We start from the raw sequence: 115343 nt of genomic DNA, 5'->3' as shown, positions 1-115343 counted from the left end.
AAGATCGTGGCGTCGTAGCGCATGTTGTAGCCGCCCAGCAGGCTCGTGCCCAGGTTCACCAGGGCGAACAGGGCGTAGGCCAGCAGTGCGACCATGAAGAACTTGGTCACGCGCGGGGAGGAGCGCAGCACGCCCACCTTGTAGAGCACCAGCACGGAGACGAACACCGCCAGGGTGCCGATCACCGCCTGGACCACGATGCCCGGGTAGGCGCCCTCGAACATGCGGGAGATGCCACCCAGGAACAGGCCCTCGGCGAGCGCGTAGAGCGTGATCAACAGCGGGCTGGGCTCACGCTTGAACGCGTTGACCAGACCCAGCACGAGACCCACGATGGCGCCCGGCAGCGCGAGCACCGGGGCGACCCAACCCACCACGGCCGTGACGATTACGCAACCGAGCACGAGCGAGGTGCGCATGACGACGTCGTCGTAGCTCATGCGTCCGGTGCGGTCCGGACCCGCGGCGGGCGCGTTGTAGAGGTTCTCCAGGTTCTCGGGTGAGTAACGGGGGTCGCGGGAGATATCCGGGGTGGTCGCGGTGCCGTTCTTCTTGTTGAAGTCGCGTAGCAGTGGGTTTCCGCCGGCCATGGGACGTCCTTTCGAGGCGTGGGCGAGCTGTTCGTTCAGCCTAACATTGACGCGTCACAAGAACCTGGGAGTTTGTGCTGAGCGAACAGGGCCCCCGCGGGTGCGGAATCGGTGCCCCCACTGGGACTCGAACCCAGACTGAGCGGATTTTAAGTCCGCTGCCTCTGCCGATTGGGCTATGGGGGCGTGACCGAGCCGGTGAGTCCGCGCGGGTGCGCGGGCCCACCGGCTCGGTGCGATGGAGTGTTACAGGCTCGCCTTCTCGGCCGGGACGTCCGCGCCCGCGGCCTTCTGGAAGGCACGGCGGGGGTCCCGCAGGTGACGCAGCGGGGTGGTGTCACGACCGAAGAGCAGGTTCACTCCCCACTCCGTGAACACCCGCACCTTGCGCTCCACCGTGGGGATCGCGTACCCGTGGTAGAGGCGGTGCATGGCCCACGCCGGCAGACCGCCGAGGTCGATGCCGCGGATGGTGGCGGCACCCTTGTACAGACCCAGACCCGCCACGGACCCGAGGTTCTCGTGATAGTAGTCCTCGAGCGGCTCGCCCTTGTGCGCGGCCATGATGTTCTTGGCCATGGTCGCGGCCTGACGCACGGCGTGCTGCGCGTTGGGGACGCAGAACCCGCCGGGGCCGGCGCCCGTGAGATCCGGGACGGCGGCGATGTCACCGGCGGCCCAGGCACCCTCGAAGGGCCCGTCGTCGCCGGTCACGCGCAGGTCCGCGCCCACGCGCACGCGTCCGCGGTCGTCGATGGGCAGGTCGCTGTTCTTGGCGAAGGACGCAGCCTGCACGCCGGCCGTCCAGATCAGGGTGTCCGTGGCCATCTCGCCGGCCGGGGACTTGTCCTGCATGTTGATGAGCTTGACCAGGTCACCGTCCACCTCGGACAGGGACGTGTTCAGCAGCACCTCGATGCCGCGGGCGCGCATCTCGGCCACGACCTTCTCGGCACGGTCCTCGGAGACCTCGGGCATGATCCGACCCATGGCCTCGACCAGCACGAAACGCAGGTCCGAGACCTTCAGGAGGTCGTTGCGCTGCACGGCCGAACGCGCCATGTCCTCAAGCTCGGCGATGGTCTCGGAACCGGCGTAGCCGCCGCCCACCACGATGAAGGTCAGCGCCTTGCGCTTCTCGTCCTCGTCGTTGGTGAGGGAAGCCACCTCGATGCGCTCGAGCACCCAGTTGCGCACGGACACGGCCTCTTCGATGGTCTTCATGCCGATGGCCTTCTCCGCGAGCCCCGGGATGGGGAACGTGCGGGTGTTGGAACCGCCGGCGAGCACGATCTCGTCGTACGTGAGCTCGAACTCGGGGCCCTCGTCGATGCCGTGGACGGTGACCGTACGGTTGGCATGGTCGATGCTCTCCACGCGGCCGGTGATCAACTCGCAGTCGGCCAGGTGCTGACGGTGCGGGATCACGGCGGAGCGCGCCTCGATGTTGCCGGCCGAGACCTCGGGCAGGAACGGGAGGTAGGTCATGTACGGGTTGGGGTCCACCACCGTGACCACGCCGCCGGACTCCTTAATGCGGGTCTGCAGCTTCTGCGCCAGTGTGAAACCGACGTAACCGCCACCCACGATGAGAAGGCGCGGACGGTCCTTAGCAAGTTGATTGAAAGCCATACCCGAAAGTTTACTCACCGTGGCACGGTTTTGCCGACGCGGTGTCAGCGGCCCGGTGAGCTGATCGTGAAATCAGCGCGAGAGCCTGCGGATGTGCAGGACCGCGGCTACGGTGAGGCCCGCGACGATCACCCCGAAGCTGACGAGGACCACCACGGGTAGCGCGCCGGTCTCGTTGAGGGGTGCCTGCGCCACGGGTGGGGTGGCCTCCCCGGTCACCTGCCGCGTGTCCGGCGCGGGCGGGGTCGGGGAGCTGCTCGGGGTGGGTGTCTGCGAGGGCGGGCGGTTCTGCGCAATCCATTGCCGCACGCTGCCCAGGGGATTGGTGTCGGAGATCCGGACGTCGTCCTCTACGGCCGCGCGCACATCCAGGATCCCATACCCGTAGAGCGGGTCCTTGCCCTGCGCTCCCGCGTCGTGCGCGGTGTCCACGATCCGCTGGGCGATCCCAGCGGCCGTGAGGTCGGGGTGCTTCTGCTTGATCAGCGCCGCTGTCCCGGCCACGAGGGGCACGGTGGCGGAGGTCCCGGACCACCGGGCGTAGCCGTCCCCCGGGATCGCACCCACCATCTCCTCGCTGGGCCCGGCCACCGCGATCGAGATGCCCTGGGAGGACGAGTCCCAACTCGCCGTGCGCGACCGGTCCACGCCGCCCACGGACAGCACCCCCGGAATCGTGGCGGGCGCCCCCACCTGGTTGAGCCCCGATCCCCGGTTGCCCGCCGCCGCGACCACGAGAACACCCTTCTCCTCCGCGTACGCGAACGCCGAGTCCCATGCGGGGGGCCAGCCCGTGGCGTTCGAGCCCAGGGACATGTTGATCACGTTCGCGCCGTGGTCCACGGCCCAACGCACGGCGTCCGGGATCTGTTCGTCGATGTCGCGGGCGCCGGGGTGTTCGCTGCCCACCCACAGGGACACGGGCAGGATCTCCGCCTCCGGGGCCACGCCGATGATGCCCCGCGTGCCACCCGGACCGTCCGGGTTCTCGGATCCGTGACCGCGTCCCGCGGCGAGCGAGGCCACCAGGGTCCCGTGTTCGGGTTCCGCGCCCAGGCCCTCCTGACCGTTCCCGCGGCCCACGCTCGAGACATCCGTCCCCTCACCGACCGCGCCCCGCAGATCCTGGTGGGAGCCGTCTACGCCGGTGTCGATCACGGCGATCTTCACGCCCTTGCCGGTCGCGGACTTCCACGCGTCCCGCACGCCGTAGTCGTCCAGCCAGTACTCCTCCTTGCGCACGTCCACCGGCTCCACAGGGACCTTGCCGTTCGGGGGCGGTGCCACGGGGGTCTCCACGGGCACCGACGGCGCAGGCATGGGTTCCACCGCGAGCGCCGGGGCGACACCGGTCCCGCCGAGCAGCAGGCCCACCGCGGCGAGTGACAGCGCGCCGCGTGTTCTCAGCCGTCCCATGATCCCTCTGCTTTCCCGCGCTGCACGCGCGTCTTCGACCGCTCCCGGCGGCCGACGTACCGGGCCCCCGCCCGGCGTCACGACGACGTCGCCCGCTGACCCGTCCACTCCGGCTCGCTTCCGCTCCGGGCCCGTCCACACCGGGTGCCGGCGCGGGCGTCCGCTCCCCCGCGCGCCCGCAGGTGGTGTGCCGGGGTGCGACGGCGACTGGCCCGTGATCTCAGGCCGCGAGGGACAGGGCGATTCCGTCCAAAATATCGTGTTCGCTCGCGGTCACGGTGCTGACGCGCCCGTTGGTCGCGTCCGAGACACGTTCGATGATCCGGCGCCACACGAGCGCACCCGCCCCGATGACGTCCACGCGGCCCTCGTGCATGAACCCGAGCTCGGCGCGTTCCTCCCGCGTCATCCCGGTCAGGTCCCGGCACGCCCGGATAACGACGTCGCTGCCCAGGACGCTGCCGTTGATCCGGTCCTCGTCGTAGCGGCTCAGACCCATGGCCATGGCACTGACCGTGGTGACCGTCCCGGCGACACCAACGAGCCGGGTGGTCAGTTCGAGCGGTACGGTGCGGGCCACGGTGTCCATGGCCTCGTCCACGTCCCGCAGCACGAGACGTTGCTGTTCCTCGGTGGGCGGGTTGGACCCCAGGTGGCGTTCGGTCATGCGCACGCACCCCACGTCCACGCTGCGGGCGGCGATCACGTGATCCGGGGAGCCCAGGACGCACTCGGTGGAACCACCGCCCAGGTCCACCACGAGCACGCGGTCATCCGGGGTCAGGCCCGCGGCCGCATTGAGCGCGCCGCGGAATGACAACGCCGCTTCCTCGTCACCGCTCACGACCTCCGGGGTCACCCCCAGGCGGGACCTGATCCCGTCCACGAAGACCTGCCGGTTGCCGGCGTCGCGCGTGGCGGACGTGGCCACGAACCGGACGGCGTCCACCTTGTGCTTGGTGATGAGCCGGGCGTACTCCTCGGCGGCGGCGAAGGTCCGCTCCAGGGCGGCCTCGGCGAGCCAGCCGGTGGCGTCCACACCCTGGCCCAGGCGCACGATGCGCATCTCGCGCACCCTGTCCTTGAGCTCGAGGTGACCGTCCTTGTCCTTCACGTCCGCGATGAGCAGACGGATGGAGTTCGTACCGCAGTCGATGGCCGCAACGCGCATGGGTGATGGATCCTCGGTTCGGTGGGAGCGTGCCGGTTGACCGGCCCGGCACCAATTTACCCGCGTCGCGGGGCACTTCCGCCCCCTCCCCCGTAAATCACCTGCGCAGCCCGTGACCCGCGATCCGAGGAGCCGATGTGTTCGAGATCCTGCTCAACGCGGTCTTCGTGGTGCTCCTGGTTGATGTCGTGGTCGCGTTCGTGGTCACGGCCCGCCGCCCCGTCACCGACCGCTGGCTGTTGTCGCTGCTGCTGAGCGGTACCACCGGCGCCGCGCTCGTGGCGCTGCTGACCGTGCTGCTGGGCCCGCGGCGTCGTCGCGATTCCCGGACGTGGCCGTGGTGCTGATCGGGCTGGCCTCGCTCACGGCCGTCGTCCGACTGACCGCGGCGCGCACCCCCCCGGTGCCGCTCGGGGCGCGAGGACGAGCCCCGCGCCGCTTGGAGGCGGTGACGGCGCATGATCACCGGCCTCAGCGCCGTCCTGATCGTGTGCGGAGTGTTGTTCTTCACCGCGGGCACGGCAGATGAGCCCAGCGCGCCCGGCACCGCGGACCCGAGGCGGCCCGCCCCGTGACCGAACTCATCGCCCTCGACGTGGCCCTCGGCGTCGCCGTGCTCGCGACCACCGCGGCCACCGTGCTCCCCCGTGCGCAGCGTGCAGGCCATGTCCTTCCTGGGTCTGGGGGGTGCTCATGATCCTCGTGTGGCTGCGGCTGGGCAGCTCGGACTCCGGCGGTGCGTTTCAGTCCGGGGCTGTGCTGGCAGGCGCGCTCATCCTGCTGCGCAGCGCCGGGGTGCCCCTGGACCGGCTGACCGGCCGGTGGCTACGGCCCCTGCTGATCGTGGGCATGATCGGTTTCATCCTGACCGGGGCGCTGGCCGTCTCGCTCGGTGACGCGCGGCTGGGGTGGTCCCCGGAATGGTCCTTCGCGGCCATGCTCATCGTGGAGATCGCGCTGACCGCCGGGATCGTGCGTGTGGTGGACGACGTGTACGGGATCCACGTGGCCTCGGAACTGGGCGTGCTCACCCCGTTGCTGATCGTCGCGTGCTTAACCATCCTGTACGGCTCCTACCAGGCCCTGCGCCAGGAGGACCTCAAGAAGCGGCTCGCGTACTCCACCGTCTCGCACGTCAGCTACGTGGTGGTCGGGATCTCCCTGGTCACGCTCGCGGGGACCACGCGCGGTGTGGTGCACCTGGTGCACCAGGGACTCATGAAGATCGCCCTGTTCTTCTGCGCGGGACTGTTCGCCGAGGCCCTGGGCATCACCAAGCTTTCGCAGATGCACGGTCTGGGTCGGCGCATGCCGTGGACCTCCGCGGCCTTCACCGTGGGCGCTTTCGGCATGATCGGTCTGCCCGTGACCGCCGGTTTCGTGTCCAAGTGGATGCTGGGCCTGGGTGCCCTGGAGTCGGAACACCCCTGGGTCGTGGGCGTGCTGATCGCCTCGTCTCTGCTCAACGCCATGTATTTCCTGCCGGCGGTCTACCACATGTGGTTCCGCGACCCCGCTGACCAGGATGCTTCCCCTGCGACGTCCGGCGGCAGCACGGCCGCGCAGCCCGGTGCGACCGTCGTGATGCGGGAACCGGCCAGCCTGCTGGTGCCCACCGTGATCACCGCGGCCGCGTCCGTGTTCGTGGGTCTCGCGGCATCGCTCGAGTTCGCTCCGCTGCAGATCGCCCGCCAGGTTGCAGAGGGGGTGCTCGGCTGATGCTCTTCGCCCTCACGTTCCTGGTCCCGATCGCGGTGGTCGCCGTCGTGGTGCTCGCGGGAGTGCTCCCGGCACAGCGCGCGGCGCCCGTGCGCCGCGGCGCCGCCCTATGTGCCCCACTGGCCGCGGTGCCGGCCGGGCTGCTGGCGGTGTTCGGTGGCGGCGAGTCCGTGGACGTCCCGTGGTTGTTGTTCGGCACCCGCTTCTCAGTGGACGCCGTGGCCCGGCCCCTGTTGTCGATCGCCGCGCTGCTGTACGGCGGGCCCCTGCTGGCCCTGACGTAGCTCAAACTGCGCCACACCGAACGGCACCACGGTGCGCTCACCGCCTTCATGCTCTTGTCCTTCGTGGGCAACATCGGCACGTACCTGGCCGCCGTCGCTGGCGCCCTGCTGACCCCGGACGCGTTCGACACGCACGTGTCCAAGGAAGCCGTATCGCCCATCTCCGTACTGGGAGTGGGCCTGGACTCGATCCTGCCGCTCGTGGCCACCGGTTCCACCCTGCTGCTCATGCGGTTCACATGGCTGGTATGGACGGCGGAGCGCGATCCGCGCCGCAGGCCCGACGGCGAATTGGTCTCGTGGTTGCTCGTGGCCGCGGCGGGCATCGTGGTGCCGTGGCACGGGGCTGGGGGTCGTTCTGGACCGCGGCCGCGCGCACGTAGCTCCGGCGCGCGGCGGGGACGCTCACGTTGCTCGGGTGGTTCTTGTGGCAGTCCGCGCGCGGCGGTGTGGACGTGGCGCTGCGCGCCGTGGACCCCGACCCGGGACTCTGACCAGCGAACGCGCCACCGCCCATGCCCGCGGTGGTCACGGCACACGCATGATCGCGCATGAGTGATCGGGGCAGTCATGATCGGACCGCCCCTCGGGAACGTCACCCCACCGGGACGAACGCCGTACGAGGGTCAGTCCGCGCTGCGCCACGCGGGATCGCATGCGCAGCGGTCCCGGGACCAGGTGTCGGAGATCAGCTCGAGAGTCTCGTCCCCCAGGGGGTTCATCCCCGGACCGGCCGCGAGGCTGTGCCCCACGAGCACGTGCAGGCACTTCACACGCGTGGGCATGCCGCCCGCGGAGATCCCCTCGATCTCGGGAACCTCGCCGATCCCCGCTTCCTCCCCGATCCGGCGCCGCTGCTCCAGGTAGTGCTCGTGCGCGGCCCGGTACCGCTCGGCGAGTTCCGGGTCCTCGGTGATCCGGTCGGACATGCCGTACATGGTGCCCTCGGCCTCGAGCCGGGACACCGCGGACGTGATCACGGGGTGCGTGAGGTAGAAGACCGTGGGGAACGGGGAACCGTTGCTCAACCGGGGGGCCGTGGCCACGACCAGCGGGTTCCCGCACACGCAGCGCGCCGCGATCTCCACGACGTCCCGCGGGGGCCGACCCAGCTGGTGTCCCACCACGGTGCGGTCCTGATCGGTCACGGACGGGCGGTGTTCATGGGCCGCTGCGGTCACTGATTGCCACTTCCTCGGGTCTGCGGTTCAAGGGTGATCTGTTCGGGCGGGTACGCGGAGTCCACCACGGACTGCCACAGCCCGTCCGCCCACGCCGGCTTGCTAGCCTCGACCTGCTCGGCGGAGGATTCGACGCTCTGGCGCACGCCCGGTTGCGCGCCGAGCACCAGGTAGGCGTTCTCCCCCGGCATCACGTAGGACATCCGCTCACGCGCTTGTTGCTCCACGTAGGAGTCGTCCCCCCACAGTTGTTCCTCGTGCTTGAGCTGCTGTTGTCGCTCTTGTTCGTGGGCGATGCTCTGCTGCAGCGCGGAGATCTGCGCGCGCTGGTCGAAGAAGATCTTGGTGGTGGGCGCGGCCAGGAACACGATGAGCGTGGCCACCACGATCAGGGCCACGAGGCGCCCGTTGAACGAGTGGGCGGGTGTGGGGGCCGCGAGCGTCGACGAGCCGCCAGCGCTGTCCTGGGAGGGGGTGTCCCTCAGCGAGTCCCGTTTCGCGGACCGTTGCGTGTCCCGCGGAGGGTTGCGCCGAGCGTCCCGCGAGCGCCCGCCGCGCGGTTCGCGCGGGGTGTCGTCAGCGGGTTCGGGGCCCATACGGGGGATCCGCGGGCGGGGTCCGACCATGGGTGCCTCCCGGGTGACGTGGGTGGTTCGTGCTCGGTCAGTCTACCCGCAGCACGACGCCGCCCGGCCCCGGGAACGGGGCGAGCGGCGTCGTCGTCAGGGAACCCACGGCGGCACGGGGGCCGCCGCACAGCTCACTTGCCGGTGAAGCGGGGGAACGCGGAGGCGCCGGCGTAGGTCGCGGAATCGCCGAGCTCCTCCTCGATGCGCAGCAGCTGGTTGTACTTCGCCACGCGCTCGGAACGCGCCGGGGCACCGGTCTTGATCTGACCCGCGTTCACGGCCACGGAGATGTCCGCGATCGTTGTGTCCTCGGTCTCGCCGGAACGGTGGGAGATCATGCAGCGGTAGCCGTTGCGCTGGGCGAGCTCGATCGCGTCGAAGGTCTCGGTGAGGGAGCCGATCTGGTTGACCTTCACGAGCAGGGCGTTGGCCACGTGCTCGTCGATGCCGCGACCCAGGCGCTCCGGGTTGGTCACGAAGAGGTCGTCACCCACGAGCTGGACCTTGTCCCCGATGTGCTCGGTGAGCGCTGCCCAGCCCTCCCAGTCGTTCTCGTCCAGGGGGTCCTCGATGGACACGAGCGGGTACTTCTCGACCAGCTCGGCGTAGTACCGGGACATGTCTTCGGCCGAACGCTTCTGGCCCTCGAAGGTGTAGGAACCCTTCTCGTGGAACTCGGAGGACGCCACGTCCAGGGCCAGCGCGATCTCCTGACCGGGCTTGTACCCGGCCTTCTCGATGGCCTCGAGGATCAGGTCCAGCGCGGCGGCGTTGGACTCCAGGTTCGGGGCGAATCCGCCCTCGTCACCCAGACCGGTGGACAGCCCGCGGTCCTTGAGCACGGACTTGAGGCTGTGGTAGACCTCCACGCCCCAGCGCAGGGCCTCGGAGAACGTGGGAGCACCGATCGGGGCGATCATGAACTCCTGGATGTCCACGTTGGAGTCCGCGTGGGAACCGCCGTTGAGGATGTTCATCATGGGCACCGGCAGCACGTGCGCGTTGGGCCCGCCCAGGTACTTGTACAGTTCCAGGTCTGCGGAGCTCGCAGCCGCACGGGCGATCGCCATGGAGGCGCCCAAAATCGCGTTGGCGCCCAGCTTGGCCTTGTTGTCGGTACCGTCCAGTTCCAACATGGCCTGATCCACGGCGCGCTGGTCGGAGGCGTCCAGGCCCACCACGGCCTGCTCGATCTCCTCGTCCACGGCGTGGACGGCGTCCAGCACGCCCTTGCCCAGGAAGACCTTCTTGTCGCCGTCGCGGCGCTCCACGGCCTCGAACTCACCGGTGGACGCGCCGGAGGGCACGGCCGCGCGCCCGAAGCTGCCGTCCTCGAGCAGTGCCTCAACCTCGACCGTGGGGTTGCCACGGGAGTCCAGAATCTGGCGGGCTTGCAGCGCAATGATCATTGCCATGAAAATCTCCTTGTCGGTCGTCGACCCGTGGGGCGGTCCCCCGGTCTTTAGCCTACCGAGCATCGCTGGGTGCGGGCGATAAAGGTGCGTCGTGGTCACGCACGAACCGTCGCACCGCCGTCCGCAATGCGCGCTCGGCGTCGAGGCCGCGCGCGGAGCTGTCCTGCACGCGGCGGAACAACTCCTCCCCCAGCGCGTCCTCCTCCGCCTGCCGGTCCTGCTCGTCCGACTCGGGGCGCGGTTCCGGGAGCCCGGCCACGCCGTGCCGGCGCGCCTTGGACAGGGCCTTCTCGGCGTACGCGAGCGCGGGCAGCGCCGGCGGGATGCCGTCGAAGATCCGCGTGCGCTGGGGTTTCTCGCGGCGTTTCACGGCGTCCCAGCGCGCGGCGAGTTCCGCATCGCTCGGTGTCCCGTTGCCGACGACGCCGCTCGCGCCCGTGACATCCGAGCCAGTGCCGCCTGGGCTGGCACTGTCCAGGGTGGTGCTCTCGACAACGGTGCTGTCCGCAGCGGTCGCCTTCACAGCGCCCGCAGTCGCAGCGGTCGTCCCCGCGGCCTGGCGCGCCGCGGCGTCGTCGCCCGGTGAGAACACCGCGGGGTGGCGCCGCACGAGCTTGTCCGTGACCGCGGCCAGCACGTCCGAGATGTCGAAGCGCTGCCCGTCGGGGTGTTCCTGGCCGATGCGCGAGTGGAAGACGACCTGCAGCAGCACGTCCCCGAGTTCCTCCACGAGCTCGGTACGACGCCGCTCGGACGGCTCGAGCGCCTCGACCGCCTCCACGACCTCGTAACTCTCCTCCACGAGGTAGCGCAGCAGCGACTCGTGGGTCTGGGCGGCATCCCACGGGCACCCGCCCGGCGAACGCAAGCGGTCCATGACGGCGAGCAGCCGCTCGAACTCCGCGCCCGGTGCGGAGCCTCGGTCCGGCGCCACCGGGTCATGGGCGGTCATGTTTCCCGTCCTGGCTTTCTGCGCCGACTCATCGTGCGGGGTCACAGACCCCGCGGGCGCCTCTCGTGTCGGTTCCTCGGGCGCCGTCATGCGTCCTCACCCGTCACGTGGCGTTCGAGCCATTCCTGATAGGCCCGCGGCACGAACGCCGCGCGGGCCGCGTTGCGCTGCACCGCGACCAGATCGGCCTCGTCCCACCCCGCCTGCTCACGCAACAGCTCGAGCTCGTTGCCCACGGAGGTGTCGCTCATAAGCCGGTTATCCGGGGAGATCGTGACCGCGAAGCCGTGCCGCAGAAACCGGGTGGCCGGGTGATGGGCGATGTCGTCCCCCCACACCGCGCTCGCACCGGTCTGCAGGTTGGAGCACGGGCAGACCTCCAGCGCGATCCTGCGGTCGCGGATCCACCGGGACAGCGGCGACCGCGCGTCGGGGTCCTCGTTGAGCAACTGCACGCCGTGACCCAGGCGCAGGGCGCGCCCGGCGGTGAGCGCATCCGCCATGGACTCCGCACCGTCCGCTTCACCCGCATGCAGCGTCACGGGGATGAAGTTCTCCGCGAGTAGGTCGAGGGCCGATTGGTGGTCCGACGCCGGGAAACCGCGCTCGGGTCCGGCGAGGTCGAACGCGACCACCGACCCGGGTGCAGGTTCGCCGGGGACGCCCCCGTGCGACGTCGTGGTGTCAGACGCCGCGTGGTCGGAGACCGCGTGATCGGACGCCGCGGCACGCACGCGGCGCACCACGAGCTCGGCGATCTCGAGAGAGCGGTCCAGGTGGCGCATGGCGCACAGGATCTGCACGACTGAGAGGTGACCGCCCGCGGCCTTGACCTCGGCCACGCCCTCGGCGAGACCGGCCTGCACGGCATCCACGGCGGCGTCGAGCGTGAGCCCACCGGCCACGTGCTGTTCCGGGGCCCAGCGCACTTCCGCGTGCACGATCCCGTCCGCCGCGCAGTCCGCGACGTACTCGCGGGCCACCCGGCGCAGCGCGTCCGCGGTCTGGGTCACGGCCACGGTGTGCGTGAAGGTCTCGAGATATCGCTCCAGACTGCCTGAGTTCGCGCTGTCCCGGAACCAGCGACCGAGCGCGGCGGGGTCCGTGGCGGGCAGCTCATGGCCGAAACCTGCGGCGAGGTCGATGATCGTGGCCGGTCGCAGCGCGCCGTCCAGGTGATCGTGCAGGCAGATCCGGCGGTGTGGCCCGAGGCCCCCGTCCGTGGTGCGGTCGGGGGCCTCGGGAGTGGTTCTCGTGGTCATGGATCAGTAGTTCCAGTCCTGCAGTGCCTCGTTCACGTGCTCCGGGATGTTGGAGCCGGTGCGCGGGTACATCCGCAGCTCCTCGAGATAGTTCTGCCCCGGCAGGCGCTGCTCGTAACGAACGAAGGCCTCCTCGTCCGAGTAGTCGAACGTGACCTCGGGCGGGACACCCGGGCGGAAGCGGAACATCATGGCCAGCGGTGCGCCGGAGCCCTCCACGTAGGAGTCGTCCTTGAGCTCCTGGACCTTGAGCAGTTCCTCCGGAACCAGCTCGAAGGTCGGACGCTGATCCCAGAACCCGTTGAGGCGCACGTGGGTCAGCGCGTCGTAGTACGTGCCCAGGGCGCGCACACGGATCAACACGGTGGAGACGTCCCGCGCGGTGCCCTCGGAGTCGAACAGGTGCCGCTGCGCGTCCGCCAAGCGGGAGACCACGTCACCCGTGGTCAGCGCGAGGTTGCCCGGGGCCAACGCGTCCGGGTCGAGTCCCTGCTCCGGCTCGGCCCCGCGGTACGACGGCGCCACGTCCGTGGCGAGCGCGACCTGCGGTGCGCTCGCGGGGTCGTCCTCGGTGTCCTGCGCAGAGGCGCCGGGCACGAGGTTCTCGGCGGGTTCCATGCCGAACTCGGACTCGTCCACGTGGGCCGGGAGGTCCTCGGGGCCGGACTCCTCAGCGGTGTTCCGCGCACCGAGCTCGGTCTCGTCCGCGGTGGACATGCCCACCACACCGGCGCCCACGGCCTGGGCGGCGGAATCAAAGTGCACGTCGTGCGCGGTTTCGGGCTGCTCGTCCGAGAGGTCCTGATCCGCGGACTCGTACTCCGTGGCGTCCTGAGCGGGGGCGACCTCGGAGGACTCGTCGGTCTCGGTGGCGCGTTCCTCGATCGCGTCGGTCCCCTCGGGGCGATCCTCCGGGGTCAGCGCGACGGGCTCGGCGTCGAGCGCCGGATCGCGCTCCTCGAACTGCCCCTGCTGATCGAGTTGCTCCGATTGCTGGAGCTGTTCGGACTCCTCGTGCTGCGTCGCGAACTCGGCGGCATCCCGATCGGTCACCGCGGGCGCCTCGAGGAATTCGTCCTGCGCGACCGGGGCCGCGGGCTCGACGAACTCAGGCTGCTCGGGCTCGTGCACCGCGGCGGGTGCGGGGGCGGTGCCCTCGGCGACCACGGGGGCCGCGTGACCGGCTGTGAGCACCTCGCCGTCCTCGGCGGGTTCACTCGGGCCGTGTTCGGGAACCACGCGCACGGCGTCGTCGTCGGCCAGCGCGGTGTCAGCGGGAACGGTCCCGGCGGCGGGCCGGGAGTCCTCGGCGGGCGCGCCGTCGACGACGGAGGCCCCGGCCACCGGGTCATGCTGCGACGCCTCCGCCGGGGCACCGTGCACATACTGCTCCGTGCGGGACTCTCCGTTGGGGAAGTCGTAGGTCACGGTGATCTCGCGCTGCCCGTCGTGCGGGTTGGCGGCGATCAGGTCCAGCTGACGCCACGGCCCCACGGGGGTGTTCATGGCCTGGGTGTAGAGATCCGCGACGTCGTCGAACAGCGGCGAGCCCTGGTCCACGGTGCCGTTCTCGACCTCGTCCTGGGCGTCCCCGACGGCCTGGCGGGTCTGGTGCGTCATAATGTTGCCCGACTGCACGAGGGTCAGCCGTGCACGGTCCGCGCCACGGGACAGCAGCAGCTCCACGAGGTTGCGCAGCGCGCCGGACTCCGGCAGCGCCACGGCGTTCGGATCGGGACGACGCGGCGCGTTCTCCTGGGCATGCTGCGGTGCCTCGGGAGCGCCCTGCGCGCTCTGGGGAGCGGCCGCAGGGTCGACGGGGCGGGCGCCGGGAGCCGGCTGGGGTGTCGGGGTGTCGTTCTTCTTGCTGCGGAACAGATCTCTCAGACCCACGTGTTCGTTTCCCTTTCAGAGCCGGGCTTGGTTTCCTGCAAAGTATAGGTGGCGCGGGCTCCGCCGATACCGGGAACCGGGCCCGTGCGCCGGTCCGTGACGGGCTCGACGTCGCTCCGCCCCGGTTACAGGTTCTCCGGCCCGAAGGCGTCCGGGAGCACCTGGTCCATGGGTCGGACCCCGCCGACCGTGAGCAGTTCCATCCCGGGGGCGCGGTGTTCGTACAGCAACTGGCGGCAGCGCCCGCACGGCATGAGCACCTCACCGTGGCCGTCCACGCACACGAACGCCACGAGCTTGCCCCCGCCGGACATGAACAGCGCGCTCACCATGGAGCACTCGGCGCACAGGGTCACCCCGTACGACGCGTTCTCGATGTTCGCACCCGTGACCACGCGGCCGTCGTCTACGAGCGCGGCCGCTCCGACCGGATATTGGGAATACGGCGAATAGGAGTGCGCCAGGGCGTCCGTGGCGGCACGCTGCAGGTCACGCCACGTGGTTTCGTCCACCGGGTTGTGGGATTCACTCATGATCGTTCGCTCTCCTCGTCGCTCGGTCTTCAGGATTGCTCGGTTCCGTATTCGCTCGGTCTCGCGGTCGAACTGCCGCACGACGACGCCGCGTGGCCGTGCGAGCGGCGCATGCGCCGGCGTCGTCGTACCGTGGTGCGCGTCATTCCTTGGTGTACGGCTCGCCCGAGGCGGCCGGGCCGCGGGAACGGCCCACGAGACCCGCCACCGCGAGGATCGTGACCACGTACGGCAGCATGGCCAGGAACTGGCTGGGCACAGGGGTGCCCAGGAAGGACAGGATGGATTCCAGGTTGGATGCGAAACCGAACAGCAGGGACGCGAGCAGCGCACCCACGGGGTTCCAGCGGCCGAAGATCAGCGCGGCCAGGGCGATGTACCCGGCGCCCGCGGTCATATCGCGCGTGAACGCGGAGACCGAGACGAGCGTGTAGAACGCCCCGCCCAGACCGGCCACGGCACCGCCCAACAACACGTTGCGCACGCGCAGCGCATTCACCGAGACACCCAGGGTGTCCGCGGCCTTGGGGTGCTCCCCCACCGCGCGGGTACGCAGACCCCATCGGGTCCGGTACAGCGCGAACCACACCACGATCACCGCGAGGTACATGATGTAGCCGATCACCGACTGGTCGAACAGCACGGGACCCACCACGGGGATCTCGGCGAGGACCGGGATGCGCACGTGCGGCAAGCGGTCCGGTGCGTTGAAGGACGCGGCGTTGGGCTCGAGCACGGTCGCGAAGAGGAACCCGGTCAGGCCGGAGACGAGCACGTTGAGCACCACGCCCACGATCACCTGGTTCACGCGGTAGCGGATCGCGAACAGCGCGAGCACGGCGGCGACCAGCACCGCTCCCAGCATCGCCGCGAGCAGACCCACCCAGGGGTTGCCGGCCACGGTCCCGGCGACCGCGGCGGAGAACGCACCGAAGAGCAGCTGGGCCTCGATCGCGATGTTCACCACGCCCGAGCGCTCACACAGCAGACCGCCCAAGGAACCGAACACGAGCGGCGTGGCGAGTGCCACGGACCCGGCGAGCAACGCCGTGATGGAGATGCTGGGCGTCTGGGCGGTGCCCACGATCCACACCAGGAACCCGGTCACGAAGAAGAAACCGGCCACGATCACCGCCCAGCGCGGCAGCTTGCGCGCCTGCACGGCCGCGTACACCGCGAGGGCGGCGAGCACGATCGTGACTACCCAACCGTAGGGGGCGGAGGGCACGGAGACGTCGGGCAGGCGGATGGCACCGCCGTCATTCGAGAACCGGAAGTCCACCCTCTGCCCGGAGGCGTTCAGCGCGAAGACGATCAGGGACACGAGCGCCAGGACACCCAGACCGATTGCGGGCCGCAGGGTCCGCACACCCACGGCGCGGTTCGCGGCGGAGGTGGCCAGAGCGGCTTCGGGCGCGTGCTCCGGAGATCCGGACGAAGGACCGGAGGACTGCGAAGTGATAGCGGTACTCACGCGGCGGCCTCCTGCGAGCGACGGGTAGCGAACTTGAATAGCGGGGGCAGCGCCACGAACAGCACGATCAGGGACTGCACGACCAGCACGATGTCGATGTTGGTCCCCGTCATGGACTGCATGGTCACGCCACCGGCGCGGAAGGCCCCGTAGAGGATGCCCGCGAAGAACGTCCCCCACGGACGCGAGCGGCCGAGCAGGGCCACGGTGATCGCGTCGAAGCCGAAGGACGCGGCCACGCCCGAGGTCAGCGAGTGCTCCGTACCGGCGATCTGCGCGGTACCCGCGAGCCCGGCCAGCAGGCCGGCGAGGAGCATGACGACGACAAACCCGCGGGTCACGGAAATGCCCGCGGTACGCGCGGCGCGGGGGTTCGCTCCCACGGCGCGCAGCTCGAAGCCCACGGTGGAACGGTTGAGCAGCCACGCCACGGCCACGGTGGCCAGCACGGCCACCACGAAGCCCCAGTGCAACCGGAAGTGGTCACCCAGCAGCTTGGGGAACATCGCGGTGTCCGCGACGGGCGGGCTGATGGGGTTGGACGAGCCCTCGCGCTGAAACCCCGGCAGCGTGAGCAACCACGCCACGAGGTTCAGGGCCACGTAGTTGAGCATGATCGTGAGGATGACCTCATGCGCGCCCGTGCGCGCCTTGATCAGTCCCACGATCCCGCCCCACACGGCACCGCCCGCGGCGCCGGCGACGACGACGGCGAGCAGGTGCAGTCCCACGGGCAACTGCCACGCGAAACCGACCCACGCCGCGAGCGTGGCACCGATCAAGATCTGTCCCTGGGCGCCGATGTTGAACAGCCCGGCCCGGAACGCGAGGGCCACGCCCAGACCCGCGAGGATCAGGGGGGTCGCCACGGTCAGGGTCTCGGTCAGCGGGTACAACCGGTCCGCGAGCGTGCTGCCGTTGGGGTTATACACCGCGCCGTAGAACATGGCGATGTACGCGCTCGAGGCCGCTCGCCACATCGCGGAGAGCGTGTCCCCGGGGCGGGCGAAGAAGTACCCGGCGGCCTGGCGGACGCGCTCGTCCGTGACTGCGATCAGCAGCCCGCCCAGGATCAGCGCCACGACGACCGCGAGCACCGACTGCAGGGTGGAGCCCAGCAGGGTGCGGCGCGGGTCCTCAGCGGAGAGTTCGGTGGGTGGCGGGGCCGAGACCTGATCGGAGGTGGCCGGTGCGGTGGACGCGCTCATGCCGTGCGGTTCCCCTCGGGTCGGTCGGTGGTTCGGTCGGCGGGGTGGGCGCCGGGATCGAGGCCGTCCCCATCCAGGGTGACGGCAGCGGCGTCGCCCGCGTGAGCGGGAGCGGTCGCGGGTGCGGCCGTCGAGCCGCCCGCGGGGGCACCCGCCGGGGAGCCGCCGTCGTCGTGCGAGTGATCCCACGGCGCGGGCGGCAGCACGCTGTCCGCGGGCTCACCGGCCATCATGCGCCCAAGGGCCTCGCGCGGGGTGTCCGGGCCCACGATACCCATGAGGCGACCGTGGAAGAACACCGCGATGCGGTCCGCGAGTGCGTAGATCTCGTCCAGTTCGGTGGACACGATGAGCACCGCGGTGCCCTTGTCCCGCTCGGCCACGATGCGCTTGTGGATGAACTCGATGGATCCCACGTCCACGCCGCGCGTGGGCTGGGACGCCACGAACAGTTTGAGGGGCCGCCCGAGCTCGCGGGCGATCACGACCTTCTGCTGATTGCCGCCGGACAGCGTGGCCACCGGAGAGTCCACGGATCCGGTGCGGATGTCGTACTCGTTCACCTCGGAGCCGGCGTGCCCACTGATCGCACCGAGGCGCAGGGACGGTCCCGCCGCGAACTCCCGTTCCCGGTAGCGGTCCAGCACGAGGTTCTCGGCCACGGTGAAGGTGCCCACGAGTCCGTCCATGGAACGGTCCTCGGGCACGAAACCCACACCGCTGGCCAGGATCTCCCGGGTGCGCAGCCCCACGAGTTCCTGCCCGTCCAGGCGCGCGGAACCGCTCACCTGCTCCTCGAGTCCCACGAGGGCCTGGGTGAGCTCGGTCTGTCCGTTGCCCTGCACACCGGCCACGGCCAGGATCTCGCCGGGCGCGACGTCGAATTCCACGTCGTCCAACAGGACGACGCCGTTGTCCCCCACCACGGTGAGCCCGCGCACCTCGAGCGCGGTACCGGTGGTGTGGGCGGTGTCCTTGGCCACGGTCAGGGAGACGTCACGGCCCACCATGAGCGCCGCGAGCTCATCCGTGGACGTCTCAGGGCCCACCTGTCCGACCACTTCCCCGCGGCGGATCACGGTGATCACGTCCGACACGGCCCGGACCTCGCGTAGCTTGTGGGAGATGAACACGATGGACGTGCCGTTGTCCCGCAGTTGCCGCATGATCTCGAGCAGCTCGTCCGTCTCCCGCGGGGTCAGCACGGCCGTGGGCTCGTCGAGAATCAGCACCTTGGCGTCCCGCACGAGGGCCTTAATAATCTCGACCCGCTGTTGGACGCCCACGGGCAGGTCCTCGACCACGGCGTCCGGGTCCACCGCGAAGCCGTAGCGTTCGGAGATCTCCCGGATCCGGGCCCGGGTGGTCTCCAGGTCCAGGGACATCCCGCGCGTGTTCTCGTGACCCAGGGCCACGTTCTCGGCAACCGTGAAGACCGGGATCAGCATGAAGTGCTGGTGCACCATGCCGATCCCGGCCGCCATGGCATCGCCGGGGCCGGAGAAACTGACGGGCGCGCCGTCGATCTCGATCGTGCCGGACGTGGGCTCGTACAGCCCGTACAGCACGTTCATGAGCGTGGACTTGCCCGCACCGTTCTCACCGAGCAAACAGTGGATCTGATGTGGTTCCACCGTGAGGTTCACACGGTTGTTGGCGGTGAAGTCACCGAACTTCTTGGTAACGTCCGTCAGTTTCAACTGCACTGTTCTGCTCCTGCCGGGCCCGCCCGCTCAGGCGGTGGGGGCGTTCTTGGACTGCACCGTGACCTTGCCGTCGATGATGTCCTGCTTGAGCTGCTGGACCTGCTTGTCGAGGTCCTCGCTGACCTCGTCCTGCTGGTCGTGGTAGGGGGCCAGGCCCACACCACCGTTCTCGAGCGTGCCCACGTACTGGGTGTTGTCGAAGTTGCCGTCCGCGGCCTGCGTCACGACGTCCTCGACCGAGGTGGACATCTCCTTGAGCACGGACGTGAGCAGGAACTCCTTGCCGGCGTCCAGGGTCTCGTAGCCGTCGGTGTCCGGCCAGATCAACCGGACGTCCTTGCCGCTGCGGTTGGCCTCGGTCACGGCGTCCACGGTGCCCTGGGCCGCCTGGCCCGCGACGGGCAGCACCACGTCCGCGCCCTCGCCGATGAGGTTCTGCGTGACGGTCTTGGCCTTGGAAGAATCCTGGAACGAGCTCAGGAACGTGCCGTTCTGGGAGTCCTTGTTCCACCCGAGGACCTGCACGTCCGCCTTGTTCTTCTCGTTGTAGTACTTCACCCCGTCCGCGAAACCGTCCATGAACACGGTCACGGTGGGGATGTCCATGCCGCCGTACGTGGCGACCTTGCCCGTCTCGGACGTGCCCGCCGCGAGGTACCCGGCCAGGAACGCCGCCTGGGCGGTGTTGTAGACGATGGGCTTGACGTTGTCCGCCTTGATCGAGTTGTCGTCCACGATCGCGAAGTGCTTGTCCGGGTTGGCCGCGGCCACCTTCTTGGTGGTGTCCGCGAGCAGGAAGCCCACGGAGACCGTGAGGTTGCAGCCCTGCTGCGCCATGGAGGTCAGGTTGGGCTCGAACTCCGTCTCGGACTGGGACTCGGCCTGGCTGATCTGGATGCCCTTGTGCTCCTCGGCGGCCTTGAGGCCCTCATAGGAGCTCTGGTTGAAGGAACGGTCCTGGAAACCGCCGTCGTCGGAGACGATGCAGCCCTTGAAGTCGGAGGCCTGGGCGCTGCTGTCGCCGGCGTTGTCCGGGGCGGCACCGCAACCCGCCAGGACCAGGCCGGTGACCCCGGCCAGGCCAAGCGTCCCCAGGGTGCGCAAACGTCGAGTGGTCATGAGGTCCTCCGGTCGGACTGGGATCAGATGTGGGTCGTGACCCGGGAACACAGTGCACGGGTCACCGGCCCGTGCCCCCGGGCGGTGACCCGTGCAGTGAGCCGGGTCATAGGTCAGCTCAGTGTAGCCCCGGAAGTACCCAGCAGTACGCTCACCGCGGGCGTGTCAGGACTGCGGGGCGTCCGGCGTCGTCGTCGCGTCCGCGAGCTCGCGCACGCGCAAGCGGATGGCGCGCAACGCCGTGGAGGCCATGACCTGCACGCCGCAGCCGATCGCCTCCTCCTGAGGGGCGTAGTCGGACTGGTGCAGGTCGTAGGTGCGGCCGCCGGGAGCCCGGGTCCCCAGGCGCATCATGGCGCCGGGGACGTGCTGCAGGAACCACGCGAAGTCCTCCCCGCCCATGGACTGCTCCACCAGCAGGATGCTCTCCTCCCCCAGCTCCGCTCGCGCGGCGATCTCCAGCAGGGTGGTCTCGGTCTCGCCGTTGACCACCGGCGGCACACCCCGGATGTGCTCGAGGTCCACGTTCACGCCGTACGGTGCGGCCACCTGCTCCACGACCTCGTCCAGCATGTCCCCGGCGCGCGACCACGCGTCCGCGTCCAGGCAGCGCATGGTCCCGGACATGAAACCGGACATGGGGATCGCGTTGGGTGCCACACCTGCGTGGATCTGACCCCACACCACGGCCACCCCGGAGCGCACGTCCACGCGGCGGGAGAGCACCGCGGGCACGTTGATCGCGATCTGGCTCATCGCGTAGACCAGGTCCTCGGTCAGGTGCGGGCGGGACGTGTGCCCGCCGCGTCCGGACAGCTCGATCCGGATGGTGTCCGACGCCGAGGTGATCGCCCCGATGCGCGTGCCTACCTGGCCCACGTCCACCTTGGGTTCGCAGTGCAGGGCGAACATCCGCGGCACGCCGGCCAGCACGTCCTCCTTGATGATGGTCAGGGCGCCGCCGGGCAGTTTCTCCTCGGCCGGCTGGAAGACCACGCGCACGGTGCCCGCGAACGGGGACGAACGGTGCACGTCGGCGAGCACGCGGGCCACCCCGAGCATGACCGTGGTGTGGATGTCGTGACCGCACGCATGCATCACGCCCTCGTTGACGGACGCGTAGTCCAGGCCCGTGTCCTCGAGGATGGGCAGGGCGTCGATGTCCGCGCGCAGGCCCACCATCACGGGCCCGCGACCCACGTCCACGTAGCACCCGGTGCGTTCGAAGCGCACGGGGTGCAACCCGGCGGCCTCGAGGGCGTGCACGATCCGGTCCGTGGTGCGGTACTCCTCGTAGGACAGTTCCGGGTGCTTGTGGATGTCCCGGCGGAAGCGCACGAGGTCCGGGAGGTAGTGCGAGAGCAGGGGGCCGATGGCCGGGGGCAGTCCGATGTCGTCGGCGGACGGCAGAGGCAGATCCAACATGTGTGTCACAGTACCGCCGGGACCCCGCGCGGTGATTCAGCGCGGGCGGCGGCGGGGCTCACAGGACGTCCGTGTCGCCGTTGCGCTTGAGGGAGTCCACCGCGTTCTTGACCCGTTGCGCGTGCTCGGCCGTGGTGACCAGCAGGGCATCCGGGGTGTCCACGACCACGATGTCCGCCACGCCGATTAGCGCGATCAACCGCCCCGTGTCGGACACGACGATCCCGGAGGACTCGTCCGTGAGCACACGGTTGTTCTGGCCCAGGATGGACACTGGCGCGTCCGTGCGCGGGTCCACCTTGTTGAGCCGGTTGATCGCCGCGAAGTCCCCCACGTCCTCCCACGTGAAGTCCCCGGGGACCATGGCCACGTCCCCGGCCGCGGCGGCGGGTTCGGCCACGGCGTAGTCGATCGCGGTCTTGGTCAGGGTGGGCCACACCTTGTCCACGACGGCGTCCCGCTCGGGGGTCTCCCACGCGTCCGCGATTCGGTCCAGGCCCCGCGCGAGCTCGGGTTCGCTGCGGCGCAGGTAGGAGAGCATGAGACCCACGGGCGCCACGAACATGCCCGCGTTCCACGTGTACTTTCCGCTGGCCACGTAAGCGCGCGCGGTCTCCTCGTCCGGCTTCTCCACGAACTGCTCCACGGCGAGCGCGTGGGGTGCCTGATCGAGTCCCAGGGACTGCCCCGCCTTGATGTAGCCGAAGCCCGTGGCGGGCGACGACGGCGTGATCCCGATCGTGACGATGCGTCCGGTGTCCGCCGCGCGCACCGCTTCCTTGACGACCTCCTGGAACGCCGAGGCGGGCTCCACCACGTGGTCCGCCGCGAACGAACCGATGATCGCGGTGGGGTCGCGGCGCTCGATGAGCGTGCACGCGAGGCCGATCGCCGCCGCGGAGTCCTTGGGGGACGGCTCGAGCACGAGGTCGTCCGCCGTGAGCTCGGGCAGCTGTTCCTGCACCGCCCCGGCGTGGGAGCGCCCGGTCACGACCATGACCGGACCGGCGGACAGACCCGCGAGCCGGTCAAAGGTGGCCCGCAGCAGGGACGAGCCGGAGCCCGTGAGGTCCAGCAGGAACTTGGGGGCATCCGCACGGGACAGCGGCCACAGCCGTGAACCCACCCCGCCCGCGGGGATGAACGGATGGAAACGTTGCAATGGCGAAGTCACGACGGTCAGTGTACGGCCCCCTCCCCCGGCGGCCCTGGATGCGTCACCCGTGACATCCCGGGGTACGGGCCGCACACGGGCCGGGTGTGCCCACCCACGACGCGGCCGGCCGGCCCACGGGGACTTCCCGTGAGCCTTCGCGGACCCGACCCCGCGCCCGGGCGAGAGAGTCCCGCGAAGGCCCCGTGAGACGTCGCCGGCGGACCTTACGCACGGGGGTCGTGGGGCCGCTCGGGCGCGTATCACGGGCCGCTTGGGGGCCGCTTGACGGCCGCTCGCGGGGCGTTCGGACGGCGCGCGGCCGGAGCCGATTCAGACACAGAACAATGCGCTAATTCCGCGCTATTCCGGGGGGCACACTTGCAGACACGTTGTCAGGAAATGTGCGGGGGGCTGGTATCTTTAACGAGAACTACCGCATCATCCATGACAGAGCCAGCCAGGGCTCCGCCATCGCCGTGCACTCGCGCGAGAACGCTGCCTTCTTCTTCGACCATTCTTCGGTGCGCACGACGACGAGCGACACAGGGAGGACATTCCGTGGCGAACTCAACCAGGGGCACCCTTTACCGCGGCCAGTACGGCATGTGGTCTTGGGTCGCCCACCGTATTACCGGCGTGGCCATCTTCTTCTTCTTGCTGGTCCACGTCCTCGACACCGCTCTCGTGCGTGTATCCCCCGAGGCGTATAACGCAGTGATGGCGACCTACAAGAACCCCGTGATGGGTCTCGGCGAGGCCGGCCTCGTGGCCGCGATCGTCTACCACGCCTTCAACGGCCTGCGCATCATCCTGATCGACTTCTGGAAGGGTGGGACCAAGAACCAGAAGGGTCTGCTCTGGGGCGTCATCGCCCTCTGGGTCATCGTGATGATCCCGTTCCTCATCCGTCACCTCTCAGTCGTTTTCGGGGGTTAATTCCGTGAGCACTCCTCTTAAGACCAAGATCAGCGTCCCCCGCAGCCGGGACCTTCAGGTGGACGGCGTGAAGTACAACCGCGCCGGTTCGTCCCGCAGCAGCTTCGAGATGATCGCGTGGCTGTTCATGCGCATGTCGGGCGTGGTGCTGCTCGTGCTCGTGTTCGGTCACCTCTACGTCAACCTCATGGTGGGGGACGGCGTGCACGCGATCGACTTCGGATTCGTGGGCGGCAAGTGGGCCAACCCGTTCTGGCAGGTCTGGGACCTGGTCATGCTGTGGCTGGCCATGCTCCACGGAACCAACGGTATCCGCACCATCATCGACGACTACGCCGATCGCAACACCACCCGCTTCTGGCTCAAGGTGCTGCTCTTCGTGGCCTCGGGCTTCGTGATCCTGCTGGGCACCATGGTGATCTTCACCTTCGAGCCGTGCCCCGCCGGTGCGGACCCCGCGCTGCTGGCGTCCTTCTGCCCCGGAGCGTGATCGCGGCCACGGCAGAGCCCCCGGCTCCGCCGTCGTGCGTCGTCCCGGCCCGAGCGGCCGGGACCCGATACTTCTCCCACTCACCCACATAGAAAGAACATCTGGTATGCAGGTTCACAAGTACGATGTGGTAATCGTCGGCGCCGGCGGCGCCGGCATGCGTGCCGCCATTGAATCCGGCCAGCGCGCCCGCACTGCCGTACTGACCAAGCTCTACCCCACGCGCTCCCATACCGGTGCGGCCCAGGGCGGCATGTGCGCCGCCCTCGCCAACGTCGAGGAGGACAACTGGGAGTGGCACACGTTCGACACCGTCAAGGGTGGCGACTACCTGGTGGACCAGGACGCCGCGGAGGTCATGGCCAAGGAAGCCATCGACGCGGTGCTGGACCTGGAGCACATGGGACTGCCCTTCAACCGCACCCCCGAGGGCAAGATCGACCAGCGTCGCTTCGGTGGGCACACCCGCGACCACGGTAAGAACCCCGTCCGCCGCGCGTGCTATGCCGCGGACCGTACCGGTCACATGATCCTGCAGACCCTCTACCAGACGTGCATCAAGCACAACGTGGAGTTCTACAACGAGTACTACGTCCTGGACCTGATCATGGTGGACACCCCGGAGGGCCGCCGCCCCGCCGGTGTGGTCTCCTACGATCTCGCGACCGGCGAGCTGCACGTGTTCCAGTGCAAGTCCGTGATCTTCGCCTCCGGTGGCGCGGGCAAGGTCTTCAAGACCACGTCCAATGCCCACACCCTCACGGGCGACGGCATGGCGATCGCGTTCCGCAACGGCCTGCCCCTCGAGGACATGGAGTTCGTGCAGTTCCACCCCACGGGCCTGGCGGGCCTGGGCATCCTGGTCTCGGAGGCCGCCCGTGGTGAGGGTGGCATCCTGCGTAACTCCGAGGGTGAGCGTTTCATGGAGCGCTACGCCCCCACCATCAAGGACCTGGCCCCCCGTGACATCGTGGCCCGTTCCATGGCCAACGAGGTCCGTGAGGGCCGCGGTTGCGGCCCCAACAAGGACTACGTCCTGCTGGACCTGACCCACCTGGAGCCGGCGCACATCGACGCCAAGCTCCCGGACATCACCGAGTTCGCCCGCACCTACCTGGGTGTGGAGCCCTACACTGAGCCGGTGCCCGTGTTCCCCACCGCGCACTACTGCATGGGTGGCATCCCCACCGACATCAAGGGCGAGGTCTTCCAGGACTCCGAGAACACGGTTCCCGGTCTCTACGCCGCTGGTGAGGTCGCGTGCGTGTCCGTGCACGGCTCCAACCGTCTGGGCACCAACTCGCTGCTCGACATCAACGTGTTCGGCAAGCGCTCCGGAATCTACGCCGCGGAATACGCGCGGGACGCCGAGTTCCTGCCGATCCCCGACAACGCCACCGAGCGCACCGAGGCGCTGCTCAACAACGCGCGCAGCCCGCACGGTGACGAGAAGGTCGCGGCCATCCGCAAGGACCTGCAGGACACCATGGACGCCAACATGCAGGTGTTCCGCACGGCCGAGACCATCCAGACGGCCCTGGACGACATCGCCGCTCTGGAGGAGCGCTACTCCCACATCTCCATCCAGGACCAGGGCAAGCGGTTCAACCTGGACCTGCTGGAGGCCGTGGAGCTGGGTTTCCTGCTGCAGCTGGCCAAGGTGATGTCCGTGGCCGCCCTTCACCGCGAGGAGTCCCGCGGTGGTCACTTCCGCGAGGACTTCCCCAACCGAGACGATGAGAACTTCATGGTCCACTCCATGGTGTACGAGGACCCGTCGTCCCCCACCGCGGGAATCCGGCAGGAGACCAAGCCGGTGATCATGACCCGCTACGAGCCGATGGAGCGTAAGTACTGATGTCCACTGCAGCCACCGAGAACCAGACCCAGGACGCTCAGAAGCCCGGCGACAAGGGCGAGGAGTCGATCCCCACGTACGACGTGGTGCTCAAGGTCCGCCGCTATGATCCCGAGTTCAGCTCCGAGGCGCACTGGGATGAGTGGAACCTGACCATGTACGGCACCGACCGCGTGCTGGACGCCCTGCACAAGGTCAAGTGGGAGCTGGACGGTTCCCTGTCCTTCCGCCGCTCGTGCGCACACGGCGTGTGCGGCTCGGACGCCATGCGCATCAACGGCCGCAACCGGCTCGCGTGCAAGACCCTTCTCAAGGACCTGGACCTGTCCAAGCCCATCCTCGTGGAGCCCATCAAGGGCCTCCCGTGCGAGAAGGACCTGATCGTGGACATGGAACCGTTCTTCCAGTCCTACCGCGAGATCATGCCGTTCCTGGTGAACGAGGACCACACCCCCACCGGAGAACGCTTCCAGTCCCAGGAGGACCGCGCGCGCTTCGACGACACCACCAAGTGCATCCTCTGCGCCGCGTGCACGTCCTCGTGCCCGGTGTTCTGGACGGACGGGCAGTACTTCGGCCCGGCCGCGATCGTCAACGCGCACCGGTTCATCTTCGACTCGCGTGACCAGGCCGGTGACATGCGCCTGGAGATCCTCAACGATAAGGAAGGCGTGTGGCGCTGCCGCACCACCTTCAACTGCACCGAGGCATGCCCCCGCGGCATCCAGGTGACCAAGGCCATCGCCGAGGTCAAGAAGGCGGTCTTCGCCTCCGCCTTGTGACCCCTCGTGGCACGACCGCGGCCCCGGGATCCCTCATGGATCCCGGGGCCGCGGTCTTTCCCGGGCTTTCAGCTCTCCGACGACGACGCCGCGGGGCCACTACCTACCGCGGGGCTGCTGCCCGCCACCGGCCTGTCGAAGCGGACGGGAGTTGCGTGTCCGAGGCCCCGAGCGGCATCGGGCAGGGAGGTCGCCGCCACGACCGTGACGGCCCGGTCCTCGCGCTCCGGCTGGGCGCGGGCCCCTCGGATGTCCGCCTGCACGAGCGCGCCCACGGCGGCCGCGAGCAACAGAACCTGCCCGTAGAGGTTGAACCACAGCAGTACACCCACGAGCACCGCGAACGAGAGCAGATAGGGGTTGTCCGCGCTGCGGGCGATGATTTCGCTGCCGCCGTAGCGCAGCACCTGCGAGCCCAGGGCACCCGTGACGATGGTGGCCAGCAGGGCCTTGCGATGCAGTTTGAGCTGGGCGACCCCGCTCACCAGGGCCAGGCTCATCAGGATGTCCACGAGCAGACCCACGCCGAGCGTGACCGCGGACTTGGCCCCGCCGTCCAACCACGGCTGCAGGCGCGTGAGACCGAGCTGACCGAGCCACCCCAGCACCCCGTCCACGGCGCCGGACGCGAAGACGCTCACGGTCGCGGAGGCGAGCAGCAGGATCCCGATCACCACGAGCCACGCGAGATCGCGCGGTACGGCCGCCACGGGCACCCCGGGGGCGGGCGGCAGTTCGAACATCCGCCGCGTGGCCAGCCGGATACCGGCCACCCAGCGCCACGCGGTGAACAACAACACCGCGAGCGCCACGGTGGAGGCCACGGTGAAGGGCCCCGTGTTCTCGAGCAGGCTCAGCGGGATGACTCCCCCGTTACCGTCCCCCACGTCCAGGAGTCCGGGGATGTTCTGCACCAGACCCGCCACGAGCGTCTGCTGCAGCGGCGAGTCGGTTCCCAGGAACGTGGCGAGTGCTGCGAAGCAGATCACCAGCAGGGACGAGGACGCGAAGAGCAATTGGTACGCGAGCCCGGCGGACATGAGCGGCCCGCCGTGGAACATGTAGTGCGCCACCACGCGCACGGGGAACACCGACATGAACCGCGCGAAGAACCACGCACCCAGGGCGCCGGCCCGCCTGCCCAGGGGTGCCCCCTCGGCGGCGAGCTGTCGGCGTACTTCGCGCAGGCGCCGGTGTTCCGCGTGCAGTCCAGTGCGGTCCGTGAGGGCGGGGACCACCGGGGGCGGGTCAGTGTGCGTCACGGTCGTCCGTGCCGGCCCCGCCGAAGGGGATGCGGTCCCGCACGTGCCACGCACCGTGTTCGTCCCCCTCGTAGAGGTCGATGTGGTCCACCAGGAAGGACGCGTGGTACGTGCGCAGCACGTGCTGGGCGCGGTCCAGCCTTTCCTCCGTGGTGCCGTGGGCCAGCGTCACGTGGGGGTGGAAGTCGAAGGGGGACGCGGACTCCAGGTGGTGCTCGCTCAGATCGCAGTGCAACTGCACGCATTGGTCGTGACCGCCCTCGATGCGCAGGTAGACCACCGGGGTCACGGGTCGGAACGTCCCCGTGCCGCGGATCTCCACGTGGAACGGTTGCCAGCGGTCGGCAACCTCCCGGATGTGGGACACGAGGTCCGCCCAGTCCTCCCCGCGCTCGGCGATCATGAGTGTGATGTGCGCGGGGACCGAGCCCGCTTGCGCGTCCCCGAAGGACGAACGCCAGTCCTGCAACTCCTGGCCCATGGGTTCGGGCAGCCGGATGACCACACCCGCGTACACCCGGCCCGGGCGCACGGTGGGGGAAGGATGTCCCTCGCTCACACGATCCTCCTGACGTCGGCCCCGTCCAGACTATCCCACGGCCGGAGGCCCCACCCGGCGCGCCGCACGAGGCTGTGCGGGGTACCGCCGGGATTCCGACCGGGACCCGACCGGTGGGTCACACCCCGGGGAGGAACCCCATCCGCTCGTAGACGTCCGTGACCGTGCGGGCCGCGATCTCCCGGGCCTTGTGCGCGCCCCGGGCCAGCAGCCGGTCCAGCTCGGCGGGATCGTCGAGCAGTTCCTGGGCGCGCTTCTGGATGGGGTCCAGGGTCTGGGTGACCACCTCGGCCAGGTCCACCTTGAGGTGGCCGTACATCTTGCCCTCGTACTCGGCCACGAGGGTGTCCACCGGGGTGCCCGTGAGGGACGAGTAGATGGTCAGCAGGTTGGAGATCCCCGGCTTGGCCTGGCGGTCGAAGCGCACTTCGGCGCCGTCGTCCGTCACGGCGGACTTGATCTTCTTGGCGTTGGATTTCGCGGGATCCAGCAGGCGGATGAGCCCGGCATCCGACGGCGCGGACTTGGACATCTTGGCCGTGGGGTTCGCGAGGTCGTAGACCTTCGCGGAGTTCTCGAGAATCTTGGCGTCCGGGACCACGAACGTCTCACCGAACCGGGAGTTGAACCGCTGCGCGAGGTTGCGGGTCAGCTCGAGGTGCTGGCGCTGATCCTCCCCCACCGGGACCTGGTTCGCCTGGTACACCAGGATGTCCGCGGCCATCAGCACGGGGTAGGTGAACAACCCCACCGTGGTGTTCTCCGCCCCCTGCTTGAGGGACTTGTCCTTGAACTGGGTCATCCGCGCGGCCTCCCCGTAACCGGTGATGCAGTTGAGCACCCATGACAACTGCGTGTGCTCCGGCACCTGGGACTGGATGAGCAGCGTGGAGCGCTCGGGGTCGATGCCCGCGGCGATGTACTGCGCGGCCGTGACCCGGGTGCGCTCGGACATCGTGGCCGGGTTCTGGCCCGCGGTGATCGAGTGCAGGTCCGCCACGAAGAACACGCACTCGTTGTCGTCCTGCATGTCCACCCAGTTGCGCAGCGCTCCCACGTAGTTGCCCAGGTGCAGGGAGTCCGCGGAGGGCTGCACGCCCGACACCACGCGGGGTGTGGGGTTCGGGGCGGTGTTCTGTTCGGTCACGGTCGACATCTTCTTTCGGTTCTCGGTCATGGGAGGCGGGGAGGTGCGGTGCGGGCAGCGGCGTCGTCGTCCGACGGCGCGCGGGACCTCACGAGAGGCGGTAGTCCACCACGAGCGGGGCGTGGTCGGAGAAGCGCGTGTCGTACGCGGCGGCCCGGTCCACGACGGCACTCCGGGCGGCCGCGGCGAGCCCGGGGGTGGCCATGTGGTAGTCGATGCGCCACCCGGCGTCCGTGTCGAACGCCTTGCCGCGGTAGGACCACCACGTGTAGGGCCCGGGGACGTCCCCGGCGAGGCTGCGGGCCACGTCCACGTAGCCCACGTCCCCGAAGAACTTGTCGAAGTACGCCCGTTCCTGCGGCAGGAAGCCCGCGTTCTTGACGTTGCCCTTCCAGTTCTTGATGTCCCGCTCGGTGTGGCCCACGTTGAGGTCACCCACCACGAGGGCATGATCGCCGCGCTCGGCCAGTTGCGGCATGCGGGTGAGCATCGCGTCCAGGAAGCGGTATTTGTCGTCCTGGCGGGGTGTGTCCACCTCGCCGGAGTGGACGTACGCGGAGACCAGGGTCAGTGTGGTGCCGTCCGGCAGGCGGACGTCGTTCTCGATCCAGCGCCCGGAGTCGTCGAAGTACTCGTCCCCGATGCCCACGCGGGACTCGGTGGGGAGCAGGGCGCCGTCGAACGCGTCGCGGCGCGTAGCGATCGCGACGCCCGCGCGGCCCTTGGCGGCGGCCTCGGTGTGCCGCACGTCCCACACGTCCTCGTCGAGCAGCTCGCGCGTGATCTTGTCCGGCGCGCGCACCTCCTGCAGGCACAACAGGTCGACGCCGCGCGGGGCGAGCCAGTCCGCCATCCCGCGCCGGTACGCCGCTCGGATGCCGTTCACGTTCACCGTGGCAATGCGCACCGTCTGCTGGGAATCCGCCATGTGCCTGTGTCTCCTCGCTCGTTACGGGGTGGTTTTCAGTCCACCACCGTACCGCTCACGGGCTTCGAGGAGTCCTTGAGGCTGCGCAGCCCGTTGGCCGCGGTCATGTCGATGGTCTCCAGAGCCCGCTGGATCTGCTCAGGATCGGGCTCGGCGCCGGAGAGCTGTTCCTTCACGACCTTGGACTGCACCAGGATCACCTGCATGCCGTGGGCGAGCTTCTCGTCCCGCAGGGACTGACCCGCACCGGCGGACGCCGAGGCGGCGGGAGCGCGGCCGTGCTGGGCCTGGAACTGCTCCTGTGCCTGGCGCACCTGCTCACGGCCGTACGCCGCGGCCTTGCGCACCATGCTCAGCGCCCACACCGCGAGCATGAGCCAGCCCAGGGCGATCCCCGCGAGGATCCAGCCGAGCAGGGAGTTGGAGTTGGCGGCCTGGATCAGGGCCACCGCGAAGATCACGGCCAGGACGGCCAGCCCGATCACCGTCCCCCACAGGGCGGTGCGTCCGGTGCGGGGAGCGTCCGGGGAGTCGGTGGCGCGGGTGTGTGCTGATCCGATCGACTGCATGAGCCCATTGTCTCAAACCGCGCGGGGCGCACCGAATCGGGCGGGTCCCCGGGGACCCGACCCGCCGGCGTCGCCCGAGCCCCTCGGCACAACCGGGCCCCGAGGGGGTATCAAGAGAGGGTGAGCACATCTTCCGCGTACTCTCCGCGCTCCCCCGGGGACGACTCCCCCGCCCTGGACCCCGCCGAACGACGCCGCATCCTGTGGGTCTTGCTCGTTCCCCTGTTCATGTCCCTCATCAGCGTCTCGATCGTGAACGTGGCCCTGAGTTCCATCCAGCAGGAGCTGGGGGCGAGTTCCTCGGCACTCCAGTGGGTGCTCACCGGGTACGCGCTCGCGTTCGGGGTGCTGCTCGTGGCCAGCGGCCGCGCGGGGGACGTGTTCGGCCGCCGGAAGCTGTTCATCGCGGGGATCGCGGTCTTCGCGGGGGCCTCGCTGTTGTGCGGTCTCGCGCCCAACACCACGGTGCTCAACATCGGCCGGGTGATCCAGGGCCTCGGATCCGGGATGCTCAACCCCCAGACGGTGGGCATGATCCAGGAGTACTTCCAGGGTCGGGAGCGCGCCAAGGCGTTCGGGCTGTTCGGTTGGGCACCGCGATCGGCACCGCCCTGATCACGGCGGTGACCTTCGGTGTGCTCGCCCGCGCCGACTGGGATGCCGCGTTCACGGCGAGCTTCGCGGTGATCACTGTGATCGTGCTGATCGCCATGGGGATCGGGATCGCGGACATGCGCCGACGCACCCCCGAGGAGCCATCCCGGGGCTGAGCCCCGCGCACCTCGTTCCCGGCACGTGTTCGGACCGCGGACTCCCGGGCTTGACGGCCGCCCGCGTGCCGCACGACCCCGGGGACGACGACGCGCGGCCGGCTCGAGCGAACGAGACGGCCGCGCGGCGTCGTGACCGGAAGGCTACGGGATCAGGCCGACTCGGCGGCCCGTTCGCAGGACTCCACCACGTTGACGAGCAACATGGCCCGGGTCATGGGACCCACGCCCCCGGGGTTGGGCGACAGCCACGAGGCGCGCTCGGCGGCGGCCGGGTCGATGTCCCCCGTGAGCTTCTTCTTGCCGGTCTCCGTGTCCTCGACCCGGGAGACACCCACGTCGAGCAGGACGGCACCCTGCTTGATCTGGTCCGCCCCGATCATGTGCGGGCGCCCCGCCGCGGCCACCACGACGTCCGCTTGCGCGAGCAGCTCGGGCAGGTTGCGGGTGCCCGTGTGGGCCAGGGTCACGGTCGCGTTGATCTCCCGGCGGGTCAGTAACAGACCGATGGGCCGACCCACGGTCACACCGCGGCCGATCACCAGCACGTGGCGCCCCGCGAGGTCCACCCCGTGACGCATGAGCAGCTCCACGATCCCGTGCGGCGTGCACGGCAGCGGGGACGTGATGGGCTCGTTGACGTTGAGCACCAGCCGCCCCAGGTTCGTGGGGTGCAACCCGTCGGCGTCCTTGGCGGGATCGATGCGCTCGAGCACGGCGTTGGTGTCCATGTGCGGCGGCAGGGGCAACTGCACGATGTACCCCGTGCACCGGGGATCGTCGTTGAGCTCGTCGATGACGCGCTCGAGCTCCTCCTGGGACGCGTCCGCGGGCAGTTCCTTACGGATCGAGGCGATCCCCACCTGCTCGCAGTCGCGGTGCTTGCCCGCCACGTACGAGTGCGAGGCGGGATCGTCGCCCACGATCACGGTCCCGAGACCGGGCACCACGTCCCGCTCGCGCAGTGCGGCCACGCGCTCGGTCAGTTCTTCCTTGATCCGGGCCGCGGTCGCCTTACCGTCGAGGACCTGGGCCGTCATCTCACCACTCCTCGAGGCCGGGGTACAGCGGGAACTGCTCGGTCAGGGCGTCCACGCGCGAGCGCAGGACGGAGACGTCCGCACCGGGCTTGAGGGCCTCGGCGATCACGTCCGCGACCTCCTCGAACTCGCCCGCGCCGAAACCGCGGGTCGCGAGCGCCGGGGTCCCGATACGCAGCCCGGACGTGGTCATGGGCGGGCGGGGGTCCCACGGCACCGCGTTGCGGTTGACCGTGATCCCCGCCTGGTGCAGCAGGTCCTCGGCCTGCTTGCCATCCAGCTCGGAGTGGCGCAGGTCCACGAGGACCAGGTGCACGTCCGTGCCGCCGGTCAGCACGGACACACCGTGCTCCGCGAGATCCGGGGAGTTCAACCGCTCGGAGAGGATCTGCGCGCCCTCGATCGTGCGCTGCTGGCGCTCGCGGAACTCCTCGGTGGCCGCGATCTTGAACGCCACGGCCTTGGCCGCGATCGCGTGCATGAGGGGCCCGCCCTGCTGGCCGGGGAACACTGCGGAATCGACCTTCTTCTTGAGGTCCGCTTCCGCGAGGATCACACCGGAGCGCGGGCCCGCGAGGGTCTTGTGCACCGTGGAGGTGGTCACGTGCGCGTGGGGCACCGGGTTGGGGTGCAGCCCCGCGGCCACGAGACCCGCGAAGTGGGCCATGTCCACCCACAGCTTGGCATCCACCTCGTCCGCGATCGAGCGGAACGCCTCGAAGTCCAGCTGGCGCGAGTAGGCGGACCAGCCGGCCACGATCACGTTCGGCCGGGCCTGCAGTGCCTGCTCGCGCACCTTGTCCATGTCAATGCGGTAGGTGTCCGGGTCCACCTCGTACGCGGCGATGTTGTAGAGCTTGCCCGAGACATTGATCTTCATGCCGTGGGTCAAGTGCCCACCGTGGGCCAGGGACAACCCCATGAGGGTGTCACCGGGCTGCATGAGCGCGGCCATCACGGCGGTGTTCGCCTGGGCGCCCGAGTGCGGCTGCACGTTCGCGTGATCCGCCCCGAACAGTTCGCACGCGCGGTCACGAGCGAGGTTCTCCACGACGTCCACGTACTCGCAACCGCCGTAGTAGCGACGGCCGGGGTAGCCCTCCGCGTACTTGTTCGTGAGCACCGAGCCCTGCGCCTCGAGCACGGCACGCGGCGCGAAGTTCTCCGACGCGATCATCTCGAGCGTGGAGCGCTGGCGCCCCAGTTCGTCCTCGATGGCCCGTGCGACGTCCGGGTCCACCTCCGACAGCGGTTGATTGGTCACAGGGTGTCCCAGGGATTCCGTCATGCTCCACCTTCTTTGTGCGCGGGAGGGTCCGCTCCAGCATATCCGCGCGTCGCGGTGTTGCGCCTCAGCACGGCGGGGGCACGAGCGCGGCGATGCTCGTAGAGTTTCTGGATCGTCCGGGCCCTCGGCGGGCGGGTCCCGCCCGGGGAGCGAATGCGGGTAGCATGTGTACCCGTACCGCGTGCGTACCCCCTGCGCGCGGCAGCCGTCACAGCGCAGCCGGGCTGCCGCTCTCGCTCAGCGAGCGCGAGCATTCGCATCGTCCCGCCCCACGTCCTGATCCTTCGTGTTAGGAGATCTCGCGCCGTGAACGTTCTTCCCACCGCCCCGTTCACCGCTTCCATGCCGCGCATCACCGACGGCCAGTCGCCGCCGGAACCCGTGGACGTGGTGCGCACCCCGTACGCCGCCGTGATCTTCGACATGGACGGTGTGGTGACCGACACCGCCGGGGTGCACGCCCGCGCGTGGCAGAAGCTCTTCGACCGGTTGCTGACCGATCCCCGCCTCGAGCCCGTAGCTCCGGCCACCGAGGTGGACCGGCGCCCGTTCGACATGGGCGGTGACTACCGCACGTACGTGGACGGACGACGTCGCGAGGACGGCGTCCGCGCGTTGCTCGCCGCCCGCGGGACCATGCTCCCCGAGGCCCAGAGCCACGAGGACCCGCAGCCGGGTGACTGGACCGTGCAGGGCCAGGCCGCCGCGAAGGACGGCTTCTTCCACGAGGAGCTGCGCGAGCACGGTGTGCGCGTGTTCACGGGCACCGTGGCCCTGATCGAGCGGCTGCGCGAGGGCGGTGTGCCCGTGGGGCTGGTGACCGCGAGCCGCAACAGCGCCGTGGTCCTCGAGGCCGCCGGGTTGCAGCACTTGTTCGACCGCATCGTGGACGGCAATTGGGCCGCCTCGCACGACCTGCCGGGCAAGCCCGCCCCGGACACCTTCCTCGAGTGCGCACGCCTGCTGGGCGTGGCCCCCGGCGAGAGCGTCGTCGTGGAGGACGCCGTGGCCGGCGTCCAGGCCGGTGCCGCCGGCGACTTCGGCCTGGTCGTGGGGATCAACCGGGACGGTGCCCGGGAACGGCTCTACCGCGCGGGCGCCCACGTGGTGCTCAACGACGTCGCCGAGCTGGACCTGGGCGCGCGCCGGGACGACCCGTGGGCGCTCGTGTTCGACGGTTTCGACCCCGCCACCGAGCCCCGCCGCGAGGCCCTGCTGACCCTGGCCAACGGCTACATGGGCGTGCGCGGCGCGGCCTGTGAGTTCGCCGCGAACATCGTCCACTACCCCGGAACCTACCTGGCTGGCGTGTTCAACCGGGTGCTCAGCCACATCAACGGCCGGGACGTGGAACATGAGTCCATGGTCAACGTGCCCAACTGGCTGCACCTGGACCTGCGTTTCGCGGAGGGCCAGTGGTGGTCCGAGGGCGGAATGAAGCCCTCCGAGGAACGCGTGGAACTGGACCTGCGCCGCGGTCTGCTGACCCGCACGCTCGTGCTCACGGAAGCGGACGAGGACCCCGGCGCGGACCAACCCCCGCGCAGCCTGGAGATCACCCAGCGCCGCCTGGTGTCCCTGCGCTACCGCCACCTGGGCGCCCAGGAGACCCGGATCGTCTCGCGTGGATTCAGCGGGCGGTTGCACGTGCGCACCGGTGTGGACCCCGCCGTGACCAACAGCGGCGTGGCCGAGTACCGGGAACTCAACGCCCACCACCTCGCGCTGCTCGAGTCCACGACCCTGCCGGACGAGCACGAGACCCTGCTGTCCCTCGTGCGCACCTCCCAGTCCAAAATCGAGATCGCGATGGCCCAGCGCACGCGCATCGAGTCGGAAACCCCCGTGCGCGAGCGCCGCGAGGTGCGCCCCGGCGGGATCGAGTTCCGCCGCTACACGGTGCAGATCGACCCGCACAACCCCGTGCTCGTGGACAGCACGACCGCGGTGGTCACGAGCCGCGACGCCGCGATCGGTTCCCCCCGCGAGGGAGCGCTCGCCGAGCTGAACCGCACGCCGTTCGGGGTGCGTAAGCTGCTGGCCTCTCACGAGATCGAGTGGGCCCGGTTGTGGGACCGCTACGAGGTCACCCTGGAGGCCGCGGAGGACACCCCCGAGCACGTGGCCACCCAGCTCGCAGTGCGCACCCACCTGTTCCACGCGGCCCAGACCCTGGCCCCCCACCTGTCCCTGCGGGACGCAGGCATCCCCGCCCGCGGTCTGCATGGTGAGGGCTACCGCGGCCACATCTTCTGGGACGAGCTGTTCATCCTGCCCGTGATCAACATGCGTCAGCCGCACGTGACCCGGTCCCTGCTCTCCTACCGGTGGCGGCGCCTGGCTATGGCCCAACAGCATGCCCGGGACTTCGGTCTCTACGGCGCGGCCTTCCCGTGGCAGTCCGGTTCCGACGGGCGCGAGGAGACCCCGCCCGAGCTGTACAACCACCACTCCCGGCGCTGGCTGCCGGACAACTCGTGGCGCCAGTTCCACGTGGGCCTGGCGATCGCTTACAACGCGTGGGTGTACTACGAGTCCACCGGGGACATTGACTGGCTCTCCAGCCACGGGACCGAGCTGATCGTGGGAATCACCCGCCTGTTCGCGTCCCTCGCGGAGTACGACTCGCACGACGGCAAGTACCACATCTCCGGTGTCATGGGCCCCGACGAGTACCACGACGGCCCCGCGGGCCAGCACGGTGGCGGGCTCAAGGACAACGCCTACACCAACGTGCTTACGTCCTGGCTGTTCCGTCACTCGGCCCACATCTTCCACGACATGGTCGAGCACCAGCGCGAGGACCTGGAGTCCCGCTTTGAGATCTCCCCGCAGGAGGTCCAGAAGTGGCTCAAGATGGCCGAGAACATGTACGTCCCGTTCAACGCGGACGGCACGATCGCGCAGTTCGAGGGCTACGACGAACTCGCCGAACTGGACTGGGACTTCTACCGCACCAAGTACCGCAACATTGGCCGCCTGGACCTGTTGCTCGAGAACGAGGGCGACCTGACCAACAACTACAAGCTCTCCAAGCAGGCGGACACGATCATGCTCGTGTACCTGCTGGGTCCCGAGGGTTTGATCGAGGAACTCGCGCGCATGGGCTACACCACGGACCTGGACGCCATCCAGCGCACCGTGGACCACTACATCACACGCTCCTCCAACGGTTCGTCCCTGTCCCGCGTGGTCAATGCCGCGGTGCTCGCGTGGCTCGACCCGGACCGCTCGTGGGGTTCGTTCCAAGACGCGCTCATGATCGACATGGACGACACCCAGGGCGGCACAACGGGTGAGGGCATCCACCTGGGTGCCATGGCCGGTTCGGTGGACGTGATCACCCGCGCGTACGCCGGGCTGCGCGTGCGGGGCCAGTGGCTCGAGTTCCAGCCCGCCCTGCCCCGCGAGTTGGACGCCGTGGACTTCACGGTCCTGTACTGCGGTCAGGTCATCGAGGTCTCGCTGGACCACGACATCCTGGAGCTCGAGGCGAGCTCGGTCAAGGCGGATCCGGTCACGGTGCACGTCAACGGCGCCGAGTACGTGCTCAAGGGCGGGCAGAAGATCTCGGTGTCACTGCGCCACCGCGAGTCCCGGCGTCCCGAGAAGGCCATGGCCGCCCTGCGGCGCCGGTTCATTTCCGACGCCGGCGAAGGCTGAGCCCCGCCCCGAACCGTGGCCGTACGACAACGCCGCGCGGCTCGGGCGCGCCTGCTGACCGCGCGCACACCGGGCCGAGCCCCGGCCACGCGCCGGGCGCGTGGCGGCTACCGGCGGCGTCGTGACGAGCGCGAGCGCGCACTATGCTATGGCTCATGACACAGTTCTCCGAGCCCGCGGGCGCCGACGCCGCCCGCGACCCCCTGATCCTGCCCTACGGTCAGCACCGGCCCTCCGTGGCCCGCTCCGCTTTCGTGGCACCCAACGCCACGATCGTGGGTGACGTGGTGGTGGGTGCTGGGGCGGGCATCTTCTACGGCGCCGTGGTGCGCGGTGACCGCTCCCCCCTGCGGATCGGGACGAACTCCAACCTGCAAGACAACGTCACGGTGCACTCGGACCCGGACCACCCCACGACCATCGGCGAGCGCGTGAGCGTGGGCCACAACGCGGTCATCCACGGGTGCGTCCTGGAGGACGACGTCCTCGTGGGGATGAACGCCACCGTGCTCAACGGCGCCGTGGTGGGCCGCGGGAGCCTGATCGCCGCCGGGACCGTGGTACTCGAGGGCGAACGCATCCCGCCCGGTTCCCTCGTGGCCGGGGTCCCGGGCAAGGTCCGGCGGGAGCTGTCCGTGGACGAGCAGCATGCCGTGAGTCGCAACGCCCAGAACTACATCGAGCTCTCCCGGGAACACCGCGCCATGTTCTCCTGAGCCCGCCTGGACAACCGCAACACACGACGACGCGCGGCCCCGGAAGCCCGGGACCGCGCGTCGTCGTACGCCGGGTGAAACCGCGGTAGCCCGGCGGGAGCGGCTCAGTGAGTGTCGCCCAGTGGATGCGGCTCGGTGGATGCCGCTCAGTGGAAGAAGTGCCGCGCCCCCGTGAGGTACATGGTCACGCCCGCGGCCTGGGCCGCCTCGATGACCTCCTCGTCACGGATGGAACCGCCCGGCTGCACCACGGCGCGCACGCCCGCGTCCAGTAGCACCTGCAACCCGTCCGCGAACGGGAAGAACGCGTCCGACGCCGCGACCGCACCGCGGGCACGTTCGGTGTGATCCTCGGCGAGCGTGTTCGCCCGCTCCACGGACAGGCGGCACGAGTCCACGCGGTTGACCTGGCCCATGCCGATGCCCACCGAGGCACCGTCGTTCGCGAGCAGGATCGCGTTGGACTTCACGGCTCGCAGGGAACGCCATGCGAACTCGAGGTCCGCCAGGGTCTTCTCGTCCGCGGCGTCACCCGAGACCAGGGCCCAGTCGGCAGGGTCGTCGCCCTCGGCGTCGAGGCGGTCGGCCTGCTGGAACAGTGCGCCGCCGGAGACCCCGCGGTACTCCAGGGGATCGCGGCCGAAGCCCTCGGGCAGCGCGAGCAGGCGGATGTTCTTCTTGGCCCCGAGGATCTCGAGCGCCTCCGGCTCGAACTCGGGGGCCACGACCACCTCGGTGAAGATGGGCTTGAGGTTGCGGGCCATGTCCGCCGTGACCGTGCGGTTGGCCGCCACGACACCGCCGTACGCGGAGAGCGGGTCGCACGCGTGGGCCTTGAGGTGGGCGTCCGCAATGGGGTCCTGCGCGCCGGGGGTGGCCACGGCCACGCCGCACGGGTTGTTGTGCTTGACCACGGCCACGGCGGGCTCGTCGTAGTCGAATGCGGCGCGGACGGCGGCGTCCGCGTCCACGTAGTTGTTGTAGGACATCGCCTTGCCGTGCAACTGCTCGGCCTGCGCGATCCCGGGCGCCGCGGCGTCGTTCGTGTAGAGCGCGGCCTTCTGGTGCGGGTTCTCGCCGTAGCGCAGGGACTCCGCGCGCTGCAGCGCGAGACCCGCGTACGGGGGCCAGAAGTTCGCCTCGGGGTCGTGGTCGAACTGCTGGGCGGTCCACGTGGCCACGGCGGTGTCGTAGGCCGCGGTGTGGGCGAACGCCGCCGCCGCGAGCTTCTGCCGGGCCGCGAGGTCGTAACCGCCCTCCTGGGCCGCGCGCACCACGTCCGGGTAACCGGCGGGATCCACGACCACGGAGACCGCGGCGTGGTTCTTGGCGGCCGCGCGCACCATGGACGGACCACCGATGTCGATCTGCTCCACCACGGCGTCCTGCTCCGCACCCGAGCGCACGGTGTCCTGGAACGGGTAGAGGTTCACGATCACCAGGTCGAACGGCTCGATCTCGAGCTCGGTGAGCTGATCCATGTGTTCCTGCTTGCGCCGGTCCGCGAGGATTCCCGAGTGCACGCGCGGGTGCAGGGTCTTGACCCGCCCGTCCAGGCACTCCTGGAACCCGGTGACCTCGGAGACCTCGGTCACGGGGACCCCCGCGCCGCGGATGGTCCCGGCTGTGGAACCGGTCGAGACGATGCTCACGCCGGCGTCGTGGAGCCCTCGCGCGAGCTCCTCCAGACCGGTCTTGTCGTACACGGAGATCAGTGCGCGCTTGAGCGGCACACGGTTCAGGTCGGCAGTGTTCACGAGCTCTCCAGTGGGGACGAGGGTACGGACGGTAGGCGGGCCGGAGCCCGGTTCAGTCTACGACCGGGGCAGATCGGGGTCGGTGCTCGTGACGTCCCAGCTCAGTTTCGCCAGCGCGTTGACGAGCAGGGTGCGCTCGGCGGATTTGATCCGCTCGTGCAGCACGGCCTCGGTATCGTCCTCGGCCACGGGGACCGCGACCTGGGCCAGGATGGGTCCGGCGTCCACGTCCGCGACAACCTCGTGCACCGTGGCGCCCGTGACCTTCACGCCGTAGGCCAGGGCGTCCCGCACGGCATGGGCACCGGGGAAGGACGGCAACAAGGACGGGTGCGTGTTGATGATCCGGCGCGGGAACACGGACACGAACTCCGCGTCCACGATCCGCATGAACCCGGCGAACACCACGCGGTCGGGGTGGTAGGACGCCACGCGTCGTTGCAGCGCACGGTTCCACTGCTCCCGGTCCGGGTACTCGGACAGCGGCACCACGAAGGTGTCGATGCCCGCGGCGCGCGCCCGGTCCAGACCGGCGCACTCCAGGTCCGCACCCACGGCGGCGATATCCACCTCCACGTCCCCCTGGTGCAGGGCGTCGATCATCGCCTGCAAATTCGTACCGGAGCCCGAGACCAGAACCACTAAACGCATGGGCCCACTCTATCCAGCGAGGCTGCCTCGATGGCGCCGCGGCGGTGCCGCACCCGCGGCGCTGCTCGGTCCATCGGCTCGCCTACAGTGGTGGGTATGCACGATTCCCGCCACCGGAGCACGCCGCCCCACGCCACGCACTCGATGGGTTCGACCTCCGGCGGCACCCCTTCCGGGGGTTCCCACTCAGGGGGACCGCACTCCGGCGGCCCGCAGCACCGTGGCCCGCACGCCGGCGACCCGCGCGGTGAGAAGCCCTCACCTCGCGGCCCCCAGTCCGGGGACCCCTCTGATGGCGCTCGGCTCCGGTTCGCCGCGGTGGCCGCGGCCCTCGCGGTGCTCGCCTCCGCACTCGTGGTGGGTGACGTGTGGTCCACCGTGGCGGGGCTCGTACTCGCCATCGCCGGGATCGTGCTGGGCATCATCGCGCTCGCGCGCTCCCGCGGTTCGTCCTCACGGGTCCTGATCACGGTGCTCGCGGTGTTGGCCATCGTGTGGGGTGTGATCAATGCGCTGGGCGGTGGCACCCGATTGCTCGTGTGGCCGGCCACCCAGGTCTACCAGGAATGCACCGAGCGGGCCCTCACGCTGTCCTCGACCAGCCGGTGCGAGCAACAGCTCAGCGACAACGTGTGGAAGCATTTCTCGGGTGCTCCCCTCGAGACGGGTGCGCCGCAGGACGATCCGACGGCCACCGCCACGCCTGAGGCCTCCCTTGTCACGCCCACGCCGAGCGCCTCGAACCCTGCCCCTTCGGGGAGTGCTACACCGGGAGCGACCTCGCCGACCTCCGCCGGTCCCGGGTCCTGAGACGCCCGCTCCCAGCGAGTCCATTGCTATCGGGAGCGGTTCGTCATCGGCCCAGTCCCACGTCCTGGGACGCCCGAGCCCGTCGGCGCCAGGAGCGGTTCATCGTCGTCTCAGTCCCGCTCGTCGTCGAGGGCGGCCAGCCGCGCGGCCTTGCGCTTCTCGGACCTGCGCTGCGCACGACGACGCTTGGCCTCCTCACGGCGGGACAGTCCCGGTTCGTCTGCCGATCGTCCCACGGCCGTGGACCCGCCGCGGGGCTGGGACTCCCACTCGGGCTCGGCGGCAGCGCGCGACGCGCGGCCCCGGAACAGACCCCGGACATCCCGAGCCGTGACCTCGCCGTCCGGGACGGCCGCCCCGGATCCAGGACGGCCACCGGGTGCCGTGCGAGCATCCTGCCCGGCGCCGGGGCCGGAAGCCGAGCGGGAACCGTGCGCGGCGCCAGCGGCGGGCAGGGCGTCGTGGTGGGCCACAGCGGCGTCGTCCTCCGGGGCCGGGGAATCCGACTCGGGGAGCTCGTCCGCCTCGGCGCGGGAGCGGGAACGGTAGCCCTCGCGTTCGAGCCAGGGCCCGGCCAAGCACCCCACGGTGGCGCCCACCGCGAGTTCGGCACCGAGCCACAGGAACACGTGCCACGCGTGCGGGCCGATGTCCGTGAGCCTGCCGATGCCCAGCGAACCGCTGGAGAGCCACGCGAGCGCGGTCACGAGGCCCGCCCCCACCACGGCCATGAACACCGCCGTGAGCACGGTGGAGAGCACGAACGTGATCCAGCGCAGGGGCAGGCGGATGGCCATCCAGTCGTCCAGGTGGTTCTCACCCTCGCGGCAGAACCACCACCCCGCGAGCAGACCCGCGAGCACGGGCAACCCCAGGACCGCAGGGGCGTACAGCCACGGGTCACCGGTGGGCAGCGCGGCGAGCGCCGGGAACTGCGGCAGCGGTCCCAGCGTGCTCTGGAACGGCGACACCAGGGTCCCGGTGCCCAGCGAGAAGCCGGCACCGGTGGCCCACGTGAGCGCCCACACGACCATGTTGGGCAGGTACCCGAACTGCAGTGCCGTCAGGGCGGTGTCCCCCGCAGCGCCGGTACCGAGGTCCTGGTAGACCGTGATCACGCGGTCCCAGTTCCACGCGAGCGCCACCACGAACAACAGGGCACCGGCCGCCACAGCGGTGACCGCGGCGAGGAAACCGGCGCGGATCACGGCCCACACGTAGGAACCGGCCCAGCGTGAGTGCTGGCTCGTGCGCTGCAACCAGGACGCGACGTCGGCCCCGAGCACCGCGGCGAGCGAGCGCGAAGCGCTCCACCCGCCCACGAGGGTGCCCAACCCGGCCGGGACCAGGGGCAACAGGGCGGCCGCCACGAGGTCCACCGAGACTTGTTCGGTGCGGCTGAGCCAGCCCACGAGGGCCCCGAAGAGCGCGTACGCGAGCATCCCGGCGAAGAACGGGATCAGGAACTGACCGCGCCAGCACGCCCGGGCGATCCGGCGGCCCGCGATCACCGCGAGGCCGAACGGGATCAGCGTGAGCCCTAGAGGCACGAGCGTGACCGTCCCGCCACCGTCCAGCGACAGGCCCTGGATGGCTTGGATCGTGAGAGGCACGCAGTGCGCGAGCAACCAGACCTGACCGGCGAGCTGCAGGCTCCCGCCCGCGCCCATGGTCGCGAAGCCCCCCGCAGCCCATACCGCACCCAGGAGCACGGTGCCCAGCAACAGGCCCACCACGGCCACCGCGAGCAGCTCGATCACGCCCTGCAGCGCGAGCGGCATGGGCAGTCCCGGGGAGTCGTCCGGTTCGGGGCGGGGCACGTCGGCGGCGCGCACGGGGGACGAACCGTGCGACGTGAAGCGGTCGCGTACGCCCGAGACCACGCCGGGCAGTGAGGGAAGTTTCATCACCGGACATCTTTTCACGTTCACCCGCGCACCACGGGCAGCGAAGTTAGCCCGGACTTCACCTGCGGGCCACCCCCGGGTGACTCCCCCGTGAGGCGCCGGGCCCACAGTGGGAACCGTGAGAATTGCATTGGTGGCCGAACAGTTCCTCCCCCACGTCAACGGTGTCACTCATTCGGTGATCCGCGTCCTGGAACACCTGCGGGATCACGGGCACGAGGCCATGGTGATCGCCCCCTCCTACGAGAAGACCCTGTTCCTGGGCTCGGTGGACCACGTGGACGGCGTACGGATCGAGCGCATCCCGTCCCTGCCGCTCGCGGGCTATCCCGAGGTCCGCGTGGCGAGCTGCACCGTGAGTCGCATGCAGCGCATCCTGGCCCGCTTCGCCCCGGACGTGGTGCACGTGGCGTCCCCGTTCGTGCTCGGGTGGCAGGCCATCCAGGCCGCCAAGGGTTTGGGTCTGCCGTGCGTGGCCGTGTACCAGACGGACGTGCCCGGTTACGCCGCACGCTACGGTGCATCCGTGCTGGAGACCGCCATGTGGTCCCACGTGCGTGCGATGCACAACAGTGCGACCCTCACGCTCGCTCCCTCCACGGCGTCGATCAGCCAACTCCACGAGCATGGCGTCCAGCGGGTGCACATGTGGCGCCGCGGAGTGGACACGAGCCGGTTCCGTCCCGCGCTGCGCGATCACGCGTGGCGCGAGCGCGTGGGCGGCGGCAAGCGACTCGTGGGATACGTGGGGCGGTTGGCCCCCGAGAAGCAGGTCGCGGACCTCGCCGCGATCGACGCCCTGCCGGACACCCGGCTCGTGATCATCGGTTCCGGCCCCGGGAAGGAGTCGCTGCGCTCGGTATTGCCCAACGCGCACTTCGAGGGCTTCCTCACGGGCACCGAACTCGCCACGGCCATGGCGTCGCTGGACGTGTTCGTGCACCCCGGTGAGCACGAGACGTTCTGCCAGACCATCCAGGAAGCCATGGCCTCCGGGGTCCCAGTGGTGGCCGTGGGCCGCGGCGGCCCCCTGGACCTCGTGGACTCTTCGCGTAACGGGTGGCTCTACGCCCCGGGTGACCTGGCCGGGTTGCGCGAGCGCGTCCGGGACCTCGCGGGCGACGACGCCAAACGCCTCGCCTTCGCGCGCACCGCCCACCAGTGCGTGCAGGAGCGCACGTGGGGTGCCGTGTGCGAGCAGTTGCTGGGCCACTACGAGCGCGCTCGCACGGTCACCTCCCGGATGCGCGGTACGCGCGGGGCCGGCCTGCGCACCCCGTGAGAAACGCCGCCGGGTGCCAGATGTTACTCAACAGAAGCTTGATTAAGTTTTGATGACATTCTCGGTCCGCGCCTGGCTGGTCCCCCGAATCCACGGATAGGCTCGAATCAGCTTCACGAGATGCGCCCGCGCAACGACAAGGACGTCACCGCGCGCCCAGAGCTCCAACTCGGCGTACGCCAACCCTCGGTTCAGGGGTGGATTGGATGACGAAGCGGCCGGGGCCACACGTGTGGTTCCGGCAAGCGACCGGAAAAATCAGAGGCCCGACATCATGAACACGACAACCCAGAAATCCCACCCCGACACCCGCGAACAGTGGGTGGACGTCACCGTTCAGGCGGACCCCGCCCGGCACGTGGTGTCCATCACGGGATCGGACGGTCACGAGCACGAGTACTTCGCGGACGACGCCCGTGAGGTCGCACTCGCCGCACAGCACACACGGGGGCGCGGCCAGTGGTGCGCCAAGTACAGCAGACTCCTGGTCCCCGGGGCGTCCCGGGTGACCGGCGGGGTGTCCTTCTACAAGCTGGAGCCCTTGCCCGCGTAGTCCTCGCGAGCACGGTCCCCGCGACCGCGAACTCCACGGTCGGGTGTGGCCCGGGTCCGGACGGACCCGGGCCACACCCATGTTCTCAGCCTGCTCGGTTCTTGGCGGCCGTGCTCACCGGGCGGTCGCGTCCCGGTCCTGGGCGATCAGCTCGGCGGCGCGTTCACCGATCATGAAGACCGTGATCTTCGGGTTCACCGTCACGAGCTCGGATATCACCGAGGCGTCTGCCACGCGCAATCCGCTCACGCCCTTGACGATCGCATCCAGCAGGAACGCCGTGCGCCCGGTGATGAGCACGTACAGCATGAGCCCGATCGCCAGGATGATGTTCAGCTCGGAAAGCCGCCGGGTGCCCTTGTCCACCCCAAAGATGGTCCCGAGCAGCGCCGCGGTGTCCACGGCGTCGCCGGCGGCACCGTGGATCCGGCACCCGATCAGGGGGTAGAGAGCGGAGCGGATGCTCAGCGGCATGCCGAAGCGGTAGGCGAAGTAGCCGAATGCCATGCCCATCAGGGCGTACATGGCCCACCCCGTGAACAGGTTGAACTGGGGTTTCGCGTGGTCCGGGCCCATCTTGATCGTGCCGTGCCTGCTGTCCGCGACCAGGATCACGAACACGATCACGAGAGCGGCCGTGAGGATGTAGAACCACCCCAGCCGGGAGGCGACCCACGCGACCACGCCGCCGATCACGGCGTCGGCGTGCTCGGGTGCCTCCGTGGCCCAGGCGGACGGCGAGACAAGCAGGGTTGCCGCGGCAACGAAGACCCGCCAGTTGACGGGCAACCGGGGTGGCGCAGAGCGAGGGGCCCGGACGGGGCGGGCGGATCCGCGACGGGCGACGAGCCCGGGCGTGGGTGACGGATGGACGAGGAATCGTGTGTGGTCACGTCGGGGATGCGGGTCGGACGTCGGACGACCCGGGGTTGAGGCGCCTTACTACCAGCCGTTAGTCATGGCACGCCACCTCACTGTAGGGGAGGGCCGCGCAGCAGCCGAATGCAGCCGCGCGGCCCCACGAGCACACCCCCCGTTCGCCCGGGGCGGCACTGTCAGCCCAGCAGCTTGGCCACGAGGGCGCTCGCGAACTCCTCGGAGACGTCCCCGTAGTTCAGGGAGAAGTCCTCGTCCACGAGCGTGGGCAGCAGCCCCGAGCACAGCACCGTGGCGCGCGCGTACAGCCCCGGCAGGGCGGCACCGATGGGCACGGAGAGCAACCGCAGCTCGGGATCGTAGCTGACCAACGCCGTGCCGGTGTCCCGCGCCGCGAGGTGCTTGCCGAGCCCCGAGGACACGGGACGGGCGTGACCCGAGACCACGTCCTCCGCGGTGCGGTAGGCGTAGCGCGTCTTGTGGTGGTGGTTGATCCGGTACAGCCCCGCCTGGTTGCGGTCGTCCGTGGCCTCCCACGTGGCGTCCGCGGGCACGAAGCGTTCCGCAACCCCGTTGTACTGCATCTCCTTCAGGGGCAGCCCGGCGACGACCGAGGACAACGGGGGCAGGGTGTCGAGCATGACGGGCCCGGCGTCGTAGACCACGTCGCACAGCCCCTCGGGCAGCAGCTTGCTCAGCGCGTCGAGGTCCACATCCTGGAGCATGGTGGTCGCGTGGTCCTCCGGGGACAGCACCACGACCTCACCACCCTGGGCCCCGACCGCCTGCGTCACGGCGTCCTCTTGGTCGGTCTTCCACCCGCCCGTGAGCAGGATGGAGCCGTCCACGAGCTGGGTCAGGGCCGGGGAGCACACCTGCCAGCGGCGCACCGTCCAGTTCTCGTCCCGGATCACCTCCAGGAAACCGAGGGCCTGCAGGTGACCCACGAACCATTCCTCGAAGCGCTCGGAGTCCTCGAGCTGGCGCGCCACGATGGACAGGCTCGACCGCTTGCCGCCACCCAAGAACGTGAGGATGTCCTTGAACGGCGCCCAGGACCCCGGGTACTCGCCCTCGTCCGGACCGATGAACTGCAGTGCCTCGACCGAACCCGTCTGACCCACCGCCGAGAGCTTGGTGAGCCGGCCGGGGTAGCGCTTGGTGAGCCCGCAGAACTTGCAGCGCCCGAACACCCACGGCGCCTTGGCCTTGGGATCCATGGGGGGCAGGATCACTTTGTGCTTGCCCGTGACCATGCAGGACACGTCGGGGGCCTCGGGCAGCTCGTTGCTGCGCTCGGGGAACATCTGCCCCTCGGCGGACTCCCACCCGGCGACCTCGGGCACGGGGACCTCGTCAACGGTGGCCTCGTGGGGGTCCATGTTGTCGAACGAGCCCTGGACGTACTCGTCCGGGATCTCGTCCCGCGTCACCGCGGTGACGGGCCACAACGGTTCCTCCGCGACGTGGACCATCTCACCGTCGTAGCCCAGGGAGCGTTGAGTGATGTAGTAGGAACTGTCCCGCACGCGGAACTCGAGGCGCTGCTTCACGGTGCGCCCGGAACGCAGCACCAGCGTGTAGTCGTTGGGCTTGAGGTGGCCGTCCTCGCGGGCCAGTTCCGTACCGCCCAGGCTCACCTGGAACGGTGGCACCCGGGGTGCGGTGAGCTTGGTGCTCATGAGCTTGAACGAGTGCGGGTTGCGCCACTCGCACTCCACGGACAGGGGGTCGTCGCTGTCGGACGTGACGGTCAACTGCGGGGGCCGCAGGGCCGAGAACCGGTCCACGTCCCCGGGGATCCGCAACCCGCCGGACAGGGTGATTGCGGGGACCAGGCGGGGTACCAGGGCCGAGAAGTTGTCGTTGACGGTCAGCGCGGGGTCACCGGCACGCAGCACCTGGACGTCGTCGAACAGCACCCAGCCCTCGCAGACCCCGTTCTCCCCCGGGCCCACCACGCGGTAGTCGGGAGAGGCCGAGTCGTCCAGGATCGCGCGGATCTGATCCACCCATTCAGGTTGATCGCGCACCATGATCCGGCACGGCCACGCCGCGGGGACGTGGTCCACGGAGATGAACGTGTCCGAGTACGCGTCCTTGGCGAAGACCACCACGGGCCGCGGATTACGCGTGAGGGTGAGCTCCCCCGCGGTGATCTGCAGCTGCCCGGACAGCAGCGTGTCACTCGTCATGCGGGCGTTGTACGCGGAGATCCCCAGGAACGCGTCCCCGATGTAGGACAGGAACATGGTGCGCGGGCCGACCGTGGTCGCGAGATCCACCTCGCGACCGGGCACCAGCCGCTTGGGCACCACGAAACCGAGTTCGTAGATGGGGTTGCCCACGTAGTCCGTGCCGTCCGTGAGGGACAACCCGGGACTGCGCGAGCCCAGGTGCCGCGTGCCGCGGGCGGCGGCCGCAGCGTCGTCGTCCGGGGCGGACTCCCACGCGTCCAACTGGGCGAGCGCGACCTGCAACGCGGGATCGCGCGTGAGGGGGTTGGTCCAGATGCTGCGCAGGCTCTTGGACACATCGGTGTCCGCGATGTCGAGCCAGAAGTCGATGTAGATCCCGAGCTCCGCCGCGCTCATCCCCTGCGCCGTGGTCAGTTCGAGGTCCTCGAACATCTGGTGCAGATGCCGCAGCTCGGACGGGCCGAACAGGGTCTGGGACAGCGCGAGGCCCACGGGACGGTGGTTCACGGCGTACGCGGACGGCAACCCGAGTTGGCCGTCGAAGGCCTCGAGCCAGTAGCGCAGCGCGTCCCAGTAGGTCTCGGAGTCCTTGCGCACCGAGGTCTCGAGCGCCTTGACGTTGTCCTGGCCCGCTTGCAGCAACACCGCGAGCGGCAGGTAGAACGTGGACACGGACTTCTTGCCCGTGCGCGCCGCGAGCGCGGACATGTGCCGCCCGGCCAGGGCGAACAGGGCCAACAGCGCCACGATGGGCGGCGGGCCGATCCTGGTGAGGTCCTCGAGCTGGCGCCGGGACGTCCGATACCACGCCTCGGTGAGCTTGTTGAACGCGTCGAACACGGACCGGCGGGAGCCGTCCGTCACGAGCAGCGGCGTCACGGAGTCGGCGAGCGCACGCAGCGTGGCCGGGCCGTCCAGGCCGAATTCCGAGCCGATCTGTTCGAGCATCTTCTCGTCCAGGTCCAGGTGGACCAGTTCCCCGGCCCTCCTGGGGCCGAAGAATGCCCGCGCCACGGCGTCGTTCCAGCGCAGGTACTCGACTTCCCGGGGTCCGGATGCCATTGCGTGGTCCCCCGTGTGGAAACCGGCAGCGTCAGCCACAAATCCTCCGTCTGCGCCGTGCGGCGCGCTCGAAACACGACAATCCCTGTCGATTATAAGTTCCCGCCCGTCGGCGGTTCACTGCCCGATCCCACCGCGCCCCCGGTTTGCACGACGACGACGCCGCTGCCCGGGCCCTCGCCCACCGGCGCCCTGCCGTGTCCGCACCGGGCGGTACGGTAGGGGCCATGGATGGTGCTGCGCAGTTCACGGACGCCCGCGGTCCGGGTGCCGCCCCGGACTGGCGCAGCGAACTCTCCCGGATCGTGCCCGGCACGAGTCCCGACAGGGTCGTGGCGGACCCGGAATCCGGACCCACCGTGGCCCTCGAACTGGACCTGGCCCGGGTGCAGAACCGCACCCCGAAAGCGTGGCAGGAATCACCCCGGGAGACCCCGCTGAGTCTCACGGCCCGTCCGGTGCTGCGCGGACAGCGCCACGGGTGGGTGCACACCGGCATCGACTGGGGCAACCTGGCCTCCCACGCCCGCTCCGGGCACCTGAGCGCGGAGCAACTGGACTGGTTCGAGGAGCTGCGAGCGCTCTCCGAGTCGCACCGCGGCAGTTTCGCTGCGGACCGGCACCAGCTGCACATGGAGCGCTACACCTCTCCCCTGTTGTGGCCCATCCTGGGGCGCGCCCGGGGGCTCGGGATCCCGCTCGTCTCCAAGGGCACGGGAGCACCCGTGATCGTGGATCGCGACGGCCGGTTCGAGGTGCGCGTGGATCCCGGCGAGCACGGCGAGCTCGCCCTGCACCCCCAGCTCATCGTGGGCGAGAACGAGATCCCCCTGCGCTGGACCCGGATCATCGGCCAGCCAGGTCACGGCCTGTTCTACCCGGACGCGACCCCCGCGGCCCTGGACACCGCGGAGGACCTCAACCAGTTCCCGTTGCACCTGGTCGCCCTGGGCACCCGCCTCAATCAGCAGCAGCGCTCGTTCCTGGACCGCGCCGAATCCCTCACGGTCCCGCAGGACGGTGTGGAGGAGTTCTTCGACACCTACTTCCCCCGGTTGCACCAGAGCATGCACGTGATTGCGGGCGAGGACTCCCTGGTGCTGCCCCAGGTCGCGGATCCGCAGTTCGTGCTCACCATCCACCATGACGACCTCACCGAGCGCGTGGAGTGGGAGTGGGAGTACCAGAAGGGTCGCGAACGGATCCGGCTGCCCTTCCGCCCCCTGGACCCTCTCGGGGACGAACCCGTGGCCCGCGAGTCCCGGTGGGAGTCCTCCATGGTCCAGGCCGTGCACCGCCGGATCCCCGAGTTGGACTTCAAACGCAGTTCGTACGCGGCGCAGGACGCCCTGACCCTGTTGCGGGTGTGGTTGCCGCTGCTGCGCAAGATCCCCGACCTGCGCATCGTGGAGACCGGCGGGAGTCCCGCCTACCGCGAGGTCACCGAACCCACCGAGATCACGGTGTCCACCGCGCCCACCGAACACCACGACTGGTTCGGCCTGGGTGTCACCATCAGGGTCGGTGAGCACTACCTCCCGTTCTCCCAGATCTTTCAAGCGCTCGACCGCGGTCAGGACGTGATGCTGCTGCCGGACGGTTCCTACTTCTCCCTGGACCGCCCCGAGTTCACGCGGCTGCGCACGCTCATCGCCGAGGCCCGCACCCTGCAGGAGGACAAGGACGCGCCGCTCGCGTTGAACCGCTACCAGGCGAGCCTGTGGGAGCAGTTTGAGGACCTCGCCACGGACACCCGCCAGGCCGAGCAGTGGCGCGAGGGCGTGCGCGCACTGACCCACCTGCACGAGATCCCCTCTCCCCCGGTCCCCGAGGCCCTACAGGCCAACCTGCGCCCCTACCAGTATGAGGGCTTCCGGTGGCTGAGCTTCCTGTGGGACCACGGACTGGGCGGGATCCTCGCGGACGACATGGGCCTGGGCAAGACCGTGCAGACCATTGCCGCGATCCTGCGCGCCACGGACCGGGATCCGCAGCTGCCACCCCACCTGGTGATCGCACCCACCTCCGTGGTGGCCAACTGGTCCGCCGAGCTGCGCCGCTTCGCGCCCTCCTTGGACATCACCGTACTCACCCACACCAAGGACTCCGTGGCCGACGCCGCCGCGCATTCCCATGTGGTGCTCACGTCCTATGCCCTGCTGCGTCTGGACGCGGAGGCCTACCGTTCGGTCGAGTGGACCGGGGTGATCATGGACGAGGCCCAGTTCGTCAAGAACCCCCGGACCAAGGCCTACCGCGCCGTGAAGAACCTGCGGGCACGCACGTGTCTCGCGATCACCGGCACCCCCATGGAGAACAGTCTTTCCGAACTGTGGTCGTTGCTCTCGCTCACCTCCCCCGGGCTGTTCCCGTCCAAGAAACGTTTCACCGAGCACTACCAGCGTCCCATCGAACGCGCCATGGACTCGGACGCCCTGGCCCGGCTGCGGGCCCGGATGCGCCCGTTCATGCTGCGCCGCACCAAGGCGGACGTGGACCTGCAGCTGCCACCCAAGCTCGAGCACGTCCTGCCCGTGGGGTTGAACCCCGAACACCGCAGTGCGTACGACCGCCGGCTGCAGCGTGAGCGCGCCAAGATCCTGGGCCTGCTGCGCAACTTCGACAAGAACCGGTTCACCATCTTCCAGTCGCTGACCACCCTGCGGATGTTGGCGCTGGACCCCGTCCTGGTGGACCCGGAGTCCAAGGCGCCATCCTCAAAGTTGGACGTCCTCTTCGACCAGCTGCCCCAGCTCGTCCAGGAGGGCCACCGCCCGCTCGTGTTCAGCCAGTTCACGAGTTTCCTCAAGATCGTGGCCCAGCGCCTCGACGACGCCGGGATCGCCTACAGCTACCTCGACGGCAGCACGCGGGACCGCGCGGGGGCGCTCGAGAAGTTCCGCAGCGGCCGCGCTCCCGTGTTCCTGGTGAGCCTCAAGGCCGGCGGTTTCGGCATCAACCTCACCGAGGCCGACTACTGCTACCTCCTGGACCCGTGGTGGAATCCCGCGGCGGAGAACCAGGCCGTGGACCGCACCCACCGGATCGGGCAGACCAAGAAGGTCATGGTCTACCGCATGGTCGCGCAGGGCACGATCGAGGAGAAAGTCATGGACCTCAAGGCCCGCAAGGCGGACCTGTTCGGGGCCGTGCTCGACGATGAACGGTTCTTCTCCGCCACTCTCGACGCCGAGGACATCCGCGCTCTGGTTGGTGTCTGAGCGAACCCCGGGTTCCGTCGAGTGCCCTGCACGGTCCCGATCACGCCGACGGTCGAGCTCGGGCGCACGCGGGAACACCGCGCGGGGTCCTTTCCGTGGAAGTCACACTCCCCCCGACCTGTCGACCCGGCATGGTCAGCGGGTTAGCGTGAGCACAGATCACGCCAGCCCCGGCGCACCCGCACCGCGTGCGCGGACCCCTGACCCGATCCGTGGGTGTTGCGTGATCACGGTGTTGGGAGGCACTCGAGCATGTCACACAGCAGGACGCCGCACGGCCACGGTCCGAGTACCGAGGTGGCACTGCGGCGCGCCGGGATCGGTGTCGTGCTGGCCCGGGTTGCCTCCGCCGTCCCCGATCCGCCGGTCTGTCCATGGTCCCGTCTGGAGTCCGTCCTCACCGGGGCCATCGCCGGGATGCTCTGGAACGACTTCCTCATGGTCGAGTACGACCCACCGGAGGGCACCCCGGACGTTCCCGCCGCGTGGGTGCGCACGGGACCCCGCGGGGTGCAGTGCGCCCTGCAGCGCGTTGCGGGCCGTTCCGCGGCCGCCACCCACGGACCCGCCGAGTTCACCGGGCCGTGGTGTCCCGCGGAGCGGCTGAGGTCGTGGGGGTGGGACGATCCCACCGCCCCCGGACGGCCGTGGACGTGCGGACCGTGCCTGCCGCGGGCGGCCGCGCGCAGCGTCCTCGCTGGCATGCGCAGTCACCGGGCGTGCGGGGACCCGTACGAGTTCCACTGGGGCGTGGGGTCGCTCCCCGCCCCGGAGATCACCGCCAGCCGCCTGCTCGCGCTACCCTCGGCAACTACGAGTTCTCCGACGCCGAGGGTGCCCACGTGGTCGCCGCCCTCGTGAGTCTTGTGCCGGGCGCGACCGGGCTGTTCGGCAAACTCCTGGCCGCCGTACCCCAACCCATCACCGCGGGGTTGCTCGCGGGGGTCCTGTTGCCGTTCGCGATGCGGGTGGCTCCGGCCGTCGCCTAGCGTCCCGGCACGCTGAGCGGCCCACGGGCTGGATGGCTCCGCGGGCTGACTGGCTCCGCGGTCGATGGCGCGCAGAGCGTATTGCGGCGCAGACAGCGTTCGGCGCGGGTTCAGGTGCGAGCCAGGCGCGAGGCGGGATCCACGGCCGACGGCGCGCGGGGTGCTTCGGAGCCCCGAAACCACCGCCGGTGACCCGCGCGTAAAATACGGGTACATGCCCGAGCACCACAGCGCTTCCTCCACCGTTCCCGAGTCACCGGAACCCACTGCCGCCCAGATCCGCAGGTGGCGTCACTACCTCGCGGACGAACTCGCCGAGGCCGCCACGTACGAACACCTGGCCCGCCACAGCTCGGGCCGCCATGCCGAGATCTTACAGAGCGTGGCCGAGGCGGAGGGCCGCCACGCCGAACACTGGCGTCGTCTGCTCGGACCCCACGCCGATCGTCCGGCGAGACCCGCCCTGCAAGCGCAACTGCTCATGTTCTTGGCCAAGCACGTGGGATCCGTCTTCGTCCTGGCGCTGCTGCAGCGCGCCGAGTCCCGCTCCCCGTACCGCGAGGACCCGGATGCCACGGCCGCCATGGCGGCGGACGAGGCCGTCCACGAGGAGATCATCCGCGCACTCGCAACCGATGGCCGCACGCGGTTGTCCGGCAACTTCCGGGCCGCCGTGTTCGGCGCCAACGACGGCCTGGTGTCCAACCTGGCCCTGGTGATGGGCGTGGGCGCCACGGGCACGTCCAGCTCCCTGGTGCTGTTCTCGGGCATCGCCGGACTGCTCGCGGGTGCCCTGTCCATGGGAGCGGGCGAATACGTCTCCGTGCGATCCCAGCGGGAACTGCTGGACGCCTCCCAACCCACCCAGGTGACCCTGCGCGTGGCGCCGGCGTTGGACCTGAACGCCAACGAGCTCACACTGATCTACCGGGCCCGGGGCATGAGCGAGAAGGCTGCAGAGCACCGGGCGGCCGAGCGACTCGGACACTTCGACTGCGACTGCGATCCATCGCTGTCGTTCCAAGACGAGAAGGCGCGTCGTGTGCTCAACACGGAACCGGGCGAGGAGCTTCCCGCCACGGACGACAACCAGGCCCTGGGCACCGATCTGGGGGCGGCGGCGTCGAGCTTCTGCTTCTTCGCGTCCGGGGCGATCATCCCGATCCTGCCCTACCTCTTCGGCCTGGGCGGCGGAGTGGCCATGGCCGTGGGAATGGCGCTCGTGGGCATCGCGTTGTTGATCACGGGCGGTTTCGTGGGGCTGCTCTCCGGCGCCTCCCCGTTCAGGCGGGGACTGCGGCAGCTCGGGATCGGGTACGGGGCCTCGATCGCCACCTACCTTCTGGGGCTCGCATTCAACACGACGGTCTCGTGAGTACCGAACGGCGACTGTTCTCCGTAGGCAGAAGTGTGATTTGTACGACATAAAAGTGGTGCGTGCCCACAATCAGGAGGCATTTCTTGTCCCCTCTATCGCCCACAAGTGCAGTAAGTATTGTTGAGATATTCGCTCATTAGCATTTGTTAACCTTCGCTCACTAGGCGAAAAACCCTGTTATTGCAGGTCAGAGCGGCTTTAAGGGGTCAATTTCCGGCTAATTTACACGCATAAATCGGTGGGCCGATTGGCGCGAACCACACTCCATGAAACTTCACCGGCTCCGAGTCATCTGAGAAATTCCGATATTCTGGGGGCGTGGTTCTACGAACCACCGCAACGGGAGACTTCGCACAGGGAAATCGCCACACATGCACTGGGGGGTGCTCTGTGGTTGATGCTGTGCGTCGGTAGCCGCTCAGCCCACGGCTTGATCCCGTTGAGGCGTTATCGCCTGCCGGTGGCTGCGGGTTCTCTCGCAGAGGCGCACCTCTCCCCGCGCCGGACGGGCTCCTACCGTCCGCTCCCGCGGCCACCGGTCGTTAACGCCCCTTCCGAGATCCGGACCATCCCGCGCGCTGTGTAGCCCGGGGCGATAAGATCGTCTGCGGTCCCCGGACGGATGACATCCCGTGCTCCGGGGCCGCTCCGTTCCCCGTTCCGCGATCCCAGGAGTATCCCCTCATGTCGGCCCAGCAGCCCACGTCCGATGAACACGTCCTGACCGTCCACTGCCCCGAGGCCTACGGTCTCGTGAGCGCCGTGGCGTCGAACCTCACGGAGCAGGGTTGCGACATCTTCGACGTCAAGCATTTCTCGGACCGGCACAACGACGAATTCTTCATCCGCTGCCACACCATGAACGAACCGGGCACCGTAACCACTGAGTCCCTGATCGAGGGGTTCCGCCCGGTGGCCGAGAAGCACGACATGCGCTTCCGTCTGGTGGACGCCCGGCACAAAACCCGTGTGCTCGTCATGGTCTCCAAGATCTCGCACTGCCTCGTGAACCTGCTCCACCGAGCGCGCGTGGGCTCGCTGCCCATCGAGATCGTGGGTGTGGTGTCCAATCACACGGACCTGCAACCCCTCGTGGACTTCTACGGTGTGCCGTTCCACCACGTGCCCGTCACCCGGCACACCAAGCCGCAGGCCGAGGCGCAACTGCTCGAGATCGCCGCGTCCTACGACACCGAACTCGTGGTGCTGGCCCGCTACATGCAGATCCTCTCGGACGAGCTCACGCAACAGCTCGCGGGTCGGTGCATCAACATCCACCACTCGTTCCTGCCCTCCTTCAAGGGCGCCAAGCCGTACCACCAGGCCTACGAGCGCGGAGTCAAGATGGTCGGGGCCACCGCCCACTACGTCACCCCGGACCTGGACGAGGGTCCGATCATCGCGCAGCGCGTGATCCCGGTGGATCACGCGCACACCCCGGAGGACCTCGTGGCGGTGGGTTCCGAGGCGGAGACCCAGGCCCTGTCCCGCGCCGTGAAGTGGCACGCGGAGGGTCGCGTGGTGATCTCCGGCAATCGGACCATCGTCCTGGCCTGAGTCCCGGCCCGAGTCACGGTCCGCATCGCGCGCCCGCATCCCGTCCGGCCGGCGCTCGACTCGCACCGCGACGAACCGCACCGCTGTCCCTCACCGGCTGACACTCGCGTCCGAACGGCGCCACGACGAACGACGCCGCTCCTCCACCGAGGTGGGCGAGCGGCGTCGTCGTGGATGCACCGGCGGCGAAGCACCGGGAGGGTTTTACTTGCCCTCGAAGATCTCCCGCATGAGCTGCGCGGTCTCCGACGGAGTCTTGCCCACCTTCACACCGGCGGCCTCGAGGGCCTCCTTCTTGGCTTGGGCCGTGCCCGAGGAACCAGAGACGATGGCCCCGGCGTGGCCCATGGTCTTGCCCTCGGGAGCGGTGAAGCCCGCGACGTAGCCCACCACGGGCTTGGTTACGTTCGCCTTGATGAACTCCGCGGCGCGCTCCTCGGCGTCGCCGCCGATCTCACCGATCATCACGATGGCCTCGGTCTCGGGGTCCGCCTCGAAGGCCTCGAGGGCGTCGATGTGCGTGGTGCCGATGACCGGGTCACCGCCGATGCCGATGGCCGTGGTGAAGCCCAGGTCCCGCAGTTCGTACATCATTTGGTAGGTCAGCGTGCCGGACTTGGAGACCAGGCCCAGCTTGCCCTTGCCCGTGATGTTCGCGGGGGTGATCCCCAGCAGCGACTCCTCGGGGGAGATGATGCCCGGGCAATTGGGGCCGATGATCCGGGTCTTGGGCTTGCCGTCCGCGCCGGTGTTCGCCTTGGCGTGCGCCCAGAACTCGGCGGAGTCCTGCACGGGGATGCCCTCTGTGATGACCACCACGAGCGGGATCTCGGCGTCGATGGCCTCGATCACGGCGTCTTTACAGAAGGCCGGCGGTACGAACACGATCGACGCGTTCGCCCCGGTCTCCTGCACGGCCTCGCTCACGCTGCCGAACACGGGCAGTTCGACGGCGTTGCCGTCCTTGTCCTGGTGGTTCACCGTGGTGCCCGCCTTACGGGCGTTGACACCGCCGAGCACGTTGGTGCCGGCAGCGAGCATGCGCGCGGTGTGCTTGGTGCCCTCGCCGCCGGTGATGCCCTGAACGATGACCTTGGAGTCCTTGTTCAAAAAGATCGACATGTCTTCTTCCTGATAGCTGTTCGCGTGGGCGATTACTTGGCGGAGTGGGCCAGCTCGGCCGCCTTGTCGGCGCCGGAGTCCATGGTGTCCGCGGAGGTGACCAGCGGGTGGTTGGCCTCGCGCAGGATCTGGCGGCCCTCCTCCACGTTGTTGCCGTCCAGACGCACCACGATGGGCTTGGTGGCGGAGTCACCGAGGATGTCCAGCGCCTTCACGATGCCGTTGGCAACGGCGTCGCACGCGGTGATGCCACCGAAAACGTTGACGAACACGGACTCGACCTGCGGGTCATTGAGAATCACGTCCAGACCGGCGGCCATGACCTCGGCGGACGCGCCGCCTCCGATGTCCAGGAAGTTGGCGGGCTTCACGTTGCCGTGCTTCTCACCGGCGTAGGCCACGACGTCCAGGGTGGACATCACGAGACCGGCACCGTTGCCGATGATGCCCACCTCGCCGTCGAGTTTGACGTAGTTGAGGTCGTTCTCCTTGGCCTTCTCCTCGAGGGGGTCCGCGGAGGACTTGTCCGCGAGCGCCGCGTGGTCCTCGTGGCGGAACTCGGCGTTGTCGTCCAGGGAGACCTTGCCGTCCAGGGCGAGGATCTCGCCGTCGCCGGTCTTGACCAGCGGGTTGACCTCCACCAGGGTGGCATCCTCCTTGGTGTAGACCTCACCGAGCTTGACGAGCACGGGGACGACCTTCTCGGCGGTCTCGGCGTCGAACTTGGCCTGCTCTACGATCTCGCGGGCCTTGGCCTCGGTGATGCCCTCCGCGGGGTTGACGTCCACGCGGGCCAGGGCGTCCGGGCGCTCCACGGCGAGCTGCTCGATCTCCATGCCACCCTCGACCGAGCACATGGCCAGGTAGGAGCGGTTGGCGCGGTCCAACAGGACGGAGAAGTAGTATTCCTCGGCGATGTCCGCGCCCTGCGCGATCATCACGCGGTGCACGGTGTGGCCCTTGATGTCCATTCCCAGAATCTGCTGGGCGTACTCGTAGGCCTCGTCGGCGGACTTCGCGACCTTCACACCGCCGGCCTTGCCGCGGCCGCCCACCTTGACCTGTGCCTTGACGACGGTGACCCCGCCGATCTTCTCTGCTGCTGCCTTGGCTTCTTCTGGGGTAGTGGCGACGATGCCGGCCAGCACGGGAACGCCGTGCTTCTCGAACAGGTCGCGTGCCTGGTACTCAAACAGGTCCACGGATAAGTGTCCTTCTGCGTCGAGGTGTGTCGTTCCGCACCGGGAACCCCCGGTTGGAGCGACCTGATGTGGGGGGATGAAGCGCAGCACTGCGCTCACAGAGCCCTCACGAGCATTTTAGGCCATGGGCCCTTGATTCGCGTCACACCCGGCCCCCGCGGACACCGCGGGACCGGACCCGGGATTCCCGCCCGCACGGCAGCGGCTGGTTGACTGGGGGCATGCGACGCATCGGACTGCCGGAGATCTGGGACGCCCGCGAGGCGGACCCGGGGTTCATGGCCTCGTTGGCCACCTTCTCGTTCGTGGCACTCGGGCTGGAGTTGGTGGTCAGCGGGACGATCCTGACCCTCACGGGTTCGGTATCCACCTTCTATCCCCTGGGCTGGCAGGTCGTGGAATGGGTGGGTCTCGGGGCACTGTGGGTGCTGCTCGCGCGCGCCCTGGTGGCCTGGTCCCGGCGCCGCGGGGTCGATCCGTTACCGAGCGAGGAAACGGGCGCGGGGCGCGACGACGCGGTCGACGGCCGGGACGACGCCGCCGCGGGCCGAGTCGGCGTCGACGGCGGGGTGGACCACCGCCGCTGGCGGGAGATCCTGTTGTGCTTCGTCCTGGCCGTGGTGCTCGCGATCGTGCTGCCCGCATTGATCGGGGCGCCGTGGGGTCTGGCCCCGCTGGACCGCTACCTGCAACTGTTCGACGTGTACGGGCCCCTCGGGTGGCTCGCGATGGTCGCGTGGGTCTGCTACCTGGTGGGCCGCAGTTTCCTGGTCGCGGGCCTGCTGGCGTACTCGCACCGTGCCATCCGGGAGGTCCTCACGTTCCGGGGGTCCCGGTGGGTCCCGTGGGGCGGTCTCGTGGCGGGCCTCACGATGGGGGCCGTGGCTTTCCTCGCCGGCGGCCAGGCGGCCGCCGTGACCACCCTGTTGAGCTGCGTGCTGCTGGGCGTGATCCACGTCCGCTCCGGCGAATCCCTGCGCGTGACCACGCTGTTCACCGTGCTCGTGTTGATCTTCGTCTGAGCGATCACCGCCTCTACTGTCTCCATGCCTGGGAGCAACCCTGATCGGTTGCGCTCCGATCCCGCCGGGCCACCCGAACGGTTCGAGCATCCGGGTGAGTCTCAACACACCGGGCTGCGCCGGGCCGCCAGATGGGTTCGCCAGGCAGGTTCGAGCCACCCGGTGCGTTTCGGCGCACCGGACGACACCGCGCGCGACGGGGCCGCGGCGTCGTACCCCTTACGAGACCTTGGTCATGGGCGCGTAACGCAATAGGAGCCGCTTCTCCTCCGCACCGAAGCGCACCTTGGCGACCGTCTTGTCCCCAGAGCCCTCCATGGCGACCACGGAACCGCGGCCGAACGCCTTGTGCTCCACCGTGTCCCCCACGCTGAGGGAAGGAATCTCCCGCTGGGGCTGCACGCGCCCGGCGGAGGCCGGTGAGAGCCTGCGGAAACTTGCCCCGGATCCGGCGCCCGCACCCCACGAGGAACCGCGCAACGGATCGCGGGCCTGGAATCCGGCGTGCACGGGCGAACCCCATCCGCCCGCGGCGCTGGCGCCCTCACGCTTCCACTCGATCAACCGCGAAGGGATCTCGTCCAGGAACGGGCTTGCGGGATTGAATTGGGACTGCCCCCACATGGAGCGGGACTCGGCGCGCGTGAGGTACAGCCGTTTGCGCGCCCGGGTGATCCCCACGTACGCGAGGCGGCGTTCCTCCTCCATGCTCGAGGCGTCGGCGAAGCTGCGCTGGTGCGGGAAGATCCCGTGCTCCATGCCCGTGAGGAACACGACCGGGAACTCGAGTCCCTTGGCGGTGTGCAGGGTCATGAGCGTCACGACCCCCTGGGAACGCGCTTGCGCGACCTGCTCCGCGATCTGCTGGGCACTCGCGCCGCCCTCGGGTTCGGGCTGGGTGGGGATCTGGTCCGCGTCCGCCACGAGGGCCACGTGTTCCAGGAACTCCCCGAGGCCCGCGTCCGGGTGGTCCTTCTCGAACTCGCGCACCACGGCCACGAGCTCCGCGAGGTTCTCCACACGGGACTCGTCCTGCGGGTCGGTGGACGTACGCAGGGCCTCGAGGTACCCGGACTGTTCGAGTACGGCCTCGAGAACCGCGGTCACCGAGGCGCCCTGAGCGAGTTCCGCGAGATCGTCCATGAGCTGGGAGAACTTCGTGATGGCGTTCGCCGAGCGAGTGGCCAGGGCGGGTGCCTCGTCCAAGCGGTGCATGGCCTCGGAGAAGGAGATGCCCTCGCGGTCGGCGAGCGCCGCGATCGAGCCCTGGGCGCGGTCCCCGATCCCTCGCTTGGGCTCGTTGATGATGCGCCGCACGGTGATGTCGTCCGCGGGGTTCGCGATCGCGCGCAGGTAGGATATGGCGTCCTTGATCTCCTTGCGCTCGTAGAAGCGGGTCCCGCCCACCACCTTGTAGGGCAATCCCACGCGCATCAGGATCTCCTCGAGGGAGCGCGATTGTGCGTTGGTGCGGTAGAACACGGCGACGTCGCCGGGGCGGATCCCGTGCTCGTCCTGTAGCGTGTCGATCTCCTCCGCGATGAAGCGAGCCTCTTCGTGTTCGTTCTCAGCGGCGTACCCGATGATGGGGGCGCCATCGCCTTCCGCGGTCCACAGTTTCTTGTCCCGGCGGTCCGCGTTCTGAGAGATCACGGAGTTGGCCGCGGAGAGGATGTTCTGCGTGGAGCGGTAGTTCTGTTCCAGCAGGATGGTGCGTGCGGAGGGAAAGTCCCGCTCGAAGTCCGTGATGTTGCGGATGTCCGCGCCGCGGAACGCGTAGATGGACTGGTCCGAGTCCCCCACCACCGTGAGTTCGGCCAGCGGGATCCCGGAGTCATCCGGGTGGTTCTCGGAACCGCCTCCCACGAGTTCCCGCACGAGCGCGTACTGGGCGTGGTTGGTGTCCTGGTACTCGTCCACGAGCACGTGTCGGAAGCGGCGTCGGTAGTACTCGAGCACCTGAGGGAACGCGCGGAACATGTGCACGGTCTCGCCGATGAGGTCGTCGAAGTCCATGGCGTTGGCCGCGCGCAACCGCTGGGTGTAGCCCCGGTAGACCCGGGCCACGGCGGACTCGAACGGGTCCGAGGAACTCGCGCGGGCCAGGTAGGTCTCGTCGTCCACGAGCTCGTTCTTGAGGGCGGAGATCTTGTGCTGGATGGCCTTGGGCGCGAACCGCTTGGGGTCCAACTCATGCTGCTTGGCCACCTGGGTGATCAACCGCAGGGAGTCCGCGGAGTCGTAGATGGAGAAGTTGGTGGACAGCCCCAGGGTCTTGGCCTCGCGGCGTAGGATCCGCACGCACAGCGAGTGGAACGTGGAGATCCACATGGAGCGCGCGGACTCCCCCACGAGATCCACGATCCGCTCCCGCATCTCCGCGGCGGCCTTGTTCGTGAACGTGATCGCGAGGATCTCCCCCCGGCGGGCGCGGCCCGTGGCCAGCAAGTAGGCGATCCGGTGCGTGAGGACCCTGGTCTTGCCGGAACCGGCACCGGCCACGATGAGCAGCGGGGAACCCGCGTGCTCCACGGCGGCGCGTTGGGGGTCGTTCAGTCCCTCCACGAGTTGAGCCCCGGATGCCGGGGTGGGCTGGGAGAACTCGTCCGAGTCGGGCGCGTTCGCCGAGCGCACCGAGGCCGCGGACAGGAGGGGATTGTCAGAGAGGAAGTCCATGGTGGCACCAGTTTAGCCAGCGGTGGGGACGCCCTCACCGGCCCGTGGACAACCCCGGATCACACGTAGCGCGGTTCCAACAGGTGGCGCCCGTTGGCGTCCTCGACCCACAGGTGCGAATCCGCGACGGTGACCCGCGCCGGGGCCTGTAGCACGACGTCTTCGTCGAGGTCGTCCCCGTCCTGGTCGGGCCCGCCGTAAATGGTGAAGACCTCCCCCGCGGAGGGGTCCAAATGGCGGATGGCGTCGTTGCCGGTGTCCGCGACCACCACGGAACCGTCGTAGAGGATCTGCAGGTCCTCGGGGCGGGCGAGCTTGGCGTCCGCCGCAGGGCCGTCCTGGTACCCGGCACCGTGGCGGCCGATGACCGTGACCACGTGGGGATCGCCGTCGGGCCGGTCCGTATCGATCGCAATGTAGCGCAGCGCGGAGGAATCCTTGTCCACGAGCCACAACTTGCCGTCACCGGCCTCGGTGATCGAGACCGTGGCCGCGAACTTGGCCTGGGCGATCTTCCCGTCCCGGCGGCCGGGCTCACCCGTGCCGCCGTACTCCTGGAGGGCATCGGTGTACGGGTCCCAGCGGAACAACTGGTTCTTGTCCGGGACGGCGGCGATCACGGCGGAGAGCTTGTGGGACCACACGATGTCCGCGATCCGCGCGCCCTCCAGGACGGAGCAGTTGATCCTGCGCCGGACCGTGGTGTGATCGGCCTCGTACAGGGTGAGTTCCGTGCCGTCACCCGCGCTCATGAGCAGTCCGTCCGGCAGGCCGATGGAGAGTTCCATGACCGTCACCACCCTTCCGCAGTGCCCGCGGGGCACCTGTTCACCACCTCGTCATCGAGCGTGGTACCCGTAGTCATTCACAGTACAACCCGAGGGATAATGGGGCCATGGGTATGACCAGAGCGCAGAAGGCCAGGAAGTACGGGGAGAACGCGGGCTCCGCGAAGGCGGGGTCCTCGCCCGCTCGTGCACCCCGAGTGCGCCCCGCGAGCGTCCACGAGATGCGCCCCGGTGAGCTCGCCGCGGAACCCACCAAGGCGTCGTCGGCCGGGATCCTGGTGGGCGTCGCGTTCTTCGTGGGTGCCGCGCTATGGCTCTACTACCACCTGCTCGTGCTGCAGGGCGTCTCCGGAAACCTTGCCGGCGGCGTCACCGCGCCCGAACTCATGGCCGGCGGTTTTTCCCAGGGCCACCTCGCGGACTTCGCCCGCGGCCTGGGCGCGGACGGCCGCACCGAGTACGAGGGCGTGCACGCGACCACGGGGCTCTTCACTCCCCTTCTCATGTGCCTGGGCTGGCTGCTGTTCACCGGGCTCAACACCCCGCAGCGCGCCCGCAAATGGGTGTACTGGGCGGTCATCCTGGTCTACGCGGTGGTCTTCCTGGTGGGCAACACCGTGCTCGACGCCGCCGTGGCCGACCCCGCGGACGCGTCCGCCGTGGCACTCGCCTCGGGGCTCGTGATCGCGCGGTGGGTGTTGTTCGCTCTGCTCGTGCTGATCGCCGTGATCGTGGCGGTATCCGTGACGCGCCGCAAACTCGACGACTTCTCCGAGGGCAAGCTGCCGGGCCAGCGTCCGCGCGCCTGAGCTCAGGGATACGCCCCTCGCGCTTCCCCACGCCGCGATTCAACTGAGCTGACGCAGGTCTCAGGGCCACGGGCTGCTTGTACTCCACTCGTACATCCCCGTTGATGTGCGGGGTCGGCCATCCTCACCGGGCGGGCGGGTTTCGCTGGGCGGGTTGGCCGGTTGTGGGAATGGACTGCGGAAATGACGACGCCCCGCCCGGTATCGGGCGGGACGTCCTCGGTGCCCCCGATTGGATTCGAACCAACGACACCGGCTTTAGGAGAGCCGTGCTCTATCCCCTGAGCTACGGGGGCAACACTGCACCACTGTATCGGCGGCGCGTTCCCCCCGCGAGTTGAGAGCACATTGGAACAGCGCACAATGGAGCCATGACCGTCTACATCGATCCACCCCGATGGCCCGCGCACGGCACGGTGTTCTCGCACCTGATCTCCGACACCTCCCTGGCCGAGCTGCACGAGTTCGCCCGCGCCCTGGGGGTCTCGGAACGTGCCTTCGACCGCGACCACTACGACGTCCCCGCGCACCGCCACGCTGACGCTGTGGCCGCGGGTGCCCTCGCTGTCGACGGCAAGAAACTCGTCCGTGTCCTGATCCACAGTGGCCTGCGGGTCCCCGCACGACGCCGCCCGGCCAAGCTCGCGGTGACCCTCACGCGCCGCTGGGCGCACCACTTCCCCGAGCATCCCGACCTGGGTGCCAAGCTGTTGACCCGCTGGAGCGAACCGCACCGCGTCTACCACGGTCCTTCGCATCTGCTGAACGTTCTGGAAGGCATCGACCGGCTCACCCACGGCGCCCCGAGCGCGGAGCTCGTGCTCGCCGCGTGGTTTCACGATGCCGTGTATGACGGGCAAGCAGGTCAGGACGAACGGGACTCCGCCGAGCTGGCCCGGCAACGACTATCAGGCCCGGAGTGGCCCGCGGCCATCGGGCGCCGCGTGGCAGAACTCGTGCTCGTGACCGTGGACCACCGCCCGGATCCGAGCGACGTGGACGCCTGTCGACTCGTGGACGCGGACCTGTCCGTGCTGGGCGGCAGCGAGAACGAGTACGAGCGGTATCGGACCACGGTGCGCCGCGAGTACGCCCACGTCCCGGACGAGCAGTTCAGGGCGGGCCGCGCCGAGATCCTGCGCGGACTCCTGGAAAAAGACACGTTGTTCCACGATCCTCGTGCGGTGACGTTGTGGGAGGCCCGCGCCCGGGAGAACCTGGAACGGGAGATCACGCAGCTGATCGCGGCCTGAGCCAGCCTCCGAGGTCGATTGGAAGTAACGGGGGACGGAGAGAACTCACCGCCGCGTGGAGCTCGGGGCCGGGCTGGACGGCCACGCGGACGCGTACGAATACCCAGCGACGTCGACCCGGCTCTCCGGTGGGTGGGTCTGCGACGAGCGCCGACAGCGGCATGCCGGGTCCCCGGTGGGACGGGCTCAGCTGCGGCGATCGGCGACGTCGTCGCCCGGCGCTGCGGGCGAGGTGGGCTGGGCTGCCCGGGCGGCTGCGCGGCGTCGCCGGAAGACGACCGTGGCGACCACGAGGCCGATGATGATCCCCACGCCACCGAAAACCGACAACCACATGGCGGCGTGACCCACGAACGCGGCCACTATGAACCCCACGACGATCCCCGGGATGGCACCGGCAACCATGCCCACGGCGTAGTAGGTGAATTCCTGGTCCTGCGGGGTGCGTGCGGCGGTGGAGAGATCGGAGGGCATGGCGTCCATTCTACGGGCCGGGGCTGCGCGATCGCTGGGGCCGATCCGCGATCGACGCCTGCACGACGGGGATCGGGTGCTAGGAGGGCTGAGTGATCACCGCTGCCGGTCCACGTCCGGGTTCCGGGTTCCGGGTTCCGGGCACGAAAAAACGTACGGACCCTGCGGTCAACAGGGTCCGTACGTTCTCTATCGCTCTCATCGGGATCGGGTACACAACCGGTCCCGACTCGACACGAGGTGTGGCGCCGCGCGGATCAGCGCTGTGCCGAACTCGATCCGGTTCAGCCGACGCGGATGAACTCGGGGCCGGAGCCCACGTAGGCGCTGGTCTTCACAGTCTGGTTACCGTTCCAACCGCCGTGGATGGCCTGGCCGTTACCGGCGTAGATGGCCACGTGAGCCATGCCGGAACCGCCGTTGGCGTAGTAGGCGATGTCACCGGCGCGGGCCTGGTCCGCGGAGACCTGGGTGCCCAGCGACTTGTAGCTGGCCGGCCAGCCGTGGTGGTTGATGCCCACGGCCTTGAGGGAGTTGGTCACCAGCATGGTGCAGTCCTGGGTCACACCGAGCTGAGCCTCGGCAGCACCCAGGATGGCCTGGCCCTTCGCGGAGCCGGACACGGAGGAGGCCTTGGCGGCGGGAGCAGCCTGAGCCTTCGCCTGGGTGTTGGACTGCGTGGTCACCTGGGTGGCGGCGGGAGCAGCCTCGGCCTTTGCCTGGGCGTTGGACTGCGTGGTCACCTGGGTGGCGGCCTGAGCCTGGGGGGCAGCCTGCGCCTTCGGGGCGGCCGGGGCCTGCGGAGCCTTGTAGGACGCGGGCTGGGCGGCAGCGGCACCCTGGGCGGGGGCGTAGTTCGGGATCACCGGGGAAGCCACAGCGGCGCGCTGCTCGGCGGCGGCCTCCTTGGCAACGGTCTGAGCGGTGGCGGGAGCGGCGTGGCGGCCCTGGGCCACCGGAGCCTGCTCGGCGACCGAGGTGACGTTCTCGGAAGCGGTCACGACGGAGGGGGCTGCAGCCGGAACGGCGGGAGCCTGCAGCGGGGTCACGTCGGCCACGGGAGCGGCCTGGACCACGGAGGGCTGAGCGGGAGCCTGAGCGGCGGGCTGCGCCTTCTCGGTCTTCGCGGCCTTCTGCTCCTTGGCAGCGTTCTCCTGGGCCTTGTCGGCCTTGGCGGCAGGTTCCGCGGAGACGGTGTTGTCGGAGGCGGGGGCCTCGGACACAGCGGCGGCGGGGGCCTGCTCGGAGGCATTCTGCGTGGCCTGCACGGACACGGTGGTCGCGAGGGCCAGACCTGAGAAGGCCGCGACGGCGGCGACGGTACGGGCCTTGCCCGCGAAGAGGCCCTTGGCGGCGTGAGGAGCGGTTTCGTTCGACATTCGTGTGGTTTCCTAACACGTTCGTGTCCACCCAGGGCACGGAGGTGTGCGGTGACCGGCACATCCGTCAGGACGCAGCAGCGGTGCACGGATTTGGGCGGGAGATTACGTTCGGTTTTCAGGTGGTTCCGGCGCGGTGTGCCGACCGAGGTCCGGGGACCCGGCCAGCACACCCGGCCGCAATGTGGCTCGGTGTGGACCGCGCATCATGCTCGGGCGCGGTGTCACCGGGTCACCGGAAGGTGTAGTAACCATCCAGCTGCATGGCATTCACGGAGTGAACCTGAGTGCCCTGCGAGGGATTGAGAGCGGAGATCATCTGGCCGTTGCCGATGTAGATCCCCACGTGGGAGCCGCCGTTCTGGGAGACCAGATCGCCGGGCTGCGGGTTGGAGGTGGGGGTGCCAGCGGCGAACTGGGCCCAGGTGGTGCGGGGCAGGTTGATGCCGTTCTGGGCGTAGACCCACTGGGTGAAGCCGGAGCAGTCCCAGGCCTTGAAGCCAACGCCGCCCCAGACGTACGCGCCGCCGATGCCCTGGTAGGCGGTGCCCACCAGACCACCCGTGGAGTGGTTCGACTGGGTGCTCACGCTGGCGGCGGAGCCCACGGTGTTGGTGGTCTGCATGGTGTACGACGCGTTGTAGGCCTGCACCGAGGAGGTGGACGCCTGGTAGCCATAGGAAGCCGTGGAGCCCAGATCGACGAGACCGCTCGAGGCCTGCGCGGGGGCCGCGAGGCCGACCACGGCGGCACCAGCGACGACCGTACCGATAGTGGTGTTACGCACGAGGTGCGACTTCGTCTCGGCGCGGTGCCGGGCAGAGTTCTGCTTCATGAAAGACATATGTGTTCCTCCCTGCGCCTACGAGGTGAGCTGTCGGGTTCGGATGGGAGACATCCGGCCGCACGCACCTAGGTGCCGTGCTGGCTTGACCCCAAGGACCCGTCTGATGCAACGAGTCCGGAAGTGGTTCCCCCGCTTCTGCCATGCGGATGTTCTGTGTACGGGTCCCGGAGCGCATGGCAGAACTCGGCGAACGCTCGGGAGTGGCGATCCGACCAGTGATCGGCACGGGCATGACTGTACAGGATGGATAACGAAAATGTCACGTTTTGATTACAGCCGGTCACGCATCGGGCATCGGTCGTTATGAATCACCGTGGATTACCACGACCGTCGATATCAATCGGCCGCCTCAACACGCCCGCCCGCTCGAAAGCCCACACCACGAAAAAGGCTCCTGACCTGCGGTGATACAGGGCTCACCCAGTGAGCGAAGGTCGAAACCGCACCGATCACCCGTGATTGTCCCCACAGTCGAAAGGTCACGGTCAACTTCTCGAAGATCACGGCGCGTCGCGTTCCGACGTCACTGGAAGCAACCGCGAAGAGACGCAGCGGCGATCAGGCCTCGGCGGCGGCCACCCGAATGGCGCGCGCGGTGGCGGAGTCCAGGTCCAGGGACACTCCCGAATCGACCCGGGTCACCACGACCCGATTCTCGTTCCCGGGGTTGATCTCGGCCGTGACCCTGGAGCCCGTGAGGATGCCCGCGGAGCTGAGCATCTCGATGAGTTCCTGATCCGCCTGCACCACTTCCGGCAGCAGCCGGACTACGTACTCCGTGGAGTCCTGGGCTCCGGCGACCTCGAGCAGGGTGAGGCCGTCGAAGACCTCGGCCGCGGCACCGGTGCCGTTGTGCTCGCCCCGCCCCGGGATGGGCGTGCCGTACGGGGAGTTCTCGGGATCCCCCAGGAGGTTCACGAGCCGCTGTTCCACGCGCTCACTCATCACGTGTTCCCAGCGGCAGGCCTCCTCGTGGACGTGCGCCATGTCCAGGCCCACCACATCCGCGAGGAGTCGTTCGGCGAGCCGGTGCTTGCGCATCACGGACACAGCGGTGGTGCGCCCGGCCTCGGTGAGTTGCAGGGAGCGGTCCGGCGCGACCGAGAGCAGGCCGTCGCGCTCCATGCGGGAGACGGTCTGAGACACGGTGGGGCCAGAGTGGTGCAGGCGTTCCACGATGCGGGCTCGCATGGGGGTGATCCCCTCTTCCTCCAGCTCCAGCACCGTGCGCAAGTACATTTCGGTGGTGTCGATCAGATCGCCGCTCATGGTTCGTCCTCAGATTTCTGCGCACCACAGCGCGCGGGTCAACGACCCCCGGTGGGGGCTGCCGTTCAGCCTAGTCTGAATGATTCAGGATAATTATAGCCAGTGGGTGTCCTTGCGGCAGGCGTCTCGAACGCGCCATCGACTCCCCGGGCGGGCACAATGGGGGACACACCCGACCGCCCGCCAGAGGAGCCTTCGTGACCAGCATGCCCGTGATCCCCCCGTCCCTGTTGCCCGCGGATGGCCGTTTCGGCGCGGGCCCGTCCCGGGTGCGGGCCGAGCAGGTGGCCGCGCTCGAACGCGGTGGCAGCACACTGCTGGGTACGTCCCACCGCCAGGCCCCGGTCAAGAACCTGGTAGCGCAGGTGCAGGAGCGCCTCGCCGAGTTCTTCGCACTGCCCGAGGGGTACGAGATCGTGCTGGGTCTCGGTGGGTCCAGCACCTTCTGGGACAGCGCGGCCTTCAGCCTCGTGTCCCGGCGCGCCGAGCACCTCAGCTTCGGGGAGTTCGGCGCCAAGTTCGCGCACGTGACGGATCGCGCACCGTTCCTCGAATCCTCCGTGGTCATCGAGGCCCCGGCCGGTTCGCGCCCCGAGGGGCCTCGCGTGGCGCCCGGGGTGGACGTCTACGCGTGGCCCCAGAACGAGACCTCCACCGGCGTCGCCATGCCCGTACAGCGCGTTCACGCGGACGACGGCGCTCTGACGGTCATCGACGCGACGTCCGCCGCGGGTGGGATGGCGGTCGACCTCTCTGAGACCGATGTCTACTACTTCTCCCCGCAGAAGAACTTCGGCAGTGACGGCGGGATCTGGTTCGCCGCCTTCTCCCCCGCCGCGCTCGAGCGGGTCGAGGGCATCGCCGCGTCCGGTCGCTGGATCCCGGACGTGCTGTCCCTTGCCACGGCCGTGGAGAACTCCCGCAAGCACCAGACCTACAACACCCCCGCACTCGCGGGGCTCGTGATGCTCAACGAGCAGGCGGGCTGGCTCAACGCCCAGGGCGGTCTGGACTGGGCATCCCGCCGCACGGCCGAGACCTCGGGGCTCGTCTACGACTGGGCGCAACGCAGCGACGTCGCTGCCCCGTTCGTCACGCTGGCCGAGCACCGCTCCCCCGTGGTGTGCACGGTGGACTTCGACGACGCGGTGGACGCCGCCCGGATCGCGGCCGTCCTGCGCGCGAACGGCGTGGTGGACGTTGAGCCGTACCGCAAGCTCGGGCGCAACCAGTTGCGGATCGCCACGTTCGTCTCCGTACCGTCGGAGGACGTCCGCGCCCTGTTGGAGTGCATCGACTGGACCGTGGCGAACGGCCTGGACTGAGCGGACTCAGCCGCGCGACGTCGTCCCCGGCGCCGCCGTGGACGACGTCGCGAGCTGCCGTTCCCGGCGCAGTCGCCACGCGAAGCACGCGCCGATCAGCGCGCCCACGACCCCGGCGAGCACCGCCGCACCCATGCCCCACCGCGCCCCGAGCGTGTCGGTCAGCCACCCCACGGTGGGTGCGCCGATCGGCGTACCGCCCATGAAGATGGCCATGTAGAGACTCATCACGCGCCCGCGCATCGCGGGTGCGGTGGTCGTCTGGACATAGGCGTTGGCGGTGGTCATGATCGTGAGCGACGCGATGCCGCACGGGATCAGCCACAGCGCGAAAACCCACAGCGTGGGGGCGGTGGCCGCACCCAGGCACGTGATCGCGAAGGCCACGCAGCCTAAGAAGATGTAGCGCAACCGCGCCCGCGCGCGGCGGGCGGAGAGCAACGCCCCGGTCAGGGTGCCTACTGCCAGGATCGAGTTGAGGACGCCAAACTCCTCGGAGCCGCGCCCGAACACGGAACCGCCCATGGCCGCGAGGAACACGGCGAAGTTCATCCCGAACGTGCCGATCATGAAGATCGTGCTCATGACCGCCACGAGGTCCGGGCGGTGGAGCACATAGCCGATGCCCTCCCGGATCTGCCCGCGTGCCCGCCGCGCGCGTGGAGCGGGGCGCAACTTGGCGGCGTCGATCAGCACGATCGCGCAGATCATCGCGGCGAACGTGAGGGTGTTGATCATGAAGACCCACCCCGTGCCCACGGCGGCGACCAGCACACCGGCGACCGCGGGACCGATCAACCGCGCCGAGTTGAACGATGTGGAATTCAGGGCCACTGCGTTGGACACGTGGGTGTCCGGGACCATCTCCGAGACGAACGTCTGCCGGACGGGGGCGTCGAACGTCGCGACGATCCCCAGGCCCAGCGCGAACGCGTACACGGTGGGCAACTGCGCGACGTCCAGGAGCAACAGGATGCCCAGCCCCAGGGCCAGCAGTGCCATGACACCCTGCGTGATCACAAGGATCCGACGCCGGTCGTAGCGGTCCGCGAGCACCCCCGCGTAGGGGGCGAGCAGCAATTGCGGAACGAACTGCAGGGCCATCACCACGCCCATGGCCGTGGCGTCGTGATCGGTCAGTTCATCGAACACGAGCCATGACTGGGCGGTGCGCTGCATCCACGTACCCACGTTGGACACGAGCGCACCCGCGAACCACAGACGGTAGTTACGGATGCGCAGGGACCGGAACATCCCCGACTCCGGGACCGCCGGCGGCGGGGTCCCGGGGGCGGTAGGTCCGCTGCCTACGATGCTGTGCCGTCCTCGGCGTCTTCCGATGCAGCGTACTCGTCCTCGGTGCGGGAGGTCTCCCCGTCGGTGGAGGTCTCCTCGGCGGGTGCGGTGTCACCGTCACCGGCGTGCTCGGCGTCGGCGGAGTCCTGCCCGTCGCCCGGGTGCTCATCCCCCTCCGCCGGGGAGTCGTGCTCGTCCTGCGCCTCCTGCTCCTGCAGCGCCTGCATCCGCTCCTCCCACGGCACCCAGTCCGGGGCCAGGAGGGAATCAGGACCCGCCACGAGGCCGGTCTCGCACACGGTCACGTGCTTGCTGCGCGGGGCCCGGGCCACGGTCGCGTACCACGCCCAGCCGGGGTAGCCAGCCAGGCGACAGTCGAAGAGGTGGGTCAGCAGCCGGTCCTCGTGCACGGTGACACCGAGGTGTTCCCCCACCGAGGACGCGTCCGTCACGGGGGCCAGCACAGCCTCCCGCGCGAGATCCACCGCGCCCGTAAGCACCGGGTCCTGCTTGGGTGTGCGTGTACGCCCCGCGGGTCGCTGCGGAGCGGTCTCCGCGGTGGTCTCAGACATCGAGCTCATCCGCCACGGTGCGCAGGATGGTCGCGATCTTCTTGCCGTGTACGTGGTCCGGGTAGCGCCCCCGGCGCAGTCCGTTGGACATCCCGTCCAACAACCGGATGAGGCCCTCGGTGAGCACGGCCATCTCCTCGGGGGGCTTGCGCGTGTTGCGAGCCACGGACTGCGGCTTGCTCAGTAAGGTCGCGGACAGGGCCTGCGCACCGCGCTTGCCGTCCGCGATCCCGAAATCCATGCGGGTCCCGGGCTTGACCGTGGTGACCCCCTTGGGCAGGGCAGACGAATGCAGGAACACTTCCTGGCCGTCGTCGGTGGCCAGGAAGCCGAAACCCTTGTCTGCGTCGAACCACTTGACCTTGCCCGTGGGCACGCGGATCACCTCAGTCTCTCGTCGCCGTGTCTGCGCGGCCACCGACGGGAACGCGGGCGGCTCGCGAAGTCAATAGTTTAGCCCCCTCATGATCGCCCCGGGCCCGGATTCAACCCACCGCGTAACCGGTCCTTGCTACCGTGAGGACCATGTCCGAACCCACCGTTCCCACCGCATCCGGCCGCACCTCCCCGAGCCCTCGCCGGGGCATGTCCCCCCTGCTCGTCGTCGCACTGGTCCTCGCGTTCATGTGCGCGCTGTCGCTGGTGGCGGTGCTCGTGGCGGCCGCCGGAGGGCACGTGATCTGGGGCGGGTTCACGGTCTTCCCCGCGATCTTCCTCCCCGTGGCCTTCCTGCTGATGTGCGTGGAACTGTTGCGGGGCGCGCGACGGCGCTCAGCCCGCTGAGGCGCGCGCAGCGGCGTCGCCTTTCCAGATAACGGACGGCCGGAGAACAGAATCCATTCAGGAAACTCGGAGATGCTGACGGGCGTGAACACGAAAACACCCGAAGCGAAACTGCTCGTCGTCGACGACGAACCCAACATCCTGGAACTGCTGGCCACCTCCCTGCGATTCGCGGGCTTCGAAGTGGTCACCGCGGCGAACGGCCGGGACGCCCTGCTCAAGGCCGAGGCCGAGGACCCGGACCTCGCCGTGCTGGACGTCATGCTCCCGGACATCGACGGATTCTCCGTGACCCGCAAGCTGCGCGCCGCCGGACGCCACTTCCCCATCCTGTTCCTCACCGCCAAGGACGACACCGACGACAAGGTCGCCGGCCTGACCGTGGGCGGTGACGACTACGTGACAAAGCCGTTCAGCCTGGACGAGGTCGTCGCCCGCATCCGCGCCGTCCTGCGCCGCACCCAGCCGCTCGAGGAGGAGGACTCCCGGCTGCGCGTGGACGACCTGGTCCTGGACGACGACGCCCACGAGGTCTTCCGCGGCGGGCGCGAGATCGACCTGTCCCCCACCGAGTTCAAGCTCCTGCGCTACCTCATGCTCAACCCCAACCGGGTGCTGTCCAAGGCCCAGATCCTGGACCACGTGTGGGAGTACGACTTCAACGGGGACGCCTCCATCGTGGAGTCCTACATCTCCTATCTGCGCCGCAAGATCGACAACGACCCCGAGCAGCCGTCCCTGATCCACACCAAGCGCGGCGTGGGTTACCTCTTGCGCTCGGCGGACAAGCGCCACTGAACCGTTGAACGTCCTCACCCGCCGGTTCCGCTCCGCATCCCTGCGTTCCCAGCTGATGGCCCTCACGGGGCTGTTGCTGGCCATCAGCATCTCGGTGACCACGCTCGTGGCCGTGTCCGTGCTGCGCGACTCGCTCGTGACCAGCATGGACCAGGAACTGCGCGGGTCCGTGAACACCGTGGCCCCGGTGCTCACCGGAGCGCTGCAGGGTGACGTGACCACACCGGTGCCCAATTCGGGGTACCTGCTGGATCAGAACGGCAACGTGGTGGCGAGCGCTCGCAGCGGTACCGGCACGTCCCCGGACAGCTCGAGTCCAGATCTGAGCGGGATGACCCTGGACTACGTCATGGCCCACGACGGCCAGGGGGAGACCGTGGGATCCGTGGGCGTCCCCGAGCGCAAGTGGCGGGTGGTGCCCACCAAACTCACGGCGTTCGACATGTCCGTGGTCGTGGCCGAACCCCTGGACCGCACCAACGCGATCATCTCCGGCGTGGGGTTGCTGACGTTCAGCTTCGGCCTGGCCACCCTGCTCGCGGCCATGACCGTGGGCTGGGTCATGGTCACCCGGGCGTTCCAACCGTTGCGGCAGGTCGAGGCCACGGCCGCCCGGATCGCGGAGGGGGACCTCTCCCAGCGCATGGAGGGTTACAACCCCCAGACCGAGATCGGACAGCTCTCGGGCTCGCTCAACGCGATGCTCGGCCACATCGAGGACGCGTTCGACGCCCGCACCCGCTCCGAGATCAAACTGCGGCGGTTCGTGGCGGACGCCTCCCACGAGCTGCGCACCCCCCTGGTGTCGATCCGCGGGTACTCGGAGCTGTACCGCCACGGCGCGTTGCAAACGCCCGAGGACGTGGGCAAGGCCATGGAACGCATCGAGTCCGAGTCCAAGCGGATGACCCAGCTCGTGGAGGACCTGCTGACCCTGGCCCGGTTGGACGAACGCAGGGTCGCCACCACGCGGCCAGTGGACCTCTTGCACCTGGCCTACGACGCCGCGTCCGACGCCCACGCCACGGCACCGGACCGCACGGTGCGGGTCGTGGGGCTGCACGACTCCCAGCCCGAGGCCGCGTGGGTGCACGGGGACGAGTCCAAGCTGCGCCAGGTCGTGGCCAATCTGATCACCAACGCCCTGCGCTACACCCCCGCGGGATCGCCGCTCGAACTTGCGGTGGGTCTGGAGAGTGCCGTGGACGGCGGGTTCACCTCCGTACTGCAGGTGCGCGACCACGGGCCCGGTATCGACCGGGAGGACGCCGAGCGCGTCTTCGAACGCTTCTACCGCGCGGATTCCTCCCGCACCCGCGAGACCGGCGGCACGGGGCTGGGCCTGTCCATCGTGGCCGCGATCATCGCCCAGCACGACGGCGCGGTGAAACTCGAGGAGACCGACGGCGGCGGGGCGACCTTCACCGTGCGGATCCCCCACACGAAACCTGTGGACGAGGACTCCGAGGACGCCTGAGTCCCCATCCCCTCCCTCTCCGAGGCGTTGCGCGGCACGAGCTGCCTAGCGTGGATCGGGCCCGGCAACCCACCGGCCACCGCATCCGCTCCAGGGAGGAAACACCATGGCCCACTTCGTCGTGGACAGTGACACCATTGCCGCCAAGTCTCAGCAGGCCCACGGGCACATCGAACGGCTCAGCTCCGAGGTCAACGGCATGAGCGCCACGCTCGCCGATCTCCAGGCCTCGTGGACCGGCACCGCCTCGGCCAGCTTCCAGGAGGCCTTCCACTCCTGGCGCTCCGCGCAGGCCCAGATGGAACAGGCCGTGGCCCAGATCAACCAGGCGCTCGCGACCGCGGGCACCCAGTACGCCGAGACCGAGGCCGCGAACGCGCGGATGTTCGCCGGGTGAGCCCGGGCTCAGACCTCCGCCGTGACCTGGTGGTACCGCAGTAGCCATGGGCCCATGTCGTGGTGCTGGTCCTCGCGGACCCACACGGAACTGCGCCGGGTCACGACGGATGTCTCCTCGAGCCGGTAGCTCACGTGGTAGGCATGCGCGCCCAGGGCCGTGACCCGCAGCTCCCGGGGCTCGCACCCTGCCGCTTCGACGATGCTCAGCACGGACTCGGGGGCTGCCGTGGCACCTCGCCGGTCCACGCACACCAGGTCGGGGTGCAGGGACTCCCCCGGTCCACCGGGAGCATTCCCGCGGCCGAGGACCGTGGCCTCACGCGAGACCGCGTCCGAGATGAGATGCTCGGGGGTGCCGCCGGAATCCGGGGAGTCCGTGGAGTCCGTGGAGTCCGTGGAGTCCGTGGAGTCCGTGGAGTCCGTGGACCCAGCGTGACCCGCCGAGAGGTCCTCCGAGGAGGCCCACGCGGAGAAAAGATCCGGTTCCACGTCTCCCGCCTCGATTCCGCGGCCCGCGTCGTCCCGGAAGCCCGGCCCCGCGGGCATGTCCTCCGGCGCGGTGCCGGACTGGTAGGCCGTGGCCATGGCGCGGGCGCGCTCGTCCGCGGCCTCGTTGAGCTCGTGACCCGCGTGCCCCTTGACCCACTCGAAGCTGACGTCCCGACCGGAGAGCTCGCGGTCCAGCGCCTTCATGATCTCCACGTTGAGCACGGGTTTGCCGTCGCGCTTCTTCCAGCCCTTCTTCTTCCAGCCCGGCATCCACTTGGTGACCGAGTTGATCACGTACTGGCTGTCGCACAGCACCCGCAGCGGTTCGTCCGCGCGGTGCCGGGTGGAGCGGAGCAGATCGAGCACCGCGGTGAGCTCGCCCATGTTGTTGGTCCCGTGGGCCCAACCCCCCGCGCGCCACGAGGTGGGATCGATGTACCAGGCCCACCCCGCGGGTCCGGGGTTGCCGAGTGCGGAGCCGTCCGCGGAAGCGATGATCGTCATGCGCTCATCCTCGCAAAACCTCCCGACACGTTGAACCACCGCCGCTGGCAGGCGATCGCCCGGTCCCGCATTGGCCCGCGGTTCAGCGGACCGCCCCGGGGCCACCACCCGGGCGCGCGAAGAGCACCCGGGTGCGCGAGCACTCCCGGAGATGCGAGAACCCCGGGGACAGCACGTGTCCCCGGGGTTCTCGCAATGTCCGCCCGTGTAGCGGGCGGAACTCACTCAGAAGAGCGAGATCACATCATGCCGCCCATGCCACCCATGGGATCGGCACCCGCGCCCGCACCGGCGGCCTCGGGCTCGGGCTTGTCCGCGACCACGGCTTCGGTAGTCAGGAACAGCCCGGCGATGGACGCCGCGTTCTGCAGGGCGGAACGGGTCACCTTAACGGGGTCGTTGATGCCCGCGGCCATGAGGTCCTCGTACTCGCCGGTGGCGGCGTTGAGGCCCCAACCGGTCTCGAGCCCGCGCACCTTGTCCACAACCACGCCCGGCTCGAGACCGGCGTTCAGCGCGATCTGCTTGAGCGGCGCGTCGATCGCGACCTTGACGATGTTGGCACCGGTCGCCTCGTCCCCGGACAGCCCGAGGGACTCGAAGACCTTGGCACCGGCCTGGATCAGGGCCACGCCACCACCGGCGACGATGCCCTCCTCCACGGCGGCCTTGGCGTTGCGCACGGCATCCTCGATGCGGTGCTTGCGCTCCTTGAGCTCGACCTCGGTGGCGGCACCCGCCTTGAGGACGGCCACTCCGCCGGCCAGCTTGGCCAGGCGCTCTTGCAGCTTCTCGCGGTCGTAGTCGGAGTCGGAGTTGTTGATCTCCGCGCGGATCTGGGCCACGCGACCCTCGATCTCCTCCTGCGTACCGGCGCCGTCCACGATGGTGGTCTCGTCCTTGGTCACCACGACCTTGCGGGCCTGGCCCAGCAGGTCGATCGTGGCGGACTCGAGCGACAGGCCCACCTCTTCGGTGATGACCTGGCCGCCGGTGAGGATCGCGATGTCCGCAAGCTGCGCCTTGCGGCGGTCACCGAAACCGGGAGCCTTGACGGCCACGGACTTCACGGCACCGCGCATCTTGTTCAGCACGAGCATGGCGAGCGCTTCGCCGTCCACGTCCTCGGCGATGATCAGCAGCGGCTTGCCGGCCTGCATGATCTTCTCGAGTACGGGGACCAGGTCCTTCACGGCGGAGATCTTGGAGTTGACGATCAGGATGTAGGGGTCCTCGAGGACGGCTTCCTGACGGTCGGCGTCGGTCACGAAGTAACCGGAGAGGTAGCCCTTGTCGAAGCGCATACCCTCGGTCAGCTCGAGGTCCAGCCCGAAGGTGTTGGACTCCTCGACGGTGATGACACCTTCCTTGCCGACCTTCTCCATGGCCTCGGCGATGAGCTTGCCGATCTCCGGGTCCGCGGCGGAGATGGACGCGGTCGCGGCGATCTCCTCCTCGGTCTCGATCTCCTTGGCGGAGGACAGCAGCTGCTCGGTCACGGCGGCCACGGCCTTCTCGATGCCACGCTTGAGGGACAGCGGGTCCGCACCGGCGGCCACGTTGCGCAGGCCCTCCTTCACGAGGGCCTGGGCCAACACCGTGGCTGTGGTGGTGCCGTCACCGGCGACGTCGTCGGTCTTCTTGGCGACCTCCTTGACGAGCTCGGCGCCGATCTTCTCGTACGGCTCCTCGAGCTCGATCTCCTTGGCGATGGACACGCCGTCGTTGGTGATCGTGGGGGCGCCCCAGGACTTCTCGAGGACCACGTTGCGTCCGCGCGGGCCGAGGGTGACCTTGACGGCGTCCGCGAGGGTGTTCAGGCCCCGCTCGAGGCCGCGGCGGGCTTCTTCGTCGAATGCGATCATCTTTGCCATGTGTTTCGTCCCTCCTGGACGGTTGACAAACAAGACTTGTCATCACGATGCCCGCGACGGACGGTGCCGCGCCGCGATCCTCACCGCGCCGCAACCACCTCACCGTGATGTCACTCGTCCGCCGCGCGACCACCACCGGACCCGGTTAGCAGTCCACGCGACTGAGTGCTAATCCCATAGTGGCACTCGTCATGCCGGAACCGCAAACGCCCTGCGTCCAGTGGACTCAGGTTTCGTCCCCGGCTGAACGGGCGGCTCAGGCGGCCGCGGGGGCTCCGGGCACGACGTCGCTCGCGGCCGTCCCGAGCGCCACGGCACCCACCGCGGAGGCACCGGCCGCGGCGTCGTCGTCCGCGGACACCGCAACGGCTGCGGCGGGGAGGGCGAGCGCTTCCTGGGCCGTGCGCGGGGCGTTCACGAAGGCCACCGCCCCCAGGACGAGGGCGAGCACACCGGTCACGAGGATCGCCAGGAACTTGCCCCGGGACCCCGCTCGGGCGTTCGGGTTATGGCCCCGGTGGGCACCCTGCCGGGCGCCGTCCTCGGGGACGTCGTCGAACTCGTCACGGGGGTACTCGCTCATGCTGTGGCTCTCCTCAACGAACGGCGGGATCGGGGGCGCCGACCCGCGGGTGCCGGGACCGTGGGACGGCGTGCGCCCCGCCTGCCGGACCCGCGGCGGTCAGGGGTCCGCGGTGCGCTGCCCACTATCCCACGCGCACCCGGGGACCCACTCAGCGATTGCGCGCGCGGCGCAACCGGGAGATCAGCATGGGGGCGTGGCGCGCGGCGGCCTCTGAGGAGATCAGGGCGTTGAGCCGTTGATAGTAGTGCACGGGGCTCAACCCCAGGCGGGAGCGGATCGCGGACTCCTTGGCGCCGCGGTACTTCCAGTGCTCGGACTCCAGGTCCAGGATGGCCCGGTCGAGCTCGTCGAGGCCGTCGCCCGTGGTAGACATGGGCTCAACCCTAACGCTCCGGGCGGCACCCGGAGGCCGCACGCCCTGGAGGTCGCACCGTGAACACCCCGCCCCCGTTGCACGAGATCATGAACGAGGAGTGGGCCCGTGCCTTGCAACCCGTGGAGCCGCAGATTCGGGCCGTGGGCGAGTTCCTGCGCGCCGAACACGCCGAGGGCCACCACACCCTGCCCGCTGGGGACCACATCTTCCGCGCGCTGCGCGAGCCGATGTCCGCGGTCAAGGTGTTGATCGTGGGCCAGGACCCCTACCCCACCCCGGGCCACGCGATGGGCCTCTCGTTCTCGGTGGCCCCGGACGTGCGCCCGATCCCGCGGTCCCTGCAGAACATCTACAAGGAACTGCACTCCGATCTGGGGATCACGCCGCCCGCGCACGGGGACCTGTCCTCGTGGGCCGAGCAGGGCGTCATGCTGCTCAACAGGGTCCTCACGGTGCGCGCGGGCTCCCCCGCGTCCCACCGGGGCAAGGGCTGGGAAGCGGTCACGGAGTGCGCGATCCGCGCGCTCGGGGCGCGCGAGCAACCGCTCGTCGGTATCTTGTGGGGTCGCGACGCCCGCGGCACCAAGGACTGGCTGGGTGGGGCGCCCACCGTGGAATCGGTGCACCCGTCCCCGTTGTCCGCATCCCGGGGGTTCTTCGGTTCCCGCCCGTTCTCCCGCGCCAACGAGCTGCTGCAACAACAGGGCGCCCAGCCCGTCTCGTGGGAACTGCCCGCGTAGCAACACCTACGCTGGACGCATGGCACAAACTCCGGCGCGACCCCGCAAACCCCAGCTCAACCTCACGGTTACGGACCGGATTCAGCTCTCCCCGGGCATGGTGCGCGTGGTGTGCAGGATCGAGAACGCCGAGCAGTTCCAGGACATGGAGGCGCCGGAGAAGTACGTCAAGCTCGTCTTCTTCTCCGCAGCCACGCTCGCGGCGACCGCGCCCGGCGCGTTCCCCGACTACTGGGCCGCGCGCGAAAGCGCCGCACCCCAGGACCAGCCCGTCACGCGGCACATGACCCTGCGCCACACGGAACCCGACGCCGAGACCGTATGGATCGACGTCGCCCTGCACGGCACCGAAGGCTATGCGGGGCCGTGGGCGGATGCCGCGTCCCCCGGCGACCGGATCGTGGCGCTCGGCCCGGGCGGCAAGTGGCTCCCGGATCCGGCCGCCGCGTGGAGCGTCTTCGCTGGCGACGACGCCGCCGTCCCCGCCGTGCTCGCGAACCTCGAGGCGCTGCCCGCCTCGGCGCGCGGAGAAGCCGTCCTCGAGGTCGAGGACGCCTCCCACGAACTCGACCTCACCGACCTCGCGATCCCCGAGGGCGTCCGGGTGCGCTGGGTGCACCGCGCCGCTCAGCGGGACGGTGAGCGCGCCCTCGTGACGGGACTCGCGAACGCCGCGTGGCCCGAGGACACCGCGGGGGTGCAGGCGTTCGTGCACGGCGAGCGCGAGGCCATGAAGGCTGCCCGGAAGGAACTGCTCGACGTCCGCGGGCTCGAGCGTTCGCAGGTATCCCTGTCCGGGTACTGGGCGGCCGGGCGGGCCGAGGAGACGTTCCAGGCGGAGAAGAAGCTGCCCGTGGGCAAGATCCTCTGACCGGTCAGCGGCGGCGGTTGCGCCGCTGGGAGAGGTACTGCATCCGCTCGATGAACGGGCGCATGAGGTACTTGGCGAGCACTACGCCCGCCGCGAGCAGCACGATGGACACCATGGCGTTGACGAGTCCCGTGATGCCGTCCCCCGTGGTCTCGTTCTCCACGGTGATCGCGTACATTCCGCGGAACAGGCTCAACCCGGGCAGCAGGTAGGTCATCGCGGGGATCGCGAGGATCGCCTGCGGGATCTTGGCCCTCGCCGCGAGCAGCGCGGCCACGCAACCGCTCGCCACAGCCCCCACGCCCGTGGCCAATCGTGTGCTGGGATCGAAGCTGCCGATGCCGTGGTAAAAACCGAGGCCCACGAGGGCCGCGGCCACGGCGGGCAGCAGGTGACGCGGCTTCGCCTGCATAGTGATCGCGATCAGAGCGGTGGAGATCAGCATGAACAGCGTGTTGGTCATGGCTGCCGCGGGTGTGAACCCGGACTGGGAAACGTCAATCCGTGGGACCCCCAGGTGCGCGGACAAGGTGATCCCCAGGGCGATCCCGGCCACGATCCCCAGGAACGCCATGGCGGTGGACAGTAGTCGTCCGGCCGCGGTCACGGGGAAACCGTTGATCGCGTCCTGCATCGTGGAGACCATGCGGGTGGTGGGCAACAGCATGATGATTCCACCGGCGATGACCCTGGGCGGGGACACCTCGACCCCCACCGCCGAGATCAACAGGGCACCGAGCGTGACCACCAGGGCGTTGGCCGCGAGGGAGAAGAACTCCGGGATCCGCCACGCCCCCAGTTTCGCCGTGACGGACTGCACCACCACGGAGGAGACCACGGCCACGAGCGCACCGGCCGGGCTGCCGCCGATCGCCAGCGTGATGGTCCCCGCCGCGATCACCGTGGCGAGCCACACGACCCACTTGGGGTAGGGCTTGGGCCGGGCGTTGATCCGGGCGAGCTCCCGTTCGGCGTCCCGCAGGGGCGTGTTGCCCTCGATGATCCGGGTCACGAGCTGATGGGAGTCCGCGAGACCCGAGTAGTTGTCGGTCCATGAACGCACCACGCGCATCACGGTGTGGCTCGAGGTCGAAGAATCGCCCCACGGGTCCTGGCCGGTGCGCGGCGCGGAGCTCCCGCGCTGCTCCCCCGTGGTCCCGGGTGTGCCCGCCAGGGCGGTCGCGGGGTGGGCGGAGGAACCGGTGTCCTCGGTGACCCGCCGCGGGGCCTCGCCGGCGGCGGTGAGTTTGCCCGTGGCCGTGGTCTCCGCGACGTAGTTGATGGTCACCGACTGGTTGGTGATGTCCACGTCCAGGTTCTCCACCCCGTACGTGGCGCACACCGCGATGATCGCGTTCTCCACGTCCAGCGCGTCCGCGCCGTAGTGGAACATGGTCTCGGCCAGGCGCAGCGCGAAGTTGAGGGTGCGCCGGGCCTGGCGGTCCGTGCTGTCCCCGAACTTGCGCAGGTGCTGGAACGGTGTGGCGGTGAGCCGGTCCACCACACGCATGGGCGCGGTGGGCGCGGCGTCCCCCTGCACGAGGGAGCGCAACAGTGCCTTGGGTGCCCGCGACGGTTTGACCCGGGTTGCCGGGTACACGCCCCGCGAGATCGCGGTGGTCGCGGGCGCTGGCTCGTGCACCACGGTTTCCGGGCGCTCCACGGGTGAGCTCGCGGGGGCGGTGCCACGCCGGGACGGGCTGCTGATGGGTTCGGTCAATGCCGCGGGAACCGCCGCCCGGTGCCCCTGGCCCGCGCGGTCGGCGGCGATCTGGCCCGGTGTGAGGACGGGCAGGGAGGAGACCTGCGGCGTTCCGGTGCCGGTCGCGGGACCGTGCCCGGCGCTGCGGGGACGGACGCCGGGGACCCGCAGCTGCGACGTCGTCCGGGTGTCGGTGTGCACGGGCGCGCTACGCAGTTCCGCCCGGGCGGCCTGTTCCTCGGTGGGGCGCGGTGCGTAACGCGTACGACGCCGCGGACTCGTGTGCTGCACGGCGTCGCGCAGCGCGGTGTCCCCGGCGGGACCGAACGGTTCACCGTCCACCGCGTGCGGGCCCGTGCTCTCACCCGAGGACGGGTAGCCCTGGTGCGCCAGACGCGTCAATTGCTCGCTCACGCTCACGTGGGATCACCCTTCCCTGCCGCCGCAGGCACTGTTCGACTCCTGTGTGCTGGGGTGCGGCCCACACGCATCCGCTCGCGCGCCCGTGCTCGCCCACGTCCTCGCCTGCGGGCGAGCGGGGGCCGGGTGGAGGGGCCGCGGCCGCCGGTCAGTAGAAGGGCTGACCCGTGCGGCGCACCCACAACTGGCGCTGTACCTTCTCCGCCACGTTGTTCCACACAGCGTATTTCGCGCGGCTGAGTGGCTGATCCCAAACGCCCACGTAATCCACGACAGTCTTGGTGAAGCTCGTCTTGAACAACCCCAGACCGTAGTAGGGGTGCTCCTTGTTCTTGAGCTGGTCGGAGGGCGGGGTCCCGCAGAAGTCGTACTGGGTGATCTCGTGGTCCTGCTTCAGGTCCGTGATGGCGCTCCACTGCACGAGGTGCGAGTCCCCGTACTGCTTGCGCCGCGGCTTGGAGCCGCCGTCCTTGTAGGTGCCCTTGCGCCCGTAGGAGATCACGTAGGCACCCACCGAGGGCTTGCCGTCCTCGTACGTGAAGTAGAGCCGGCCCTGACCGCGATCGGCGAAATTGTTCCAGAACGCCCGGTAGTACTCGTAGGAACGCAGGGTCACCTTGGCGTGACCCTGACCCACGGAATCCATGAGCGCGTACATCGCGCGCATGTTCTCCTCCGTGAGCGGGACCTGGTCAACCTCGCAGCCCTCGCGGGTCGCACGGCGCACCGCGTTGCGACCCCGCGAGTGCAGGGACTTGAGCAGGGCCTTCTCGTCCATGTCCGTGTCCAGCACGGCGGTGGAGTCGTTGGGCTGAATCTCGAAGGACTTCACGAGTCCGCTGCGCGCCATCACGCCCGCGGCGTAGTCGGAGGCCACGATCTCGGGTTCGTACTTGATCGCGAACACGCCGCGCGCGGGACCCGCCACGAAGCGCTCGTTGGCCGCCACGATGCCGGGGATGTCGTCCACGCTCGCCACGTCCGGGCCCTTGATCATGTACCACAGCCTGCCCAGGGCGGGCACGGACTTCTCGAGCACCAGGTTGTAACTGGGCTGCGAACCGTCCGTGGGTTCGTACACCACGTACTGCGGCTTCCACCCGTGGTCCTTCTTGACCAGCGCGAACGCCTCCGACTGCAACAGGTTGCCGCCCGAGGGGTTGGCCGTGACGTGGGAGTCCCACTCGGCGATTTCCTGATCGGTGGCAAAACGTGCCGTGAATTCTCGCAAGGCTCTCTCAATCCTGTACAGGGGGCACTGACGACGTGAGGCGGTGCCGCGCTGTCGCGGCACCGCCTCACATGGTATCCCTCGGGCTCAGGCGAGCCCGGGGTTGCGGGTGCGTGAGTCGTCGGAGGGGTCCACGTGATCGGAGTCCGGGGACGGGTCGCTCGTCGTGTGCTGGGCACCGGCCGCGTTGCCAGGCTGCCCCTCGGGACGCCGGCTCGTGCCCGCGGTGGGCTGCCCGGGGTTCGCCTCGGAGGCCTGCCCCGCAGATGGCCCGCTCGTGCGCGGCGTGGCGGACTCGGTACCGCGCTCGCCGCCGGGGGCACCGGACAGCGCCGGCTCGCGATCGTCCGCCGGCATGACGTCGCCGGGTTCCAGCGGGCTGCGGCCCTTGAACACGTACTTGCCCGGGTGACCCGGGGTGAACTTGTCCGGATCGGCGTAATCCCAGTCCTCACCCCAACCGCCTTCGACGCCCTCGAACAGCTCGCCCGGCGTGAGCCAGCGGTAGAGGGTCTCGTACGAGATGCTCTGGGTGGCCGTGACCTTGCGGCGCAGCATCTGACGCGTGAGCTCCTCGGGGTGCTCGCAGCCCATGGTGGAGATGATCTGGCCCGCTTCCTCCACGGTCAGGCGGTGGTAACGCTCCACGCGGTCACCCTTGTCCTCGATGTCGAGGGCCTTGTAGAGCTTGGGGTTCTGCGTGGTCACGCCCACGGGGCACTTGTTGGTGTGGCACGCCTGGGCCTGGATGCAGCCCACGGCCATCATCATGGCGCGCGCGCTCATGCAGAAGTCAGCACCCTGGATGATGTGGCGCACGATGTCGTGGCCCGAGGTGATCTTGCCGGCGGCGCCGATCTTGATCCGGTCCCGCAGTCCCGCACCCACGAGCGCGTTGTGCACCAGGATCAGACCCTCCACGAGCGGGGTGCCCACGTGGTCCTGGTACTCGAGCGGTGCGGCACCGGTGCCGCCCTCGGAACCGTCCACGATGATGAAGTCCGGGGTGACCTTCTCCTCGATCATGGCCTTGCAGATGGCCAGGAACTCCACGCGCGAGCCCACGCACAGCTTGAAGCCGATCGGCTTGCCGTTGGACAGTTCCCGCAGGTGGGCCACGAACTGGATCAGACCGCGCGGCGTGGTGAACGCCGAGTGGCTGGCCGGGGAGATGCAGGTCTGGCCCACGGGGACCATGCGCGCCTCCGCGATCTCCTCGGTCACCTTGGAGCCCGGCAGCACGCCGCCCAGGCCCGGCTTGGCGCCCTGGGAGAGCTTGATGTTGATGGCCTTGACCTGCGGCAGGTTGGACTTCTTGCGGAAGGCCTCCGGGTCGAAGTTGCCGTTCTCGTCACGCGTGCCGAAGTACCCGGAACCGAACTCCCACATGATGTCGGCGTCGTGGGCGAGGTGGTACTTGGTCAGCCCGCCCTCACCGGTCTCCTGCGCGAACCCGCCCATGGCCGCGCCCTTGTTCATGGCGAGCACGGCGTTCTTGGACAGGGAGCCGAAGCTCATGGAGGAGATGTTCAGCAGCGAGGCGTCGTACGGCTGCTTGCAGTCCGGCCCGCCCAGGCGCACGCGGTGCTCGCTCTCCGGGGCCGCCTTGGGCGCCACGGACTGGACGAAGTACTCGTAGCCCGGTTCGTTCACGTTGAGCTCGGTGCCGAAGGCCTTATCGCCCTTGAAGCCCTTGGCCCGCGAGTACACGAGCGAGCGCTGGTCACGGTTGAACGGCTTGCCGTCGTAGTTGCGCTCGATGAAGTACTGCTGGATCTCGGGGCGGATCTTCTCCATGAAGAACCGCGCGTGCCCGAGCACGGGGAAGTTGCGCAGGATCGAGTGCCTGCGCTGCGTCGCATCGCGGATGCCCACGAGCAACAGCAGGAAGAGGATGACTGCGAGGATCCACCATCCCCAGGGACCGAAGACCGCTGCGAGAACCGTGGCAATCGTGGCCACGACCAGACCGGTCAGAATGAGAAACCGCACCATGCGATTCACCGTACTCCTCGCCCTGGGCCCCGACCCCGGTCACCGGAATGCGACGATCACCCCCCCCGGGAAAGCACCGACGCCGGGTGCCCACACAGGGGCGCCCGGCGTCGGCGGTGGTGAGGATCACTCGGCGTCGAGGTCCGTCTCGATGATCGAGGCGAGGTGCTCGAGGGCTTCCTCGGCGCCGTCGCCGTCGGCCGCGAGGACCACCTTGTCCCCGTGGGCCGCGCCCAGGGACATCAGGGACAGCACAGAGGACGCGTCCATGCCCTCCTCGGCGTCCTCGCCCTCGGCGCGGATGGTGATCTCCAGGTTCTCGTACTCGCCGGCGGCCTCCGCGAAGATCGCGGCGGGCCGGGCGTGCAGCCCCACACGGGAGGCCACGGTGGCAATGCGTTCTGACATGTCAGCTCCTTGCTGGGTCGGTTCGGGTGACGCTGGTTCGGGCGGGGTCACAGCCCCAGTTCGTGCAGCACGGGCAACTGTGCCCGCACGGCTTCCTTGGCCTCGCGCGCGCTCGTGGCGGACACGGCGAGTGCGGCCAGCCGCTCGGCCTGGGCGGTGTCCACGCGGGCGAGCACGGCGGCGACGGCGGCGAGCGAGCGCGCGCTCATGGACAGGGTGTCCACCCCGAGCCCCACGAGCACCACGGCGAGCGCGGGGTCCGCGGCGGCCTCGCCGCACACGCCCACGTTCTTGTGTTCACCGGACGCGTCAGACGCCGCTCGCGCACCCGCCGCGGTGCGCTCGATCATGCGCAGCACGGCTGGTTGCCACGGGGAGTTCAACTCGGCGAGTGCACCCAGCATGCGGTCCGCGGCCATCGTGTACTGGGTGAGGTCGTTGGTCCCGAGCGACACGAAGTCCACGCGCTCGAGGATCTGCTCGGCGGTGATGGCCGCGGCGGGTGTCTCGACCATGACGCCGGTGACCTGCAGCCCCTCGGCGCTCGCGAGTTCGTGGAACCGGGCGGCCTCCTCCGCGGTGGCGATCATGGGTGCCATGACCCACACGTGCGCACCGGTCTCCCGGGCCGCCGCCGCGATCGCCTCGAGCTGGCGCTGCAGCACGCCCGGGGTGGTCCAGTCGGTGCGGTAGCCGCGCACACCGAGCGCGGGATTGGGCTCGGTGGTGTCCGTGAGGAAGGGCAGGGGCTTGTCCGCCCCGGCGTCGAGCGTACGCACGACCACCTTCTTGCCCTCGAACGCCGCGAAGATCTCGGCGTACGCCTGGGTCTGTTCGGCCACGGTGGGTTCGCTGTCCCGGCCCAGGAAGCAGAACTCGGTGCGCAACAACCCCACGCCCTCGGCGCCGGCCTCGGCGGCCGCGCGGGCGTCGTCGCCGGTGCCCACGTTGGCAAGCAGCGGGACCTCGGTGCCGTCCGCGAGCGCGCCCCGGCCGTCGAAGGACGCGAGTTGCGCGGCCGCGCGCTGCCACGCGGTCACTGCCTCGCGTTCGTGCTCTGTCGGTGCCGCGACGACGGCGCCCTCGGCACCGTCCACGAACACGGGCGTCCCCGCGGGGACCTCGAGGATCCCCTCGACGGCCACGGCGGCCGGCAGCCCGAGGTTGCGCGCGAGGATCGCCGTGTGGGACTGGGGTCCGCCGGAGGCGGTCACCAGCGCCACGACGACGTCCGGATCCAGCACCGCGGTGTCCGCCGGTGCGAGGTCCTCGGCCGCGAGCACGAACGGCTCCTTGCGCTGGGGCACACCCGGGGCGTCTTCCCCGCGCAGTCGGGCGACGATGCGCGCGCGGACGTCCTCGATGTCCGCGGCACGTTCGGCCATGTAGCCGCCCATGGCCCGCATCTGGTCCGCGTACGCCGTGGCAGCCTGCCACAGCGCCCGCTCGGGGCTGAGCTGCTGATCGGTCACGAGCTTGCCCGCGTTCTTGATCAGGGCCTTGTCCCCCGCCATGAGGGACGTGGCCTTGAGTACCTCCGCCGCGGATTCCGAGCGCGCCCGAGCGGCCCTTTCCTTGAGCTCGGCCTTGACCTCGAGCGCCGCTGCCTTGAGGCGGTCGATCGCGGCCTCGGCGTCCCCGGTGAGCGGCTCACCCTCGGGCGGCTCGCTCACGGCGGGTGCCATGTGCACCACGGGGGCGATCACACGCCCGGGGCTGACCCCCACACCGCGCAGTTCCACGCGCTGCTGTGCGGCACCGGTCACGTCGTTGTCAGTCATAATGTCTCACACTTCCACGGTTTGTTGTGTCTGCGGAACCCCGGGGACCTCGCCCACGTGCTTCTTCACGTTGCCAATGCGCTTGAAGAGGGTGACCAGCACGGCGGTGACCACGGTGCCCGCCAGGATGGCGGCCACGAAGCCCCAGCGTCCGTCCACGACCGGCAGGATCCAGATCCCACCGTGCGGGGCAGCCGAGGTCACGCCCCACGCCATCGTCAGGGCACCGGTGATCACGCCACCGGCCATGGAGGCGGGGATCACGCGCAGCGGATCGGCCGCGGCGAACGGGATGGCACCCTCGGAGATGAAGGACGCGCCGAGCAGCCACGAGGTCTTGCCGTTCTCACGCTCCGCGGCGCTGAAGTACTTGCGGCCCAGCACGGTGGAGGCGAGCGCCATCCCGAGCGGGGGCACCATGCCCGCGGCGATCACGGTGGCCATGATCTCCTGCGGCGCCGTGTTGGTCACGGTCGCGGCACCCAGTCCGGCCACGGCGAAGGAATAGGCCACCTTGTTGATAGGACCGCCCAGGTCCGAGCACATCATCAGACCAAGCACGGCACCCAGGGTCACGGCCGAGGCACCGCTCATCCCGGCGAGCAGGCTCGTGAGCCACGTCATGAACGCGGCGATGGGCCCGCCGATCAGCAGGAACAGCAACCCGCCGGCGAACAGCGTGGCGAGCAGCGGGATGATGACCACGGGCATGAGTGATCCGAGCCAGCGGGGCAGTCGGGGCAGCGTCAGCCAGTACGCGCAGATGCCGGCCAGCAGACCGCCCACGATGCCGCCGATGAACCCGGCGCCCATGAAGTTGGCCACGAGACCGGCCGCGAAGCCGGGGGCGATGCCCGGACGGTCCGCGAGCCCGTAGGCGATGTAGCCCGCGAGCGCGGGGACCAACAGGCTGATCGCCAGGTTGCCGGTCTTGAACAGCACGGCACCCAGGTACATGGCCAGGGACACGTCCCCCAGGTTGCCCAGGGTGGTGGTGGCCAGGATGTCGTCGGCCTGCTGGGCCACGAGCACCGGGTCCGCGATCATGAACGCGATCGCCATGAGCAGACCGCCCGCGGCCACGAACGGGATCATGTAGCTGACACCCGTCATCACGGCCTTGCGGATCCGCGTGCCCCACCCCTCGCTGCCGGTCACGGCGGCGGAGATCTCACCGCCGTCGCCCGTGACCTTGGGCGCCTGGGGATCGTCCGCGGCCTCGAGGGCCTCCTGGATCATCTCGCGGGGTTCGTCGATCCCGCGCTTGACCGCGGACGCGATGTACGGCAGACCCGCGAACCGCGAGCGCTCCCGCACGTCCACGTCGGTCGCGAAGATCACGGCCTCCGCCTGACCGATCACGGCCGGGTCCAGACGCGTGGCGCCCGAGGAGCCCTGGGTCTCGACCTGCAGGTCCACTCCCATCTCCTGGGCGGTGTTGGCCAGGGCGTCCGCGGCCATGTAGGTGTGGGCGATGCCGGTGGGGCACGCCGTGACGGCCACGAGCCTGCGCGGACCCCGGGCGCCCGCGTCATCGGGCGCCGTCGACGTCGCGGATTCGGTCAGCGGCGCGTGCGTTCCGGTGGGTGCCTGCGTCCCGGCGTTCGACGCCGCGGTCGCACCGCTCGCACCAGCTACGGCTGCGCCGGCAGCGGCACCGCCGGTTCCCGTGGCAGCGGACCCGTCGGCACCGGTCGCGGCGGAGGATCCCGTGGCCGCGGTTCCGGTCGCCGCGGTGGGTGCCGCAGCGGCGTCGTCCGGCTGCGGAGCGAGACCGAGGGCCGTGTCCACGATGTCCACGACCTCCTCCGGCGACTGCGCTGCGCGCAGGGACGCCACGAAGGGCTTCTTCATGAGGGAACGTGCGAGCTTGGACAGCAGCTTGAGGTGCTCCTGGTCCGCGCCGGCCGGTGCGGCGATGAAGAAGACGATGTCCGCCGGTCCGTCCTTGGCCCCGAAGTCCACGGCGGGGGCGAGCCGCGCCATGACCAGGGTGGCCTGCGTGACGGCCTCGGAGCGGCAGTGCGGGATGCCGATCCCGCCCGGGATCCCGGTGGCGTTCTTGGCCTCCCGGGCCAGGGCGTCCGCGGCGAGGGAAGCCGCGGTGCTCGCGCGGCCCTCCCGGTGGACGGTGGCCGCGAGCGCACGGATCACACTCTCCGTGGACTCGCCCAGGTCCCGGTCCAACAGGACCAGGCCGGGATTGATCAGATCTGACATGTCGGTGCTCCTTGGCTACGGGGCGGTGGGTGGATCAGGTCCGGGGCTGCGTCTCGCGGGGCGCGGCCGGGGTCGGTGGGTTCGGCGTCGGGACGTCCGGTGTCGCGGCGCCTTGCCGTGCGGACGTCAGCTGCGTGACCCGCACGGCGTCGGGCGTGGTCTGCGCGACCGTGGGCATCTGCGTCCCGGGCAGGGCGGCGGCGGCGGAGCCGTGGGCCACGGCCCGGCGCAGGCGTTCGGCCGGCGCCTCCCCGCGCTGGGCGGCCACGAGGTACCCGGTCAGGGCGCTGTCGCCGGCGCCCACGGTCGAGCGCACCGTGACGGGTTCGTGCACGGCGTGCCACGCGCCCTCGGGCGTCACGAGCACGGCACCGTTGCCGCCCAGAGTGCACAGCACGGCCCCCACGCCGCGGGCCACGAGCTCCCGCCCGGCATCCGCTGCGGCGCGCGGATCGGCCTCGAGCGCATCGCCGTCGGCGCGGCCCAGCAGCTCCGCGAGTTCGTGGCCGTTGGGTTTGATCACGTCCGGCAGTACGGTGACACCCGGGGCGAGAGCCGCGCGCAGCACGTCCCCGGAGGTGTCCAGCGCGAACGACGGCGCGGCCGCACCGAGCGCGCCGCTCACGCGGGCGGCCAGCACGGCGTAGATGTCCGGGGCGGGCCCGGGCGGCACGGACCCCGCGAACACGAGCCACTGCGCACCCGCGCCGCGGGAGACGATCCGTTCTACGATCCGGTCCACGGTGTGCTCGTCCAGCGGGGGGCCGGGCTCGTTGATCTTGGTCGTGGTCCCGTCCGGTTCGGTCACGGTGATGTTGGATCGCACGGGCGCACCGATGGACACGCTGTCGTAGCGCACCCCCGCGGCGTCGAGCGCGGTGAACAGCGGATCGGTGCCGTCCCCCGGGACCACGGCCACAGTCTCCACACCGCTCGCGGCCAGCGCGCGCGAGATGTTCACACCCTTGCCCCCGGGGTCCTGGCGGGTGTCGCTCGCGCGCTGCACGCGACCGCGGGCCAGCGGGCCGGGCAGGTCCACGGTGCGGTCCACGGAGGGGTTGAGGGTCACGGTGATGATCATGCGAGAACCACTTCCACGTCGGCGTCTTCGAGGGCTTGGGCCAGCTCCCCCACGGGAGCGCGGTCGGTGATGAAGGTGTCGATCTGTTCGAGCGAGCAGAAGCGCGTGAGGGTCTCCTGGTCCTGCTTGCTCGCGTCGCACAGGACGACGACGCGGCGCGCGGCCTGCACGATCGTCGCCTTGACCACGGCCTCGATGGGGTCCGGGGTGGACAGCCCGAAGGAGGCGTGAGCGCCGTTGCAGCCCACGAACGCGAGGTCCGGGCGCAACTGGTCGTAGTGCTGGGCGGGCCGCGAGCCGGTGGCCGCCCACGTGAGTTTGCGGATCCGCCCACCCACGAGCTCGAGCCCCACACCCTCGGCGTCCGCGAGTTTCGCCGCGATGTGCAGGGCGTGGGTAATGATCAGCTGTTCCTGCCCGCCGGGCAGGTGGTTGTCCCGGGCCAGCAACAGGTCCGCGAGCGCCTCGACCGTGGTGCCGGCATCCAGGACCACGGCACCGGCCTCGGCATGTTCGAGTACCTCGAGGGCCTTGCGGGCGATGGCCCGTTTCTCATCGGCCGCGAGGCGCGCTCGGGAGTCCATCCCCTGTTCCCCGCTCGTGGACTGGTCCACGGACACGGCACCGCCGTGCACACGGCGCAGGTTCCCCTGGGACTCGAGCACGGCGAGATCCCGGCGGATCGTCTCCATGGTCACACCGAACCGTTTCGCCAGTTCCGCACCGTTGACACGGCGCTCGTGGCTCACGGTGCGTGTGATCTCCTCGTGGCGTTCTGCAGCGAACATCTTCACCTCACGGACCGGGGTGTCGGCGGTGAAACCCCTGAGTGATGTGAGCTTATGTCTGTTTATGTGGTTTTGCTAGCCCCTAACCCACATTTCCCATGCTCATGACGAGCAGGACCACGTTCAGCACCACCACGATCGCGGCGCTCACCCACCCGATGGCCGCGAGCACCGGGCCGTTGCGGAAGCGGCCCATGAGGGAGGCCCTGCCCGTGGCGCGCACCAGGGGGATGAGCGCGAACGCGATCCCGAAGCTCAGCACCACTTGACTCCCGACCAAGGCTGCAGTGGGTTCCGCGCCGAGCGCCAGGATCACGACGGCGGGGATCACCGTGATCAGCCGCCGCGCGAGCAGCGGGATGCGCCACCGCAACAGACCCGCCGTAACCACGTCCCCCGCGTAGGCACCCACTGCGGTGGAGGCGAGCCCGGAGGCCAGCAATCCCAGGGAGAAGACGACCCCCACGGTGGGCCCGAGCGCGTCGGAGATCGCGTGCTGCGCACCCTCGATCGTGTCCGTGCCCTCCATGCCGTAGAGGTTCCTGGCCGCGAGCAGGAGCATCCCTATGTTCACCGCACCGGCCACCACGAGTGCCAGCACCACGTCCACGCGGGTCGCGCGTAGGAGTTGGGAGACGCGCTCGGGGGCGTGACCCATGCCGTGACGGTCCCGACTCAGTGCGGAGTGGATGTAGATCGCGTGGGGCATCACGGTGGCACCCAGCATCCCCGCCGCGATCACCAGGGACTCGAAGCCCTCCAGCCGCGGTACCAGACCGTCGAGCACACCCCGCGGATCGGGCGGGCCCACCACGAGTCCCCCGAGAAACCCCACCGTGATGATCCCGAGCATCCCCAGGATCACGGTCTCGAACACGCGCTGACCGCGGTGGTTCTGGAGCGCGAGCACGAGCATGGACAGCGCGGCCACGATCACCCCGCCCAGGGGCAACGGGATGCCGAACAGCAACCACAATGCGAGCGCCCCGCCGATCACCTCGGCGACGTCCGTGGCGATCGCCATGAGCTGGGCCTGGGCCCAGTAGAGCACCCGGGTACCGGGCGGCAGCGAACCGCCTAGGACCTGCGGCAGGGACAGCCCCGTCACGATCCCGAGCTTGGCGGAGAGGTACTGGATGATCATGGCCATGAGGTTGGCGAGCACGAGCACCCATACGAGCAGGTAGCCATGCCCCGCACCCGCGCTCACGTTCGCGGCCACGTTACCGGGGTCCACGTACGCGATCGCGGCCACGAACGCCGGCCCGAGTGCGGCGATGGTCCCGTGCGACGACGCCCGCGCCGTCGTACCCCCCGCACCGGTCGCGTCCTGCGGCGCTGGATTGCCCGACGTCATGGTGGCCTCCTGCTCATGTCCACCGTCCCGCGCACCGTGTGGCACGGCAAGTTTCGGTGCACCGAAACTTTAGCGCGTGACGCCCGGATAGCCCGGGGTGCCCCGGTCCGTTCAGCGTGTCCCGGCCCGCGCGTATATTGGGCGCGTATTCGGCTCCCTCCGTGCTCGACGTCAGGATCGACCGTCATGCTGCTGAGTTTGTTACGCACTTTCACGCGCCCCTACGTCCCATGGGTCGTGGGCGTTCTCGTGTTCCAACTGGCGGCCACGATCGCCACGCTCTACCTCCCGAGCCTCAATGCCCGGATCATCGACAACGGTGTGGCCCGCGGGGACACCGACTACATCTGGCGCGCCGGCGCCGTGATGCTGGCCGTGGCGTTCGCCCAGGTGATCGCTGCCGTCGTGGCCGTGTGGTGCGGTGCCCGCACGGCGATCGGTGTGGGCCGGGACCTGCGCCGGGACGTCTACCGCCGGGTCGGGCAGTTCAGCGCGCGCGAGGTCGGGACGTTCGGGGCGCCGTCGCTGATCACGCGCACCACCAACGACGTCCAGCAGATCCAGATGCTCACCCTCATGGGCCTGAACTTCATGGTCATGGCGCCCATCATGTGCGTGGGCGGGATCGTCATGGCCCTGCGGGAGGACCCGGGGCTGTCGTGGCTCGTGTGGGTGTCCATCCCTGTAATGGGGGTGCTGCTGGGCCTCGTGGTCTCCCGGTTGATGCCGTGGTTCCGGATCATGCAGGAACGCATCGACGGGATCAACGGGGTGCTGCGCGAACAGATCACGGGGATCCGGGTGATCCGCGCCTTCGTCAAGGAGCCGTTCGAGACCGCGCGTTTTCGCAGCGCGAACCAGGACCTCACGGACATCTCCCTGCGCATCGGGGCGCTGTTCGTGCTGATGTTCCCCGTGATCAACATGGTCATGCACCTGGCCACCGCGGCCGTGCTGTGGTTCGGCGGCCACCGCGTGGACCAGGGCCAGATCCAGGTCGGGGCGCTGACCGCCTTCCTGCAGTACATGCTACAGATCCTCATGGCCGTGATGCTGGCCACGTTCATGTTCATGATGGTCCCGCGCGCGGTCGTGTGCGCCGAGCGGATCGGGGAGGTGCTCGACACCCGCCCCACCATGCACCCGCCGCAGCGACCGGCCGTAGCACCGCGCCCGGTGGGCCACGTCCGGTTCGAGGACGTCACGTTCCAGTACCCCGGCGCGGAGGACCCCGTGCTGTCCGGGATCGACTTCGCGGCGGAACCGGGACGCACCGTGGCCGTGGTCGGGGCCACGGGTTCCGGGAAGAGCACACTTATTAGCCTGATCCCCCGCTTGCTCGATCCCGTGACCGGCCGTGTGCTGCTGGACGGGGTGGATCTGCGCGACTACGCCCCGGACGACCTCGCGGGCCGGGTGGGCCTGGTCCCGCAGCGGCCGTTCCTGTTCTCCGGGACCGTGGCGTCCAACCTGCGCTTCGGCCGCGCGGACGCCACCGACGACGAGTTGTGGGAGGCCCTGCGCGTGGCCCAGGCGGACGACTTCGTCCGCGAGATGCCCGAGGGTCTGGACGCCCCCGTGTCCCAGGGTGGGACCAACGTGTCCGGGGGTCAGCGCCAGCGGCTCAGCATCGCCCGCGCCCTCGTGGCCCGCCCCCGGGTCTACGTCTTCGACGACTCGTTCTCGGCACTCGACGTCGCCACGGACGCCCGGTTGCGCGCCGCCCTGCGCCCCGTGACCCGGGACGCCACCGTCATCACGGTGGCCCAGCGCGTCTCCACCATCACGGACGCGGACCTCATCCTGGTCCTCGAGCACGGCCGGATCATCGCGCGCGGCACCCACGAGGAGCTCGTGGCCGCGAGCGAGACCTACCGGGAGATCGTCACGTCACAGCTCTCGGCCGAACAGACCACGGGAGGCGAACGGTGAGCGAGACACAGGAACCGGCCCGGAAGCCGCAGCGCTTCTGGGCCTCGGCCGGGCGGCTCGTAAAGCTCATGGCCCCGCACAAGGCGGCGCTCGCCGTCGTCGTCGCGGCCGTCGTGCTGTCCGTGGTGCTCACGGTGTGGGCCCCGCGCGTGCTGGGGCGCGCCATGGACGTGATCTTCGCCGGCGTCGTCGGCAGATCCCTGCCAACGGGCGCGAGCCAGCAACAGGTCGAGGCGGGGCTGCGTGCGCAGGGCCAGGACACGCTCGCGGACATGATGTCCGCCATGACGCTCGTCCCGGGACAGGGCGTGGACTTCACCCGACTAGGCACCCTCATCCTCGTGGTGCTCGGCATGTACACCGTGGCCTCGGTGCTCATGTGGCTGCAGGGTTACGTGCTCAACCGCGTGGTCATGCGGGTCGTGTACGACCTGCGCGAGGAGGTCGAGCGCAAGGTCAACGCCCTGCCCCTGAGCTACTTCGACACGCGCCAGCGCGGGGACGTGATGTCCCGCGTGACCAACGACGTGGACAACATCCAGACGGCGCTGCAACAGACCTTCGCGCAGCTCGTGCAGAACGTGCTGACCGTGCTCGGCATCGTGGTCATGATGTTCATCGTCTCGTGGCAGTTGGCGCTCGTCGCGCTCGTGGCACTGCCGCTGTCCGCTGTGGCCGCGGGGGTCATCGGTACCCGCTCCCAGCGGTTGTTCAAACAGCAGTGGCACGCCACGGGACAGCTCAACGGTCACATCGAGGAGTCCTTCTCGGGCCACGAGCTCGTGCACGCGTACGGCCGGCAACGCCAGATGCAGCAACAGTTCGACGCGCGCAACGAGGAACTGTACCGGGCGGCGTTCGGGGCGCAGTTCATGTCCGGGACGATCATGCCGGTCATGCAGTTCATCTCCTACTTGTCCTACGTGGGCATCGCCGTACTGGGCGGACTGCGCGTGGCCACGGGCCAGCTGACCCTGGGGGACGCCACCGCGTTCATCCAGTACTCCCGGGAATTCACCCAGCCGCTGTCCCAGGTCGCGGGCATGGCCACCCAGTTGCAGTCCGGCATCGCCTCCGCGGAACGGACCTTCGAACTGCTCGACGCCCCCGAACAGGAACCGGAGACCCCCACCTCCCATCTGCCGGGCACGCTGCGCGGTGAGGTGCGCTTCGACCACGTGGACTTCTCCTACGACAAGGCCGCCCTGGCCCGGGGTGCCGAGCCCCTGATCGAGGACATGTGCCTGCACGTGGCCCCGGGGCGCACCGTGGCGATCGTCGGACCCACGGGCGCCGGGAAGACCACGCTCGTGAACCTCATCCTGCGCTTCTACGAGATCGACGCGGGCCGGATCAGCCTGGACGGGATCGACATCCGGGACCTCTCCCGCCACGAACTGCGTTCGCAGGTGGGCATGGTGCTCCAAGACGCGTGGCTGTTCAGCGGCACCATCCGGGAGAACATCCGTTACGGCCGCCAGGACGCCACGGACGAGGAGGTACTGGCCGCTGCGCGCGCCACGTACGTGGACCGTTTCGTGCGCGCCCTGCCGGACGGGTACGACACCGTGATCTCGGAGGACGGCTCCTCGGTCTCGGCCGGTGAGAAGCAGCTGATCACGATCGCCCGGGCGTTCCTGGCCCAACCGTCCCTGCTCATCCTGGACGAGGCGACCTCCGCGGTGGACACCCGCACGGAGCTGCTCGTGCAGAAGGCCATGGCCGCGCTGCGGGAGCGCCGCACGTCCTTCGTGATTGCCCACCGGCTCTCCACCATCCGGGACGCGGACACGATCATCGTCATGGAGTCGGGGCGGATCGTGGAGCAGGGTTCCCACGACGAGCTGATCGAGGCGGACGGCGCCTACGCCAACCTCTACCGGGCGCAGTTCAACGCGGCGGACCCGGCCTCGTGAGCGTGCGCTGCGGTGGCAATCACCGCCGCGCCCGTCTACCGTGGACGTGACGGTCCACCCCACAGAATGGATGTTCACGTGACCAACTTCGCCAATGTCGAACGTCGTCATCTTGCCGCGCTGCTGCGCCGTGTGGGGCCGGACGCCCCCACCCTGTGCGAGGGCTGGGACGCCCGGGACCTCGCGATCCACCTGGTCATCCGTGATTCCCGTCCGGACGCGGTCGCCGGGATGCTCTCCCCCAAACTGCCCGTGCTCGGGCGCCACGCCAAGTCGGTGGACGCCGACTACCGGGAGATGTCGTGGGAGAAGCTCGTGGACCTCGTGGAGCGCCCCCCGCTCTACTCCCCGGGTCGCTGGTCCCCGATCGACAAGCGCATGAACACCGGGGAGTTCTTCATCCACCACGAGGACGTCCGCCGCGCGCAGCCCCAATGGCACGCCCGGCAATTGCTCAACGACGAGCAGAAGGACCTGTGGAACGTGCTCAAGCTCATGGGCCCGGCGCTGCTGCGCAAGAAGTCCGAGTCCGTGGTGCTGCTCGCGGGCGGTTTCGGTGCGGTGCGCGGCGGCAAGAAGTCCGCCCGGCGCGTGGAACTCGTGCGCGGTGAACCGTCCGAGCTGCTGTTGTGGGCCTTCGGCCGCGAGGAGCAGGCGGACGTGGAGATCACCCAGGAGTAGTACCCGCCGGACATGAAGAACCGGCCCCGCTCGAGCGGGGCCGGTTCTTGCGTGTTCGGGCGTGTTCGAGTGTTCTCGGGGTCGCCCGGACCGGGCGCGGAGTGCGTTCAGTCGGCCCGGACCGGCCGGGAGCCCAGTTCGGAGTCCAGGCGCAACAGGCCGGGACCGTCGTTGTGGACCAGGCGCACCTGGTCGCAGATCTCCTCCACGGTGGCCTCCTCCTCGATCTGCTCGCTAATGAACCAGTGCAGCAGGGGCATCGCGTCGATGTCGCCTTCTTCCTGCGCCAGCCGGTACAGGTTGCGGATAGATTCGGACACCTTGCGCTCGTGCGCCAGCGCGGCCTCGAAGCAGCCGAGGACGGACTTGTCGGCGATGTTCGGACCGGCCATGTCCCCGATCTGCGGATCACCGCCGCGGTCCACGATGTGGTCGATGAACTTCTCGGCGTGTGTGATCTCCTCGGCCGCCTGGGCGCGGAACCACTGCGAGAAACCGGGCAGACTCGCCACGTCCATCTCGATGGACAACTGGCGGTAGACCACGGTCGCCTGCAGCTCCATGGTGATCTGGTCGTTGAACGCTTCGGCCATTCTTCCCTTGATTTCCATGACCCCATCGAAGCAGTTTTCCTCCGGCATGGGTAGGTTGCACGCCACCGCATGACGGGCCCCGCCGCCCCGGCCGGTTCCCGCGCGCCGGGTGCCCGCCCTCGGCGCGTCGTCCAGTACCATGGAGCGGTCCCGTGATCGCACGGGGCAGCAGTGCCTCCTTAGCTCAGATGGCCAGAGCATCTGTCTTGTAAACAGAGGGTCGCCGGTTCGAATCCGGCAGGGGGCTCCGAACCCGGGCACGGCGTCGTCGTCCCCGTAGGAAGGACGACGAAAGCCCCGGTCGGGATGACCGGGGCTCTCGTCGTGTCGGGGCACTGCCCGCGTCACTTCTTCTCGTCGACCGCCTTCTTCAGCGCGTCCTGGAAGTTGCCTCCCTCGTAGCGCTTGCCGTCGATGAAGATGGTGGGCGTCCCGGCCACACCGTTGTTGATGGACTCGCGGGACATCACGTTGACCATGGGGCGGTAGGTGTTCTCACCGAGCTGGTCCGCCGTCACGTTCGCGCCGTGCTTGTTGGCGATGTCCGCGATCTGCTGGTTGCTCAGACCGCCGGTGCCCTGGTGGCTGAACAGCTCCTGGGCGAACTCCATGTACTGGTCGCTGTCGACCTGCTCGGCGACCACGTAGGCCGCGTTGGCGGCGCGGGAAGAGTACTGATCGCGGGTGGCCCGGTCCAGGAAGTTGAGGTTGCGGTACTCCACCTGCACGTCACCGGCGTCCACGGCCCGCTTGATCGCGTCCGCGTTCTGCTTCTCGAAGTCGGCACAGAGCACGCACTCGAAGTCCTGGAAGATCACGACCTGCACGGGCTTGCCGTTGCTCGCGGCCTGGTCCTGGTCCACGACCCCCGGGGGCGTCTTGGAGGTGTCCGCGGTGGCAGCGGGCTCGGGCTCCTGGGAGAGGTCCCGTTCCTGGACGTCCGAGCTGTTCTGCACGATCCCGTCCTTCGTGACCGTGATGCCGCCGTACTGGTTGGCGCTCGCGGGCACGGGGCCGGCGTCGGGGATCCTGGCCCTGTTGTTCTGCCACACGACCACCCCGATGATCAGCGCGATGATCACGAGCAGCGCGATGACGGCGGCGATCAGCCCCACGGGTTTACCGTTGGAGCGGCGGGACTGCCGATCTGCGATCTGGCGTGCCCGCTCCCGGGCCTGGTCCGAGGACGAGGAACCGGCGGTATTGTTTTTGGAAGCCATGGGGGCCCGGGTTTCCTTCCGATGTGCTACACGGGTGTCGGTCTTCGTCCCCAGATTACCCGAGCCCGGCGGGGCCCCGATTCAGCCCGTTCCCAGCTGCCGGGGACGATGCCGCTCGGGCCCCGTCGCGGCCGCCCCGCACCGGCGCGGCGTCGTGCTCCCGTCCCGGCGGCGACTTCTCCCCCGGTGCCGGTGGTACGCACACTTAGGATGGGGGTGAACAGCCGCCCCGGGGAAGGAAGCGATCATGTCCGCAGACCAGTCTCTTGAGAAGGTGCCCGTCCCGCAGGACGGCTACGACTTCGTGGTGGTGTCCAACCGCCTTCCCGTGGACCGGGACGTGGACGAGGACGGCAACAGCACGTGGCGCCGCTCCCCCGGCGGGTTGGTGAGCGCCCTGGCACCCGTGATGGCCCAGCGCGACGGCGCGTGGGTGGGGTGGCACGGCGCCCCGGACGAGACGCTGGAGCCGTTCGACCACGACGTCTTCCATCTCGTGCCGGTGAGCCTGTCCGAGCTCGAGGTCAAGCGCTACTACGAGGGCTTCTCGAACGCCACGCTGTGGCCGCTGTACCACGATGTCATCGCGCCGCCCGAGTTCCACCGCACGTGGTGGTACGCGTACCGTCGCGTCAACGAGCGCTTCGCGCGCCGGGCCGCGGAGACGGCCTCCCAGGGTGCGACCGTGTGGGTCCAGGACTACCAGTTGCAGTTGGTGCCGCGCATGCTGCGTCGGTTGCGCCCGGACGTGACCATCGGGTTCTTCAACCACATCCCGTTCCCGCCCACCGAGATCTACTCCCAGTTGCCGTGGCGCAAGGCCGTGCTGGAGGGTCTCACGGGTGCGGACTTGATCGGCTTCCAGCGCCCCGGGGACGCCCAGAACTTCCAGCGCTGCGTGCGCAAGTACCTGGGGGTGCAGTTCACCAAGGGCAGCGCCCGGTTCTCCGAGGACACGGCGGACGGCGAGAGCACCGAGTGGGCCGTCAACGCGGGCTCGTACCCCATCTCGATCGACGTGGAATCCATCAAGGAACTCGCGTCGGACCCGCAGGTCCAGGCCCGGGCGCGGGAGATCCGCGAGGAGCTGGGCAACCCGGACACCGTGTTCCTGGGAGTGGACCGCCTGGACTACACCAAAGGCATCCGGCACCGCATCAAGGCCTACGGCGAGCTGCTCGAGGACGGGGAGATCTCCGTGGAGAACTCGGTGCTCGTCCAGGTCGCGAGCCCGTCGCGCGAGCGCGTGGACTCCTACCGGCAACTGCGCGAACTCGTGGAGGGCATGGTGGGGCGGATCAACGGCCAGTTCGACACCATTTCCCACACCGCCGTCCGCTACCTGCACCACGGCTACCCGTTCGAGGAGATGGTGGCCCTGTACCTCGCCGCGGACGTCATGCTCGTCACGGCCCTGCGGGACGGGATGAACCTCGTGGCCAAGGAGTACGTCGCGGCCCGGCAGGACCGCTCGGGTCGACTCGTGCTCTCGGAGTTCACCGGTGCCGCCGAGCAGCTCAAGCAAGCGGTGCTCGTCAACCCGCACGACATCGACGGGCTCAAGTCCGCCATGCTGCACGCGCGGGACATGTCCGACGCCGAGGCCCGCAAGCGCATGTCCTCGATGCGCCGGCAGGTGCTCACGCACGACGTCGTCGACTGGTCCCACCGTTTCCTCGACGACCTCGCCGCGCACGCCCCGGAGCTCGAGCAGGGCGCCGCGCCCGGGCGGGATTCCGCGCACGACGACGGCGCCGCGGCCGACACGACGCCCGGAGCGGATCGTGACTGACTCGCTCGCGGACGCCCTCGCCACCGCGGCCACGGCCGACACCATGTTGCTGGCCCTGGACTTCGACGGCACCCTGGCACCGTTCACCGAGGACCCCGCGGATTCCCGGCCGTTACCCGCCGCGCGGGACGCGCTCGACGCGCTCGCCGGACTGCCCCGCACCACGGTCGCGATCATCTCGGGGCGGCCCCTCGAGTTCCTGCGCACCGTGGTGGACCCGCGGCGCCGCATGGTGCTCTCCGGTTCGCACGGCGCGGAGCTGGACCTCGGCGCCGCGCCCGGCTCCGGTGCGGACACCGAGATCGAACTGACCGAGGACCAGTTGGCATTGCTGGACCGGGCGATCGATGCGACGTACGGGTTCGTGCAGCGCTACCCGGGCTCACGGGCGGAACTCAAACCCGCGGGGGTGGCCTTCCACACGCGTCCCATGGAGGACCCGGACACTGCCCGGCGAGCGCTGGACGAGATGACCGAGGCCTATGCCGCGATGCCCGGCCTGCGATTGACCCCGGGTCAGCAGGTCATCGAGTGCTCGGTGCTCAGCGCGACCAAGGGGGACGGTCTCACGGCCATCCGCGGAGCCGTGCACCCGCAGGTCACGGTCTTCGCCGGTGACGACGACACCGACGAGGACGCCATGGCGATCCTGGGACCCCACGACGTGGGGATCAAGGTGGGCACCAAGGACTCCGCGGCCCCGTGGCGCGTGGCGGATCCGGACGAACTGACCCGGCTGCTCACGGAATTCGCCCGACAGCGGGCCCGTGCGGTGACTAGCATGAACTGACATGACCGCCTCCCCGCCCCCCGAGCCCGCGGCGCCGAGCCCCCCGCCCGCTCACCGCGGTGTCTCCATCAACACGGCCTTCCCGGAGCCGGGCCTGCTGGAACTGCCGTGGGACACGCCCCTCGAGGACTGGCCCGAGCAGGTGCTCGCGGCGTACCCGCGCGGGATCTCGCGCCACGTGGTGCGCTTCGCGCGGGTCGGGGAGAAGGTCGTGGCGGTCAAGGAGACCACTCAGTACTATGCCCGGCGCGAGTACGGGCTGCTGCGCAAGCTCCAACGCATGACCACGCCCTCCGTGGTCCCGGACTCGGTGGTCACGGACCGCTACTCCCCCGACGGCGAGTTGCTGCCCGCCGCGCTCGTCACGGAACACCTGAGTTTCTCGTTGCCCTACCGCACGATCTTCGAGCAGGTCCCCTCACCGGGGACCATCGACCGGTTGGTGGACGCCCTCGCGTCCCTGATCGTGCAACTGCACCTGTCCGGTTTCTACTGGGGGGACGTGTCCCTGTCCAACACGCTGTTCCGACGCGACGCCGGGGAGTTCGCCGCCTACCTCGTGGACGCCGAGACCGGCGAACTGCACCCGCAGCTCACGCGGGGTCAGCGCGAGTACGACATCGAGCTCGCCAGGACCAACGTGGCCGGTGAGGTCATGGACCTGCTGGCCGGGGAGCACATGCAGCAGCGCCTGGCCCAGGCCGGGGTGGATCCGGCCTCGGTGGACCCGTTCGCGGTCTCGGAACGGCTCGTGGACACCTACACCGGGCTGTGGGACGAGCTGACCGCGACCGAGATCTTCCCCGTGGGTGACCGGTGGCGGGTCCAGGCGCGCGTGCAACGGCTCAACGACCTGGGCTTCGACGTGGAGGAGGCCTCCATGGACGCGGACGAGTCTGGTCAGGTCCACCTGCGCCCGCGGGTCGTGGAACCGGGCCACCACGCGCGCAGGTTGTTGCACCTCACGGGGTTGAACACCCAGGAGAACCAGGCCCGGCGCATCCTCACGGACATCGACCAGTTCGGGCACGCGCTCTACCCCGGTCTGCCCGAGGACCTCACCGCCCAGTTGTGGATGCGCGAGATCTTCGTGCCCATCATGGCGGCCGTTCCCGCCGAGTTGCGGCGCAAACGGGAACCGGCGCAGATGATCCACGAGGTGCTCGAGCACCGCTGGTTCATGTCGGAGAAGGCCGGCAAGGACGTCCCCACGCAGGACGCCGTCCAGGACTACGTGCAGTCCTACCTGACCGAGCGCCCGGACGAGAAGGACGTGTTCTAGTCCGCCGCGGGTCGCGTGGTGATCAGGTCCGTGACGGCGCGGTGCACCCGCGCGGTCCAGTTCTCGTCCAGCGAGCCGTAGCGCGCCACGTGCGCGTACGCCGCCCCCAGGATGAAATCCACGACCATGTCCAGGTCCACGGTGTCCCGGATCAGTCCCCGGTCCTTGTCCCGTTGCAACAGTTTGCGCAGCGCATCCAAGCGTGGGCGCACCACGGTGGCCCGCAGCACCTGCGCAGTGGCCGAGTGTGGTTCCTGCAGCAGGGTGATGGCCACGCCGAGTCCCATGTCCCGCAGGAGAATGTCCACGGCCGCGGTGAGCGCCTGCTCCCACGTGGCGTCCGGCGCCAGCGGTGCGGTCGCGGTGACCGTGTGCTCGAGCGCGGCCTCCAACAGTTGCGTGCTGTTGGCGTAGCGACGGTAGATCGAGGTCTTGGCCACGCCGGTGCGGGCGGACACCGCCTCGATCGTGACCCGCCGGGGCCCGCCCTCCCGGAGCAGGCGCAACGCCCCCGCCACGATCTTGCGATCGGTGCGGGCCGTGCGGGGGTCCACGGAAGCGGCGTCGGCGGGTTCGGGCGCGGACGCGGATCGCGAACCAGCGGAGTGCGCGTTCATGATCAGGCGGGGACGGTGTCCCGGACGGGCGCCTCGCGGGCCGGCGCCGTGGCCCTGCGGAAGATCTGCAGTCCCGCCATGCCGGGCAGTCTGGCGATGTTTGCGTCCAACCGGTCGATCTCGTGGGCCCCGCCCCCGCCACCGAAGAGGTGGCGCATCACGTGGCCCACCTCGCGGTCGTCCATGACCCCGGAGCCCACGGGGGCCCAGAACTTGCGCAGGGCGAAGCGCGTGAGGCGCTGGGCCTTGCGGGACGCTTCCAGGCGGCGTCGTGCCTGGGTCGCGTAGAAGGCCACGTGGCGGGACTCCTGGTGGGCGATCCGCTGCAGCAGCACCGCGAGCACCGGGTGCTTCTCGAGGGACGCCATGCGCCGGTAGGCCGCCACGGCGGACCACTCGTTGGCCGCGCCCCACGCCATGTGCGTGGCGATGAAGTCCACGCCCACCATGTTGGACAGCAGCGACTGCTTGAGAGGCTTGAGCGACTCGGACCAGCCGAGCTTCATGCGCTTGGCCTTGATCTCGTCGTAGTCCACCACGATCCCGTGCATCCCGAGCACCTCCGCGAGTGCCTCACCGTGCCAGTACTCCTCGCGGTTCCACATGGTCATGAAGGTGGAGACGTCCTGGTCCTGGTGGGACGGCGTGACGAGCATGTCCCGCATGTAGCACACGGTGTGGTATTCGACGTCGCACATGTAGCGCAGGCAGCGCAGCGAGTCCTCGGACAGCGGGTTGGTCAGAAACTCGTCCATGTCCAGGTCCGACCACTTGACCCGCGCCGAGGTCTCCGCGAACTTGTCGATGTTGAACGCCATGACTCAGACCTTCCTCCAGTCCTCTACGGGCCAATGGGCCTTCTTGGCACGCCGGTACAGGGGCAGGTCGGGGTTCACCGCGTACGGGTGGCCCACGAGGGACAACCAGCTCACGTCCGCCACGGAGTCCCCGTACCCGTACGAGCGGCTTAGGTCCAGGCCGTGGTCCTGCGCGTAGCGCTTGAGCCACTGCGCCCGGGCCTCATCCACGAGCGGCGGGGCCGCCAGGTACCCGGTCAGCACGCCGTCCACCTGGTCCATCCGCCCGGCCACGACGTCGTCGAACAGTTCAGCGACGGGGCTCACGAGCAGGTCCAGGGACCCGGTCACGAGCACCGTGCGGTGCCCCGCACGCCGGTGTTCCTCGATCCGTTCGAGTGCTCCCGGGCGGATGCTGTTCTCCACGACCCGGCCGAGCGACCCGTTCATCAGTTCCTCGACCCGCGCCACGGGCACGCCCGCGTAGCGGCGCAGGAACGCCCGGATGAACTCGCCCCGATCGCGCCGTTCCGCCTTGATGTAGGTGGGGGCGTTGCCGAACAGTTCGGTGAGTTCCGCGGGCCACTGCAGCGGGCTCAGCTCCCGGCGGCGCAGTTGCGCGTACTGGGTGATGATGTTGCCCGAGGCCACGGTGCCCTCGAGGTCGAACACGGCCACGACGTCCGTGCCCTCGTTCAGTCCCCGACTGCGCACGGCCCGCTTGTGCGACGCCGCCTTGGCCCGGGTGTACGCACGGGTCATCTCGGTCAGTGCGGGCAGGTGCACTCTCTGCCAGTAGTCCCGCCAGTCGATGGCCCGCACGTCGAAGTGCTGGTCCTCGGGCGTGCCCTGCGGCAGGGAGCGGTCCAGTTGCCGCGTGTGGGTGTCGTCGAAGATCATCTCCGTGCGCGTGTAGTTCTGGTACAGGTCCACGTAGGTGCGCAGCGAGCCCAGCCCGGTCTGCATCCGGTGCAGGGAATTGGTCCACTCGCGTGTGCGCGCCGTGGCCGGCAGCACCGAGCTCAATCGGCTCCCCGCGGCGGCCAGTTTCTCCTTGACCGCAAGCCCGCGTTCCATCGAGTTGTTCGCGGGGAACTTCCACTCGGGCACCGCGATGGGATTGCCATGGGAGTCCTCGAGCGGGCGCTCGCGGAAGTACGAGCGCACGCTCTCGTACATCTGATGGAACGGCAGGGGGTTCGAGGCCCCCGAGCACACCTGGTAGTACCGCGCTGCCGGATCCTGGGCGTCCCGCAGCGTGGGTGCCCCATTGGCTTCCCGGTGCCCCTCCCTCACGAGGGCCACGATCGCGTTGACCACGAAGTCCACAGGGATCACGTCCAGCACCGAGTCCGGCAGGCCCGGGAACTCGGGCAGCGCGCCCTTCGCGTACGCCATGATGAGCGGGTCCGCGACCTTGTAGCCGTCGATCCACCCCGGGAAGGGGTGACGCAGGGCGGACTCGATGATGGACGGGCGCACGATCGACAACGGGTGCCCGGCTCCGGCCCACTTCTGCTCCGCCACACGCTCGCCCAGGGCCTTGGTGAACGTGTAGATGTCCGTCCACCCCAGGGACTGCGCGCGCGTGCGGCCGTGGTCCACGAGCCGGGAGCGCACCCACTCCAGGCGTGCTTCCTCGGCGGCGCGGGCCACGGACTTGGGCCCCTCCTTGCCGCGCGTGCTCGTGGCGCGCCGGATGAACGACTCGAGACGCTCGGGTGAGCGGGACTCCACCTGGGCGGTGTCCGCGGCGCGGACGGCGGCGTCGTACTCCACCTGCCAGTCCACGTCGTGATCCACCGAGGCCTCCGGGCGCAACCCCTTGGCGATCCCGCCCACGTAGCACGTGGACACGTGGATCACGTGGGGGTCCTGACCCGTGCTGCGCAGCGCGTCGTAGAGCCCCACGGCGCCACCCACGTTCGTGCGGAACGCCTCGTCGATGGGCGGGTCGAACGAGACCGTGGACGCGGAGTGCACCACCACGTCGAAGGGTTCCGCGATCTCCCGCAGCCTCGTGAGGTCGCCCTCGAGCACGCTCGTGCGGGCGTCGAAGATCTCCTGAGCGCGTTCCCGGCCCACGGCGTCCCGCCAGGTTTTGAAGGACGGCTTGCGCAACAGCTGCTTCAGGCGCGCCTCACCGGACTGCGTGCCCTTGGGTCGGACCACCGCCGTCACGTGGATGTCGTCCGAGCCGGAGAGCAGGCGCTCGAGGACGGCCTGGCCCAGGAAGCCCGTGGCCCCCGTGAGCAGGACGCGAGTCGTGGTGGTCTGGGTCAACGGGATCCTCCGGTGCTTGGGAACGGGTGCGCCGTGGGCGCGGTGGCCACCCGCGCCGACCGCGACGCGGGTGGAAGGGTCTGGTGGGGAGCGTATCGGCTCAGTCGCCACTCGCGTTCCACGGCCCGGCGCAGGGGTTCGCTGCCCGCGGTGCCCGGCGTGGCCTGCAAGGGCTCGTCCGCGAGCGCGAACAGTTCGCGTCGTTGCGCGACCGTGGGCGCCAGGTCCCGCAGGAACCGGCGCGCGTGGGCGTGGGACAGGCCCACGGGCCGCAGCGGGTGGAATGCGAAGGTCAGGTAGGCGCGGGCGAAGCGCTGGGCGCGCGGGTCGGTACGGACCCGCGCGGTGGTCTCCTCGGCGAAGAAGCGTTCGTGGGTGGCCTTCACCTCGGCCACGCGCCGCAGCAGCGAGGACAGTTCCGGGTGCCCGGCGCGGCGTTCGAGCATCCGCAGGACCGCGCGGGTGCTCGCTTCCTGGGACCAGCCGCGCGCGGTCTGTCCCGCGACCACGGCCTCCCCGGAGAAGTTGGTCCACACGGAGTCCACCATGGGCGAGAGGTTGTCCAGGGCGGTCTCGACCCGCTCGACCCACGAGTGCTCGGGCGGCTGGGGAGCCCCGGCGTGCGGTCCGTGGGCGTCCAGGACGGCTTGGTAGGCGTCCGCGATCCAGTGCCGCTCGTACGCCCACGTGGTCAGGAACGCGGCGACCCGCGACTCCTTGTTGGTGTAGCTGACCACCACGGAACGCACCTGGCCCATGGTGGAGCGTTCCATGTCCCGCAGGTAGCGCAGGTCCTCGAGCACGGCCGGGTCCAGGGGTGCGCGGTCGAAAGCGGCGAGGTCCAGCTGGGGTCGGAGGCTGCCCTGCGCGCGGTACGTGAAGTCCTTGACGTCGAAGCCCGAGCGCAGCACGATCGGTTGTTCCACGGGCCCGTAGAGCCGGCCCTGGCGATGCCGGGCGAGGTAGGACTGCTGGCTCACGGGACGCTCCTTCGATACTCCGTCATGGCTCGCCGAGGGGCGCTCACGCCGGGCCGGGGGACGCTGCGCTACGCCTACCGTAGTGTATCTTAGTGGCATGCTTACCGCTCTCGTGACCGGTGGGACGTCAGGCATCGGTGCCGCGTTCGCACGTTCCCTCGCCCGCAGAGGCTTCAACCTGGTCCTGGTGGCCAGGGACACGCAACGGCTCGAGAGCACCGCCCGGGAGCTCGGCGCCGCACACGGGATCCACGTGGAGACGCTGACCGCCGATCTGGCCGAGACCGAGGACCTGCTGCACGTGGCCGAGCGGCTCGAGGACCCCGATCGTCCCGTGGACATGCTCGTGAACAACGCGGGCTTCTCAGTCAAGGTGCCCTACACCGCCCAGGACTTCTCCCAGCACGAGGCCGGTTTCCAGGTCATGTGCGCGGCCGTCGCACGACTCTCGGGGGCTGCGGCCCGCGCCATGACCGCCCGCCACTCGGGGTGGATCGTCAACGTCACCTCCACCTCGGGCTGCGTGACGATGGGCGACTACTCCGCGATCAAGGCCTATGCGACCGCCATGACCGAGTCGCTCGCCGTGGAGCTGCACGGCACGGGGGTCCACGTGACCGCCCTGCTGCCCGGGTGGGTCCGCACCGAGTTCCACAGCCGCGCGGGCATCACCGGCTCCTCGATCCCCGATTTCATGTGGCTCGACGCGGACCGGCTCGTGGAGGAGGCCCTCGCGGACGTGGCCCGCGGCAAGGTGATCTCGGTGCCCACTCTGCGCTACAAGCTCATGGTCACCGCGCTGCGCCACCTCCCGCGCCCCACCGTCCGGTGGATCTCCCGTCAGATCTCGAGCGTCCGACGCCGCGAGCTCCAGGCCTGATCCCATGGCACCCCAGGATTCCTCCCCGCAGCACGACGGCACTCCCGCCCGGCGTCCGCGCGCCGCGTCCCGCCAGCGCCCCGGATCCACGCCTCGGTCGACCCCGGAGCCCCGCCCTCGCGTGTTGGACTCCCTCGAGGGCCACACCGGTCGGCAGGAACCCGATCCGCCCGCTCCCCCGGCGGAGTCGGCGGATCTCACGGCGGCCCACTACACCCAGCCCGTGCGCCGGATACTGCGCCGGATCACCCAGACCGTCTTCTTCCGGGGGATCGTCAACCGCACGATCACCCGCACCAACGTGGTGGATCCCGCGGCCTACGGGGTCAAGGGCACGTGCGTGGTCGTCGCGAACCACTCGAGCCACCTGGACGCCCCGCTCGTGATGAGCGGCGTGCCGCACTACATCTCCCGCGATCTCGCGACCGGGGTGGCCGCGGACTACTTCTTCACCGCGTGGCACAAGAAACTGTTCACGCAGCTGATCTTCAACGCGTTCCCCGTGGATCGTCGCGGTGAGGGCGCGAACAAGGGCCTGTCCAAGAAGCTGCTGGCCGCGGGTGTCCCGCTACTGATCTTCCCGGAGGGGACCCGCTCGAAGACCGGGAAGATGGCCCCGTTCAAGGTGGGAGCGGCGTCATTGGCGCTGGCGGTGCAGGTGCCGGTCGTGCCCGTGGCCCTGATCGGGGCGCACGAGGCCATGCCGCGCGGTACGAGCTGGCCCCGCCGGGGCCGCCCGCCGGTGGTCGTGGCCGTGGGTGCACCCCTGCGAGCGCGGGGCAACGAGAACGCCTACAGCTTCAACGAGCGCATCGAGGCCGCGGTGCGTGCGCTGTACGCTGCGAACCGGCACAGAATCCAGGACTAGTCGGACCCAGGAAAGAGGTTGTCCCTCAGTGGCACACGTGAAGCATCAGAAGTGGTGGGGCTGGGGCGAGGAAGGCGTGTTCTTCGACTACCAGAACAAGCCGGCCTTCGCGCCGTTCGTCAAGAACGCGATCGGGGTGTCCCTGCGGCCGCGCGAACGGGACACCGTGGACTTCGCCACGGCGCGGGTCCCGGCGTCCACCGTGTCCGAGGACGTGCTGACCGTCCTGCGCGGGATCAGCGGCGCGGAGCACGTGTCCGTGGACGACGAACTGCGCATCGTGCACTGGGCCGGCAAGTCCGTCCTGGAACTGATGCAGACACTGCGCAATGATTTCGCGCGCGTCCCGGACGCGGTGGTCTACCCCGGCTCCGAGGACGAGGTCACCGCGATCCTCACCGCCGCCGTGGAGCACGACCTCGTGGTGATCCCCTTCGGGGGTGGCTCGAGCATCTCGCGCAGCCTCCAGGCCGAGGCGGACGAGACCCGCTGCATCGTGTCCGTGGACATGGGCCGGTTGAACAAGGTGCTCGAGATCGACGAGACCTCCGGGCTCGCGACCATCCAGGCCGGCGTGCTGGGCCCGGACATGGAGGAACAGCTCAACGCCCGCGGGTGGACCCTGGGCCACTTCCCGGACTCGTTCGCCCACTCTACGCTCGGCGGCTGGGCGGCCACCCGCTCCTCCGGCATGCAGTCGGACAAGTACGGGGACATCGCGGACATCGTGCGCGGCCTGCGCATGGTCCGCCCGTCCGGCACGGTCGTGCTACGCTCCCTGCCCTCGACCTCCACCGGGCCCAGCCTGCGCGAGATGATCATCGGCTCTGAGGGCCGGCTCGGGATCATCACCGAGCTCACCGTCCAGGTGCACCGGTTGCCCCAGGAGCACGAGGTCATCGCCTACATGTTCCCCACGTGGCAGCAGGCCCTGACCGCGGTGCGCCAGTATACCGAGGCGGAGATCCCCCTCACGTTCGCCCGCGTGTCGGACGCCCACGAGACCGCGTTCTCCTTGGCCACGCAGAAGGCCGCGACCTCCGTCAAGGGCAAGCTCGCCGCCAAGGGCCAGGACGCCCTGTGGGCCGTGATGCGCAAGCGCGGGTGGGACACGGACGCCATGTGCATTTCGTACGTGTGCTTCGAGGGCACCCCCAAGGACGTCGCCGAGCGCAAGAAGGCCGTCGCGAAGATCGCCAAGGCCCAGGGCGCCGTCGTCCTGGGGTCGGGGCCGGGCGCGCTCTACGACCAGAAGAAGTTCGACACCCCGCACCTGCGCGACTTCCTGCTCGAGCAGAACACGGTGGGGGACGTCTCCGAAACCGCCGCGCCGTGGTCGCGCCTGACCACGGTCCACAAGGCCGCGTACGACGCCGCTCAGCGCGCCTACGAGCGGATCGGCAAGACCGGCTGGATCATGTCCCACATGTCGCACTCGTACCACTCCGGGGCGTGCCTGTACTTCACGTTCGCCTACGTGTTCGACGACGAGAAACCGTACGAGGAGTACGAGATCGTCAAGTCCGCGATCCAGCAGTCCTTCGTGGACTCGGGTGCCACCCTGTCCCACCACCACGGCGTGGGCGTGGAGCACCAGCCGTGGATGGAGCAGGACGTCTCCCCCGAGGGTGTGGCCCTCATGAAGGGGCTGTTCCACGCGGCGGATCCGGGAACGAACTTCAACCCGGGCAAGATCGTGTCCTGATCCGACCCACCCATGCCGCAGGCCCCGCTCCCGGTTCACCGGGGACGGGGCCTGCGCCGTCAGGCCCCCGAGGTGTACTTTCGGGCCGCTTCGGCGTACCAGTCCAGGACCTCGGCGTCCTCCGCGGTCGCGCGGTTGACGCTGCTCGGGTCCGCGCCCTGGAAGAGCCTTTTGACGGGGATCTCCAGCAGCTTGCCCGTACGGGTGCGGGGAACGGCCGGGGCCTCGATGATCTCGTCCGGGACGTACCGCGGGGAGATCTTCTCGCGGATGGCCCGCACGATGCGTTCCTCGAGCTCCTGCGTGAGCCGTGTGCCCGGTTGCGGGACCACGAACAGGGGCATGTAGTAGTCCCCGTCCGCGAGCTCCGCCCCGATCACCATGGACGCCGCCACGCCGTCCACCTGGTCCACCACATGGGTCAGATCGGCCGAGCCCATCCGGATCCCCCCGCGGTTGATCGTGGCGTCGGATCGCCCGTGCACCACGAACGGGCCCTCCGAGAGCTGGGTGACCCAGTCCCCTTGCCGCCACACGCCGGGGAACATGTCGAAGTAGGCCGCGTGATACCGGGAGCCGTCCGGATCGTCCCAGAAGAACACAGGCATGCTCGGCATGGGTCGGGTGATCACGAGTTCCCCCACCTGGTCGTACACCCGCCGTCCCTCGCGGTCCCACGACTGGGCGTCCACTCCCAGGTACGGGCCCATGAGCTCGCCCTTGTACACGGGTTGATATGGGTTCGTGCCGATGAACGCGCTCGTGACGTCCGTGCCGCCCGAATCGGATCCGAGACGCACCGTGTCGGACACGGATTCGTACACCCAGTCCCACGTGGCATCGGGCAGCGGTGATCCGGTCACGAGGATCGATTTCAGTGCGGAGAGGTCCATGCTCACATTGGGGACCACGCCGGCGCGCTGCATCATGGCCAGTACGCCCGCTCCCGTCCCGAAGAACGTGGCCCCGTTGCGCGCCGCCAGCTCGAGGGACTTCTCCGGTCCCCCGTACACGGGTGAACCGTCGTAGGTGATGATGCGGGAACCGGTGAGCAGGATGCCCACGAGCATGTTCCAGACCATCCACGTGGTGGCCACGGCGTAGTACGCGATGTCCTCCGGTCCGAGACTGGCGTGCAGCCCCAAGGCCTTCAGGAACTCCAGGATCACCCCGCCGTGGGAATGCACAATCCCCTTCGGTTTACCCGTGGTTCCCGAGGAGTAGAGGATCCACAGGGGATGGTCGAAAGGAAGCTGCTCGTACCGCGGCGTCACGTCGCGCCCGCTGATCTCGGAAAAGCGCAGCGACCCCTCCGGCAGGGCGCCCACCTTGTCCCGCGGTTGTTGGTCAACCACGATCAGTTGCTCCACGGTGGGCAGTACCTCGAGCAAACCGGCGTAGCTCCCGGTCATATCCCGCAGCGACCCGCCGAACTCGTAGCCGTCCACCACGAACAGCACCCGCGGTTCGATCTGCGCGAAGCGGTCCGCGACCCCGGACGGCCCGAAGTCGGTGTTCACCACCGACCACACGGCACCCACGGACGCCGTGGCCAGCATGGCGATCGCAGTTTCCGGAAGGTTGGGAAGTACAGCGGCCACCCGGTCCCCCGGGACGATCCCGAGATCACGCAATTGTTGCGCCACGGAGGCCACTCGGGCTTCCAACTCACCCCAGGTCCAGGTGTCCGGTGCACGTGATTCGTGCTCCCCGATGATGGCGACGTCGTCCGGCCGGGTGCGGGCCGCCCGTAGCGAGTTCTCAGCGTAGTTGAGGCGTGCACCGGGGAACCACTGAGCGCCGGGCATCCCCGTATGCGCCTCCGAGCTCTCGGAAATACTTAGTGCCTGTTCCCCCGGCCGGGAAGCCACGACGTCGAAGTAGTCCCAGACACCCTGCCAGAACTCGTTCATCTGCTCCACCGACCACGCGTGCAGCGAGGGATAGTGGCTCTTCAGGATCCAGGGTGTAGTCGCGGCCTGAACCCGCCGGTCTCCAGGAGCGATCTGGCGATGTAGTTGGTGAGGTTGCGGAAGCCGAGGGCCAGGCCACGCAGGTGCTCGAGGCGACCGTTCACGG

General features: G+C 69.4%; 99 protein-coding genes, 3 tRNA genes and 2 riboswitches (1 of these 104 running past the window's edge). Of the genes, 40 read left to right on the top strand and 62 right to left on the bottom strand.

Features of this window, described 5'->3' with window-relative positions; all coding sequences use genetic code 11:
- The 5 genes from RF637_RS06905 to RF637_RS06885 all read right to left on the bottom strand — a co-directional run.
- A protein-coding gene (locus RF637_RS06905) for a Bax inhibitor-1/YccA family protein (RefSeq protein ID WP_035963708.1) crosses the window boundary here: on the bottom strand, positions 1-590 show its 5' portion. 214 nt of this gene lie to the left of the window's left edge; only the first 590 of its 804 coding nucleotides appear in the window; the start codon lies at positions 588-590; its stop codon lies off the left edge, out of view.
- A gap of 112 nt (positions 591-702) precedes the next feature.
- Positions 703-776 (bottom strand) — tRNA-Leu (locus RF637_RS06900).
- Positions 777-836: 60 nt separating this feature from the next.
- The gene (locus RF637_RS06895) at positions 837-2222 is read right to left on the bottom strand and encodes an NAD(P)/FAD-dependent oxidoreductase (protein WP_368835729.1); all 1386 of its coding nucleotides are present in this window, start codon (positions 2220-2222) and stop codon (positions 837-839) included.
- A 72-nt stretch (positions 2223-2294) separates the two neighbouring features.
- Positions 2295-3638, bottom strand: a complete 1344-nt coding sequence (locus RF637_RS06890; protein ID WP_144998713.1) for a S8 family serine peptidase — start codon at positions 3636-3638, stop codon at positions 2295-2297.
- A 220-nt stretch (positions 3639-3858) separates the two neighbouring features.
- Positions 3859-4809 (bottom strand): Ppx/GppA phosphatase family protein, encoded by a 951-nt coding sequence (locus tag RF637_RS06885; RefSeq protein ID WP_367402293.1) that lies wholly within the window; start codon positions 4807-4809, stop codon positions 3859-3861.
- 137 nt (positions 4810-4946) lie between these two features.
- Between RF637_RS06885 and RF637_RS06880 the strand changes: the two genes are divergently transcribed.
- From RF637_RS06880 to RF637_RS06865, 4 genes are all read left to right on the top strand, one after another.
- Positions 4947-5156: a hypothetical protein gene (locus tag RF637_RS06880; RefSeq protein WP_368844455.1), complete on the top strand. Its 210-nt coding sequence runs from the start codon at positions 4947-4949 to the stop codon at positions 5154-5156.
- A gap of 346 nt (positions 5157-5502) precedes the next feature.
- On the top strand, positions 5503-6528 hold the full coding sequence (locus tag RF637_RS06875) for a proton-conducting transporter membrane subunit (protein WP_368844454.1): 1026 nt from the start codon (positions 5503-5505) through the stop codon (positions 6526-6528).
- Positions 6528-6812 (top strand): hypothetical protein, encoded by a 285-nt coding sequence (locus RF637_RS06870; protein ID WP_368844453.1) that lies wholly within the window; start codon positions 6528-6530, stop codon positions 6810-6812. The genes RF637_RS06875 and RF637_RS06870 overlap by 1 nt, the downstream gene beginning before the upstream one ends.
- 48 nt (positions 6813-6860) lie before the next feature.
- Positions 6861-7367 (top strand): hypothetical protein, encoded by a 507-nt coding sequence (locus tag RF637_RS06865; protein WP_368844452.1) that lies wholly within the window; start codon positions 6861-6863, stop codon positions 7365-7367.
- Positions 7368-7438: 71 nt separating this feature from the next.
- On the opposite strand, the gene RF637_RS06860 is transcribed toward RF637_RS06865, so the two are convergent.
- The 13 genes from RF637_RS06860 to RF637_RS06800 form a co-directional block, all read right to left on the bottom strand.
- The gene (locus tag RF637_RS06860) at positions 7439-7993 is read right to left on the bottom strand and encodes a DUF501 domain-containing protein (RefSeq protein WP_368844451.1); all 555 of its coding nucleotides are present in this window, start codon (positions 7991-7993) and stop codon (positions 7439-7441) included.
- On the bottom strand, positions 7990-8619 hold the full coding sequence (locus RF637_RS06855; protein WP_064847171.1) for a septum formation initiator family protein: 630 nt from the start codon (positions 8617-8619) through the stop codon (positions 7990-7992). The genes RF637_RS06860 and RF637_RS06855 overlap by 4 nt, the downstream gene beginning before the upstream one ends.
- A 134-nt stretch (positions 8620-8753) precedes the next feature.
- Positions 8754-10037, bottom strand: a complete 1284-nt coding sequence (eno, locus tag RF637_RS06850) for a phosphopyruvate hydratase (RefSeq protein ID WP_035963725.1) — start codon at positions 10035-10037, stop codon at positions 8754-8756.
- 52 nt (positions 10038-10089) lie between these two features.
- Complete coding sequence (locus RF637_RS06845; RefSeq protein WP_368844450.1) at positions 10090-10989, bottom strand: MazG nucleotide pyrophosphohydrolase domain-containing protein; 900 nt, start codon at positions 10987-10989, stop codon at positions 10090-10092.
- A gap of 86 nt (positions 10990-11075) precedes the next feature.
- Positions 11076-12251: an adenosine deaminase gene (locus tag RF637_RS06840; protein WP_368844449.1), complete on the bottom strand. Its 1176-nt coding sequence runs from the start codon at positions 12249-12251 to the stop codon at positions 11076-11078.
- 3 nt (positions 12252-12254) lie between these two features.
- A complete protein-coding gene (locus RF637_RS06835; RefSeq protein WP_368844448.1) occupies positions 12255-14144 on the bottom strand; it encodes a hypothetical protein in 1890 nt (629 codons plus the stop codon).
- A gap of 125 nt (positions 14145-14269) precedes the next feature.
- On the bottom strand, positions 14270-14677 hold the full coding sequence (locus RF637_RS06830; protein WP_368844447.1) for a cytidine deaminase: 408 nt from the start codon (positions 14675-14677) through the stop codon (positions 14270-14272).
- A 142-nt stretch (positions 14678-14819) separates the two neighbouring features.
- The gene (locus RF637_RS06825; RefSeq protein WP_052160803.1) at positions 14820-16079 is read right to left on the bottom strand and encodes an ABC transporter permease; all 1260 of its coding nucleotides are present in this window, start codon (positions 16077-16079) and stop codon (positions 14820-14822) included.
- 68 nt (positions 16080-16147) lie between these two features.
- Positions 16148-17359 (bottom strand): ABC transporter permease, encoded by a 1212-nt coding sequence (locus RF637_RS06820; protein WP_035963734.1) that lies wholly within the window; start codon positions 17357-17359, stop codon positions 16148-16150.
- Positions 17356-19065, bottom strand: coding sequence for an ABC transporter ATP-binding protein (locus tag RF637_RS06815; RefSeq protein WP_368844446.1), 1710 nt, complete (start codon positions 19063-19065; stop codon positions 17356-17358). Before RF637_RS06815 ends, RF637_RS06820 begins: the two co-directional genes overlap by 4 nt.
- Positions 19066-19092: 27 nt before the next feature.
- Positions 19093-20184, bottom strand: coding sequence for a BMP family protein (locus RF637_RS06810; protein ID WP_035963736.1), 1092 nt, complete (start codon positions 20182-20184; stop codon positions 19093-19095).
- 165 nt (positions 20185-20349) lie between these two features.
- The gene (locus tag RF637_RS06805) at positions 20350-21609 is read right to left on the bottom strand and encodes an amidohydrolase (protein WP_052160783.1); all 1260 of its coding nucleotides are present in this window, start codon (positions 21607-21609) and stop codon (positions 20350-20352) included.
- 58 nt (positions 21610-21667) lie between these two features.
- On the bottom strand, positions 21668-22783 hold the full coding sequence (locus RF637_RS06800; RefSeq protein WP_085107023.1) for a mannose-1-phosphate guanylyltransferase: 1116 nt from the start codon (positions 22781-22783) through the stop codon (positions 21668-21670).
- A gap of 540 nt (positions 22784-23323) precedes the next feature.
- Here RF637_RS06800 and sdhC point away from each other — a divergent pair.
- From sdhC to RF637_RS06780, 4 genes are all read left to right on the top strand, one after another.
- Positions 23324-23701, top strand: a complete 378-nt coding sequence (sdhC, locus tag RF637_RS06795; protein ID WP_082943437.1) for a succinate dehydrogenase, cytochrome b556 subunit — start codon at positions 23324-23326, stop codon at positions 23699-23701.
- Positions 23702-23705: 4 nt separating this feature from the next.
- Positions 23706-24191, top strand: a complete 486-nt coding sequence (locus tag RF637_RS06790; protein WP_035963740.1) for a succinate dehydrogenase hydrophobic membrane anchor subunit — start codon at positions 23706-23708, stop codon at positions 24189-24191.
- A 106-nt stretch (positions 24192-24297) separates the two neighbouring features.
- Positions 24298-26049 (top strand): succinate dehydrogenase flavoprotein subunit, encoded by a 1752-nt coding sequence (gene sdhA / locus RF637_RS06785; RefSeq protein WP_064847180.1) that lies wholly within the window; start codon positions 24298-24300, stop codon positions 26047-26049.
- Positions 26049-26831 (top strand): succinate dehydrogenase iron-sulfur subunit, encoded by a 783-nt coding sequence (locus RF637_RS06780; protein ID WP_064847181.1) that lies wholly within the window; start codon positions 26049-26051, stop codon positions 26829-26831. The genes sdhA and RF637_RS06780 overlap by 1 nt, the downstream gene beginning before the upstream one ends.
- A 68-nt stretch (positions 26832-26899) precedes the next feature.
- Here the strand turns inward: RF637_RS06780 and RF637_RS06775 are convergent, their stop codons facing one another.
- The 5 genes from RF637_RS06775 to RF637_RS06755 all read right to left on the bottom strand — a co-directional run bounded on the left by RF637_RS06775 (position 26900) and on the right by RF637_RS06755 (position 31296).
- Entirely contained in the window at positions 26900-28093 is a 1194-nt protein-coding gene (locus RF637_RS06775) for a YihY/virulence factor BrkB family protein (protein ID WP_156523455.1), read from the bottom strand.
- Positions 28080-28652: a 2'-5' RNA ligase family protein gene (locus tag RF637_RS06770; RefSeq protein WP_368844445.1), complete on the bottom strand. Its 573-nt coding sequence runs from the start codon at positions 28650-28652 to the stop codon at positions 28080-28082. The genes RF637_RS06775 and RF637_RS06770 overlap by 14 nt, the downstream gene beginning before the upstream one ends.
- Positions 28653-28770: 118 nt before the next feature.
- Positions 28771-29829, bottom strand: a complete 1059-nt coding sequence (trpS, locus tag RF637_RS06765) for a tryptophan--tRNA ligase (RefSeq protein WP_368844444.1) — start codon at positions 29827-29829, stop codon at positions 28771-28773.
- A gap of 58 nt (positions 29830-29887) precedes the next feature.
- Positions 29888-30727, bottom strand: a complete 840-nt coding sequence (locus tag RF637_RS06760) for an exodeoxyribonuclease III (RefSeq protein ID WP_064847184.1) — start codon at positions 30725-30727, stop codon at positions 29888-29890.
- 35 nt (positions 30728-30762) lie between these two features.
- Positions 30763-31296, bottom strand: a complete 534-nt coding sequence (locus RF637_RS06755) for a hypothetical protein (RefSeq protein WP_064847185.1) — start codon at positions 31294-31296, stop codon at positions 30763-30765.
- A 120-nt stretch (positions 31297-31416) separates the two neighbouring features.
- On the opposite strand from RF637_RS06755, the gene RF637_RS06750 reads away from it, so the two are divergent.
- On the top strand, positions 31417-31911 hold the full coding sequence (locus RF637_RS06750) for an MFS transporter (protein WP_240505684.1): 495 nt from the start codon (positions 31417-31419) through the stop codon (positions 31909-31911).
- Positions 31884-32066: a hypothetical protein gene (locus RF637_RS06745; protein WP_206069147.1), complete on the top strand. Its 183-nt coding sequence runs from the start codon at positions 31884-31886 to the stop codon at positions 32064-32066. The genes RF637_RS06750 and RF637_RS06745 overlap by 28 nt, the downstream gene beginning before the upstream one ends.
- 152 nt (positions 32067-32218) lie before the next feature.
- Here RF637_RS06745 and RF637_RS06740 read toward each other — a convergent pair whose 3' ends face one another.
- Both RF637_RS06740 and glyA read right to left on the bottom strand, forming a co-directional pair.
- A complete protein-coding gene (locus RF637_RS06740; protein ID WP_368844443.1) occupies positions 32219-33106 on the bottom strand; it encodes a bifunctional methylenetetrahydrofolate dehydrogenase/methenyltetrahydrofolate cyclohydrolase in 888 nt (295 codons plus the stop codon).
- Between the two features lies 1 nt (position 33107).
- Positions 33108-34394 (bottom strand): serine hydroxymethyltransferase, encoded by a 1287-nt coding sequence (gene glyA, locus RF637_RS06735; protein WP_085107027.1) that lies wholly within the window; start codon positions 34392-34394, stop codon positions 33108-33110.
- Between the two features lie 306 nt (positions 34395-34700).
- Between glyA and RF637_RS06730 the strand changes: the two genes are divergently transcribed.
- Together RF637_RS06730 and RF637_RS06725 are read left to right on the top strand one after the other, a co-directional pair.
- Positions 34701-38057, top strand: a complete 3357-nt coding sequence (locus RF637_RS06730) for a beta-phosphoglucomutase family hydrolase (protein WP_368844442.1) — start codon at positions 34701-34703, stop codon at positions 38055-38057.
- Between the two features lie 155 nt (positions 38058-38212).
- On the top strand, positions 38213-38773 hold the full coding sequence (locus RF637_RS06725; protein WP_368844441.1) for a gamma carbonic anhydrase family protein: 561 nt from the start codon (positions 38213-38215) through the stop codon (positions 38771-38773).
- 146 nt (positions 38774-38919) lie between these two features.
- Here RF637_RS06725 and purH read toward each other — a convergent pair whose 3' ends face one another.
- Both purH and purN read right to left on the bottom strand, forming a co-directional pair.
- Complete coding sequence (gene purH / locus RF637_RS06720; protein WP_368844440.1) at positions 38920-40530, bottom strand: bifunctional phosphoribosylaminoimidazolecarboxamide formyltransferase/IMP cyclohydrolase; 1611 nt, start codon at positions 40528-40530, stop codon at positions 38920-38922.
- Positions 40531-40587: 57 nt separating this feature from the next.
- Positions 40588-41181, bottom strand: a complete 594-nt coding sequence (gene purN, locus RF637_RS06715; RefSeq protein WP_085107030.1) for a phosphoribosylglycinamide formyltransferase — start codon at positions 41179-41181, stop codon at positions 40588-40590.
- 96 nt (positions 41182-41277) lie between these two features.
- Between purN and RF637_RS06710 the strand changes: the two genes are divergently transcribed.
- Complete coding sequence (locus tag RF637_RS06710) at positions 41278-41991, top strand: DUF308 domain-containing protein (RefSeq protein WP_368844439.1); 714 nt, start codon at positions 41278-41280, stop codon at positions 41989-41991.
- 110 nt (positions 41992-42101) lie between these two features.
- On the opposite strand, the gene RF637_RS06705 is transcribed toward RF637_RS06710, so the two are convergent.
- Positions 42102-43898 (bottom strand): DUF6350 family protein, encoded by a 1797-nt coding sequence (locus tag RF637_RS06705; RefSeq protein ID WP_368844438.1) that lies wholly within the window; start codon positions 43896-43898, stop codon positions 42102-42104.
- Between the two features lie 118 nt (positions 43899-44016).
- Between RF637_RS06705 and RF637_RS06700 the strand changes: the two genes are divergently transcribed.
- Entirely contained in the window at positions 44017-45180 is a 1164-nt protein-coding gene (locus RF637_RS06700) for a glycosyltransferase family 4 protein (protein WP_368835713.1), read from the top strand.
- 111 nt (positions 45181-45291) lie between these two features.
- A riboswitch (SAM riboswitch) is annotated at positions 45292-45434 on the top strand.
- Positions 45435-45454: 20 nt separating this feature from the next.
- A complete protein-coding gene (locus RF637_RS06695) occupies positions 45455-45733 on the top strand; it encodes a hypothetical protein (RefSeq protein WP_035963768.1) in 279 nt (92 codons plus the stop codon).
- 114 nt (positions 45734-45847) lie between these two features.
- Here RF637_RS06695 and RF637_RS06690 read toward each other — a convergent pair whose 3' ends face one another.
- Positions 45848-46522 carry a BCCT family transporter gene (locus RF637_RS06690; RefSeq protein ID WP_368844437.1) on the bottom strand — a complete coding sequence of 225 codons (675 nt, stop codon included), beginning with the start codon at positions 46520-46522 and terminating at the stop codon, positions 45848-45850.
- A 266-nt stretch (positions 46523-46788) separates the two neighbouring features.
- Positions 46789-49869: a hypothetical protein gene (locus RF637_RS06685; protein ID WP_367402952.1), complete on the bottom strand. Its 3081-nt coding sequence runs from the start codon at positions 49867-49869 to the stop codon at positions 46789-46791.
- Between the two features lie 227 nt (positions 49870-50096).
- Between RF637_RS06685 and RF637_RS06680 the strand changes: the two genes are divergently transcribed.
- From RF637_RS06680 to purU, 5 genes are all read left to right on the top strand, one after another.
- Entirely contained in the window at positions 50097-53090 is a 2994-nt protein-coding gene (locus RF637_RS06680; protein WP_368844436.1) for a DEAD/DEAH box helicase, read from the top strand.
- Between the two features lie 252 nt (positions 53091-53342).
- On the top strand, positions 53343-53951 hold the full coding sequence (locus tag RF637_RS06675) for a hypothetical protein (RefSeq protein ID WP_240505686.1): 609 nt from the start codon (positions 53343-53345) through the stop codon (positions 53949-53951).
- The gene (locus tag RF637_RS06670) at positions 53933-54079 is read left to right on the top strand and encodes a benzoate/H(+) symporter BenE family transporter (protein ID WP_240505687.1); all 147 of its coding nucleotides are present in this window, start codon (positions 53933-53935) and stop codon (positions 54077-54079) included. Before RF637_RS06675 ends, RF637_RS06670 begins: the two co-directional genes overlap by 19 nt.
- Before the next feature lie 214 nt (positions 54080-54293).
- The gene (locus RF637_RS06665; RefSeq protein WP_368844435.1) at positions 54294-55454 is read left to right on the top strand and encodes a VIT1/CCC1 transporter family protein; all 1161 of its coding nucleotides are present in this window, start codon (positions 54294-54296) and stop codon (positions 55452-55454) included.
- 687 nt (positions 55455-56141) lie between these two features.
- Positions 56142-57014, top strand: coding sequence for a formyltetrahydrofolate deformylase (purU, locus tag RF637_RS06660; protein ID WP_193519794.1), 873 nt, complete (start codon positions 56142-56144; stop codon positions 57012-57014).
- Positions 57015-57218: 204 nt separating this feature from the next.
- Here purU and sucD read toward each other — a convergent pair whose 3' ends face one another.
- Both sucD and sucC read right to left on the bottom strand, forming a co-directional pair.
- Positions 57219-58136, bottom strand: coding sequence for a succinate--CoA ligase subunit alpha (gene sucD, locus RF637_RS06655; protein WP_064847200.1), 918 nt, complete (start codon positions 58134-58136; stop codon positions 57219-57221).
- Positions 58137-58168: 32 nt separating this feature from the next.
- The gene (gene sucC, locus RF637_RS06650) at positions 58169-59338 is read right to left on the bottom strand and encodes an ADP-forming succinate--CoA ligase subunit beta (RefSeq protein ID WP_085107038.1); all 1170 of its coding nucleotides are present in this window, start codon (positions 59336-59338) and stop codon (positions 58169-58171) included.
- Positions 59339-59559: 221 nt separating this feature from the next.
- Between sucC and RF637_RS06645 the strand changes: the two genes are divergently transcribed.
- On the top strand, positions 59560-60360 hold the full coding sequence (locus RF637_RS06645; protein WP_144998671.1) for a hypothetical protein: 801 nt from the start codon (positions 59560-59562) through the stop codon (positions 60358-60360).
- Positions 60361-60579: 219 nt separating this feature from the next.
- Here the strand turns inward: RF637_RS06645 and pcrA are convergent, their stop codons facing one another.
- Positions 60580-63036, bottom strand: coding sequence for a DNA helicase PcrA (gene pcrA, locus RF637_RS06640; RefSeq protein ID WP_368844434.1), 2457 nt, complete (start codon positions 63034-63036; stop codon positions 60580-60582).
- Positions 63037-63095: 59 nt separating this feature from the next.
- The gene (locus tag RF637_RS06635; RefSeq protein ID WP_231885634.1) at positions 63096-63824 is read right to left on the bottom strand and encodes an integrase; all 729 of its coding nucleotides are present in this window, start codon (positions 63822-63824) and stop codon (positions 63096-63098) included.
- A 107-nt stretch (positions 63825-63931) separates the two neighbouring features.
- On the opposite strand from RF637_RS06635, the gene RF637_RS06630 reads away from it, so the two are divergent.
- Entirely contained in the window at positions 63932-64633 is a 702-nt protein-coding gene (locus RF637_RS06630; protein ID WP_064847205.1) for a hypothetical protein, read from the top strand.
- Positions 64634-64856: 223 nt separating this feature from the next.
- Here RF637_RS06630 and RF637_RS06625 read toward each other — a convergent pair.
- Positions 64857-64929 (bottom strand) — tRNA-Arg (locus RF637_RS06625).
- Between the two features lie 75 nt (positions 64930-65004).
- Here RF637_RS06625 and RF637_RS06620 point away from each other — a divergent pair.
- On the top strand, positions 65005-65886 hold the full coding sequence (locus RF637_RS06620; protein WP_368844433.1) for a DUF4031 domain-containing protein: 882 nt from the start codon (positions 65005-65007) through the stop codon (positions 65884-65886).
- 186 nt (positions 65887-66072) lie between these two features.
- Here RF637_RS06620 and RF637_RS06615 read toward each other — a convergent pair whose 3' ends face one another.
- The 4 genes from RF637_RS06615 to RF637_RS06600 form a co-directional block, all read right to left on the bottom strand.
- The gene (locus RF637_RS06615) at positions 66073-66360 is read right to left on the bottom strand and encodes a hypothetical protein (RefSeq protein ID WP_064847234.1); all 288 of its coding nucleotides are present in this window, start codon (positions 66358-66360) and stop codon (positions 66073-66075) included.
- Positions 66361-66644: 284 nt separating this feature from the next.
- Entirely contained in the window at positions 66645-67739 is a 1095-nt protein-coding gene (locus RF637_RS06610) for an NlpC/P60 family protein (RefSeq protein WP_368844432.1), read from the bottom strand.
- 232 nt (positions 67740-67971) lie between these two features.
- On the bottom strand, positions 67972-68583 hold the full coding sequence (locus tag RF637_RS06605) for a C40 family peptidase (protein WP_064847208.1): 612 nt from the start codon (positions 68581-68583) through the stop codon (positions 67972-67974).
- Between the two features lie 3 nt (positions 68584-68586).
- Positions 68587-68785: riboswitch (cyclic di-AMP (ydaO/yuaA leader) on the bottom strand.
- A gap of 359 nt (positions 68786-69144) precedes the next feature.
- The gene (locus tag RF637_RS06600) at positions 69145-69855 is read right to left on the bottom strand and encodes a metal-dependent transcriptional regulator (protein WP_144931175.1); all 711 of its coding nucleotides are present in this window, start codon (positions 69853-69855) and stop codon (positions 69145-69147) included.
- A 206-nt stretch (positions 69856-70061) separates the two neighbouring features.
- Between RF637_RS06600 and serC the strand changes: the two genes are divergently transcribed.
- Positions 70062-71180, top strand: coding sequence for a phosphoserine transaminase (serC, locus tag RF637_RS06595; protein ID WP_368844498.1), 1119 nt, complete (start codon positions 70062-70064; stop codon positions 71178-71180).
- Positions 71181-71186: 6 nt separating this feature from the next.
- Here serC and RF637_RS06590 read toward each other — a convergent pair whose 3' ends face one another.
- The 3 genes from RF637_RS06590 to RF637_RS06580 are packed head-to-tail and all read right to left on the bottom strand — an operon-like array spanning position 71187 to position 73424.
- Positions 71187-72434: an MFS transporter gene (locus tag RF637_RS06590; protein ID WP_144931173.1), complete on the bottom strand. Its 1248-nt coding sequence runs from the start codon at positions 72432-72434 to the stop codon at positions 71187-71189.
- 53 nt (positions 72435-72487) lie between these two features.
- Positions 72488-73048 (bottom strand): DUF3027 domain-containing protein, encoded by a 561-nt coding sequence (locus RF637_RS06585; RefSeq protein ID WP_368844431.1) that lies wholly within the window; start codon positions 73046-73048, stop codon positions 72488-72490.
- Entirely contained in the window at positions 73041-73424 is a 384-nt protein-coding gene (locus RF637_RS06580) for a cold-shock protein (protein WP_368844430.1), read from the bottom strand. The genes RF637_RS06585 and RF637_RS06580 overlap by 8 nt, the downstream gene beginning before the upstream one ends.
- Before the next feature lie 149 nt (positions 73425-73573).
- Between RF637_RS06580 and RF637_RS06575 the strand changes: the two genes are divergently transcribed.
- The 4 genes from RF637_RS06575 to RF637_RS06560 all read left to right on the top strand — a co-directional run bounded on the left by RF637_RS06575 (position 73574) and on the right by RF637_RS06560 (position 76503).
- Positions 73574-73831 (top strand): hypothetical protein, encoded by a 258-nt coding sequence (locus tag RF637_RS06575; protein WP_085107046.1) that lies wholly within the window; start codon positions 73574-73576, stop codon positions 73829-73831.
- Positions 73832-73915: 84 nt separating this feature from the next.
- The gene (locus RF637_RS06570; RefSeq protein ID WP_035963961.1) at positions 73916-74629 is read left to right on the top strand and encodes a response regulator transcription factor; all 714 of its coding nucleotides are present in this window, start codon (positions 73916-73918) and stop codon (positions 74627-74629) included.
- A 4-nt stretch (positions 74630-74633) separates the two neighbouring features.
- Positions 74634-76106 (top strand): HAMP domain-containing sensor histidine kinase, encoded by a 1473-nt coding sequence (locus tag RF637_RS06565; protein ID WP_183085815.1) that lies wholly within the window; start codon positions 74634-74636, stop codon positions 76104-76106.
- A gap of 106 nt (positions 76107-76212) precedes the next feature.
- On the top strand, positions 76213-76503 hold the full coding sequence (locus RF637_RS06560; RefSeq protein WP_064847213.1) for a WXG100 family type VII secretion target: 291 nt from the start codon (positions 76213-76215) through the stop codon (positions 76501-76503).
- An 8-nt stretch (positions 76504-76511) separates the two neighbouring features.
- On the opposite strand, the gene RF637_RS06555 is transcribed toward RF637_RS06560, so the two are convergent.
- From RF637_RS06555 to RF637_RS06540, 4 genes are all read right to left on the bottom strand, one after another.
- The gene (locus RF637_RS06555; protein ID WP_368844429.1) at positions 76512-77498 is read right to left on the bottom strand and encodes an RNase H family protein; all 987 of its coding nucleotides are present in this window, start codon (positions 77496-77498) and stop codon (positions 76512-76514) included.
- A 239-nt stretch (positions 77499-77737) separates the two neighbouring features.
- On the bottom strand, positions 77738-79372 hold the full coding sequence (gene groL, locus RF637_RS06550) for a chaperonin GroEL (protein WP_064847215.1): 1635 nt from the start codon (positions 79370-79372) through the stop codon (positions 77738-77740).
- Positions 79373-79628: 256 nt separating this feature from the next.
- Positions 79629-79955 carry a hypothetical protein gene (locus RF637_RS06545; protein WP_240505689.1) on the bottom strand — a complete coding sequence of 109 codons (327 nt, stop codon included), beginning with the start codon at positions 79953-79955 and terminating at the stop codon, positions 79629-79631.
- 151 nt (positions 79956-80106) lie between these two features.
- Positions 80107-80331: a DUF3263 domain-containing protein gene (locus RF637_RS06540; protein WP_035963809.1), complete on the bottom strand. Its 225-nt coding sequence runs from the start codon at positions 80329-80331 to the stop codon at positions 80107-80109.
- Between the two features lie 59 nt (positions 80332-80390).
- Between RF637_RS06540 and RF637_RS06535 the strand changes: the two genes are divergently transcribed.
- Together RF637_RS06535 and RF637_RS06530 are read left to right on the top strand one after the other, a co-directional pair.
- Positions 80391-81074 (top strand): uracil-DNA glycosylase, encoded by a 684-nt coding sequence (locus RF637_RS06535; RefSeq protein ID WP_206051961.1) that lies wholly within the window; start codon positions 80391-80393, stop codon positions 81072-81074.
- Positions 81075-81093: 19 nt separating this feature from the next.
- A complete protein-coding gene (locus RF637_RS06530) occupies positions 81094-81945 on the top strand; it encodes a siderophore-interacting protein (RefSeq protein WP_368844428.1) in 852 nt (283 codons plus the stop codon).
- Between the two features lie 4 nt (positions 81946-81949).
- Here RF637_RS06530 and RF637_RS06525 read toward each other — a convergent pair whose 3' ends face one another.
- From RF637_RS06525 to RF637_RS06485, 9 genes are all read right to left on the bottom strand, one after another.
- A complete protein-coding gene (locus RF637_RS06525) occupies positions 81950-84061 on the bottom strand; it encodes a threonine/serine exporter family protein (protein WP_368844427.1) in 2112 nt (703 codons plus the stop codon).
- Positions 84062-84215: 154 nt separating this feature from the next.
- Entirely contained in the window at positions 84216-85298 is a 1083-nt protein-coding gene (locus RF637_RS06520) for a peptidoglycan bridge formation glycyltransferase FemA/FemB family protein (protein WP_035963815.1), read from the bottom strand.
- Positions 85299-85385: 87 nt separating this feature from the next.
- Complete coding sequence (locus tag RF637_RS06515) at positions 85386-87293, bottom strand: FMN-binding glutamate synthase family protein (protein ID WP_368844426.1); 1908 nt, start codon at positions 87291-87293, stop codon at positions 85386-85388.
- A 126-nt stretch (positions 87294-87419) separates the two neighbouring features.
- Positions 87420-87701, bottom strand: coding sequence for an HPr family phosphocarrier protein (locus RF637_RS06510; protein WP_035963817.1), 282 nt, complete (start codon positions 87699-87701; stop codon positions 87420-87422).
- A gap of 47 nt (positions 87702-87748) precedes the next feature.
- Positions 87749-89482 (bottom strand): phosphoenolpyruvate--protein phosphotransferase, encoded by a 1734-nt coding sequence (gene ptsP, locus RF637_RS06505; RefSeq protein ID WP_368844425.1) that lies wholly within the window; start codon positions 89480-89482, stop codon positions 87749-87751.
- 6 nt (positions 89483-89488) lie between these two features.
- A complete protein-coding gene (locus tag RF637_RS06500; RefSeq protein WP_368844424.1) occupies positions 89489-91702 on the bottom strand; it encodes a fructose-specific PTS transporter subunit EIIC in 2214 nt (737 codons plus the stop codon).
- A gap of 34 nt (positions 91703-91736) precedes the next feature.
- Positions 91737-92783, bottom strand: coding sequence for a 1-phosphofructokinase family hexose kinase (locus RF637_RS06495; protein ID WP_368844423.1), 1047 nt, complete (start codon positions 92781-92783; stop codon positions 91737-91739).
- A complete protein-coding gene (locus RF637_RS06490; RefSeq protein ID WP_290656969.1) occupies positions 92780-93571 on the bottom strand; it encodes a DeoR/GlpR family DNA-binding transcription regulator in 792 nt (263 codons plus the stop codon). The genes RF637_RS06495 and RF637_RS06490 overlap by 4 nt, the downstream gene beginning before the upstream one ends.
- Before the next feature lie 82 nt (positions 93572-93653).
- Entirely contained in the window at positions 93654-94928 is a 1275-nt protein-coding gene (locus RF637_RS06485; RefSeq protein ID WP_368844422.1) for an Nramp family divalent metal transporter, read from the bottom strand.
- A 186-nt stretch (positions 94929-95114) separates the two neighbouring features.
- Here RF637_RS06485 and RF637_RS06480 point away from each other — a divergent pair, with 186 nt between their 5' ends.
- The 3 genes from RF637_RS06480 (at position 95115) to RF637_RS06470 (ending at position 99457) form a co-directional block, all read left to right on the top strand.
- On the top strand, positions 95115-96860 hold the full coding sequence (locus RF637_RS06480; protein WP_085107059.1) for an ABC transporter ATP-binding protein: 1746 nt from the start codon (positions 95115-95117) through the stop codon (positions 96858-96860).
- Positions 96857-98776, top strand: coding sequence for an ABC transporter ATP-binding protein (locus RF637_RS06475; RefSeq protein WP_085107060.1), 1920 nt, complete (start codon positions 96857-96859; stop codon positions 98774-98776). Before RF637_RS06480 ends, RF637_RS06475 begins: the two co-directional genes overlap by 4 nt.
- Positions 98777-98854: 78 nt before the next feature.
- The gene (locus RF637_RS06470) at positions 98855-99457 is read left to right on the top strand and encodes a TIGR03085 family metal-binding protein (RefSeq protein WP_035963827.1); all 603 of its coding nucleotides are present in this window, start codon (positions 98855-98857) and stop codon (positions 99455-99457) included.
- Positions 99458-99564: 107 nt separating this feature from the next.
- On the opposite strand, the gene RF637_RS06465 is transcribed toward RF637_RS06470, so the two are convergent.
- Complete coding sequence (locus RF637_RS06465) at positions 99565-100050, bottom strand: ferritin (protein WP_167318787.1); 486 nt, start codon at positions 100048-100050, stop codon at positions 99565-99567.
- A gap of 173 nt (positions 100051-100223) precedes the next feature.
- Between RF637_RS06465 and RF637_RS06460 the strand changes: the two genes are divergently transcribed.
- Positions 100224-100297 (top strand) — tRNA-Thr (locus RF637_RS06460).
- 97 nt (positions 100298-100394) lie between these two features.
- Here the strand turns inward: RF637_RS06460 and RF637_RS06455 are convergent.
- Entirely contained in the window at positions 100395-101270 is an 876-nt protein-coding gene (locus RF637_RS06455; protein WP_368844421.1) for a DsbA family protein, read from the bottom strand.
- A 247-nt stretch (positions 101271-101517) separates the two neighbouring features.
- On the opposite strand from RF637_RS06455, the gene RF637_RS06450 reads away from it, so the two are divergent.
- From RF637_RS06450 to RF637_RS06440, 3 genes are read left to right on the top strand one after another with little or no spacing between them, the layout of a single operon-like run.
- Positions 101518-103062, top strand: coding sequence for a trehalose-6-phosphate synthase (locus RF637_RS06450; protein WP_368835691.1), 1545 nt, complete (start codon positions 101518-101520; stop codon positions 103060-103062).
- On the top strand, positions 103055-103852 hold the full coding sequence (gene otsB / locus RF637_RS06445) for a trehalose-phosphatase (protein WP_240918954.1): 798 nt from the start codon (positions 103055-103057) through the stop codon (positions 103850-103852). Before RF637_RS06450 ends, otsB begins: the two co-directional genes overlap by 8 nt.
- A gap of 1 nt (position 103853) precedes the next feature.
- The gene (locus tag RF637_RS06440; RefSeq protein ID WP_312797053.1) at positions 103854-105134 is read left to right on the top strand and encodes a DUF4032 domain-containing protein; all 1281 of its coding nucleotides are present in this window, start codon (positions 103854-103856) and stop codon (positions 105132-105134) included.
- On the opposite strand, the gene RF637_RS06435 is transcribed toward RF637_RS06440, so the two are convergent.
- From RF637_RS06435 to RF637_RS06420, 4 genes are read right to left on the bottom strand one after another with little or no spacing between them, the layout of a single operon-like run.
- Positions 105131-105751: a TetR/AcrR family transcriptional regulator gene (locus RF637_RS06435; RefSeq protein WP_368844420.1), complete on the bottom strand. Its 621-nt coding sequence runs from the start codon at positions 105749-105751 to the stop codon at positions 105131-105133. The two genes, RF637_RS06440 and RF637_RS06435, sit on opposite strands and share 4 nt — an antisense overlap.
- 2 nt (positions 105752-105753) lie before the next feature.
- Positions 105754-106569, bottom strand: a complete 816-nt coding sequence (locus tag RF637_RS06430; RefSeq protein ID WP_064846613.1) for a hypothetical protein — start codon at positions 106567-106569, stop codon at positions 105754-105756.
- Between the two features lie 3 nt (positions 106570-106572).
- The gene (locus RF637_RS06425; protein ID WP_368844419.1) at positions 106573-108831 is read right to left on the bottom strand and encodes an HAD-IB family hydrolase; all 2259 of its coding nucleotides are present in this window, start codon (positions 108829-108831) and stop codon (positions 106573-106575) included.
- Positions 108828-109811 (bottom strand): hypothetical protein, encoded by a 984-nt coding sequence (locus RF637_RS06420; protein ID WP_144931140.1) that lies wholly within the window; start codon positions 109809-109811, stop codon positions 108828-108830. The genes RF637_RS06425 and RF637_RS06420 overlap by 4 nt, the downstream gene beginning before the upstream one ends.
- A gap of 97 nt (positions 109812-109908) precedes the next feature.
- On the opposite strand from RF637_RS06420, the gene RF637_RS06415 reads away from it, so the two are divergent.
- Genes RF637_RS06415 through RF637_RS06405 form a run of 3 tightly spaced genes read left to right on the top strand, consistent with a single transcriptional unit; the run spans position 109909 to position 113264 of the window.
- Positions 109909-110691, top strand: a complete 783-nt coding sequence (locus RF637_RS06415; RefSeq protein ID WP_368844418.1) for an SDR family NAD(P)-dependent oxidoreductase — start codon at positions 109909-109911, stop codon at positions 110689-110691.
- A gap of 4 nt (positions 110692-110695) precedes the next feature.
- Positions 110696-111559 (top strand): 1-acyl-sn-glycerol-3-phosphate acyltransferase, encoded by an 864-nt coding sequence (locus tag RF637_RS06410; protein ID WP_240505691.1) that lies wholly within the window; start codon positions 110696-110698, stop codon positions 111557-111559.
- A 28-nt stretch (positions 111560-111587) separates the two neighbouring features.
- Positions 111588-113264 carry an FAD-binding oxidoreductase gene (locus RF637_RS06405; protein WP_368844417.1) on the top strand — a complete coding sequence of 559 codons (1677 nt, stop codon included), beginning with the start codon at positions 111588-111590 and terminating at the stop codon, positions 113262-113264.
- A 59-nt stretch (positions 113265-113323) separates the two neighbouring features.
- Here RF637_RS06405 and RF637_RS06400 read toward each other — a convergent pair whose 3' ends face one another.
- Positions 113324-115222, bottom strand: a complete 1899-nt coding sequence (locus tag RF637_RS06400; protein WP_368844497.1) for an acetoacetate--CoA ligase — start codon at positions 115220-115222, stop codon at positions 113324-113326.
- Between the last annotated feature and the right edge of the window lie 121 nt (positions 115223-115343).

Origin of the sequence: Kocuria sp. CPCC 204721, from assembly GCF_040980945.1 — a bacterium.
Lineage (GTDB): Bacteria > Actinomycetota > Actinomycetes > Actinomycetales > Micrococcaceae > Kocuria > Kocuria marina.
Note: the sequence above shows the minus strand (reverse complement) of the source record. Positions and strands in the feature narration are given on the sequence as shown.

Excerpts from the sequence above, each read along its gene's own strand:
- RF637_RS06675 (WP_240505686.1), top strand. The coding sequence starts at position 53,343 with ATGTCACACAGCAGGACGCCGCACGGCCACGGTCCGAGTACCGAGGTG.
- RF637_RS06490 (WP_290656969.1), bottom strand. The coding sequence starts at position 93,571 with ATGTTCGCTGCAGAACGCCACGAGGAGATCACACGCACCGTGAGCCAC.
- RF637_RS06680 (WP_368844436.1), top strand. The coding sequence starts at position 50,097 with ATGGATGGTGCTGCGCAGTTCACGGACGCCCGCGGTCCGGGTGCCGCC.
- RF637_RS06755 (WP_064847185.1), bottom strand. The coding sequence starts at position 31,296 with ATGCAGTCGATCGGATCAGCACACACCCGCGCCACCGACTCCCCGGAC.
- RF637_RS06635 (WP_231885634.1), bottom strand. The coding sequence starts at position 63,824 with ATGGAACTCTCCATCGGCCTGCCGGACGGACTGCTCATGAGCGCGGGT.
- RF637_RS06710 (WP_368844439.1), top strand. The coding sequence starts at position 41,278 with ATGCACGATTCCCGCCACCGGAGCACGCCGCCCCACGCCACGCACTCG.
- RF637_RS06665 (WP_368844435.1), top strand. The coding sequence starts at position 54,294 with ATGCCCGAGCACCACAGCGCTTCCTCCACCGTTCCCGAGTCACCGGAA.
- RF637_RS06855 (WP_064847171.1), bottom strand. The coding sequence starts at position 8,619 with ATGGTCGGACCCCGCCCGCGGATCCCCCGTATGGGCCCCGAACCCGCT.
- RF637_RS06575 (WP_085107046.1), top strand. The coding sequence starts at position 73,574 with ATGTCCGAACCCACCGTTCCCACCGCATCCGGCCGCACCTCCCCGAGC.
- RF637_RS06865 (WP_368844452.1), top strand. The coding sequence starts at position 6,861 with ATGCTCTTGTCCTTCGTGGGCAACATCGGCACGTACCTGGCCGCCGTC.
- RF637_RS06555 (WP_368844429.1), bottom strand. The coding sequence starts at position 77,498 with ATGACGATCATCGCTTCCGCGGACGGCTCCGCACTCGGCAACCCCGGA.
- RF637_RS06630 (WP_064847205.1), top strand. The coding sequence starts at position 63,932 with ATGGGTATGACCAGAGCGCAGAAGGCCAGGAAGTACGGGGAGAACGCG.
- RF637_RS06605 (WP_064847208.1), bottom strand. The coding sequence starts at position 68,583 with ATGTCTTTCATGAAGCAGAACTCTGCCCGGCACCGCGCCGAGACGAAG.
- RF637_RS06645 (WP_144998671.1), top strand. The coding sequence starts at position 59,560 with ATGCGACGCATCGGACTGCCGGAGATCTGGGACGCCCGCGAGGCGGAC.
- RF637_RS06845 (WP_368844450.1), bottom strand. The coding sequence starts at position 10,989 with ATGACCGCCCATGACCCGGTGGCGCCGGACCGAGGCTCCGCACCGGGC.
- RF637_RS06890 (WP_144998713.1), bottom strand. The coding sequence starts at position 3,638 with ATGGGACGGCTGAGAACACGCGGCGCGCTGTCACTCGCCGCGGTGGGC.
- RF637_RS06840 (WP_368844449.1), bottom strand. The coding sequence starts at position 12,251 with ATGACCACGAGAACCACTCCCGAGGCCCCCGACCGCACCACGGACGGG.
- RF637_RS06620 (WP_368844433.1), top strand. The coding sequence starts at position 65,005 with ATGACCGTCTACATCGATCCACCCCGATGGCCCGCGCACGGCACGGTG.
- RF637_RS06600 (WP_144931175.1), bottom strand. The coding sequence starts at position 69,855 with ATGAGCGGCGATCTGATCGACACCACCGAAATGTACTTGCGCACGGTG.
- RF637_RS06760 (WP_064847184.1), bottom strand. The coding sequence starts at position 30,727 with ATGGCGGATTCCCAGCAGACGGTGCGCATTGCCACGGTGAACGTGAAC.
- RF637_RS06870 (WP_368844453.1), top strand. The coding sequence starts at position 6,528 with ATGCTCTTCGCCCTCACGTTCCTGGTCCCGATCGCGGTGGTCGCCGTC.
- RF637_RS06705 (WP_368844438.1), bottom strand. The coding sequence starts at position 43,898 with ATGAAACTTCCCTCACTGCCCGGCGTGGTCTCGGGCGTACGCGACCGC.
- RF637_RS06410 (WP_240505691.1), top strand. The coding sequence starts at position 110,696 with ATGGCACCCCAGGATTCCTCCCCGCAGCACGACGGCACTCCCGCCCGG.
- RF637_RS06545 (WP_240505689.1), bottom strand. The coding sequence starts at position 79,955 with ATGAGCGAGTACCCCCGTGACGAGTTCGACGACGTCCCCGAGGACGGC.
- RF637_RS06480 (WP_085107059.1), top strand. The coding sequence starts at position 95,115 with ATGCTGCTGAGTTTGTTACGCACTTTCACGCGCCCCTACGTCCCATGG.
- serC (WP_368844498.1), top strand. The coding sequence starts at position 70,062 with ATGCCCGTGATCCCCCCGTCCCTGTTGCCCGCGGATGGCCGTTTCGGC.
- glyA (WP_085107027.1), bottom strand. The coding sequence starts at position 34,394 with ATGACGGAATCCCTGGGACACCCTGTGACCAATCAACCGCTGTCGGAG.
- RF637_RS06885 (WP_367402293.1), bottom strand. The coding sequence starts at position 4,809 with ATGCGCGTTGCGGCCATCGACTGCGGTACGAACTCCATCCGTCTGCTC.
- RF637_RS06740 (WP_368844443.1), bottom strand. The coding sequence starts at position 33,106 with ATGACGGCCCAGGTCCTCGACGGTAAGGCGACCGCGGCCCGGATCAAG.
- RF637_RS06450 (WP_368835691.1), top strand. The coding sequence starts at position 101,518 with ATGTCCGCAGACCAGTCTCTTGAGAAGGTGCCCGTCCCGCAGGACGGC.
- RF637_RS06455 (WP_368844421.1), bottom strand. The coding sequence starts at position 101,270 with ATGGCTTCCAAAAACAATACCGCCGGTTCCTCGTCCTCGGACCAGGCC.
- RF637_RS06830 (WP_368844447.1), bottom strand. The coding sequence starts at position 14,677 with ATGAGTGAATCCCACAACCCGGTGGACGAAACCACGTGGCGTGACCTG.
- eno (WP_035963725.1), bottom strand. The coding sequence starts at position 10,037 with ATGGCAATGATCATTGCGCTGCAAGCCCGCCAGATTCTGGACTCCCGT.
- RF637_RS06530 (WP_368844428.1), top strand. The coding sequence starts at position 81,094 with ATGGCACAAACTCCGGCGCGACCCCGCAAACCCCAGCTCAACCTCACG.
- pcrA (WP_368844434.1), bottom strand. The coding sequence starts at position 63,036 with ATGGACTTCCTCTCTGACAATCCCCTCCTGTCCGCGGCCTCGGTGCGC.
- groL (WP_064847215.1), bottom strand. The coding sequence starts at position 79,372 with ATGGCAAAGATGATCGCATTCGACGAAGAAGCCCGCCGCGGCCTCGAG.
- RF637_RS06540 (WP_035963809.1), bottom strand. The coding sequence starts at position 80,331 with ATGTCTACCACGGGCGACGGCCTCGACGAGCTCGACCGGGCCATCCTG.
- RF637_RS06465 (WP_167318787.1), bottom strand. The coding sequence starts at position 100,050 with ATGGCCGAAGCGTTCAACGACCAGATCACCATGGAGCTGCAGGCGACC.
- RF637_RS06895 (WP_368835729.1), bottom strand. The coding sequence starts at position 2,222 with ATGGCTTTCAATCAACTTGCTAAGGACCGTCCGCGCCTTCTCATCGTG.
- ptsP (WP_368844425.1), bottom strand. The coding sequence starts at position 89,482 with ATGACTGACAACGACGTGACCGGTGCCGCACAGCAGCGCGTGGAACTG.
- RF637_RS06485 (WP_368844422.1), bottom strand. The coding sequence starts at position 94,928 with ATGACGTCGGGCAATCCAGCGCCGCAGGACGCGACCGGTGCGGGGGGT.
- RF637_RS06515 (WP_368844426.1), bottom strand. The coding sequence starts at position 87,293 with ATGGTGCGGTTTCTCATTCTGACCGGTCTGGTCGTGGCCACGATTGCC.
- RF637_RS06440 (WP_312797053.1), top strand. The coding sequence starts at position 103,854 with ATGACCGCCTCCCCGCCCCCCGAGCCCGCGGCGCCGAGCCCCCCGCCC.
- sucD (WP_064847200.1), bottom strand. The coding sequence starts at position 58,136 with ATGTCGATCTTTTTGAACAAGGACTCCAAGGTCATCGTTCAGGGCATC.
- RF637_RS06415 (WP_368844418.1), top strand. The coding sequence starts at position 109,909 with ATGCTTACCGCTCTCGTGACCGGTGGGACGTCAGGCATCGGTGCCGCG.
- RF637_RS06610 (WP_368844432.1), bottom strand. The coding sequence starts at position 67,739 with ATGTCGAACGAAACCGCTCCTCACGCCGCCAAGGGCCTCTTCGCGGGC.
- RF637_RS06805 (WP_052160783.1), bottom strand. The coding sequence starts at position 21,609 with ATGTTGGATCTGCCTCTGCCGTCCGCCGACGACATCGGACTGCCCCCG.
- RF637_RS06725 (WP_368844441.1), top strand. The coding sequence starts at position 38,213 with ATGACACAGTTCTCCGAGCCCGCGGGCGCCGACGCCGCCCGCGACCCC.
- purN (WP_085107030.1), bottom strand. The coding sequence starts at position 41,181 with ATGCGTTTAGTGGTTCTGGTCTCGGGCTCCGGTACGAATTTGCAGGCG.
- RF637_RS06590 (WP_144931173.1), bottom strand. The coding sequence starts at position 72,434 with ATGTTCCGGTCCCTGCGCATCCGTAACTACCGTCTGTGGTTCGCGGGT.
- RF637_RS06820 (WP_035963734.1), bottom strand. The coding sequence starts at position 17,359 with ATGAGCGCGTCCACCGCACCGGCCACCTCCGATCAGGTCTCGGCCCCG.
- purU (WP_193519794.1), top strand. The coding sequence starts at position 56,142 with ATGTCGGCCCAGCAGCCCACGTCCGATGAACACGTCCTGACCGTCCAC.
- RF637_RS06560 (WP_064847213.1), top strand. The coding sequence starts at position 76,213 with ATGGCCCACTTCGTCGTGGACAGTGACACCATTGCCGCCAAGTCTCAG.
- sdhA (WP_064847180.1), top strand. The coding sequence starts at position 24,298 with ATGCAGGTTCACAAGTACGATGTGGTAATCGTCGGCGCCGGCGGCGCC.
- RF637_RS06810 (WP_035963736.1), bottom strand. The coding sequence starts at position 20,184 with ATGACCACTCGACGTTTGCGCACCCTGGGGACGCTTGGCCTGGCCGGG.
- RF637_RS06875 (WP_368844454.1), top strand. The coding sequence starts at position 5,503 with ATGATCCTCGTGTGGCTGCGGCTGGGCAGCTCGGACTCCGGCGGTGCG.
- RF637_RS06695 (WP_035963768.1), top strand. The coding sequence starts at position 45,455 with ATGAACACGACAACCCAGAAATCCCACCCCGACACCCGCGAACAGTGG.
- trpS (WP_368844444.1), bottom strand. The coding sequence starts at position 29,829 with ATGACCGAGAACCGAAAGAAGATGTCGACCGTGACCGAACAGAACACC.
- RF637_RS06685 (WP_367402952.1), bottom strand. The coding sequence starts at position 49,869 with ATGGCATCCGGACCCCGGGAAGTCGAGTACCTGCGCTGGAACGACGCC.
- RF637_RS06500 (WP_368844424.1), bottom strand. The coding sequence starts at position 91,702 with ATGTCAGATCTGATCAATCCCGGCCTGGTCCTGTTGGACCGGGACCTG.
- RF637_RS06615 (WP_064847234.1), bottom strand. The coding sequence starts at position 66,360 with ATGCCCTCCGATCTCTCCACCGCCGCACGCACCCCGCAGGACCAGGAA.
- RF637_RS06430 (WP_064846613.1), bottom strand. The coding sequence starts at position 106,569 with ATGGCGTTCAACATCGACAAGTTCGCGGAGACCTCGGCGCGGGTCAAG.
- RF637_RS06585 (WP_368844431.1), bottom strand. The coding sequence starts at position 73,048 with ATGTCTGAGACCACCGCGGAGACCGCTCCGCAGCGACCCGCGGGGCGT.
- RF637_RS06435 (WP_368844420.1), bottom strand. The coding sequence starts at position 105,751 with ATGAACGCGCACTCCGCTGGTTCGCGATCCGCGTCCGCGCCCGAACCC.
- RF637_RS06780 (WP_064847181.1), top strand. The coding sequence starts at position 26,049 with ATGTCCACTGCAGCCACCGAGAACCAGACCCAGGACGCTCAGAAGCCC.
- RF637_RS06510 (WP_035963817.1), bottom strand. The coding sequence starts at position 87,701 with ATGTCAGAACGCATTGCCACCGTGGCCTCCCGTGTGGGGCTGCACGCC.
- RF637_RS06495 (WP_368844423.1), bottom strand. The coding sequence starts at position 92,783 with ATGATCATCACCGTGACCCTCAACCCCTCCGTGGACCGCACCGTGGAC.